105 protein-coding genes, 1 tRNA gene, 1 pseudogene and 1 riboswitch (2 of these 108 running past the window's edge) are annotated in these 112,057 nt (G+C 68.3%); of the genes and pseudogenes, 48 read left to right on the top strand and 59 right to left on the bottom strand.

Features of this window, described 5'->3' with window-relative positions:
* Positions 1-323: the end of a cation:proton antiporter gene (locus AC5RVG_RS11980; RefSeq protein WP_493999739.1), read on the top strand. Its footprint begins 862 nt before the window's first position; 323 of the gene's 1,185 nt are visible here — the last part of the coding sequence; its start codon lies beyond the left edge, outside the window; it ends in the stop codon at positions 321-323.
* Positions 324-472: 149 nt separating this feature from the next.
* On the top strand, positions 473-898 hold the full coding sequence (locus tag AC5RVG_RS11975; RefSeq protein ID WP_494014003.1) for a GNAT family N-acetyltransferase: 426 nt from the start codon (positions 473-475) through the stop codon (positions 896-898).
* A gap of 592 nt (positions 899-1,490) precedes the next feature.
* Here AC5RVG_RS11975 and AC5RVG_RS11970 read toward each other — a convergent pair.
* The gene (locus AC5RVG_RS11970) at positions 1,491-3,878 is read right to left on the bottom strand and encodes an ATP-binding cassette domain-containing protein (RefSeq protein WP_494014002.1); all 2,388 of its coding nucleotides are present in this window, start codon (positions 3,876-3,878) and stop codon (positions 1,491-1,493) included.
* A gap of 191 nt (positions 3,879-4,069) precedes the next feature.
* Positions 4,070-5,011: a 5'-3' exonuclease gene (locus AC5RVG_RS11965; protein WP_494014001.1), complete on the bottom strand. Its 942-nt coding sequence runs from the start codon at positions 5,009-5,011 to the stop codon at positions 4,070-4,072.
* Between the two features lie 61 nt (positions 5,012-5,072).
* On the opposite strand from AC5RVG_RS11965, the gene AC5RVG_RS11960 reads away from it, so the two are divergent.
* Positions 5,073-5,975, top strand: a complete 903-nt coding sequence (locus AC5RVG_RS11960) for a hypothetical protein (RefSeq protein ID WP_494014000.1) — start codon at positions 5,073-5,075, stop codon at positions 5,973-5,975.
* A 64-nt stretch (positions 5,976-6,039) separates the two neighbouring features.
* Entirely contained in the window at positions 6,040-6,672 is a 633-nt protein-coding gene (locus AC5RVG_RS11955; protein WP_494013999.1) for a peptide deformylase, read from the top strand.
* Here the strand turns inward: AC5RVG_RS11955 and AC5RVG_RS11950 are convergent.
* Positions 6,669-8,768, bottom strand: a complete 2,100-nt coding sequence (locus tag AC5RVG_RS11950) for a S9 family peptidase (RefSeq protein WP_494013998.1) — start codon at positions 8,766-8,768, stop codon at positions 6,669-6,671. The genes AC5RVG_RS11955 and AC5RVG_RS11950 overlap by 4 nt on opposite strands.
* Before the next feature lie 74 nt (positions 8,769-8,842).
* Here AC5RVG_RS11950 and AC5RVG_RS11945 point away from each other — a divergent pair, with 74 nt between their 5' ends.
* Positions 8,843-9,745, top strand: a complete 903-nt coding sequence (locus AC5RVG_RS11945; RefSeq protein WP_494013997.1) for a methyltransferase domain-containing protein — start codon at positions 8,843-8,845, stop codon at positions 9,743-9,745.
* A 24-nt stretch (positions 9,746-9,769) separates the two neighbouring features.
* Here the strand turns inward: AC5RVG_RS11945 and yczE are convergent, their stop codons facing one another.
* Positions 9,770-10,417, bottom strand: coding sequence for a membrane protein YczE (gene yczE / locus AC5RVG_RS11940; protein WP_494013996.1), 648 nt, complete (start codon positions 10,415-10,417; stop codon positions 9,770-9,772).
* A 267-nt stretch (positions 10,418-10,684) separates the two neighbouring features.
* Here yczE and AC5RVG_RS11935 point away from each other — a divergent pair, with 267 nt between their 5' ends.
* The 3 genes from AC5RVG_RS11935 to AC5RVG_RS11925 all read left to right on the top strand — a co-directional run bounded on the left by AC5RVG_RS11935 (position 10,685) and on the right by AC5RVG_RS11925 (position 12,773).
* Entirely contained in the window at positions 10,685-11,158 is a 474-nt protein-coding gene (locus AC5RVG_RS11935) for an NfeD family protein (RefSeq protein WP_494013995.1), read from the top strand.
* A 60-nt stretch (positions 11,159-11,218) separates the two neighbouring features.
* Positions 11,219-12,154 carry an SPFH domain-containing protein gene (locus AC5RVG_RS11930; protein ID WP_494013994.1) on the top strand — a complete coding sequence of 312 codons (936 nt, stop codon included), beginning with the start codon at positions 11,219-11,221 and terminating at the stop codon, positions 12,152-12,154.
* A 271-nt stretch (positions 12,155-12,425) separates the two neighbouring features.
* Positions 12,426-12,773 (top strand): RNA polymerase-binding protein RbpA, encoded by a 348-nt coding sequence (locus tag AC5RVG_RS11925; protein ID WP_493978444.1) that lies wholly within the window; start codon positions 12,426-12,428, stop codon positions 12,771-12,773.
* A 90-nt stretch (positions 12,774-12,863) separates the two neighbouring features.
* On the opposite strand, the gene AC5RVG_RS11920 is transcribed toward AC5RVG_RS11925, so the two are convergent.
* The 18 genes from AC5RVG_RS11920 to AC5RVG_RS11835 form a co-directional block, all read right to left on the bottom strand.
* Positions 12,864-13,595 (bottom strand): polyprenol monophosphomannose synthase, encoded by a 732-nt coding sequence (locus AC5RVG_RS11920; RefSeq protein WP_494013993.1) that lies wholly within the window; start codon positions 13,593-13,595, stop codon positions 12,864-12,866.
* A 507-nt stretch (positions 13,596-14,102) separates the two neighbouring features.
* Positions 14,103-15,737 carry an amidohydrolase gene (locus AC5RVG_RS11915; protein ID WP_494013992.1) on the bottom strand — a complete coding sequence of 545 codons (1,635 nt, stop codon included), beginning with the start codon at positions 15,735-15,737 and terminating at the stop codon, positions 14,103-14,105.
* Between the two features lie 40 nt (positions 15,738-15,777).
* Complete coding sequence (locus AC5RVG_RS11910; RefSeq protein ID WP_494013991.1) at positions 15,778-18,597, bottom strand: DEAD/DEAH box helicase; 2,820 nt, start codon at positions 18,595-18,597, stop codon at positions 15,778-15,780.
* A gap of 67 nt (positions 18,598-18,664) precedes the next feature.
* On the bottom strand, positions 18,665-19,525 hold the full coding sequence (gene tatC / locus AC5RVG_RS11905; RefSeq protein WP_493999725.1) for a twin-arginine translocase subunit TatC: 861 nt from the start codon (positions 19,523-19,525) through the stop codon (positions 18,665-18,667).
* 5 nt (positions 19,526-19,530) lie between these two features.
* On the bottom strand, positions 19,531-19,815 hold the full coding sequence (tatA, locus tag AC5RVG_RS11900; RefSeq protein WP_493999724.1) for a Sec-independent protein translocase subunit TatA: 285 nt from the start codon (positions 19,813-19,815) through the stop codon (positions 19,531-19,533).
* A gap of 42 nt (positions 19,816-19,857) precedes the next feature.
* Positions 19,858-20,193, bottom strand: coding sequence for a hypothetical protein (locus tag AC5RVG_RS11895; RefSeq protein WP_494013990.1), 336 nt, complete (start codon positions 20,191-20,193; stop codon positions 19,858-19,860).
* Positions 20,194-20,203: 10 nt separating this feature from the next.
* Positions 20,204-22,201: a helix-turn-helix transcriptional regulator gene (locus tag AC5RVG_RS11890; protein ID WP_494013989.1), complete on the bottom strand. Its 1,998-nt coding sequence runs from the start codon at positions 22,199-22,201 to the stop codon at positions 20,204-20,206.
* Positions 22,202-22,310: 109 nt separating this feature from the next.
* Positions 22,311-22,706: an FKBP-type peptidyl-prolyl cis-trans isomerase gene (locus tag AC5RVG_RS11885; protein ID WP_493978452.1), complete on the bottom strand. Its 396-nt coding sequence runs from the start codon at positions 22,704-22,706 to the stop codon at positions 22,311-22,313.
* 72 nt (positions 22,707-22,778) lie between these two features.
* A complete protein-coding gene (locus AC5RVG_RS11880) occupies positions 22,779-23,687 on the bottom strand; it encodes an FKBP-type peptidyl-prolyl cis-trans isomerase (RefSeq protein WP_494013988.1) in 909 nt (302 codons plus the stop codon).
* 84 nt (positions 23,688-23,771) lie between these two features.
* Positions 23,772-25,133 (bottom strand): Pup--protein ligase, encoded by a 1,362-nt coding sequence (gene pafA / locus AC5RVG_RS11875; protein ID WP_494013987.1) that lies wholly within the window; start codon positions 25,131-25,133, stop codon positions 23,772-23,774.
* 2 nt (positions 25,134-25,135) lie between these two features.
* Positions 25,136-25,867, bottom strand: a complete 732-nt coding sequence (gene prcA, locus AC5RVG_RS11870) for a proteasome subunit alpha (RefSeq protein WP_494013986.1) — start codon at positions 25,865-25,867, stop codon at positions 25,136-25,138.
* 2 nt (positions 25,868-25,869) lie between these two features.
* On the bottom strand, positions 25,870-26,706 hold the full coding sequence (gene prcB / locus AC5RVG_RS11865) for a proteasome subunit beta (protein WP_494014132.1): 837 nt from the start codon (positions 26,704-26,706) through the stop codon (positions 25,870-25,872).
* A gap of 3 nt (positions 26,707-26,709) precedes the next feature.
* On the bottom strand, positions 26,710-26,913 hold the full coding sequence (locus AC5RVG_RS11860; protein WP_493978456.1) for a ubiquitin-like protein Pup: 204 nt from the start codon (positions 26,911-26,913) through the stop codon (positions 26,710-26,712).
* Between the two features lie 42 nt (positions 26,914-26,955).
* The gene (dop, locus tag AC5RVG_RS11855) at positions 26,956-28,554 is read right to left on the bottom strand and encodes a depupylase/deamidase Dop (protein ID WP_494014131.1); all 1,599 of its coding nucleotides are present in this window, start codon (positions 28,552-28,554) and stop codon (positions 26,956-26,958) included.
* 14 nt (positions 28,555-28,568) lie between these two features.
* The gene (arc, locus tag AC5RVG_RS11850; protein WP_493978557.1) at positions 28,569-30,257 is read right to left on the bottom strand and encodes a proteasome ATPase; all 1,689 of its coding nucleotides are present in this window, start codon (positions 30,255-30,257) and stop codon (positions 28,569-28,571) included.
* A gap of 206 nt (positions 30,258-30,463) precedes the next feature.
* Entirely contained in the window at positions 30,464-31,504 is a 1,041-nt protein-coding gene (locus AC5RVG_RS11845) for a tRNA (adenine-N1)-methyltransferase (RefSeq protein ID WP_494013985.1), read from the bottom strand.
* 108 nt (positions 31,505-31,612) lie between these two features.
* Positions 31,613-32,770, bottom strand: a complete 1,158-nt coding sequence (locus tag AC5RVG_RS11840; RefSeq protein ID WP_494013984.1) for a site-2 protease family protein — start codon at positions 32,768-32,770, stop codon at positions 31,613-31,615.
* Positions 32,767-33,495: an HAD family hydrolase gene (locus AC5RVG_RS11835; RefSeq protein WP_494013983.1), complete on the bottom strand. Its 729-nt coding sequence runs from the start codon at positions 33,493-33,495 to the stop codon at positions 32,767-32,769. Before AC5RVG_RS11835 ends, AC5RVG_RS11840 begins: the two co-directional genes overlap by 4 nt.
* Positions 33,496-33,706: 211 nt before the next feature.
* Between AC5RVG_RS11835 and AC5RVG_RS11830 the strand changes: the two genes are divergently transcribed.
* Positions 33,707-34,567, top strand: coding sequence for a PAC2 family protein (locus AC5RVG_RS11830; protein ID WP_494001254.1), 861 nt, complete (start codon positions 33,707-33,709; stop codon positions 34,565-34,567).
* Between the two features lie 150 nt (positions 34,568-34,717).
* On the opposite strand, the gene mshC is transcribed toward AC5RVG_RS11830, so the two are convergent.
* Together mshC and AC5RVG_RS11820 are read right to left on the bottom strand one after the other, a co-directional pair.
* On the bottom strand, positions 34,718-35,980 hold the full coding sequence (mshC, locus tag AC5RVG_RS11825) for a cysteine--1-D-myo-inosityl 2-amino-2-deoxy-alpha-D-glucopyranoside ligase (RefSeq protein WP_494013982.1): 1,263 nt from the start codon (positions 35,978-35,980) through the stop codon (positions 34,718-34,720).
* Between the two features lie 111 nt (positions 35,981-36,091).
* Positions 36,092-36,916 (bottom strand): undecaprenyl-diphosphate phosphatase, encoded by an 825-nt coding sequence (locus AC5RVG_RS11820; protein WP_494013981.1) that lies wholly within the window; start codon positions 36,914-36,916, stop codon positions 36,092-36,094.
* A gap of 197 nt (positions 36,917-37,113) precedes the next feature.
* On the opposite strand from AC5RVG_RS11820, the gene AC5RVG_RS11815 reads away from it, so the two are divergent.
* Complete coding sequence (locus AC5RVG_RS11815) at positions 37,114-38,049, top strand: aldo/keto reductase (protein ID WP_493999712.1); 936 nt, start codon at positions 37,114-37,116, stop codon at positions 38,047-38,049.
* A gap of 68 nt (positions 38,050-38,117) precedes the next feature.
* Here AC5RVG_RS11815 and AC5RVG_RS11810 read toward each other — a convergent pair whose 3' ends face one another.
* The gene (locus AC5RVG_RS11810; protein WP_493978463.1) at positions 38,118-38,396 is read right to left on the bottom strand and encodes a hypothetical protein; all 279 of its coding nucleotides are present in this window, start codon (positions 38,394-38,396) and stop codon (positions 38,118-38,120) included.
* 52 nt (positions 38,397-38,448) lie between these two features.
* On the opposite strand from AC5RVG_RS11810, the gene AC5RVG_RS11805 reads away from it, so the two are divergent.
* Positions 38,449-38,682, top strand: a complete 234-nt coding sequence (locus tag AC5RVG_RS11805; protein ID WP_493999711.1) for a DUF5703 family protein — start codon at positions 38,449-38,451, stop codon at positions 38,680-38,682.
* Positions 38,683-38,709: 27 nt separating this feature from the next.
* Here the strand turns inward: AC5RVG_RS11805 and AC5RVG_RS11800 are convergent, their stop codons facing one another.
* Entirely contained in the window at positions 38,710-39,867 is a 1,158-nt protein-coding gene (locus tag AC5RVG_RS11800; RefSeq protein ID WP_494013980.1) for an acyl-CoA dehydrogenase family protein, read from the bottom strand.
* Positions 39,868-39,899: 32 nt separating this feature from the next.
* The gene (locus AC5RVG_RS11795; RefSeq protein WP_493999709.1) at positions 39,900-41,204 is read right to left on the bottom strand and encodes a M20/M25/M40 family metallo-hydrolase; all 1,305 of its coding nucleotides are present in this window, start codon (positions 41,202-41,204) and stop codon (positions 39,900-39,902) included.
* A 240-nt stretch (positions 41,205-41,444) separates the two neighbouring features.
* On the opposite strand from AC5RVG_RS11795, the gene AC5RVG_RS11790 reads away from it, so the two are divergent.
* Positions 41,445-41,528: transfer RNA gene (locus AC5RVG_RS11790), tRNA-Leu, on the top strand.
* Here AC5RVG_RS11790 and AC5RVG_RS11785 read toward each other — a convergent pair.
* Positions 41,493-42,044 carry a DNA alkylation repair protein gene (locus tag AC5RVG_RS11785; protein ID WP_494013979.1) on the bottom strand — a complete coding sequence of 184 codons (552 nt, stop codon included), beginning with the start codon at positions 42,042-42,044 and terminating at the stop codon, positions 41,493-41,495. The genes AC5RVG_RS11790 and AC5RVG_RS11785 overlap by 36 nt on opposite strands.
* Positions 42,045-42,117: 73 nt before the next feature.
* Positions 42,118-43,917, bottom strand: coding sequence for a thiamine pyrophosphate-requiring protein (locus tag AC5RVG_RS11780; RefSeq protein WP_493999707.1), 1,800 nt, complete (start codon positions 43,915-43,917; stop codon positions 42,118-42,120).
* A 114-nt stretch (positions 43,918-44,031) separates the two neighbouring features.
* Between AC5RVG_RS11780 and AC5RVG_RS11775 the strand changes: the two genes are divergently transcribed.
* Positions 44,032-44,583, top strand: coding sequence for a flavin reductase family protein (locus AC5RVG_RS11775; RefSeq protein ID WP_494013978.1), 552 nt, complete (start codon positions 44,032-44,034; stop codon positions 44,581-44,583).
* A 41-nt stretch (positions 44,584-44,624) separates the two neighbouring features.
* Here the strand turns inward: AC5RVG_RS11775 and AC5RVG_RS11770 are convergent, their stop codons facing one another.
* Positions 44,625-45,131, bottom strand: coding sequence for a hypothetical protein (locus AC5RVG_RS11770; protein WP_494013977.1), 507 nt, complete (start codon positions 45,129-45,131; stop codon positions 44,625-44,627).
* A gap of 130 nt (positions 45,132-45,261) precedes the next feature.
* Here AC5RVG_RS11770 and AC5RVG_RS11765 point away from each other — a divergent pair, with 130 nt between their 5' ends.
* The 5 genes from AC5RVG_RS11765 to AC5RVG_RS11745 all read left to right on the top strand — a co-directional run bounded on the left by AC5RVG_RS11765 (position 45,262) and on the right by AC5RVG_RS11745 (position 50,347).
* A complete protein-coding gene (locus AC5RVG_RS11765) occupies positions 45,262-46,437 on the top strand; it encodes a type III polyketide synthase (protein ID WP_494013976.1) in 1,176 nt (391 codons plus the stop codon).
* A 17-nt stretch (positions 46,438-46,454) separates the two neighbouring features.
* Positions 46,455-47,180 carry a class I SAM-dependent methyltransferase gene (locus tag AC5RVG_RS11760; protein WP_494013975.1) on the top strand — a complete coding sequence of 242 codons (726 nt, stop codon included), beginning with the start codon at positions 46,455-46,457 and terminating at the stop codon, positions 47,178-47,180.
* Positions 47,164-48,426, top strand: coding sequence for an FAD-dependent oxidoreductase (locus AC5RVG_RS11755; RefSeq protein WP_494013974.1), 1,263 nt, complete (start codon positions 47,164-47,166; stop codon positions 48,424-48,426). The genes AC5RVG_RS11760 and AC5RVG_RS11755 overlap by 17 nt, the downstream gene beginning before the upstream one ends.
* Before the next feature lie 118 nt (positions 48,427-48,544).
* Positions 48,545-49,777 (top strand): D-inositol-3-phosphate glycosyltransferase, encoded by a 1,233-nt coding sequence (gene mshA, locus AC5RVG_RS11750; RefSeq protein ID WP_494013973.1) that lies wholly within the window; start codon positions 48,545-48,547, stop codon positions 49,775-49,777.
* Positions 49,778-49,834: 57 nt separating this feature from the next.
* Positions 49,835-50,347, top strand: a complete 513-nt coding sequence (locus AC5RVG_RS11745) for a GNAT family N-acetyltransferase (protein WP_494013972.1) — start codon at positions 49,835-49,837, stop codon at positions 50,345-50,347.
* A 16-nt stretch (positions 50,348-50,363) separates the two neighbouring features.
* On the opposite strand, the gene AC5RVG_RS11740 is transcribed toward AC5RVG_RS11745, so the two are convergent.
* A complete protein-coding gene (locus AC5RVG_RS11740; protein WP_494013971.1) occupies positions 50,364-51,593 on the bottom strand; it encodes a kynureninase in 1,230 nt (409 codons plus the stop codon).
* A gap of 152 nt (positions 51,594-51,745) precedes the next feature.
* Here AC5RVG_RS11740 and AC5RVG_RS11735 point away from each other — a divergent pair, with 152 nt between their 5' ends.
* Positions 51,746-52,189, top strand: a complete 444-nt coding sequence (locus tag AC5RVG_RS11735; RefSeq protein ID WP_494013970.1) for a YciI family protein — start codon at positions 51,746-51,748, stop codon at positions 52,187-52,189.
* Positions 52,147-53,523: an RNA polymerase sigma factor gene (locus tag AC5RVG_RS11730; protein WP_494013969.1), complete on the top strand. Its 1,377-nt coding sequence runs from the start codon at positions 52,147-52,149 to the stop codon at positions 53,521-53,523. Before AC5RVG_RS11735 ends, AC5RVG_RS11730 begins: the two co-directional genes overlap by 43 nt.
* Positions 53,524-53,542: 19 nt before the next feature.
* On the opposite strand, the gene AC5RVG_RS11725 is transcribed toward AC5RVG_RS11730, so the two are convergent.
* The 3 genes from AC5RVG_RS11725 to AC5RVG_RS11715 are packed head-to-tail and all read right to left on the bottom strand — an operon-like array spanning position 53,543 to position 57,113.
* Positions 53,543-54,439 (bottom strand): MaoC family dehydratase, encoded by an 897-nt coding sequence (locus AC5RVG_RS11725; protein ID WP_494013968.1) that lies wholly within the window; start codon positions 54,437-54,439, stop codon positions 53,543-53,545.
* On the bottom strand, positions 54,436-55,776 hold the full coding sequence (locus tag AC5RVG_RS11720; RefSeq protein ID WP_494013967.1) for a 3-oxoacyl-ACP reductase: 1,341 nt from the start codon (positions 55,774-55,776) through the stop codon (positions 54,436-54,438). Before AC5RVG_RS11720 ends, AC5RVG_RS11725 begins: the two co-directional genes overlap by 4 nt.
* Positions 55,776-57,113 (bottom strand): acetyl-CoA C-acetyltransferase, encoded by a 1,338-nt coding sequence (locus AC5RVG_RS11715; protein WP_494013966.1) that lies wholly within the window; start codon positions 57,111-57,113, stop codon positions 55,776-55,778. The genes AC5RVG_RS11720 and AC5RVG_RS11715 overlap by 1 nt, the downstream gene beginning before the upstream one ends.
* A 78-nt stretch (positions 57,114-57,191) precedes the next feature.
* On the opposite strand from AC5RVG_RS11715, the gene AC5RVG_RS11710 reads away from it, so the two are divergent.
* From AC5RVG_RS11710 to AC5RVG_RS11685, 6 genes are all read left to right on the top strand, one after another.
* Positions 57,192-57,977, top strand: coding sequence for a TetR/AcrR family transcriptional regulator (locus tag AC5RVG_RS11710; RefSeq protein ID WP_494013965.1), 786 nt, complete (start codon positions 57,192-57,194; stop codon positions 57,975-57,977).
* 77 nt (positions 57,978-58,054) lie between these two features.
* A complete protein-coding gene (locus AC5RVG_RS11705; RefSeq protein ID WP_494013964.1) occupies positions 58,055-60,163 on the top strand; it encodes an acyl-CoA dehydrogenase family protein in 2,109 nt (702 codons plus the stop codon).
* Positions 60,164-60,454: 291 nt separating this feature from the next.
* On the top strand, positions 60,455-61,915 hold the full coding sequence (locus tag AC5RVG_RS11700; protein ID WP_494013963.1) for a DUF3375 domain-containing protein: 1,461 nt from the start codon (positions 60,455-60,457) through the stop codon (positions 61,913-61,915).
* Entirely contained in the window at positions 61,915-62,760 is an 846-nt protein-coding gene (locus AC5RVG_RS11695; RefSeq protein WP_494013962.1) for a DUF4194 domain-containing protein, read from the top strand. The genes AC5RVG_RS11700 and AC5RVG_RS11695 overlap by 1 nt, the downstream gene beginning before the upstream one ends.
* Before the next feature lies 1 nt (position 62,761).
* The gene (locus AC5RVG_RS11690) at positions 62,762-66,088 is read left to right on the top strand and encodes an ATP-binding protein (RefSeq protein WP_494013961.1); all 3,327 of its coding nucleotides are present in this window, start codon (positions 62,762-62,764) and stop codon (positions 66,086-66,088) included.
* Between the two features lie 171 nt (positions 66,089-66,259).
* Entirely contained in the window at positions 66,260-67,294 is a 1,035-nt protein-coding gene (locus AC5RVG_RS11685) for a DUF808 domain-containing protein (protein ID WP_494013960.1), read from the top strand.
* Positions 67,295-67,447: 153 nt separating this feature from the next.
* Here the strand turns inward: AC5RVG_RS11685 and AC5RVG_RS11680 are convergent, their stop codons facing one another.
* Both AC5RVG_RS11680 and AC5RVG_RS11675 read right to left on the bottom strand, forming a co-directional pair.
* The gene (locus AC5RVG_RS11680; protein ID WP_494013959.1) at positions 67,448-67,717 is read right to left on the bottom strand and encodes a DNA gyrase subunit A; all 270 of its coding nucleotides are present in this window, start codon (positions 67,715-67,717) and stop codon (positions 67,448-67,450) included.
* A 183-nt stretch (positions 67,718-67,900) separates the two neighbouring features.
* Positions 67,901-68,233, bottom strand: a complete 333-nt coding sequence (locus tag AC5RVG_RS11675) for a hypothetical protein (protein WP_494013958.1) — start codon at positions 68,231-68,233, stop codon at positions 67,901-67,903.
* 597 nt (positions 68,234-68,830) lie between these two features.
* Between AC5RVG_RS11675 and AC5RVG_RS11670 the strand changes: the two are divergent.
* A pseudogene (locus AC5RVG_RS11670) lies at positions 68,831-68,950 on the top strand (aldehyde dehydrogenase family protein); the annotation flags it as partial.
* A gap of 164 nt (positions 68,951-69,114) precedes the next feature.
* The gene (locus AC5RVG_RS11665; protein WP_494013957.1) at positions 69,115-69,552 is read left to right on the top strand and encodes a protein-tyrosine phosphatase family protein; all 438 of its coding nucleotides are present in this window, start codon (positions 69,115-69,117) and stop codon (positions 69,550-69,552) included.
* 22 nt (positions 69,553-69,574) lie between these two features.
* On the opposite strand, the gene glgA is transcribed toward AC5RVG_RS11665, so the two are convergent.
* The gene (glgA, locus tag AC5RVG_RS11660; protein WP_494013956.1) at positions 69,575-70,771 is read right to left on the bottom strand and encodes a glycogen synthase; all 1,197 of its coding nucleotides are present in this window, start codon (positions 70,769-70,771) and stop codon (positions 69,575-69,577) included.
* An 89-nt stretch (positions 70,772-70,860) separates the two neighbouring features.
* Here glgA and glgC point away from each other — a divergent pair, with 89 nt between their 5' ends.
* The 4 genes from glgC to AC5RVG_RS11640 all read left to right on the top strand — a co-directional run bounded on the left by glgC (position 70,861) and on the right by AC5RVG_RS11640 (position 76,853).
* Complete coding sequence (glgC, locus tag AC5RVG_RS11655) at positions 70,861-72,153, top strand: glucose-1-phosphate adenylyltransferase (protein ID WP_494013955.1); 1,293 nt, start codon at positions 70,861-70,863, stop codon at positions 72,151-72,153.
* Between the two features lie 101 nt (positions 72,154-72,254).
* Positions 72,255-73,364: a YeiH family protein gene (locus tag AC5RVG_RS11650; protein WP_494013954.1), complete on the top strand. Its 1,110-nt coding sequence runs from the start codon at positions 72,255-72,257 to the stop codon at positions 73,362-73,364.
* 39 nt (positions 73,365-73,403) lie between these two features.
* Complete coding sequence (gene pepN / locus AC5RVG_RS11645) at positions 73,404-76,019, top strand: aminopeptidase N (protein ID WP_494013953.1); 2,616 nt, start codon at positions 73,404-73,406, stop codon at positions 76,017-76,019.
* A gap of 180 nt (positions 76,020-76,199) precedes the next feature.
* Positions 76,200-76,853, top strand: coding sequence for a dihydrofolate reductase family protein (locus tag AC5RVG_RS11640; RefSeq protein WP_494013952.1), 654 nt, complete (start codon positions 76,200-76,202; stop codon positions 76,851-76,853).
* A 28-nt stretch (positions 76,854-76,881) separates the two neighbouring features.
* Here the strand turns inward: AC5RVG_RS11640 and lplAB are convergent, their stop codons facing one another.
* From lplAB to AC5RVG_RS11620, 4 genes are all read right to left on the bottom strand, one after another.
* Positions 76,882-77,943 (bottom strand): lipoate-protein ligase LplAB, encoded by a 1,062-nt coding sequence (gene lplAB / locus AC5RVG_RS11635; protein ID WP_494013951.1) that lies wholly within the window; start codon positions 77,941-77,943, stop codon positions 76,882-76,884.
* Between the two features lie 284 nt (positions 77,944-78,227).
* Entirely contained in the window at positions 78,228-78,563 is a 336-nt protein-coding gene (locus tag AC5RVG_RS11630; protein WP_494013950.1) for a DMT family transporter, read from the bottom strand.
* A 10-nt stretch (positions 78,564-78,573) separates the two neighbouring features.
* Positions 78,574-78,888: a DMT family transporter gene (locus AC5RVG_RS11625; protein WP_493978495.1), complete on the bottom strand. Its 315-nt coding sequence runs from the start codon at positions 78,886-78,888 to the stop codon at positions 78,574-78,576.
* Positions 78,889-78,898: 10 nt separating this feature from the next.
* A riboswitch (guanidine-III (ykkC-III) riboswitch) is annotated at positions 78,899-78,964 on the bottom strand.
* An 89-nt stretch (positions 78,965-79,053) separates the two neighbouring features.
* Complete coding sequence (locus AC5RVG_RS11620; RefSeq protein WP_494013949.1) at positions 79,054-79,347, bottom strand: hypothetical protein; 294 nt, start codon at positions 79,345-79,347, stop codon at positions 79,054-79,056.
* 122 nt (positions 79,348-79,469) lie between these two features.
* On the opposite strand from AC5RVG_RS11620, the gene AC5RVG_RS11615 reads away from it, so the two are divergent.
* The 3 genes from AC5RVG_RS11615 (at position 79,470) to AC5RVG_RS11605 (ending at position 82,202) form a co-directional block, all read left to right on the top strand.
* Complete coding sequence (locus AC5RVG_RS11615; RefSeq protein ID WP_494013948.1) at positions 79,470-79,850, top strand: hypothetical protein; 381 nt, start codon at positions 79,470-79,472, stop codon at positions 79,848-79,850.
* Positions 79,851-80,162: 312 nt separating this feature from the next.
* On the top strand, positions 80,163-81,008 hold the full coding sequence (locus AC5RVG_RS11610) for an HNH endonuclease family protein (RefSeq protein WP_494013947.1): 846 nt from the start codon (positions 80,163-80,165) through the stop codon (positions 81,006-81,008).
* Between the two features lie 126 nt (positions 81,009-81,134).
* Positions 81,135-82,202, top strand: coding sequence for a hypothetical protein (locus AC5RVG_RS11605; RefSeq protein WP_494013946.1), 1,068 nt, complete (start codon positions 81,135-81,137; stop codon positions 82,200-82,202).
* 26 nt (positions 82,203-82,228) lie between these two features.
* Here AC5RVG_RS11605 and AC5RVG_RS11600 read toward each other — a convergent pair whose 3' ends face one another.
* Positions 82,229-82,969 carry a tyrosine-protein phosphatase gene (locus AC5RVG_RS11600; RefSeq protein ID WP_494013945.1) on the bottom strand — a complete coding sequence of 247 codons (741 nt, stop codon included), beginning with the start codon at positions 82,967-82,969 and terminating at the stop codon, positions 82,229-82,231.
* Positions 82,970-83,311: 342 nt separating this feature from the next.
* Between AC5RVG_RS11600 and AC5RVG_RS11595 the strand changes: the two genes are divergently transcribed.
* Complete coding sequence (locus AC5RVG_RS11595; protein WP_494013944.1) at positions 83,312-83,698, top strand: hypothetical protein; 387 nt, start codon at positions 83,312-83,314, stop codon at positions 83,696-83,698.
* Positions 83,699-83,756: 58 nt separating this feature from the next.
* Here AC5RVG_RS11595 and AC5RVG_RS11590 read toward each other — a convergent pair whose 3' ends face one another.
* From AC5RVG_RS11590 to AC5RVG_RS11570, 5 genes are all read right to left on the bottom strand, one after another.
* Complete coding sequence (locus AC5RVG_RS11590) at positions 83,757-84,251, bottom strand: hypothetical protein (protein WP_494013943.1); 495 nt, start codon at positions 84,249-84,251, stop codon at positions 83,757-83,759.
* Between the two features lie 159 nt (positions 84,252-84,410).
* Complete coding sequence (locus AC5RVG_RS11585) at positions 84,411-84,668, bottom strand: type B 50S ribosomal protein L31 (RefSeq protein ID WP_493978504.1); 258 nt, start codon at positions 84,666-84,668, stop codon at positions 84,411-84,413.
* 105 nt (positions 84,669-84,773) lie between these two features.
* The gene (locus tag AC5RVG_RS11580; RefSeq protein WP_494013942.1) at positions 84,774-85,586 is read right to left on the bottom strand and encodes a TrmH family RNA methyltransferase; all 813 of its coding nucleotides are present in this window, start codon (positions 85,584-85,586) and stop codon (positions 84,774-84,776) included.
* Positions 85,583-86,359: a sulfite exporter TauE/SafE family protein gene (locus tag AC5RVG_RS11575; RefSeq protein WP_493999668.1), complete on the bottom strand. Its 777-nt coding sequence runs from the start codon at positions 86,357-86,359 to the stop codon at positions 85,583-85,585. Before AC5RVG_RS11575 ends, AC5RVG_RS11580 begins: the two co-directional genes overlap by 4 nt.
* A 14-nt stretch (positions 86,360-86,373) precedes the next feature.
* The gene (locus AC5RVG_RS11570) at positions 86,374-87,162 is read right to left on the bottom strand and encodes an ABC transporter ATP-binding protein (protein WP_493999667.1); all 789 of its coding nucleotides are present in this window, start codon (positions 87,160-87,162) and stop codon (positions 86,374-86,376) included.
* Between the two features lie 106 nt (positions 87,163-87,268).
* Between AC5RVG_RS11570 and serB the strand changes: the two genes are divergently transcribed.
* Positions 87,269-88,162, top strand: a complete 894-nt coding sequence (serB, locus tag AC5RVG_RS11565; RefSeq protein WP_494013941.1) for a phosphoserine phosphatase SerB — start codon at positions 87,269-87,271, stop codon at positions 88,160-88,162.
* 193 nt (positions 88,163-88,355) lie between these two features.
* Complete coding sequence (locus AC5RVG_RS11560) at positions 88,356-90,245, top strand: transketolase (RefSeq protein WP_494013940.1); 1,890 nt, start codon at positions 88,356-88,358, stop codon at positions 90,243-90,245.
* An 18-nt stretch (positions 90,246-90,263) separates the two neighbouring features.
* On the opposite strand, the gene AC5RVG_RS11555 is transcribed toward AC5RVG_RS11560, so the two are convergent.
* Together AC5RVG_RS11555 and AC5RVG_RS11550 are read right to left on the bottom strand one after the other, a co-directional pair.
* On the bottom strand, positions 90,264-91,016 hold the full coding sequence (locus AC5RVG_RS11555; protein WP_494013939.1) for an SDR family oxidoreductase: 753 nt from the start codon (positions 91,014-91,016) through the stop codon (positions 90,264-90,266).
* A gap of 153 nt (positions 91,017-91,169) precedes the next feature.
* Positions 91,170-91,904: a beta-ketoacyl-ACP reductase gene (locus tag AC5RVG_RS11550; RefSeq protein ID WP_494001253.1), complete on the bottom strand. Its 735-nt coding sequence runs from the start codon at positions 91,902-91,904 to the stop codon at positions 91,170-91,172.
* Between the two features lie 117 nt (positions 91,905-92,021).
* On the opposite strand from AC5RVG_RS11550, the gene AC5RVG_RS11545 reads away from it, so the two are divergent.
* The 3 genes from AC5RVG_RS11545 to AC5RVG_RS11535 are packed head-to-tail and all read left to right on the top strand — an operon-like array spanning position 92,022 to position 93,739.
* Positions 92,022-92,612, top strand: a complete 591-nt coding sequence (locus AC5RVG_RS11545; RefSeq protein WP_494013938.1) for a DUF3099 domain-containing protein — start codon at positions 92,022-92,024, stop codon at positions 92,610-92,612.
* Positions 92,609-92,839 (top strand): hypothetical protein, encoded by a 231-nt coding sequence (locus AC5RVG_RS11540; RefSeq protein ID WP_493999662.1) that lies wholly within the window; start codon positions 92,609-92,611, stop codon positions 92,837-92,839. The genes AC5RVG_RS11545 and AC5RVG_RS11540 overlap by 4 nt, the downstream gene beginning before the upstream one ends.
* Entirely contained in the window at positions 92,840-93,739 is a 900-nt protein-coding gene (locus AC5RVG_RS11535) for an SURF1 family cytochrome oxidase biogenesis protein (RefSeq protein ID WP_494013937.1), read from the top strand.
* A 119-nt stretch (positions 93,740-93,858) separates the two neighbouring features.
* Here AC5RVG_RS11535 and abc-f read toward each other — a convergent pair whose 3' ends face one another.
* The gene (gene abc-f / locus AC5RVG_RS11530; protein ID WP_494013936.1) at positions 93,859-95,457 is read right to left on the bottom strand and encodes a ribosomal protection-like ABC-F family protein; all 1,599 of its coding nucleotides are present in this window, start codon (positions 95,455-95,457) and stop codon (positions 93,859-93,861) included.
* A gap of 146 nt (positions 95,458-95,603) precedes the next feature.
* Here abc-f and ypfJ point away from each other — a divergent pair, with 146 nt between their 5' ends.
* A complete protein-coding gene (gene ypfJ, locus AC5RVG_RS11525) occupies positions 95,604-96,503 on the top strand; it encodes a KPN_02809 family neutral zinc metallopeptidase (protein WP_494013935.1) in 900 nt (299 codons plus the stop codon).
* Positions 96,504-96,546: 43 nt separating this feature from the next.
* Here the strand turns inward: ypfJ and AC5RVG_RS11520 are convergent, their stop codons facing one another.
* The 7 genes from AC5RVG_RS11520 to AC5RVG_RS11490 all read right to left on the bottom strand — a co-directional run bounded on the left by AC5RVG_RS11520 (position 96,547) and on the right by AC5RVG_RS11490 (position 102,506).
* On the bottom strand, positions 96,547-97,371 hold the full coding sequence (locus tag AC5RVG_RS11520; protein ID WP_494013934.1) for a Pr6Pr family membrane protein: 825 nt from the start codon (positions 97,369-97,371) through the stop codon (positions 96,547-96,549).
* A gap of 85 nt (positions 97,372-97,456) precedes the next feature.
* A complete protein-coding gene (locus AC5RVG_RS11515; RefSeq protein WP_493978517.1) occupies positions 97,457-97,786 on the bottom strand; it encodes a metal-sulfur cluster assembly factor in 330 nt (109 codons plus the stop codon).
* A gap of 2 nt (positions 97,787-97,788) precedes the next feature.
* Positions 97,789-98,550, bottom strand: a complete 762-nt coding sequence (gene sufC, locus AC5RVG_RS11510) for a Fe-S cluster assembly ATPase SufC (RefSeq protein ID WP_494013933.1) — start codon at positions 98,548-98,550, stop codon at positions 97,789-97,791.
* A gap of 59 nt (positions 98,551-98,609) precedes the next feature.
* Positions 98,610-98,969 (bottom strand): non-heme iron oxygenase ferredoxin subunit, encoded by a 360-nt coding sequence (locus AC5RVG_RS11505; protein WP_493999655.1) that lies wholly within the window; start codon positions 98,967-98,969, stop codon positions 98,610-98,612.
* Positions 98,969-100,252, bottom strand: a complete 1,284-nt coding sequence (gene sufD, locus AC5RVG_RS11500) for a Fe-S cluster assembly protein SufD (RefSeq protein WP_494013932.1) — start codon at positions 100,250-100,252, stop codon at positions 98,969-98,971. Before sufD ends, AC5RVG_RS11505 begins: the two co-directional genes overlap by 1 nt.
* The gene (sufB, locus tag AC5RVG_RS11495) at positions 100,252-101,736 is read right to left on the bottom strand and encodes a Fe-S cluster assembly protein SufB (RefSeq protein WP_494014130.1); all 1,485 of its coding nucleotides are present in this window, start codon (positions 101,734-101,736) and stop codon (positions 100,252-100,254) included. The genes sufD and sufB overlap by 1 nt, the downstream gene beginning before the upstream one ends.
* Complete coding sequence (locus AC5RVG_RS11490; RefSeq protein ID WP_493999652.1) at positions 101,736-102,506, bottom strand: helix-turn-helix transcriptional regulator; 771 nt, start codon at positions 102,504-102,506, stop codon at positions 101,736-101,738. The genes sufB and AC5RVG_RS11490 overlap by 1 nt, the downstream gene beginning before the upstream one ends.
* Before the next feature lie 107 nt (positions 102,507-102,613).
* Between AC5RVG_RS11490 and AC5RVG_RS11485 the strand changes: the two genes are divergently transcribed.
* The 3 genes from AC5RVG_RS11485 to AC5RVG_RS11475 are packed head-to-tail and all read left to right on the top strand — an operon-like array spanning position 102,614 to position 105,247.
* A complete protein-coding gene (locus tag AC5RVG_RS11485) occupies positions 102,614-103,564 on the top strand; it encodes an ABC transporter ATP-binding protein (RefSeq protein ID WP_494013931.1) in 951 nt (316 codons plus the stop codon).
* Positions 103,561-104,307, top strand: coding sequence for an ABC transporter permease (locus AC5RVG_RS11480; protein WP_494013930.1), 747 nt, complete (start codon positions 103,561-103,563; stop codon positions 104,305-104,307). Before AC5RVG_RS11485 ends, AC5RVG_RS11480 begins: the two co-directional genes overlap by 4 nt.
* 4 nt (positions 104,308-104,311) lie before the next feature.
* Positions 104,312-105,247 carry a COX15/CtaA family protein gene (locus tag AC5RVG_RS11475; protein WP_494013929.1) on the top strand — a complete coding sequence of 312 codons (936 nt, stop codon included), beginning with the start codon at positions 104,312-104,314 and terminating at the stop codon, positions 105,245-105,247.
* A 55-nt stretch (positions 105,248-105,302) separates the two neighbouring features.
* Here the strand turns inward: AC5RVG_RS11475 and AC5RVG_RS11470 are convergent, their stop codons facing one another.
* On the bottom strand, positions 105,303-106,241 hold the full coding sequence (locus AC5RVG_RS11470; protein WP_494013928.1) for a dihydrodipicolinate synthase family protein: 939 nt from the start codon (positions 106,239-106,241) through the stop codon (positions 105,303-105,305).
* A gap of 108 nt (positions 106,242-106,349) precedes the next feature.
* Positions 106,350-107,309 (bottom strand): heme o synthase, encoded by a 960-nt coding sequence (locus tag AC5RVG_RS11465; RefSeq protein WP_493978526.1) that lies wholly within the window; start codon positions 107,307-107,309, stop codon positions 106,350-106,352.
* Between the two features lie 406 nt (positions 107,310-107,715).
* Between AC5RVG_RS11465 and tkt the strand changes: the two genes are divergently transcribed.
* The 3 genes in view from tkt to AC5RVG_RS11450 are tightly spaced (at most 10 nt apart) and all read left to right on the top strand, a layout consistent with a single transcriptional unit that may run on beyond the window.
* Positions 107,716-109,821, top strand: a complete 2,106-nt coding sequence (gene tkt, locus AC5RVG_RS11460; RefSeq protein WP_494013927.1) for a transketolase — start codon at positions 107,716-107,718, stop codon at positions 109,819-109,821.
* A gap of 10 nt (positions 109,822-109,831) precedes the next feature.
* Positions 109,832-110,956, top strand: coding sequence for a transaldolase (gene tal / locus AC5RVG_RS11455; RefSeq protein ID WP_494013926.1), 1,125 nt, complete (start codon positions 109,832-109,834; stop codon positions 110,954-110,956).
* A protein-coding gene (locus AC5RVG_RS11450) for a phosphoglucose isomerase-related protein (protein WP_494013925.1) crosses the window boundary here: on the top strand, positions 110,953-112,057 show its 5' portion. 509 nt of this gene lie beyond the right edge of the window; only the first 1,105 of its 1,614 coding nucleotides appear in the window; it begins with the start codon at positions 110,953-110,955; its stop codon lies off the right edge, out of view. Before tal ends, AC5RVG_RS11450 begins: the two co-directional genes overlap by 4 nt.

The raw sequence follows: 112,057 nt of genomic DNA, 5'->3' as shown, positions 1-112,057 counted from the left end.
GGCCCATTCTGCCGGCAGCCCTGCTGTTGTCCGTCGTGACCGCTGCTACGAAACTGGGTACAGGCTGGTGGGCAGCAGGAAAGGAAGGCGTGCGGCAGCGTGGACGGCTCCGGGCGGGGGCCGCCCTGGTCACCCGGGGTGAGTTTTCCGTCGTCATTGCCGGTCTGGCGGTTGCGGCAGGCTACACAGTGGTGGGGCCCATCGCCGCAGCATATGTGATGATTCTGGCGGTCGCAGGTCCTCTTCTGGCCCGCTTCAGCGACGCATGGGTGCCTCGAGCGGACGGTAAGGGCCTGCCGAAACCGGGCCCCGAACCGAGGTGAAGGCCCCACATGAAGCAAACTGTCACCAACTGTCAGGAGGCAGGGGACTGCGGAACATCCTGGCATCCCGCTTGGCAATCGGAAGCCGGGGCACGCGGGACTTCACCGGCATCGAACGCCAAGGGAAATCACAGTGCGACACTGGGTCAGTGGCTGCTTTCACGATATCGACCGCCTTGCCAGTATCCGATGCAGAACTGCTTTCGCTCTATGAGTCTGTTGGTTGGGCGGCTTATACCAACAACCCGGATCTGCTCTATCGTGCGATAAGGAACTCGTCCTTCGTAGCAGCGGCTCGGACTGAACACGGCAAGCTAATAGGCCTCGCACGGACCGTTTCGGACGACGCAACAATCTGTTATGTGCAAGACATCCTGGTGCACCCGGCGTTTCAGGGAACAGGCGTAGGGCGCGCCCTTTTTGATCATGTGAGGCAGCGGTACCAGCACGTTCGGCAAACGGTGCTCATCACCGATGATGAACCTCGGCAACGCGCCTTCTACCAATCCATGGGACTGACCGAGGGATCGGATTTCGAATCAGGTCCCGTCCGCGTCTTCGCCCGGTTCCGCTGACGTGCGACCGTCCAAATACCGACGGCGCTGTGCTCTTCAAGACGCCGCCGCCCGCGCTTCAGCGCAATCTGGCCCTGGGCAGCACGTCTCTGAAGTCCCGGCCGTCAGGGGACAGGATGGATGCCCCAGCCGAGCCACTACTTGACATAATGTGGATTATCGGCGTTACGGAAAGGCCTAAGCGGGGACCCAATCCGGGGCGGTTCGCCTCCTGCTGCGGCGCATGTTGACGCGGTCGTTGGCTGCGCGTTATGACCAGCTTTCGAGTGTCCTGGCCTGCGCGCCTGACCGGTGCATCTCGCTGCAGGCCGGCTGTGTTCGGCTCGTGGGTCCAATGATTCCTTGTCGTCCACAGACACACGAGCTCGCCGAACGTTGGCAACAGGCAGCAGGACTAAATGTCACGCTATCTGTGCGGCGAGTTCGAGGCGAGACCCGATAGTGGGCTGGAAAAGCTGTTTTCCCGCAACCGCGTGTGCAATCGGGATCCCCCGAACAACGTCGGCACTCCCCTGAAGCCAGCATTAGCTTGACATAACTCTGCACGCGCCTGCTGCCGCCGGAGTTCGGCACTCCGGCGGCAACCTAGTCTTCAGGCGCCGACGTAGGCCGCCAGGTGCTTGCCGGTCAGCGTGGAACGATCGGCGACGAGATCAGCAGGCGTCCCCTCGAAGACAATGCGGCCGCCGGCATGCCCGGCCCCGGGGCCGATGTCGATAATCCAGTCGGCGTGGGCCATGACGGCCTGGTGGTGCTCGATCACGATGACCGACTTGCCGGAGTCGACGAGGCGGTCCAGCAGGCCGAGGAGCTGCTCGACGTCGGCCAGGTGAAGTCCCGTCGTTGGCTCATCGAGCACGTAGACGTCGCCCTTTTCGGCCATTTGGGTCGCCAGCTTGAGCCGTTGCCGCTCGCCGCCGGACAGCGTGGTGAGCGGTTGGCCCAGCGTCATGTAGCCGAGTCCCACGTCGGCTAGCCGCTCCAAGATTTTGTGGGCGGCCGGCGTGCGCGCGTCGCCCGTGCCGAAGAACTCCTCGGCCTCGGTCACCGGCATGGCGAGCACCTCCGCGATGTTCCGGCCGCCCAGCCTGTATTCCAGCACGGCCGCCTGGAACCGCTTCCCCTCGCATTCCTCGCAGGTGGACTCGACGGTTTCCATGATGCCCAGTTCGGTGTAGATGACGCCGGCGCCGTTGCAGACGGGGCACGCGCCCTCGGAATTGGAGCTGAACAAAGCCGGCTTGACGCCGTTGGCCTTGGCGAATGCCTTGCGGATCGGTTCGAGCAACCCGGTGTAGGTGGCCGGATTGCTGCGCCGGGACCCTTTGATCGCTCCCTGGTCAATCACCACGACGCCGGGGCGGCGGGCGACCGAGCCGTGGATCAGCGAACTCTTGCCCGAGCCGGCGACCCCGGTAATCACCGCGAGTACTCCGAGCGGGACGTCGACGTCCACGTCCTGCAGGTTGTGCGTCGAGGCGCCCCGGACCTCCAAGGCACCGGTGAACGGGCGGACCGGCTCCTTCAGGGACGCCCGGTCGTCGAAGTGGCGGCCGGTGGTGGTGTCGCTCCCCCGCAGTTCCTCAACGCTGCCTTCGAAGCAGATCGTCCCGCCCGACGTGCCCGCGCCCGGCCCGAGATCCACGACGTGGTCGGCAATCGCTATGGTCTCGGGCTTGTGCTCCACCACCAGCACGGTGTTGCCCTTGTCCCGCAACTGGAGCAGCAACTGGTTCATCCGCTCGATGTCATGGGGGTGCAATCCGATGGTGGGTTCGTCAAACACGTAGGTGACGTCGGTGAGCGACGAGCCCAGGTGGCGGATCATCTTCGTTCGCTGTGCCTCTCCCCCGGACAGCGTCCCCGCCGGCCGGTCGAGCGACAGGTACCCCAATCCGATCTCCGCAAACGAATCGAGCAGGTGCTGCAGCCCGGTGAGCAGCGGCGCGACCGACGGCTCGTCCAAAGCGCGGATCCAGTCGGCCAGGTCGCTGATCTGCATCTGGCAAAGATCCGCGATGTTCTTGCCGCGGATTTTCGACGACAGCGCCTCCTGCGCGAGCCGGGTCCCGTTGCACTCGGGGCAGGTGGCGAAGGTGATTGCGCGGTCCACGAAGGCCCGGATGTGCGGCTGCATCGCCTCACGGTCCTTGGAGAGCATCGATTTCTGGATCTTGGGAATCAAGCCCTCATAGGTGAGGTTAATCCCTTCCACCTTGATCTTGGTCGGCTCCGAATAAAGCAGCTGGTGGAGCTCCTTCTTCGTGTACTTCGCAATCGGCTTGTCCATGGGCAGTCCTGCACCGCTGAAGATGCGGCCGTACCACCCGTCCATGCTGTAGCCGGGTACCGTCAGCGCGCCTTCGGAGAGCGACTTCGTGTCGTCGTAGAGCGCGGACAGGTCGAAATCGCTGACCGAGCCCATGCCTTCGCAACGCGGGCACATCCCGCCGAGGCGGTTGAAGGTGGCCTTCTCCGCCTTGGTCTTGCCGCCGCGCTCGACCGTGATGGCCCCGCTGGCCTTGACCGACGGGACGTTGAAGGAGAAGGCGTTGGGCGACCCGATAAACGGGTCTCCCAGCCGGCTGAAGAGGATCCGCAGCATGGCGTTGGCGTCGGTGGCCGTGCCCACGGTGGAACGCGGGTTGGCGCCCATGCGTTCCTGGTCCACGATGATTGCGGTGGTCAGGCCGGCGAGGAAGTCGACCTCGGGACGCGACAATGTCGGCATGAAGCCCTGGACGAACGCGCTGTAGGTCTCGTTGATCAGGCGCTGCGACTCCGCGGCAATGGTGCCGAACACCAGCGAACTCTTGCCCGATCCCGAGACCCCGGTAAACACCGTGAGCCGCCGCTTGGGGATCTCGATATTGATGTCCCTGAGGTTGTTCACCCGCGCGCCCTGCACCCGGATCTGGTCGTGGCTGTCCGCCGAATGCAGCGACGGCTGCTGCAGGTCCCTCGTCGTGGCCGTGCTCATTGCTGTCTCCATCCCTTGGGTGCCTCGTCCGCACGGCCCGACCCTGCGCCGGCGAGACCGCTGTCCGCTCGGTTCGGGGTGCCTTGCCTGCGGGCGCCCCTCCGCCCGACGCGGCAACGGTTACGTCTCTTTACCTTAATGGACCAGCCCGGAACCCGCTCCGGATTTTTGGTCCGCCGCGCGGCCGGTCGTTACTCCGCGGCCTCGCCGACCGCTTCGAGTGCTTGGCGGATGCGGCGGGACGGTCCGCCCAGGTTCAGGTCCTTCGCGAGCTGCTCAAGCCGCTCTGCCTCTTCGGGGCGCAGCGGCCGGAGGGCGGCATCGAACGTCTCGAGCTCCAGGTCGCGGACGACGCCGACAACGGTCGGCGCGACGTCGAGGTAATCGGCGGCCTCCGTGATCCTGGCCCGCATCCGTGCCGCCATGACAGCCGTGGGATCCGCTGCCGCCGCAACGATCCCGCCGAGGCTGCCGTAGTCCTTCAGCAGCCCGGCCGCCGTCTTGTCGCCGATGCCCGCAACTCCGGGCAGGCCGTCGGACGTGTCCCCGCGCAACGTGGCGAAGTCCGCGTACTGACTGGGCAGCACGCTGTACTTGCGCACCACCGACACGTCGGTCATCACCTCGAGGTTGCTCATGCCCCGCGCCGTGTAGATCACCCGCACACCGCGGTCGTCGTCCACCAGCTGGAAGAGGTCCCGGTCCCCCGTGACGATATCCACCGGCACATCCGCCTGGGCCGCGAGACTGCCGATGACGTCGTCGGCCTCATGATGGTCCGCGCCAACGACGGCGACATTGAGCGCGTCGAGCACCTCGCGGATCAGGGGCAGTTGCTCGACCAGGCCCGCCGGTGTCTCCTCGATATCGAGACCGTCCGGCACGCGCCGGGCCACGCGGTGGCTCTTGTAGGTGGGGAGCAGCTCGACCCGCCAGGCGGGGCGCCAGTCGTTGTCCCAACAGGCCACCAGCCGGGTGGGCCGGTAGTCGGTGATCAGCCGGGCCATGATGTCGAGCAGCCCGCGCACGGCGTTCACGGGGGTGCCGTCCTTGGCCTTGATCGTGTCCGGCAGGGCGTGGAAGGCCCGGAAGTACAGCGACGCGGTGTCGAGGAGCATCAATCGTTCGGCCACAGGTTGCCCTTTCGCTGCCGGTGAGGAGCACGTCCACGGGACTTGGTACTACCTTAGTGGCATGGCTCCCGGTCCCCGGCGGTACCGAAGCGGCTTGGTGGTGCTGCTGATGACGGCGGCTCTGCTGGCCGCATGTTCGGGCGCTCCCGGGAGCCTCTCCCCTGCTTCTCCGAGCGCCCGGAACGTGATCACTGCTGCCGTGGACCAGAGCCGGGCGGATTACACGGGCCGGGTGGTCAGCCTCATGATCACCAACACCTCCGCGCAGCCCCTGCTCGTCACCTCCGCGGCGCTGCATTCCCCGCTTTACGACGACGCCGCCGACTGGAAGCCGACGCGCACCGGCGGGACCAAGCTGGCACCCGGTGCGACGGTGAGCCTGCCGGCCGACCTGCCGGCCGCCCGGTGCTCCGCCGGTCCGTCCCCGACTGCTGCGGAGCATCGGATAACCGTGACCCTTGACGGCGAGGGCCCCGCGCCGGGCACGGTGGAGGTCCCTGCCGGGGATCCGCACGATGTCCTCGCGCGCAACCACACCGGGGACTGCCTGGCCCAGGCGGCGGCTTCGGTGGCCGGGCTTCGGGTCAACCCCGGGCTTCAGGTGCTGACCGGGAGCCGCGCTGCCGTCGTCGGAGTCGAGGTCCGGCCGTCCGGCGGGAAGGGCTCGCTGGTGATCGAATCCTTCGGGACCACCACCTTGCTCAGCGAAGACGCCGGCCACCCGTGGCCCAGGAACATCCGGGTGGCCGGGACGGATTCGGCGTCGCGCCTGGCCCTGCATGTCGTGCCGACCCGCTGCGATCCCCATGCGCTGGCCGAAGACAAGCTGGGCACCAAGATTCCGGTAACGATCAGGACGGCGGGCGGAGCCGGCGTGCTGCGGTTGGACGGCGGACGGGATTTCACCCGCGAGGTATACCGGTTTATCGCCGACGCCTGCTCCTCCGCGGACCGAAGCGGCTAGCGGGGCAGGATCGGACGGAGCGGCCAGCAGCGCAGCAAGGGCCGGCGCCCCTACACTGACAGCTGTGACTGACTACCCTGCGGAACGCCTGCGCGATCTCGTTCATTCGCTGGTCGCCTCCGGCGACCCTACGCCCATCCTGCAGGTCGGCGAGCCCGTGCTGAGGCAGCCTGCCGCGACGTTCGACGGGCAATTGGACGACGCGGAACTGAACGCCCTGCTCGCACTCCTGCGCCGGACCATGCACGCGGCGCCCGGCGTCGGACTGGCGGCGCCGCAGATAGGCATCCCGCTGCGCATCGCGGTCCTCGAGGATGCCTTCCCAACGGCGCCCGAGGTGGCCGCCACCCGGGAACGGGCCCCGCTCCCCTACTTCGCCATCATCAATCCGTCCTACCGCGCCCGCGGCGACGAGACAGCCGCATTTTACGAGGGGTGCCTGTCCTTCGCGGGCTACCAGGCGGTGGTGGAACGCCCCCGCAGCGTCGACCTCGACTTCGAGCGGCCCGACGGCGTCCGCGTGCGCGAGACCTTCTCGGGCTGGCAGGCCCGAATCGTGCAGCACGAAACGGACCACCTCTCGGGCACGATCTACGTAGACAAGATGCAGCCCCGGTCTTTGAGCGGCAACGACGAGTACACCCGGCACTGGGCACAGCCGACGATTGACCGGGCACGCGCCGGCCTGGCCTTTTAGGCCCGCAACGGCCCGGCCGCCGTGCTACGCCGGGCTGCGGGATCCGGTTCGGCGGCTGCCGCCCGTCCGCCGTCGTTGTTCTGCGCCGTGGGAAGGTATGCCGCCCACCAACGCAGGATTTCGTCGAAGCGCTGCTTCCGGTGCCACGGCGTACCGGTACGGGACAGCTCATGGTTCTCCCCGGGGAAGATCAGCAATTGCGTGGGCACGCCGCGCTGCTTGAGGCCCACGTAGTAGCGCTGGGCCTGTTCCAGCGGGCAGCGCAGGTCGTCTTCGGAGTGGATGACGAACACCGGCGTCCGGACCGAATCCAGCCGGGCGAACGGGTTCTGGCCGCGCACCTGCTCGGGAGCCGTGCCGGTGTATTCGTCGGAGAAGAACCAGCCGATGTCCGAGGAGCCGACGAATGACGGCGGATCCAGGTATCCCCGCTCCACGATCGCGGCGGTGAACCGGTGGTCCCGGGACACCGTCCAGGCGGTCAGGTAGCCGCCGTATGATCCGCCCATGATGCCCTGCCGCGTACCGTCCAGCTGCGGGTATTTGGCGATGGAACCCTCCAGGAACGCCAGGACATCGGCCATGGCGAGGGTTCCCATCGCTCCCTTGACGGCGCGCCCGTGCGCCTGCCCGTAGCCCGCGGATCCGCGCGGGTTGCACATGACGACGGCGTAGCCGGCCCGGGCATAAACCTGTGCCTCGTCGAAAACCTCCCAGCCGTACTGCGCGAACGGCCCGCCGTGGATATTCAGCAGCACGGGATGCGGCCCCCGGCCCTCGGGCAGCAGCACCCAGCCGTGCACCGGGTATCCGTCGGCCGAAGCAAAAGTCTCTTCCCGCGGCGCAATGAGGCCCGAGTTCCGCAGCTCCGCGGAGAAGTCGGTCAGCCGGGTGAGTCCGCCGCCGGCCACGAGCCCCAGGTCACCGGCGGTCGACCCATCGGAGAAACTGACGACGGTGCGGCCCGCCGCCCGGGCGGCCCCCGCTGCGGTCAGCGGCCCGTCGGCCAGGACCGCCATGCCGCCGGTTGCCGAGACCTCCACCAGCTGCACGGCCCCGCGCTGCCGGTTCAAGGCCAGCACCGCATCCGGGCCGGCCGCTACCAGCGTGCCTTCGCCCAGGTCCGTCCCCTCCGGATCGGTCAGGCGGCGCACCTCGTGGGGGGCGGAGACCGGAGCCGCGTACAGTGCGGTATTCTGCGCCACGAAGTCCCTCCCGCCGCCGATGAGGCTGCCGAGGTAGAACAGCCAGCGGCCGTCGGCGCTGGGCTGTGGCGCCGCGGCGGCCAGGAGCGGGCCGGAAAGGTTGGACATCAGCCGCGGGCTGCCGCCGGCAGCGTCGGGCTCCAGCGCGTACACGTCCCGGCGCAGGTCCTCGTCGGCTCCCTCGTGGAGGGCGGCGGTGAAGTAGAGCGTGCGGCCGTCCGGGCTGAAGGCCGGGCAGTCATGGTCGGCGTCCGCGAACGTCAGCCGGCGCGCTTGGGGCACGGCGGTAAAAGCGTCTTCGCCGTCCCGGCCCGCCTGCCGGGCGGCGCGGCCCACCGGGGCGACCGGCGGTTCGGCCTGCAGATCCGGTGCGTCCACCTCGAACAGCTGGGCCCGCTTGTCGCCGGTGTAGCCGACCCCGTTCAGGCGGTACTTGTAGCCGGTGACCAGCCGGGCGTCCTCGGCGCCGGGGCCAACCCCGTCCATCGTGCCGTAGCGACCGTCGGCGGGGACCCGGGCCGCGAAGACCAGGCGGCGTGAGTCCGGGGACCAGACGAACGAGGAGACACCCAGTTTCTCGTCGGTGACCGCGACCGGCTCCCCGCCCCGGCTGTCCACCACCATCAGTTGCGCCCGCTCCCCCGGCCCGGCCGCACGGAGGAACGCCAGGCAGAGCCCGTCGGGCGAGTAGGCGGGTGCGGTGTCCCTAAAGCCGCGCGTGAGGCGGCGGGGCGCACCGCCGCCGTCGTCCAGCGGGACTTCCCACAGTTGCCCCACGTAGCTGTCCGACGCGAAGTCGGGATGCGTGGCCGAAACCGCGGCCCGGCCGCCGTCCGGATGGAGCGTGGGGGCGGACACGGAATTTAATAAAGCAATGTCTTCAGATCGCACGACTGTGAGCCTAGTCTCACCAGCAGGCCGGAGCCAATCGGCGGATCGTGGTCCGGCTTTGCCTAGGATGGAGCATGCCCTCCGCCCCGCACTTCCAGGACCTGATCCCGCTGCTGCTCTGCCCGGTCTGCGGGGAAGGACTGCTGGCCGCCGGGCCCACCCCGGCCCAGGGGCTGCGCTGCGCGGAGGGTCACCAGTACGACGGCGCCCGGCAGGGTTACGTCAATATGCTCACCGGGCGCGGCACCCGGTTCACCCCGGACACGGCCGACATGGTGTCCGCCCGGGAGGCGTTCCTGGGCGCCGGCCACTACGCACCCCTGGCGGACCAGCTGTCCCGAACGGTCCGCGCCCTCCAGCCCGGCTCCCCCGCTCCCGTGGTGCTGGATGCCGGCGCCGGTACCGGCTACTACCTCGCGGCCGTCCTCATGGGGCTGGGCGACGGGCGGGCCGTGGCGCTGGACCTGTCCAAGTTCGCCCTCCGGCGCGCGGCCCGGATGCTGCCGGACGCCTTGTGCCTGGTCTGGGACCTCTGGAAGCCGCTGCCGCTGGCGGCCGGGACCGTGGACCTGATCCTCAACGTTTTTGCGCCCCGTAACCCGGCCGAATTCGCCCGTGTGCTGAAACCGAACGGGCACCTGGTGGTCGCCACCGCTGCGCCGGGGCACCTGGACGAGCTGCGTGACGTGGTCCCGCTGCTGGCCGTCGACACCGATAAGGCCGACCGGCTGGGGGCGGCCCTGGGCGGCGACTTCGAAGAACTGGCCGCCGATCCGCTGCAGGTGCCGCTTCAGTTGGGCGCCGAGGACATCGTGCGGCTGGTCATGATGGGGCCCAACGCCCACCACACCGACGCCGACGCGGTGCGTGCGGCCGTCGGAGATGCCGGACGGCCGCTGCAGGTCACCGCGCGTTTCACCGTGAGCACGTACCGGCGCCGCGGCCGCGGCGGGGAGCCCGTCCGCCCCGCCGGTTAGCCGCCGCCGGTGTCCGAGCGCCCCCTAGCCGCGGCCGGGCCTGGCGTGGGATTTCTTCCGGACGCCCGGATTCAGGTCGACGAACATCCACTTCAGGAACAGCTGGATCAAGGGTCCGATGGCCAGGACGAACACCAGGGTGCCGAGGCCCACGACGCCGCCGAGCAGCCACCCGGCGAGGGTTGCCGCTGCTTCGATGCCGGTGCGGACTATCCAGACCTGCCAACCGGTCGCGGCGTGCAGGCCGGTCATCAGGCCGTCCCTGGGTCCGGGTCCGAGGCCTGCCCCGATATACAGCGCGCTGGCCGCCGCCAGCAGGACCAGTCCGGCCGTGAACGAGAGGACCTGCGCGGCCAGGTGATCCCAAACCGGGATGAGCAGCAGCCCGAAGTCGGCGAAAAACCCCACGAGGATGGCGTTCGCGACCGTTCCCGCGCCCGGCTTTTGCCGCAGCGGGATCCACAACAGCAGCACGGCCGCGCTGATCGCCACCGTGGCCCAGCCGAAACTGATGCCCGTGGCCTTGGCGACGCCCTGGCTGAGCACATCCCAGGGGGCCGAGCCAAGGTTGGCCCTGATCATCAGCGCGATGGCGATCCCGTAGGCGAAGAGGCCGGCCAGCAGCCGCAGCGTCCGCAGGGACAGCCGATTGCTGGTCAGCAGGGTTCGCATGGCCGGTTCCGGGGTGCGCGGCAGGGCGCGGTGTTCAGCACTGGATCATCCTATCCGGCAACGCACCCAGGCCCGCGGGACGGCCTATCTGGTCACAACTTGGCCACGAAACGCCTCGGAGCGTCCGGAAGTGACGGATTTCACTCCGCCGCGCGTCGTCGTCGGGCATGATGGAGGTACTAAGGGCACCGGCAGCCCGCGGTTTCATGCATGCGTGCAAGAGGCAGGCTCGGGAGACGGCGGCTGCTCCAACATCAGGGGGTACTGATGATCGAATGGCTCGTCGCCAACAGCTGGGTCCTCTGGCTGGCCGTGTTCCTGATCCTGGCCATCGTCGAAATGATGACGCTGGACCTGTTCTTCATCATGATGTCCTCCGGGGCGCTCGTGGCCCTGTTCGCGGCGCTGCTCGGCCTGCCCTTCTGGATGCAGGTGGTCATCTTCTGCGTGGTCGCGATGCTGATGGTCCTTTTCGTCCGACCGGTAGCGCTGCGGCATCTGCGCAGCGGACCGCGGGACCTGGCTACCAACGTTGACCGGCTGATCGGCGAATCGGCGATGACCCTCGAATCCGTCACCGATCATTCCGGCGTCGTGAAGATCGGCGGCGATACGTGGTCGGCCCGGTCGGCGGACGGCTCGCCCATCCCGGCCGGCCAGCGCGTTTCGGTCGCCCGGATCGAGGGGGCGACCGCCGTCGTGACTCCGCAGCGCGCGGACGGGCCGCTGCCGGCCCAGTAAGACCCGGGCGGGCATCGTGCCGGCACCGTGACCCACTGAAACCACTCTTAGAGGGGAACTATGGATAGCAATATCGGAATCTGGATCGTGCTGCTGGTCCTGATCGTCTTCGTCGTGATCGTGCTCGTCCGCGCCGTGCGGATCATCCCGCAGGCACGGGCGGGCGTCGTGGAACGGCTGGGCAAGTACCAGCGCACGCTGAACCCCGGGTTGACCATCCTGATCCCCTTCGTGGACCGGCTGCTGCCGCTGCTGGATCTGCGCGAACAGGTCGTGTCCTTTCCCCCGCAGCCGGTCATCACCGAAGACAACCTGGTGGTCTCCATCGACACCGTCGTCTACTTCCAGGTGACCGATGCCCGCGCCGCGACCTATGAGATCGCCAACTACATCCAGGCAGTGGAGCAATTGACCACCACCACGCTCCGCAACGTGGTGGGCGGCCTGAACCTGGAAGAGGCGCTCACCTCACGCGACCAGATCAACGGCCAGCTCCGCGGCGTCCTGGACGAGGCGACCGGGCGCTGGGGCATCCGCGTCTCCCGCGTGGAACTCAAGGCGATTGACCCGCCCCACTCCATCCAGGACTCCATGGAAAAGCAGATGCGGGCCGAGCGCGACCGCCGGGCGGCCATCCTGACGGCTGAAGGCACCAAACAGTCCCAGATCCTGACGGCCGAAGGCCAGCGCCAGGCGGCCATCCTCGCCGCCGAAGGCGACGCCAAGGCAGCGATCCTGCGTGCCGACGGCGAGGCCCAGGCAATCCAGAAGGTGTTCGACGCCATCCACAAGGGCAACCCCACACAGAAGCTGCTGGCCTACCAGTACCTGCAGACGCTGCCCAAGATCGCCGAAGGCGAGTCGAACAAGCTCTGGATCATCCCCAGCGAGGTGGGCGAGGCGCTCAAGGGCATCGGCAGCCTGCTGGGAACGGCCACCCCGGACAGCGAGACAGCCCCGGCCGCCTCAACAATCGGCAGCGAGCTGCGCGGCTGACACAGCAGAAAACAGGCACGGGGCCGGGAGCCCGGAGCGTCAGCCGGTCAGATGCTCCGCGCCCCTGCTTCGGTTTACCCGGGACCGCCGCCCGGACTATAATGGGTGGTTTGCCGGGAAGTTGCCGCCTACAACCATCCTTGACGCAGGCGGGATTCGCGTTATCATCGCGGCCGGGAACAGACGGCCGCCCGCCGACGTTGAGAGTGTTAGCGAGCCATCGCGGACGCGGTCCATCCGCCTGTCCGCCACAAGACAAGAGGGAGAGATCATGAGCGATCGTAGCCTGCGGGGTATGCGCCTCGGAGCGCAGAGCATGGAGACTGAATCCGGTGTTGAACCGGCTCCGCGCCAGCGCGTTGAGTACCGTTGCGAGGACGGCGAGCAGGTGTTCGTGACCTTTGCCGCAGAAGCCGAGATCCCCCCGGTATGGGTTTCCAAGTCGGGGAAGGAAGCACTCCTGGTCAACGGAGAAAAGCCCGTCGACCCGAATGCCAAGCCGGTGCGCACCCACTGGGACATGCTGCTGGAACGCCGCAGCGTTGAGGAGCTCGAACAGATCCTCGAGGACCGCCTGACCAAGCTGCGCGAACGCCGCGGGGAACGGCGCACGGCTTAAGGCCTGACCGCCCCGTCCTTAAAGAGAGGGAGCGCGCCCGCCGGGGGCGCGCTCCCTCTCTTTGTGCCGTGGGGTTTTGTGCGGTCACGGTCAGCCTTTGCGGCCGCGGAGTCTCCGCCACTTGTCCGCGATCCCCCACTTGGTGACCAGCAGGATGGACTCCAGCACGATGCCGCCGCTCATTTTCGAGTCGCCGTATTCGCGTTCGACGAAGGTGATCGGCACTTCACGGACCGCCAGTCCTGCCTTCAGCGTCTGCCAGGTGAGGTCGATCTGGAAGCAGTAACCAACCGATTCCACGCTGTCGAGATCGATGGCGCGCAGGGTCCCGGCCTTGAAAGCGTTGAAGCCGCCGGTGATGTCCCGGATAGCCACGCCGAGCATGAGCCGGGAGTACAGGCTGCCGGCCAACGAGATGGCCTTGCGGTGGAGTGGCCAGTTGACGACCTTCCCGCCCGGAATCCACCGCGAGCCCTTGACCATGTCCGCGCCGCCATCGAGTGCGCCCAGTAACCTGGTCAGTTCCTCGGGCTGGTGTGAGCCGTCGGCGTCCATCTCCACCAGGACGTCGTACCCGGCGTCAAGCCCCCAGCGAAAGCCGGCGATGTAGGCGGCGCCCAGCCCCGCTTTCCCTTCGCGGTGGAGGACATGTATGGCGGAGTCATCGGCCGCCAGCCGATCGGCCAAGGTTCCGGTGCCGTCCGGGGAATTGTCGTCGACCACCAGGATGTCCGAGCCGGGTACGGCGGTGCGGAGGCGGGCTACTGTCTTCGGGAGGGACTCGATCTCGTTATACGTCGGGATGATGGTGACGACCCGCACTCAGTGGCCTTTCGAACGTTGTGCTGCAAACCGCAGATTTCCTCGTGCCGGAGATACCCGGAGGCTTCCGCATCGACGGTCCAGTATAGGCCATGAGTTTGTACCGGAGGCCGGCGGGCACGCCCGGCCGCGCGGCCTAAAGGTGAAAGGAAGGGTAGGTCCACACGCCTTCGGGCCACGAAAGCAAACCTGTGGGGGAACGCAGACATGTTTTCTACTGACGTGCGGACCTACCCCGGAAGTGCCGGTTCGTCAAGGGACGTCGGGCGCAACCGCCCGCAGGCAGGTGCCGCCAGCAGCCTCTCTCCCCGGCACGGACCGGTATCCGCGAAGAAATACCGGCCCATTGAGAGTTCAGCCTACTGGTTGTGCGGGATGTGTCAATACCGCTCTGACCTGCGGTTTTGTCCATACCTGCACGTCAGAGCGGGGCTCCCGGCGGTCGAAAGTTCTCGAAATCAAACAAATCGTTCAGATTTTTCCGCGACCGCCGAAAACGGAACTGCCTCAGGAGCCGTCATAAATGGTTACTCCATTCATCACCGTGCGGACACACACCGGCAACCTGCCGCTGTCCAGAGAGGGCAGCATCGGCGTGCCCGCACGCGCATCGGTGCTCCAAGCGGACACCCGCGAGTCGGGAGTCTGGATGGAGAGTTCGTCCGCGTCCCAGACGGCGAACGTCGCGGGAGTACCCGGAGCCAGCTGGCCCTCCATGGGGTTCCGTTCGCCCGCGGCCCGCCAACCGGCCCTGGTGTGCGCCAGGAACGCCGCCCGGGCGGAGATCTGCTCGGACCGGTTATGGTGCTCCAGGCACGCCTTCACGGCGGCCCACGGGCTTTGTTCCGTGACCGGGGCGTCGGACCCGATCGCGACCGGAACGCCCGCAGTCTGCAACGTTCCCACCGCGTTCATGGCGAGTGCAGACTCGGCGCCCAGCCGCGTGGCATACATGCCTTCCGCCCCGCCCCAATAGGCGTCGAAGAGCGGCTGCATGCTGGCGGTCACCCCGTGCCGGAGCATCCGCTCCAGCGCCCCCTCGGGGACCATTTCCACATGTTCAAGGCGCGGGCGGGCCGACCGTACCGCCGCGTCCCCGACGCGTTTAGCGGCCAGGTCCAGGGCGTCAAGCACCCGCAGCAACCCGGCATCGCCAATCACGTGGAAACCCGCCTGGATGCCCTGCTCCGCTGTCAGTTCCACATGCCGCGCAGCAGCCTCGGTGTCGAGATAGAGCGTCCCGTGCTCCCCCGGGAGGTCGGCGTAGCCCGCACTGACGGCCGCCGAATGCGATCCGACGGACCCGTCCATGGTCAGGTCCCCGCCCAGCCCCCGCAGGCGGCCGGAGAAGTAGTGCACCGTTTCCTTGACCTGTTCGGCGGAGGTCATCAGCTCCCCCCAATACGGCAGGATCCTCGGCCCGGGCTCGGCATCGCCGAGTTCGAGCAGCGCCAGCAGGTCCTCGGCGGGACCCAGCTGCGGGGCGGCCATTTCCGTGACGGCGACGTACCCGCGGGACGCAGCGTGCCGGAGGGCCAGCCGCTGGAGCTCTTCGCGCCGGCCGGCTGCAGGGATCTGGACCGCGGCCCGGGCCCGTGCAAGGGCCGGCCCGCTGGCCGTCCCCGTCTCCGACCAGCCGGGCAACTCCGAGAGCGACAGGCGGGTCGCCAGCGCGGCCGAGACGGCCGCGGAATGGACATCCACCCGCGTCAGGAAGACATCCGCCCCGCCCGACGCGCGATCCAGTTCGGCGGCGGAGGGGGCGCGGTTCTCGGGCCAGCGGGTTTCGTCCCAACCGTGGCCCAGGACGGGGCCGCCGTCCTGCCGGGAAGCGGCGGCGACGGCGTCGAGCAGTTCCACCAGCGACGCGCAGCCGGTCAGGTCGAGCGAGGACAGGGCGAGCCCCGTCTGCGTCACGTGGGCGTGCGCGTCCACGAAACCGGGCGCCACCAGACGTCCATCGAGGTCGACCACGCGCATGCTGCCGTCCGCGATGGACGTCGCGGCGTGCTCCGACCCGATCCAGGCCACGGTGCCGCCGTCGACGAGCATCGCCGTGGCATACGGGTCGGCGGCGCTGTAGACGCTGCCGTTGCGGTACAGCGTAAGGCCCGTGGCAGCGGGCAGGACAGATTCGCTCATGGAAATCCTTTCAGAAGGTGGTGTGCGCGCGGTAGCCGGGCTATTCGGCCACGGCGGCGTAGGCGACGACGCCCCGGCGGACCAAGCCAATGGCTTGCCTGCCGCGGGCCGCGAGCTGAGGATCGAGGGCGGGCACTTTGATCAGCTGGTCCAGCAGGTCGATCACCTGCTTGGCCCACCGGACAAAGTCGCCGGCGGCGAGGTCCGTGCCCTTGAGCGCGGTCTGCAGGGACCGGCCGCTGGCCCACTTGTACATCGGCCAGGCGAGTCCCAGCTCCGGCTCGCCGGTGAGCGGCAGCCGGTGCTGTTCCTCAAGATCGGTCAGCTGCGACCATTCACGGACGGCGATCATGACCGACGCTTCCATGGCGGCCGAGGGCATCTTGGGCCGGATGCCGGCCTCTTCCCGCTTGGCCTGGTACACGAGGCAGGACACGAAGGCCGCCAGTTCCGCGGCGGTGAGCCCGGCGAAGGCGTCCTGCTCCAGGCACAGCGCCACCAGCAGGTCACGGTCGCCGTAGATGCGCCGCAGCCGTTCCCCGGCGGGGCTGATGGCGACACCGTCGCCGCCGGTCTCCAGATAGCCATAGCTGTCCAGCACCTGGCAGACCCGGTCGAAGGTCTTGGCGATGGTGTTGGTGCGGCCCTGGATCTGCGTCACCAGCTGGTCGGTTTCCTTGCGGAGGTTCCACCAGCGCTCCGCCCAGCGGGCATGGTCTTCCCGGTCGCTGCAGCCGTGGCAGGGGTGGGCCTTGAGCTTGCGGCGCAGGTCGTTGATCTCCCGCTCGGCCTGGGTCCCGCCGGGGACGATGAAGTCACGGTGCTCGCTCCCCCGCCGCGGCGGGCGCTTGTCGTGCAGGGCATTGCGCAGCGAGGACGCCAGATCGCGGCGTTCCTTGGGGCTGCGCGCGTTGAATGTCTTGGGGATCCGGATGGTGGAGAGTACCTCCACCGGGCCCTGGAAGTCGTCGACGGAAATGCGGCGGATGTGCTTTTCCTGGGTCAGCACCGTGGGGCGGGGCTCGCGGGCGGCTTCGTCCCGGTCCAGCACCACGGCATAGCCGAGGTTCCGGCCCGCCGAAATATCGATGATATCACCGCGGCGCAGGCGGTCCAGGGACGATGCCGCCGCCGAGCGCAGGTGCCGGGACTGGGTGCGGGAGGCGCGTTTCTCGACCTCGTTCAGGTCCCGGCGCAGGCGGGCGTATTCGTTGAAGTCGCCCAGGTGGCAACTCATGGCCTTCTCGTAGCCGGCCAGCGACTCTTCCCGGCTGCGCACCTGCTTGGCCAGGCCCACCACGGAGCGGTCGGCCTGGAACTGCGCGAACGAGGTTTCCAGGATCTCCCGGGCCGGGCCGCGGCCAAACTGCGCGATCAGGTTGATGCTCATGTTGTAGGTGGGCCGGAAACTGGAGTTCAGCGGATACGTCCGCCGTGACGCCAGGCCGGCTACGGCTCCCGGATCCGTGCCGGGCTGCCAGAGCACCACGGCATGGCCTTCGACGTCGATGCCCCGCCTGCCGGCGCGGCCGGTGAGCTGCGTGTACTCCCCTGCCGTGATGTCGACGTGCGCCTCGCCGTTGAACTTGTCCAGTTTCTCCAGCACCACCGTCCGCGCCGGCATGTTGACGCCCAGCGCCAGCGTCTCCGTGGCGAAAACGGCGCGGACCAGGTTGTCGGCGAAGAGCTTCTCGACCACCTCCTTGAACGTCGGCAGCATGCCGGCGTGGTGGGCGGAAAAGCCGCGGGACAGGCCTTCGCGCCAGGTCCAAAAGCCCAGCACGTCCAGGTCCTCTTCGGCTATGTCCTGCACGGCCTCGTCCACGCGGCGGACGATGACGGCGCGTTCCTTCTCCGTGGTGAGCAGCAACCCGGATTCCAGGCACTGCTTCACGGCGGCGTCGCAGCCGTTGCGGGAGAAAATGAACGTGATGGCCGGCAGCAGTCCCTCGCTGTCGAGCTTGGCGATGACCTGCGGCCGGCTGGCGCGCCGAATCCGGGTCAGGGCCTGCCGCGGGGGTTCGGGCGCGCGCCGCCCGCGCCGGCCGCCGGAACGGCCCCAGTTGGCGCTGCGGTTGAGCCGGTGCTCGGCCGACGCCAGTTTCAACAACTCGGGGTTCACCTCGTAGGCGCGGCCGCTGCCGGTGCCGGATTCCTGCGCGGTTTCGTCGAAGGCGACGTCGCCGGCGAAAAGATCGAACAGGTCCGAGCCGACCATGACGTGCTGCCACAGCGGCACCGGGCGGTGCTCGGACACCACCACGTCGGTGTCGCCGCGGACGGTGTCCAACCAGGCGCCGAACTCCTCCGCGTTCGAGACGGTCGCAGACAGTGAGACCAACTGCACGTCGTCGGGCAGATGGATGATGACCTCTTCCCACACTGCGCCGCGGAACCGGTCGGCCAGGTAGTGGACTTCGTCCATCACCACATAGCCCAGGTCCAGGAGGGTGTCGGAATTGGCGTACAGCATGTTCCGCAATACCTCGGTGGTCATCACCACCACGTCCGCGTGCGGATTGACCGAGGTGTCCCCGGTGAGCAGCCCCACCCGCTCCGCGCCGTAGGTCGCCACCAATTCGTTGTACTTCTGGTTGCTCAGGGCCTTGATCGGCGTCGTATAGAACGCCTTGAGTCCCCGCTGCAGGGCCATGTAGACGGCAAACTCGCCGACGACGGTCTTGCCGGCGCCGGTGGGGGCCGCAACCAGGACGCCGCGGCCGCGCTCCAGGGCCTCGCACGCCTCGCGCTGGAACGGGTCGAGTTCGAATCCGAGCGTCTGGCTGAACGAGTACAGCCGGGTCTTGGAGAAGGCCACCCGTTCGGCGGCCGCAAGGTAGCGTTCGGAGGGGGAACTCATAGCAAAAGCCTATCCGCTTAAATCCGCCGGCCCGATGGGTGCCGCCGGCCCCTGGCCGGGCCGCAGCCTATTTGGCTCCGTCCTGCTCCGGGTTGTCGGCCTTCAGCTGATCGAGCGGCGTGGCCTGGTCGACGCCGGCGGCTACTTCCGCTTCACGGACCTTGCGCCGCTTGTCCCGGCGCTTGTCGTTGAGCAGGCTGATGCCGGTTGCCACGAAGAACAACGCCAGCAAGGGGGCCGCCAGCAGGAACATGGACATGGCATCCGGGCCGGGGGCGGCCATCGCCGCCACCAGGCAGACCACGAACACCACGATCCGCCAGCTCTTGATCACGCGGCGGCCGGACAGCAGGCCGGCGAAATTCAGCCCCACCAACACCACGGGGAGCAGGAACGCGATGCCGAGGGAGAGGAACATCCGCATCACGAACGTCAGGTAGTCGGTGGCCAGGATCTGGTTCACGCCGCCTTCCGGCGTGAACATGGTCAGCACCTTGACGATCTCCGGGAGCACGATCCAGCCGAAGTAGATCCCCAGCAGGAACAGCGGCACGGCGGCGACCATGAAGCCGAGCGTGTAGCGGCGTTCCTTGGTCTTCAAGCCGGGCGTGATGAAGGCCCACACCTGGTAGATCCACACCGGGGAGCTGACCAGCAGCCCCAGGAAGATGGAGACCTGGATTTTCAGGTCGAACGGAGATCCGACACTGCCGTAGTTGATTTCCGCGCGCCGGCCCTCTTCCGCCGAGATTTCCATCAGCGGTGCCTGGACGGCGACCATCACGGGGTCGTACAGGAACCAGCCGGCGACCGCGCCGAGCAGGACGGCAATGCCGGAAACGATGAGCCGGTTGCGGAGTTCTTTCAGATGGGCCTTGAGCGGCATCCGCCCCTCAGGGTTGGCCTTCCGGCCTTTCTTACCGGCCACGGCCCTTACTGCTGGTGCGGCGATGGGGATCCGCCGTTCGCATTCGGCTGCTGTCCGCGGTTGTCAGTGTTGTTCCGCGGCGGGTTGACCACGCGGCCCTCGACGGGTTCCGAGTCCGGGGCGGCGGTGGACGCGTCGTCGTCCTTCATCTGCTTCACCTCGGACTTGAAGATCCGCATGGACTGGCCCAGGCTCCGGGCAAGGCCCGGCAGCTTCGGTGCGCCAAAGAGCAGCAGCACAATGATCACCAGAATAATGATGGTCCAGGGGTTATCGAAGAGTCGTCCCATGCGTGGTTCCTTTCGTCTAGTCCATCCTATGCCATCGGCGGGTCAGGACAGCCGCAGATCGCGGAGGGACTGCCGCTGGCCGCGGGCGGCGCGCCGGGCGAACCTGCGCTGCCTCCGCTCCTCGCGCCTCCGCTCCTTGCCCTGGACGTATTCCTCCTTGAGTACCGTGGAGTCGGCGAAGAGTGCCAGCCGGGGGCGGTGCGGGTCGGCGGGCTGCCGTTCCGTCTGGAGTCCGCCGGCCAGCCGGTCGGCCGCCGCCTCGAATTCACGCAAAGTTCGCATGAACTGGCGGAAAATCCGCCAGCCGAGCAGGGCGATGAACACCAGGGCCAGCGCGCAAAGGGCAACCCAGAGAAGGATCCAGAACCAAAGGGGCATGCTGTCCACTCTAGCTTCCGGCCGAAGCCGGGGCCTCGCGGTAGGCCTCCAGCGCCTGCCGCAGCCATTCCCGGGTCTGGCCGGCCGCCTCCGCCGGTTCCAGCACGGCAACTTCGCCGCCGTGGCGTGCCGCCAGGCCGGGCAGCACAGCCGTGCTGGACAGCCGGATTTCGGCCGCGAGCGAACCGTCCGCAAGGACCGCGCGGCGCCGGGCATTGTATTGGTCGGCCAGTTCGGCCAGGCGCTCGGAGATCCGCAGGACCACCACCTGGTCCGTCTCCTGCGGGGTGAACAGGCTGTCGGGGAATTCGCTGCTCCGTTCGGCCGGCGGCTCAAAGTGCTCGGCGGTGGCGGCCAGGGAGCGCATGCGGTCTACCCGGAACTGCCGCACGGCCTGCTGGCGGTGGCACCAGGCCTCGGTGTACCAGTGGCCGTCCACGGCGAAGACCCGGAGCGGATCGATCCGGCGGTTCGTCATCTCATCCCGGGACGGCACGAGGTAGTCGATGTCCACGCTGCGCCGGGCGGCCGCGGCTTCCTGCAGCGCGAGCACCTCGGGCGTGCTGTCCTCCGCCGCCAGATCCGCGGCGATGGCCGTGTGGCGGGCGGCAACCCCGCCGGCCGCCGCCAGCAGCTTGCTGAGCGCGCTGCGCAGGGCGGGCTGCTCCCCCACCCCGGGCACCGTCTCGAGGGCCTGCAGGCCGACCACCAGCGAGAGCGCCTCGTCCAGGCTCAGGCGCACCGGCTTGTCGATCTCGTCGGCGTTGTTGATGGAAATCGTGCCGTCTTCCCAGAAGGCTTCGATGAGCTGGTCCGGGCCATAGCCGGGAGTCCCGCAGACGAACAGCAGGTTCAGGTCCTTGATCAGCTGGTTCTTGCTGATCTTGAACTTTTCGGCGGTGGCGTCCAGCGGCACCCCCGGATTCGCCGTGACGTAGGAGACCAGGTCCAGCAGCCGCGGCAGATGGTCCAGGGACCCCGTCTTCCGTGCCGGCCGCGAGCTGTCCTCCAGCAGGGTGTACGACGGCGGTGCCTGGGTGGCGGCGGCCAGGGCGCCTTCCAGCCGGCGCACCACGGCGCCGCGCAGCTCGTCCGGACCCTGGACCAGGGCGTTGGCGCCGTGCGAGGCAATTTCCTCCGCCAGCACCTCCGCGTCGCCGTAGCCAAGTGTGACGGCGTCCCAGCCCACCGGCGGCCGGACGTCCTCGGCGGGTGCGGCGGCCGCGCGCAGCGAGTTGGCCTTGTCCTGCCGGAGCAGGAGGACGGCGGTCCCGTTGTCCTCCGGCGCCTGCAGCCCGTCCAGCACCGTGCGCATGGCGAAGCCTTCCGGGATGCTGTAGGTCCCGTTCAGCTTCTTGATGGTGGAGGTGATCCTGGACAGCCGGAAGGTGCGCTGGGCGTCCCGGTCCAGGTCGCGGCCGGCCAGGTACCAGTGGCCGTAGCGGTTGCCCAGCCCCCAGGGCTCCACCCGCCGCGGCTGCGGCCGGCCGTCTTTGGGCGACCGGTAGTCGAAGGAGACCGGGGTGTGGTCCAACACCGCCTTGAGCAGCGGTTCGAAGGCCGGCTCCGCGGTGCGGATGCGCGGTTCCACCCCGATCAGTGGATCGCCGTCGGCCAAGGCTCCGTGCACGTCGAGCCGGCGGACGGCCCGGGCGGCTGCCGACCCCAGCGAGGCCTGCTGCCACAAGCGGGAGGCCAGCGAGAGCACCGCGCTCTCCCGGGCGGTGAAGTGGAGTTCCGGCAACCGGTACTTGTGCCGGTCGATCCGGTACCGCAGCCCGCTGTTGTCGTTTTCGTAGAGCGTGTCGTCCGGGAACGTCTCCACCGGGATGCCCATTTCCCGCAGGTCCTCTTTGTCCCGCTCGAACAGCCGGTTGAAGGCGTCGTCGCTGGTCGCCTCGCGATACGGCGGGATCAGCGCGCGCAGCTCCTCCTTGCTGTAGCCCCGGCGGCGTTCCAGCAGCGCGATCAGCAGGTTGAGGAGTCGTTCGGTCTTGGAGGCGGACATAGTTGAAACGTTACTGGCTGGAGGGTTTCGGGGTGAAGTCAACGCCGAAGGGGCGGAGTAACGATGAACTAACGTTCTCCGTCGCTCCGCCCCCTGCTGCCGGTCGGGCTCAGCGGACGCCGAGCAGGTCCACCACGAAGATCAGCGATTCGCCCGGCGCGATCGCGGACCCGGCGCCGCGGTCGCCGTACGCGAGGTGCGCCGGGATCTCCAGCCGGCGGCGGCCGCCCACCTTCATGCCCAGCAGGCCCTGGTCCCAGCCCTGGATGACCTGGCCGACGCCAACGCGGAAGTCCAGCGGTGCGCCGCGGTTCCACGATGCGTCGAACTCTTCACCGGTGGACCAGGCGACGCCCACGTAGTGGGTGGACACGGTGTCGCCGGCCTTGGCCTCGGCGCCGTCTCCCACGATGATGTCTTCGATCACCAGGTCCTGCGGGGTTTCGGTCCCCGGGAAGTCGATCTCGGGTTTGGTGCGGTCGTATTCGCGCTTGCCAAAAGACATGCTGAACCTCTCTTGCTTGACGTGTATCTGGTGCTGCGTCGGCTACGTTACCGCACGGTGCGGCGGCATCCCTTACCGGACGTCCGTCAGCTCCACATAGAAGATGAGGTCACCCACGGCATCTCCCTGGCCCTGGACGTAGGCCAGTTCGGTGGGAATGGACAGCATGACCTTGGCGCCTTCCTTCAGGCCGGTCAAACCCTTGGTCCAGCCTTCGATGACGCCGTCCAGCGGGAATTCGGTCGCCTCCCCGCGGGAGAAGCTGGAATCGAATTCGGTGCCCTCGGCCCAGTTCCACCCGGCGTAGTTCGCCTTCACGGTGCTGGTTTCGGTGGCTTCCTTGCCGTCGCCTTCTTCGAGGACCTTCACGATGAGGTTGTCCGGGGCGTCGTTGCCTTCCGGGATCTTGACCGAGGGGACGCCCTCGTCGTCGAGCGTGATCTCGGGCAGTTTGCCGGCCTTCTCCAGCTCGGCGACCTCGGCCGCGTCGGCCTTGACGCCCTTGTCCTTGACGTCCTGCACGGTCAGGAACAGCAGCTGCGGGTTCTGGGCGGGCGCGGAAGCACCGGCATCCGCCGGCGGCTGGACGTAGTAGGCGATTTCGCTGCCCGGGTTGGAACCGAGCAGCGCCTCGTACAGGGCGGGGTCGGCGGTCTCGAAGCCCTCGCTCAGTTCCACCGTCTGGTCGGCCAGCCCGGAGTAGGTCTCGCCGAGCTGTTCCCCGGTGACGGCGTCCTTGGCCAGCAGCCGGTAGCGGATCCACTGGCCCGCGGCAGCACCGTCCCCCTCGCCTTCGGTGATGACTTCGGCCCGGGATTCGGGCAGTTCCAGCGGCGCGGCGAATTCGACGGCGGGGGCGGCGCCCTCGGCGCCGGAGGTCACGGAGATGTCATCCAGGCTGTCCGAACCCGAATCGCCGTTGCCGCCGCACGCGGTGAGCAGCAGGGCGGCCGGCAGGAGGATGGATAGTATTTTGCGCACAATCGACTTTCTTATCGCGGAACTTGCGGGCACGGGACATTCTCGCAGAGAAATCTGGTGATCCGCTTGGAATACGGGGCGAGGTCACAAGGTGGCGAGCAGCGCCTCGACCCTGGGGTCCTCGCTTTTGAACGGGTCCTTGCAGAGGATGGTCTGCTGGGAGCGGTCGTTGAGCTTCAGGTGGACCCAGTCGACCGTGAAGTCGCGGCCGTTTTCCCGGGCCGCGCGGACGAAGTCGCCGCGCAGCTTGGCGCGGGTGGTCTGCGGCGGCCGGTCCACGGCGTCCTTGACGTCCTGTTCCTCCACCACCCGGGCCACCTCCCCACGTGCCTGCAGCAGGTGGTAGAGGCCGCGCCGGCTGGAGATGTCGTGGTAGGTCAGATCCACCTGCGCGATACGCGGGTGATCCAGGTCGATGGCCTGGCGGTCCATGATCCGGTTGATCAGCCGCTTCTTGATGGCCCAGTCGATCTCCCGCTCGATGCCGCGGTGGTCGCCCGATTCGACGGCCGCCAGGGTCCGTTCCCACAAATCGAGGATGCGTTCCACGTGCGGGCTGTGCGCCCCGTTGGCCTGGACGAACCCGCGCGCCTTGGCCAGGTATTCCTGCTGCATGGCCAGCGCGGACATCTCCCGCCCGCTGGCCAGCTTCAGCGGTCTGCGGCCGGTCAGGTCGTGCGAGATGTCCCGGATGCTGCGGATCGGGTTTTCCAGCCGGAGGTCGCGCATGATGACCCCTGCTTCGATCATCCGCAGGAGCAGGTCCACCGTCCCGACCTTGAGCATGGTGGTGGACTCGGACATGTTTGAGTCGCCGTTGATGACATGCAGCCGCCGGTAGTACTCGGCGTCTGCGTGCGGTTCGTCCCTCGTGTTGATGATCGGCCGTGACCGGGTGGTGGCGGACGAGACGCCCTCCCAAATGTGGTCGGCGCGTTGGGAGAAGGCGAAGATAGAGCCGTTTTGGGTCTTGAGCACCTTGCCGGCGCCGACCAGGATCTGCCGCGTCACCAGGAACGGGATCATGATGTCGGCCAGCCGGGAGAATTCCAGTTTGCGCGGGATCAGGTAGTTTTCGTGGCTGCCGTAGGAATTCCCGGCAGAATCGGTGTTGTTCTTGAACAGGTAGACGCTGCCGCCGAAGCCCTCCCGAGCCAGGCGCTCCTGGGCTTCGTTCATCAGGTCTTCGAGGATCAGTTCCCCCGCCCGGTCCTGCGCCACCAGTTGGGCGACGTCGTCGCATTCCGCGGTCGCGTACTCGGGATGGGACCCGACGTCCAGGTACAGCCGGGACCCGTTGGTCAGGAACACGTTGGACGACCTGCCCCACGTGACCACCTTGCGGAAGAGGTAGCGGGCCACCTCTTCGGGCGAGAGCGGGCGCGAATCCGGCGCCGAATAGGAAATGCCGAATTCGGTCTCGATCCCGAAGATGCGTCGGTCCATGGCTAGCCGTCCATTCCCTCGCCTAATATCCGGTGCAGTTCAGCGGTCGGCAACCGGCGGAAGGCGCGCCGGCTCCCCCGGGTGGACAGCGGGTCGCGGTCCAGGACGGCGACTTCCAGGCCCTCGGGACGCAGTTCCCTGCCCTGCCCCGCGTCCTGCTCGCCGGTCCCGCCGGACAGGGCGGCCACCGCCGCCCGGACCGCGCCGGAAAAGTCCCGGTCCGCGGCCGGGTTGCCGCGCAGCCTCTCGCCCACCGCCTCGGCCGAACCACCCATCACCACGAAACCGCGTTCGTCGGCGATGGACCCGTCGAAGGTCAGCCGGAACAGCCGGTCGTCGCCCGGCGTATCGCCGACCTCGGCGACGGCAAGCTCCACTTCGAACGGCTTGCTGTCGGCGGTGAACACGGCGCCCAGGCTTTGCGCGTACACGCTGGCGAGGCCGCGGCCGGTGACGTCGTCCCGGTCGTAGGAGTAGCCGCGCACGTCGGCGTAGCGGACCCCGGCCTGGCGCAGGCTCTCAAACTCGTTGTATTTGCCGACCGCGGCGAACGCGATCCGGTCGTAGATTTCCCCGATCTTGTGCAGCGCCGGCGAGGGGTTTTCGGCGACCAGCGCGATTCCCTCGGAGCAGCTGAGCACCACCACGGAACGGCCCCGGGCGATGCCTTTCCGGGCGAAGTCCGCCCGGTCCTTCATCAGCTGTTCGGGCGAGACGTAGAACTGTTGCGTCATGCTCAGGCCTCCCGTCCGGCCACGGCCCGCGCGCCGATGACGGCCTCGGACGTGGCGGCGAGTTCCCGGTCCGGGATCCGGCGGGCGCCGGCGGCGTTGACGGTGTAGATCACGGGCCACACCTGCCGGACGGCATCCGGTCCCCCGGTCGCCGAGTCGTCGTCGGCGGCGTCGTACAGGGCTTCGACGGCCACCCGGACCGCCGCCGCTTCCTCCAGGTTCGGCTGCCAGAGCTTCTTCAGCGCCCCGCGGGCAAAGACCGATCCGGACCCTACGCTGTGGTGCTCCTGCTCCTCGTAGCGTCCGCCCGTGACATCGTAGGAGAACAGCCGGCCAACCCGCCGCTCGGCATCGAAACCGGCGAAGAGCGGAATGACTGCGAGGCCCTGCATCGCCATGGGCAGGTTCGACCGGATCATCGCGCCCAGCCGGTTGGCCTTGCCGTCGAGGCTGAGCAGCGTGCCTTCGATCTTCTCGTAGTGCTCGAGTTCCACCTGGAAGAGCCGCGTGATGTCCAGGGCGATGCCGGCGGTGCCGGCGATGCCCAGCAGCGAATGGGAATCGGCCGGAAAGACCTTTTCAATGTGCCGGCTGGCAATCAGGTTGCCCATGGTTGCCCGCCGGTCGCCGGCCATCAGCACGCCGCCGGCGAACGTCATCGACACGATGGTGGTGCCGTGGGGCACCATCGGTGCCGCCCCCGCCGGCAGCTGCTGGGCCCCCCGGGCGCCCGGCAGCAGATCCGGGGCGGTGCGCGCCAGATACTCGCTGAAGGAGGCGGTGGCTGAATGGGAAATGTGGGCGAAAACCGAGCCCGGACCGCCGGCCGGCATGTCCATCAATTACTGGCCGCCCTTCTGCACGAAACCGCGCACGAATTCTTCCGCGTTCTGTTCCAGCACGCCGTCGATCTCGTCCAGCAGATCATCCGTGCCTTCGGTCTCGGCCTGCGCGGCCGGTGCGGCGGCAGGCTCGGGCGTGGGCTCGTCGTCGTACTCTTCGTCGTCGCGGCGCGAGTCCACGTTCTTGCGGTCCTGGGTTGCCATGATGGCCTCCTTCTGGTGGGACGATCGACTCTGTCCTAGTGCTTATGTTGCCACGTGGGGCTCGTCCGCGGGGCCCAGCAACGCCGTGATGAAGTCCTCTGCCGACGAAGCTTCCTCGAAGAGCCTGCCGGTCAGTGCGCGGTTGCCGCGCAACGGCTCGCGGGTGGGGATGCGCTGCAGCCGGCGCCGGTCGGGAAGATCGAAAATCACCGAGTCCCAGCTGGCCCCGACGACCTCGCGGGGGAAGTGTTGAATGCACTTCCCGCGGAAGTAGGCCCTGGTGTCCTCGGGCGGCTCGCCCACGGCGGCGTCGATCTGTGCGTCCGAGAGCAACCGGCGGATCCGGCCGCGTGCGGCCAGGCGGTGGTAGAGGCCCTTCTCGGGCCGCACGTCGGCATATTGCAGGTCGATGAGGCCCAGGCGCGGGTCGCCCCACTCCATGCCGTCCCGGTCCCGGTAGGCCTGCAGCAGTTTGAGCTTGGCCACCCAATCCAGCTGGTCGGCGGCGTCCATCGGGTCCCGGCGGAGCGTGTCCAGCACCGCAGCCCAGCGCCGCAGCACGTCCGCGGTCTGGCCGCTGTCGGTCCCGTGCCGGCGGCAATGCTCCACCGCTGCCTGCAGGTAGATCTCCTGCAGGTCCAGGCCGGTGACCATGCTGCCGTCCTTGAGCGGTACCTTCTGCTGCAGGGAGGGGTCGTGGCTGATCGCCTGCAGCGCCTGCACGGGGTCGGCCAGCTGGACGTCCGGTACCTCGCCGTGTTCGATCATCGACAGCACGACGGAGGTGGTGCCCATCTTCAAAAAAATCGACACCTCGCTCAGATTCGCGTCGCCGATGATCACGTGCAGCCGCCGGTACTTGTCCGCGATCGCGTGCGGTTCGTCCCGGGTGTTGATGATGGGCCGCCGGATGGTGGTCTCCAACCCCACTTCGGCCTCGAAGAAGTCCGCGCGCTGGCTGACCTGGTAGCCAGGGGTGCGGCCGTTGCTGCCCAGCCCCACCCGCCCGGCACCGCACACGACCTGCCGGGACACGAAAAACGGAATCAAGCCGGTGACAATCCGGTTGAACGGCACGCTGCGCGGCATCAGGTAGTTCTCGTGCGCGCCGTAGGAGACCGACTTGTTGTCGGTGTTGTTCTTGTACAGGTTCACCGGCGAGAATCCCGGCGTGGCGGCGATCCTGCGCATCGCGGCGAGCACGACGGCGTCGCCCGCCTTGTCCCAGCGCACCGCATCCAGCGGGTTGGTCACCTCGGGCGAGGAATATTCCGGATGGGCGTGGTCCACGTACAGCCGGGCCCCGTTGCTGAGCACCATGTTCATGAGCACGCCGGAGGATTCGTCCGTGTAGAACTCGTTGCCGGCCGCGCGGCCGCCGGCCAGCGCTATCTGCTCGGCGTCGAGGATCGGCGGGACATCGGTGAGCTGGGATGGGTCCGCCTGGTCACGCGACAGGTCGAATCCGCGGGCATCGTGCAGCGGCTCCTCGTCGGTGTAATCCCACCGGGTGCCGGCCAGGTTCCCCAGGCCCTTCCGCATGGTCGCCGCGTACGCGTTGATCACCTGCGAGGAGAGCACCGTGGAGTTGGCCAGGGGTTCGCCGGGAGCATGGATGCCATACTCCGTCTCCGAACCCATCACGCGATAGACGCTCACAGGTACTGCCCGGTGTTGGACATCGTTTCGATGGCCTTGCCGGCCTCCTGCCCGGCCTTGCCCTGCACGATCGTGCGGATGTAGGTGATCCGTTCGCCCTTCTTGCCGGAAATCCGGGCCCAGTCGTCCGGATTGGTGGTGTTGGGGAGGTCCTCGTGCTCGCGGAATTCGTCCACCACGGCGCTGAGCAGATGCTCGATCCGCAGGCCCTTCTGCTGGTTGGTCAGCAGGTCCTTGATGGCGTTCTTCTTGGCCCGGTCCACCACGTTCTGGATGACGGCGCCGGAATTGAAGTCCTTGAAGTAGAGCATTTCCGTGTCGCCGCTGGCGTAGGTGACTTCCAGGTACTCGTTCGACTTGTCGGTGGAGTACATTTCCTCGACCGTGCGCTGGATCATCGCGTCGATGGTCGCCTTGCGGTCCTGCCCGTGCTCGGCGAGGTCCTCGGCATGGATGGGGAGGTTGGTGGTGAGGTACTTGGCGAAGATGTCCGCGGCCGCCTCGGCGTCGGGCCGGTGGATCTTGATCTTCACGTCCAGCCGGCCGGGGCGCAGGATGGCCGGGTCGATCATGTCCTCGCGGTTGGAGGCGCCGATGACGATGACGTTCTCCAGCTTCTCGACGCCGTCGATTTCGGACAGCAGCTGCGGCACGATGGTCGTTTCGACGTCGGACGACACGCCGGTGCCGCGGGTGCGGAACAGCGAATCCATTTCGTCGAAGAAGACCACCACCGGGCTGCCGTCGGATGCCTTCTCGCGTGCCCGGGCGAAAATGAGCCGGATGTGCCGCTCCGTCTCGCCCACGTACTTGTCCAGCAGTTCCGGTCCCTTGATGTTCAGGAAGTAGCTGCGGGTGTCCGTGCCGCTGCGCTCGATGGCCTTGGCGGCCAGGGAGTTGGCCACGGCCTTGGCGATCAGCGTCTTGCCGCAGCCGGGAGGGCCGTAGAGCAGGATGCCCTTGGGGGCCTTCAGGCCGTGCTCGCGGTAGAGGTCGGGATGCAGGAAGGGAAGCTCGACGGCGTCGCGGATCTGGTCGATCTGCGGGCCCAGGCCGCCGATGTCCTCGTAGGAGATGTCCGGCACCTCCTCGAGGATGAGGTTCTCCACCTCGCTGCGGGGAATCTTCTCCAGCGCGTAACCGCTGCGGGCGTCGATGGACACGGCGTCGCCGACACGGAGCCGTTCGGTCCGCAGGGCGCCGGACAGCTTGACGACCCGTTCCTCGTCGGCCCGTCCCACCACCAGGACGCGGTCGCCGTCGAGCATTTCCTTGATGGTGACCAGTTCGCCGGAGCGCTCGAAGCCGAGCGCGGCGATCACTGTGAGCGACTCGTTGAGCAGGACTTCCTGGCCGGGGGCGAGGTGGTCCATCTTCACCAAAGGGCTGACCGCGACGCGCAGCTTGCGCCCGGACTGCACGATGTCGACGCTCTCCTGCACCACGGCAGCGTTGCTCGTGCCGGGCCGCGGCCGCTGCGCCTTGTTGACCTGGGTGATGGTCGCGAAGCTGAAGGGGGTTTCGCCGTCGCGTTCGAGGGCGGACTTAAGCCGGACGATTTCGCTCTTCGCGGTCTCGAGCGTGGAGACGAGGCGGGAATTGTTTTGGGTGGCCGCGGCCAACTGCTTGTCCAGGTGGCGGAGTTTGTCGCGCAGGACGTTGATCTGGCGTTGGGCGACCGTCAACGCGTCACGCTGGTCGTCCTGCCGTTCAGCCGGTGCCGGTTGGTTGTTCTGGTTCTGGTCGTTCATCACCGCGACCTGCTTCCGTGATCGGTTCCTTCCCTAGACACTAACCGGCCCCCGCCCCGGCTGCACCTGTCTACGAAAGAAAACGCCAAACCGAGACATCTTGTTCCGATGCCCCCACGGAAGCGGCCCGCGTCCCGCCCTCAGTCGGTTTCGGGGTTGATGTCCTTGAACGCTCCGCGCTGCACGGTGGAGGCGGCATCCTTGGCAGCGCGGCGAAGCCGGCGGTCGGACACGGTCCGCTCCCCCAGTGCCTCGGCATTCCAATCGTCCTCGTTGCCGGTCCACGCCTGCACGTCCTCGGCGGCGAAGCCGGTCTTGGACGGACGGCGCTTGGGCGTCAGTCCCGTCTCGCCGCCGGCCAGCCGGCGGGCCGTGAGCAGGAAACCGGTGTGCGCCACCATGCGGTGGTCGGGCCGGACGGCCAGGCCCTCCAGGTGCCAGCCGCGGACCATCGACTCCCAGCCGTCGGGCTCGGTGAACCGGCCGTCGGCCCGGATCGCCTCGGCAGTACGTGACAATTGCGTAACGGTCGCGACGTAGCTGATCCAGACGCCGCCGGGCGCCAGCACCGTTGCCACGGCGTCCAGGCACTCCCACGGCGCCAGCATGTCCAGCACCACCCGGTCCACGCTGCCGGGCTCCTCGGCTTTGACGACTTCGTCCTGGAAATCTCCCAGCGAGATCTGCCAGGCGGGGTGCGGTCCGCCGAAGAACGTTTCCACGTTGCCGCGGGCAACGTCGGCAAATTCCTCGCGCCGCTCGAACGAGTGCAGCCGTCCGCCGTCGCCCACGGCGCGCAGCAGCGAGATGCTCAGGGCACCCGAACCGACCCCGGCCTCCACCACCCGGGCGCCCGGGAAGATGTCCGCCATGGTCACGATCTGGGCGGCGTCCTTGGGGTAGACCACGGCGGCACCGCGCGGCATGGAGAGCACGAAGTCCGAAAGCAGCGGGCGCAGGGCCTGGTACCGGTGGCCCACCGTATTGGCCACGACCGTTCCCTCTTGCCGTCCGATCACCTCGTCATGCGGCAGGAAGCCCTTGTGCGTATGGAACGCGCCACCGGGCGTCAGGGTGATGGTGTTCATCCGGCCCTTTTCGTCCGTGAGCTGGACCCGTTCCCCGGGCCGGAACGGCCCGCGTCGCTGGTCGGCGCCGTGCGCGCTGGTGGTGGAGCTCATGCGTGGATCACTTCCGGTCGTTGTGTGTGCGGCCCGGCGGTGTGTGTCGGGCCGGTTCGTCGATTGTATTCCGGCCGGCGGCCGTGTTCCCGGCGCCGACCGGCGGGATCAGAGCCTGCCGGCCTTGCCGGTGATGGCGCGGACCACCGTGCTTTGCTGGAGCACGCCGGTGACGCGGCCCTCGCCGTCGATCACGGCGTACTCGCTGCCGGCCAGCCGGGCCAGGTACTGCACCAGCTCCTGGCCGGCGGCCGCCTCCGGCACGTAGGCCCCCGGCGCCAGGGCCCGGGAGACGGCCGCGGCGGGAGTCCGGGGGGCGGCCGGCGGCGGCACCTGGTCCAGCGCCGTGCGGTCCACGACTGCTTCGGGCTGGCCGGTCGCGGCGGTGAGCACCACGGAGAGCCCGGGGTGCCCCTGGATCAGCTGCCGCACCTGGTCCACCGTGGCGGTGGCGGGCAGCGACGCGGCCGGAAGCTTGAGCTGCCCGGCGCTGACGGACGGCAGCCGCAAGCGCATCCGGGCGTGCGAGATGGCCGAGCTGGCGCCCATCCAGAGGAAACCGCACACGAGCACCATGAGCACCACCAGCTGGAGGTCCGGCGTGCCGCCCCGCAGCAACGGGACGCCGATCACGCCGATCACCAGCAGCACCACGATGGCGCGACCGGCCCAGCCCGCCGCCACGGTCCCCTTTTCCTGGCTGCCGGTCGCCTTCCAGACGGCGGTCTCCACCAGACGCCCGCCGTCCAACGGGAGCCCCGGAAGGATATTGAAGACGGCCACCAGGAAGTTGGCCCAGATGAAGATGTCGGTCAGCAGGAACGGAATCGGTTCGCCGCGGAACAGCGGCAGAACGAGCATGCCGGCGCCGGCCAGCGCGAAGTTGGCCACGGGCCCGGACAAGGCCACCAGCAGGGACTTGCCCGGCGTGGCGTTGAAGTTGTCGAACTGTGTGTGGCCGCCCCAGAGATTGAGCACGATCTTGGCCGACGGCCACCGGAAGGTCCGGGCCGTCAGGGCGTGGGCGAGTTCGTGCACCAGCACCGAGAACAGCAGCAGCAGCGCGTAACCGAACGCCACGGCGTACGCTCCCACGCCGATCTCCGGCATCAGGCGCTGCACCTGGGGGCCGAAGATCAGCACGATGAAGGCGGCGATCACGAACCAGGACCAGGCCAGGACCACCGGGACGCCGAACATGCGGCCCAGGGGAATGCCTTCGCTGCGTTCCTTTTCCTCGGCCGGCCGGGGGGTTTGCGTGCTCATACTCCTGCTTCCTGGGCGGCGCCCACCAGGACGCCCTCCACGTCCGCCAGGCCCTTTCCGGCCAGGCTGTCCCAGTGCGGGCGCCCCGGTGCCAGCGGAACGGGCACGACGTGTGGGATGGCCACGGTCACGAGGCCGGCGGCTTCGGCGGAGGCAACCCCGGGAACCGAGTCTTCCAGCGCCACGACGTACTGCTTGTCGGCGCCGGGCAGGTGGCCGCTGAGCCAGTCGAAGGCCTGCTGGTACGGTTCCGGGTCCGGCTTGCCGCGCGTGACCATGTCACCGGTGACGACGTGGCGGAAGCTGCCCTCGGGCAGCGCCCTGACCACTTCGGCGGCGAGCTTGGTCTCGCTCATGGTCACCAGGACCGACGGAATGCCTGCCCCGGCCAGCTCCGCGAGCAACTCCCGTGCGCCGGGGCGCCACGGGATGCGCCCGCGGACGCGTTCGGTCACGGCGTCGATCAGCCGGTCGACAATCTCGCGGATGCCCAGTTCGACGCCGGCCTGCTGCAGCACGGCGGCGGATGTCTCCAGCGCATTGCCCACCAGCTTTTTGCCCAGTTCGTCGTCCCACACCCCGCCGAACGAAGCAACCAATTCGGTTTCGGCTTCGATCCAGTACGGCTCGGTGTCGACGAGCGTTCCGTCCATGTCCCAGAAAACGGCCTGCAGGCCGGACGACGGATGGCTGGACGCAGCGGGGGAAGGGGAAATTTTGGGCATGCATCCAGTCTACGGGCCCTTCCTGCCCGGCCCCGGCATCGGCCCCATCACGGGCTCCGGCACGGGGCTACGGCACCGGAATCGGGGGCTATGCTGGGCGCGAATCGAATGTCGGCTCACTGACAAGCCGTGCCGGGAGGATTAGGGTGAAACCGTGAGTACTCAGGACAGTGGCGACCTGCCCACGGAAGGCGACGGCGAGCAGCGCGGTTTGCACTTGCTGTTCCCGCAGACGAAGCCCGGCGAGACACCGCGGCGTTATACCGTGATGCTGGCTGCATTCGAAGGCTGGAACGATGCCGGCGAAGCCGCCACGGATGCCGTCAAGTACCTGAGCCGGCTCTGGGACAGCCACAAGGTGGCCACGGTGGACCCGGATCTTTATTACGACTTCCAGTTCACCCGGCCGGTGGTGCACCGCACCGCCTCCGGGGAACGCCGGATCAAATGGCCGACGACGAAACTGACGCGCAGCAGCATCCCGGGCAGCCGGCTGGACATTATCTTTGTCCACGGGGTGGAGCCGTCCTACCGCTGGCGGGCGTACACCGCGGAACTGTTGGCCCACGCCGAAGAGCTGGGCGTGGACTGCATCATCCTGGTAGGCGCCCTCTTGGCCGACGTGCCGCACACGCGTCCCATTCCCGTCACGGTCACCAGCGACGACGACGACGTCCGCCGCGCCCTGAATACCGAGTCCAGCCAGTACGAAGGCCCCACCGGAATCGTCGGAGTGTTGTCCGATGTCGCCTCGCTGGCCGGCATTCCCACGATGTCCGTCTGGGCCGCGGTGCCGCACTACGTGGGACAGTCGCCCTCCCCCAAGGCCGAGCTTGCTTTGCTGCACCGGCTGGAGGACATCCTGCAGGTCCCGCTGGAAGTGTCCGTCCTGAGCGAAGAAGCCGAAGCGTGGGAGCGCGGCGTGGACGAACTTGCCACCGAGGATCCGGAAGTCGCCGCCTACGTGCGGCAGCTGGAGGAGGCCAAGGACACGGCCGAGCTGCCGGAGGCAACCGGGGAATCCATCGCCCGCGAATTCGAGCGCTACCTCAAAAAGCGCGGTAAAGAGTAGGGGCCTCCACGGGAACCACACGCCGCTTAGCCGGTTGGGGCGGGCCCAGTCGTGTCGACTTCGTCGCCACGCCGGGTCCCTGCCCGCCCCGCCCTTCTCGCTCGGCGATGCGCGGCTTAGTGGTTCCCGCCTCCGGCCCTAACTCTAGGCTTAGAGCCGGATGCCCAGCAGCGCGTCGAGCAGCGCCGCGAACTGCCCGGCGCCGTCACCGGCCTGCCCTCCGGCCTGCTGCCGGGAGTGCTCGGCGAAGCCGTCGATTTCGGCCAGGGCCGCGGGTGCGTTGAGGTCGTTCGAGAGCGCCTGGCGGATTTGCTGTGCCAGCTCGGGTACCTGTTCGGCCTGCACATAGGGGGCCGCGCCGCGCCACGCAGAAAGCCGCGCCTGCGCCTGGCGGAGCAGATCCCCGGTCCAGAACCAGTCGCTGCGGTAGTGCTGGCCCAGCAGCACGGTGCGGATCGCAGCCGGCTCCACGCCTTCTTCGCGCAGGGCCGAGACCAGCACGAGGTTGCCCTTGGACTTGCTCATCTTTTCGCCGTCGAGGCCGACCATGCCAGCGTGCATGAAGTGCTTGGCCAGCGGCTTGCCGGTCATCGCGTAGGCGTGCCCGGCGCTCATTTCGTGATGCGGGAAACTCAGGTCCGAGCCGCCGGCCTGGACGTCGAAGGTTTCCGGCAGGAATTTGCGCGCGATCACCGAACACTCGATGTGCCAGCCGGGGCGGCCGGGGCCGAGCGAGGCGCCCGGCCACTCGGGTTCGCCGTCACGGGCAACGCGCCACAACAGTGCGTCCAGCGGGTGTTTCTTGCCCGGGCGCTCCGGATCGCCGCCGCGCTCGGCAAAGAGCGGCAGCATTTGATCTTCGGTCAACCTGGAGGTAGCGCCGTTGTGCCAGCCCGGTCCCGCTGCGGCAACGGAATCGAAGTACACGTCGCCGTCGGGCTCGCCGCCGGTGCCCGGTAGGCGGTACGCGAGGCCGCGGGCCAGCAGGTCCTCCACCACCGGAACGATCCACTCGATCGATTCCACCGCTCCGATGTACTCGCCGGGCGGGATGACGTTGAGTTCTTCCATGTCCGTGCGGAACAGCTCGGTCTGGTCCTTCGCCAGCAGCTGCCAGTCCATGCCGGTGGCCGCGGCGCGTTCCAACAGCGGATCGTCGATGTCCGTGACATTCTGCACATAGTTGACGGTGCGCCCGGCGTCGCGCCAATAGCGGTTGAGCAGGTCGAAGGCCACGTAGGTGGCGGCATGGCCCATGTGCGTGGCGTCGTACGGGGTGATGCCGCAGACGTACAGGCTTCCCGTCGAGGACGGCTCAAGCCGTACCAGCGACCCCACGGAGGTGTCGTGGATGGTCAGTTCGTCTTTGCCGCCCGGAATTTCGGGTACGGCACGGGCATTCCAACCAAGCACTCTTGGGTTTCCTTCCGATGAGGTGAACGGACGCGGATGGCGGGCGGGGCCGCCGTCGTAAATGACGCTCCTAACATTCAAGGATGCAGGAGCCGGATAAATTCCCGCAGGTCAGGCGTTGATGACTCCGGCGCCCAGCAGCACGAACAACAGCGCGCCCAGGGCGATCCGGTACCAGACGAAGAGCCGGTAGCTGCGGGTGGACACATACTTCAGGAACCACCCGATGATCACGAAGCCGACGCCGAAGGCCACCACCGTGGCCAGCGCCGTCTCCCCCAGCCCGTACGGCCCGGGTTCGCCGAAGCTCTTGGCCAGCTGGTACAGGCCCGAGGCGAAGACCGCCGGAATCGCCAGCAGGAATGAATACCGGGCGGCGGCCTCGCGGGTGTAGCCCATCAACAGGCCGGCGGTGATGGTGCCGCCGGAGCGGGAGACGCCCGGGACCAGGGCCAGCGCCTGGGCCAGCCCGTACAGGATGCCGTGCTTGTAGGTGAGCTTGTCCAGCGTGCGCACCTGGCGGCCGATGGAGTCGGCGATGGCCAGGAACACGCCGAAGACAATCAGCATGGTGGCCACGATCCACAGGCTGCGGAAGGTGGATTCGATCTGGTCCTGGAACAGCAGCCCGAGCACACCGATGGGGATCGAGCCGATGATGACCAGCCAGCCCATCCGGGCGTCCGGGTCGTTCCGCGGCACCTTGCCGGTGAGCGAGCCGAACCAGGCCTTGATGATGTTGACGATATCGCGCCAGAAATACACGACGACGGCGGTTTCCGTGCCCAGCTGGGTGATGGCGGTGAAGGCGGCCCCGGGATCGGCGGCACCGGGCAGAACCTCTCCGATGATGCGCAGGTGCGCGCTGGATGAGATCGGGAGGAACTCGGTCAGGCCCTGCACGAGCCCCAGGATGATTGCTTCTAGCCAATTCACATCCTCGACCTTATGGCACCAAGGCCCGCGGAACGGAAACGGACACAGCCGCGGCGCGAAGATCCGCCCACGGCACGACGCCGGGCACCCGGCGCGGGGCCGGGGCGGATGGGCTGCCCGTGCGGGAGGACGAGGCACGCGCCTGCGTCGGCGGGCCGCTGCCAAGGGCGCGGCAGCGCAGGCCATAAGCTGGCTTTATGGAGCACAATCGCTTGGGTCACAGCGGGCTGAAGGTCCCGCAGCTGTCGCTGGGAACGATGACGTGGGGAGAGGAAACGGACGAGGAGGCCGCGGGCACCATGCTGCGCGCCTACCTGGACGCCGGCGGCACCCTTTTGGACACCGCCGCGCCGTACGCCGAAGGCCGCAGCGAGGCCATGCTCGGGGCGTTCCTGGGCGAACTGGTTCCTCGGCAGGAGGTGCTGGTGGTCTCCAAGGCGGGCGTGACGCGCAGCGAGGGCCGGCGCGAGGTGGACACGTCCCGCGGCGCTATGTTGCGCAGCCTGGACGCCAGCCTGGCCCGGCTGGGCACGGACTACCTGGACCTGTGGCTGGTCCATCTCTGGGACGACGGCGGCGCGCCGCTGGAAGAGACCCTGTCCGCCCTCGAGCACGCGGTCTCGTCGGGCCGCGCCCGCTATGTGGGAGTCTCCAACTACTCCGGCTGGCAGCTGGCCCGGGCTGCCTCGATCAGCCCGGTTCCGCTGGTCGCGGTCCAGAACGAATATTCGCTGCTGCACCGCCGGGCCGAACACGAAGTCATTCCGGCGGCGCGGGCCCTCGGGCCGGGCCTGATGGCCTGGTCGCCGCTGGGACGCGGCGTCCTGACCGGCAAGTACCGCACCGGCATTCCGGCCGATTCCCGGGCCGCCTCCGAGCAGCGCGCCGGGTACGTGGAACCGTACCTGAGCGGCCGGCCGGCCCGGATTGTGGATGCGCTGGCCACGGCGGCGCGCGGCCTGGACGTCCGGCCGCTGGACCTGGCGTTGAGCTGGGTGCTGCAGCGGCCCGCCGTCGGCACGGCCGTGGTGGGTCCCCGCACCCCCGCCCAGCTGGCAGAAATCCTGAAGGCGCCCTTGGACGCCCTGCCCGCCGCGATCGGCCAGGCGCTGGACGAGATTTCCACGCCGTAACGTTCCGTCCCGCGCGGCGGCGCCGGCCCGTCAACGCTTGATCGGGTCCGGGCGGCCTCGGGGGCGTGCTACTTTTCTTCGATCTCCAGATCGTCGTCGAAGGGGTCCACCACGTCGTCGGGTTCGTCCATGCCCTCGTCGTCCGACTCGTCGTAAATGACCAGCGGGGTCACTTCGCCGTAAGCATCGTAGAGCGCGTCCTCGTAGGTTTCGAACGATTCCATAATGGACGAGAAGGCCGCTTCCACGGCAGGATCGTCATCACCCCGGCGGCTGGATGCGGCGGCCAGGTGCTCTTGCAGGGCGGAAACCAGTGACTCGAGTGCGACGCGCGGATCAATGCTCATGCTGTAGACGTTAGCCGCATTGTGGAGAATAAGTGAAGAGAACAGGAGGGCAATGAGAGAACAATTTCTGGGTGCCGCCGTCACCCGCGAACGCGACTACGCCCGGCAGTACGAATACCTGGTCCTGACCGTGAACAAAGACGAATCCGTCGGCGAGGCCCGCCGCGCGCTGACCGAGCACGCCGAGTACGGCAAGTGGGATCTGGTCCGGACCCGGTTGTACCTGGGCGGCGGCCGCAAGTACTGGCTCCGTCGCAGGGTACTGAAGGTCGAACGCACCGCCTGACCCCCGGCAGGCGGTGCGCGGCCGGCGTCAGTCTTCCAGCGGCCCCAGCCAGGCCGTTGCCACGGTGCTGTGCGCGGACTCGTCGTCCGAGGGGTGGTAGAGCCCGGCCAGCACGTCGCGGTACAGCCGCTCCAGTTCACCGCCGCGGAAGTACCCGCCGCCGCCGGAGACGCGTACGGCCTTCTCCACCACGTCCTTGGCGGTTTCGGTGGCCCTGATCTTGATGCCGGACAGTTTGGCGAACCAGAACCTGCCGTGGTCGGCCAGCGTATCCACGTCGCGGGCAATGGACGCCAGCTGCGGGTAAAGCCCGTCCATGGCCAGGGCGGCGTCGGCCACCCGCCAGCGGATGTCCGGATCCTGCGCGTAGCTTTTGCCCGTTTTCAGCGAACGACGGCGGTGCACGGCTTCCACCGCGAGGTCCAGGGCCCGGGTGCCGATCCCCGCATAGACGGACGAGAGCAGGATTTCGAAGCACGCGAAGATGCCGAAGATCAACGGATCCGGGTTGGGTCCCACCGGCAGTTTCCGGAAGATCCGCTCCGGCGCGGCGACCGCGCCTTCCAGCACCGTGGTGTTGGACTGGCTGGCGCGCATGCCCAGCGTGTTCCAGTCGTCCTTGATCCGGTAGCCGGGCTTGTCCCGGTCGATGAACCCCCACACCAGCTGCGGTTCGGTGCCGGAATCGTCGCGGCCGAAGACACCGAGCCGCGTCCAGGCGGGCGAGAGGCTGGTGAACACTTTCGTGCCGGTGAACCCGTACGCGCCGTCCCCGCGGGGTGCGGCGACGGTGCGCGAATCGAAGAGGACCTGGTCGTTTCCGGCCTCGGAGACCCCGAACCCGAAGACTTCGCCGCGGCCGGCCTCGGCGAGGACGTAGTCCATGCTGTCGTCGCCACGGGCCTGGAGGACCCGCGCGACGCCGGTCCACACCAGATGCATGTTGACGGCCAGCGCCGTGGCGGGCGCCGCGGTGGCCAGCCGCATCTGTGCCCGGGTTGCCTCCTCCAGCGTGTAGCCCAGGCCGCCGTCTTCCTCCGGGACGAACATTTTCAGGTAGCCCGCCTCGACGAGGTCGGCGAAGTCTTCGTGGAAGAAGCTGTTCGCTTCGTCGTAACCTGCGGCCCGGCCCCTGATGGTCTCAAGCAGCTCGTCCGGGAGCAGTTCTTCAACACTGGCGGGCATGCCGGTGGTCCTTTCGTCGTCGTTCCAAGTGGTCAGTAGGTGGTGAGCAGGCGCTGCAGGACGCGGGTGCCGAACTTCAGCGAGTCCACCGGCACCCGTTCGTCCACGCCGTGGAACATCCCGGTGAAGTCCAGGTCGTCGGGCAACCGCAGCGGAGCGAAGCCGTAGCCGGTGATGCCCAGCCGGGCCAGCGCCTTGTTGTCCGTGCCGCCGGAGAGCGTGTACGGGAGCACCACGGCGTCCGGATCCTCGTGCGCCAGCGAATCGATCATGGCGTCCACCAGGTTCCCGGCGAACGGCACCTCCAGCGACCTGTCCTGGTGCACGTAGCTGACCTGCACGTCGGGGCCCGCCAGTTCGCGGATGGTGGCCAGCACGAGCTCTTCCTGTCCGGGCAGTGTCCGGGCGTCGATCCGCGCCTCGGCCAGCCCGGGGATCACGTTTTCCTTGTAGCCGGCCTTCAACACCGTGGGGTTGGACGTGTTCTGCAGGGTGGCGCCGACGAAGCGGGCCAGGGTGCCCAGTTCCTTGAGCAGGATGTCCGGGTTGTCCGGGTCGAATTCGACGCCGGTCAGCTCGGTCACCCCGTCGAGGAACCGGCGGGTGGTGTCCGTCAGCTCGATCGGCCACTGGTGGGCCCCGATCCGGGCCACCGCGGCCGCCAGCGTGGTCACGGCGTTGTCCGTGTTGATCTGGGAACCGTGCCCGGCCCGGCCGGCGACTGCCAGCCGCAGCCACGCGATCCCCTTCTCCGCGGTCTGGAGCAGGTAGGCGCGGCGACCGCCAATGGTGGCCGAGAAGCCGCCCACCTCCGAGATGGCCTCGGTGGCGCCGTCGAAAAGCTCGGGACGGTTCTCTACCGCCCAGCGCGCCCCGTAGGTGCCGCCGGCCTCTTCGTCGGCAAAGAACGCGAAGACGATGTCCCGGCGCGGCCGGGTGCCGCTGCGTGCCATGTGCCGCGCCACCGAGAGGATCATCGCGTCCATGTCCTTCATGTCCACGGCGCCCCGGCCCCAGATGAGGCCGTCCCGCTCCTCGCCGCTGAACGGATCCACCTGCCAGTCATCGGCTTGCGCCGGCACCACGTCCAGGTGGCCGTGCACGACCAGCGCCGGCGCCGAGGGGTCCGTGCCGGCCATCCTCGTGACCACCGACGTCCGGCCGGGCGCGGACTCGAACACATCGGTGGCCAGTCCGGCTTCTTCCAGCAGACCGGCCGCGTACTCGGCGGCCAGCCGCTCCCCCGGCCCCTCGTTGCCGCCGTAGTTGGAGGTGTCGATCCGGATCAGTTCCTGGCAGATCTGGGCCACTTCTTCGTGCGGGCTCGGTACAGTCATGAAGGCTCCTCGGAATCGATGTCTGTCCCCAGCCTAACGAGCGGGAGCGGTCGAAGGCAGCAGCTGTCCGCAGGGGGCGCCGCGGTTGGTGCGGCCGAAGCCGGGCCGGGGTGCCGGCACCGTCGGGCGCATGGAGGGCCCGATTCAACAGTTCGGGCAAAACATGTTAGAGTTTTTCTCGCTGCTTTCGACGGAATCGGTGCGCCTGACGGCCGCTGGAGAACCGGCGAAAGTCCACCTGCGCGGGTGGCGGAATGGTAGACGCGCTAGCTTGAGGTGCTAGTCCTCTTATTGAGGGTGAGGGTTCGAGTCCCTTCCTGCGCACAGAGAAAGCCCCGGACTTCCGGGGCTTTTTTGTGCCCGCGGCGCGCGAAGAGCACAGGCGGCCCGGCGCAGCCACGGGTCCTCGTCTTCCGCCCACCGATCGAGGATTGCTTCCGCACGCATGCGGGACCGGCCGGTCAGCCCCTGGATCAAGGGACCGACGACGTCAATGGCGAGCGGGTCCGCCAAGGCCGCCAGGCGCGCGTCGCGCAGGAAGCCTTCCAGCCGGGTGAGGTCCGAGCTTCGCAACAGGCGTTGGTTCGACTGCAGCAGCACGACGGCGGCCAGGCGCCGCTCGAAGACCGGCCGGGCCCACAGTTCGGAGCTGAGGGCGGTCACCTCGTCGTGCGAGAGCAGCCGGAACTTCCGCCCGGCGTCCCGGACCGTACCCCGGACCGCACCGACCGACGCACCGTAGTAGCGCAGTCCGTCGCCCGCCTCGTTCTGCGCTTCCGCCCGTGCCCAGGAGGCTTCCCGCCGCAACGTGAGGTCGATGAATTCTGCCGCCTCGCTCATCCAGCAATTCTTTCATTCACTCGGCGTCCCGGCCGGTACCCTCCTGTCCGGATGCCCGGTCGTTGCCGGCTTCTTACTGGCCGGGCGCCGGTTCGTGACCGGCTTCTTCCTGGCCGGTGTAGGTGCGCAGCAGGTCTTTCGCGCCCTCGGCCGCCTGCCCTTCCTGATCCAGCGTCCGCTGCATGGTTTCCGCGTTCTCCCGGCCGGCCGGGAACGGCGGGAGCAGCGGAACGTCGGGATCGGTGAGCACCTCGATAAGATACGGCCGGTCGGCGGCCAGTGCCTCGTCCCATACGGCCCCGAGCTGCTCGGGGTCCTCGACCCGTTTCCCGTGCAGTCCGAGCAACCGTGCGTAGCCCGCGTAGTCGACATCGGGCAGGGCCTGGCTGTCGGCAAACCGCGGCTCGGCCTCCATCTCCCGCTGTTCCCAGGTCACTTCGGCGAGTTCCCGGTTGTTCAGGACGCACACCACAAAACGAGGGTCCATCCACCGCTGCCAGAGTCGGCCGACGGTAATCAGTTCGGCCAGGCCGCTCATCTGCATGGCTCCGTCTCCCGTGAGGGCGACAACCACCCGTTCCGGCGCGGCCAGCTTGGCGGCGATGCCGTACGGTATCGAACAGCCCATGCTTGCCAGGGTGCTGGAGAGGTGCGCCTGGGCCCCTGCCGGCAGCCGCAGCTGCCGGGCATACCAGTAGACGGAACTGCCGACATCGACGGCGAGCAGGCCGTCCGGCGGGAATCGTTCGCTCAGCTCAAAGGCCACCCGTTCGGGGTTGACCGGTTGCGCCGGCGTCATGGCCCGCTGCCGCGACAGCTCGCGAGACTGCCGCACCCAGCCTTCCACCTGCTCGCGCCACCCGCCGCCTGCGCGGTCCTCAAGCAGCGGCAGCAGCGCCGCCAGGGTGGTGGCGGCGTCGCCGGTGAGCGCCGCCTCGACCGGATAGCGGTTGCCGATGGCACTGGCGTCATTGTCGATCTGCACCGCTCGGGCAGCACCGGGCGGCGGGTAGAACTCAGTCCAGGGGTCATTGGAGCCCACGATCAGCAAGGTGTCGCAGTGTCCCAGCAGTTGGCCGCTGGCGGCGGTACCCAGATGCCCCATGGTTCCGGCCGCGAAGGGCAGCGACTCGTCCACATAGGGTTTGCCCAGCAGGCTGGTGGCAATGCCGGCCCCGAGCTTCTCCGCCACCGCGACCACCTGCCCGCGGGCATCCCGCGCTCCCTGTCCTACCAGCAGGGCAACCCGCTGCCCGGCGTTGAGCACGTCCGCGGCCGCGCGCAGGTCGTCCGGGTCCGGGACCACGTGCGGGGCACGCCAGATCGGCGCGGTGGTCACCACGCCGTGGGTGTGCTCAAGTTCGGGGGCGGGAAGTTTCTGGATGTCGTGCGGAATGATCACCACGGCCGGGCCGCGGCCGCTCAGGGCCGCCTTGAAGGCGCGGTCCAGCACCAGCGGAACCTGCTCAGGGGTGCTCACCTGCTGCCGGAAGGTGGCCACGTCCTTCGTCAGGTTGGCCAGGTCCACTTCCTGCATGTACCCGGAGCCGAGCGCGGTGCGCGACTGCTGCCCGACGATGGCCACTACCGGGACGCTGTCGAGTTTGGCGTCGTACAGGCCGTTGAGCAGGTGCACGGCTCCTGGCCCCTGGGTGGCCGTGACCACCCCCACCCCGCCCGTGTACTTGGCGTGCCCCACCGCCATGAAGGCGGCATTTTCCTCGTGCCGGGCCTGGACGAATTCGACCGTCCCCGCGCGCCGCAGCGCGCCCATGAACGTGTTGATGCCGTCCCCGCTGTAGCCAAAAATCCGCGACACCTGCCACGCGCGAAGTCGATCGACAATAAGGTCTGCAACGAGCCGCTGGGCCATATCCACTCCACTCGCAATTCTCAGGGTGCTTACTGTTTAACATCCCTATCATCCGCTGCCTCCGTTTTGAACCGTCCCTGAGCCGCCCCGCGGCCGGCATGCAAAGATGGCGGCATGGAACTGGACGGAGAACTGGCGGCCCATCCCGTCAGGCAGGGCGCGGTGGGTCAGCGGGACATCGACCTGTACCGCACGCTCAGCGCCGACATTGCCGCGGGCGTCGCGGTGGTGTCGACGCGGTGGCGGAACCGGGACTACGCGGCGACCGTCAGCGGTTATCTCTCGGTGTCCTACGATCCGCCCACCATGCTGGTCAGCCTCTTCGAGGAGTCGAGGATTTGCGACGCCGTGGCCGACTCGGGGACCTGGGCCTTGAGCCTGCTGGCCTCGCAGCATCAGGGCACGGCGAACTGGCTGGCGAGCCCGGGCAATCCGGTGGAAGGCCTGCTCAACCAGGTCTCGTACCGGCGCGGCCCGGCCACCGGTGCTGCGGTGATCGGCGGAGCCCCCGCGTGGTTCGAGCTGAGGACGACAGCGGTGCATCCGGCGGCGACCCACCTGCTGATCGTCGGCGAGGTGCTGGCCATGGGCCGGGACGCCGCCGGTGCGGAAAGCGCCGATCCGCTCATCCACTTCGGCTCCTCCTACCGGCGCCTGGGCCGCTAGCAGCGCCGGACCACGGCCCGAGCCAGCGAGGCCGGAGTTGGTCAGGGGAGCGCCGGCGGCCCGGAGTAGGCGCCTTCCCAGACCGCCCGCGTTCCGGATTCGCCGGTCAGCACCACTGCCACCGTGGCGCCGGCACACACGGCCAGCACGGCGACGGCGACCACCGCCGCGAGGACGCGGTATCCGGCGCCAAGCCTGCGCCGGGAGGAGGCGTCCGCCGTCGTTCCGTAGCGGAACCACAGCCACAGTCCCAGCGCCGCGGCGAAAAGGCCGGCCACCCACGGCAACAGCATGTCGCCCAACTGCATGTGTTCGACGGCCAGCGGCGTCTGGTCGATCCTGAGGAACAACCAGTGGCCGGCCTGTTGGGTGAGCGGCACCAGCACCAGGGCCAGCAGGGCGATCAGCGGGGTGGCAATCCCCAGGCGCCGCCTCGCCGCCGGCCAGAGCAGGGTGAGCGCAACGCACAAAGCCGCCAGCGGAACGAACACCACGGTGGCGTGGACCAGGAGCACGTGCAGCGGCAGGGAATTGATTTCGTACTCCACCGGATCCGCTCCTTGTGTCCCAGACCTGGCCCGTCAACCGGTAAGACGCCCGGGTGTTACGTAGCGGTTCAGCCGGGAGGCGGGCGGCCGGTCCATTGTCTTACCCGGCTGCCTGCTCTATGAATGGACTATGACGGCCACGCTGAGAGCCTTGGAAACCGCTGTTCCGGATACCATCCTGATCCAGTCGGAGGCGCGGGACGTGTTCTCCACGCAACCGGGCCTGACGCGCCTGGGACAGCGCCTGGTGACCACATCGTTCGACCAGTCCGGCATCGACACCCGGTACACCGCCGTCGAGGAACTCACGACGGCCAAGCGGGCAGACAACCCGGTGTTCTTCGACGCCGAATCCCGGCAGTTGCTCTCTCCCAGCACGAAGGTGCGCAACGACATCTTCGCGGACAAGGCCACCCCGCTGTTCATCGAGGCGGCAGGCAAGGCGCTTGCCTCCTGCGAGGGGATCGGCCCGGCGGACATCACACACCTCATCACCGTCTCCTGCACCGGGTTCTTCAATCCGGGACCCGACTACAAGATTGTGCGTGCGCTGGGGCTCAACCCCGCCGTCCAGCGCTACCATCTCGGCTTCATGGGCTGCTATGCCGCGTTCCCGGCCCTGCGGGCAGCCAAGTCGTTCTGCGACGCCGATCCGCAGGCGGTGGTGATGGTCGTATCGGCAGAACTCTGCACGCTGCACGTGCGCACCTCCAACGACCCGGACACCATTGTCGGGTCCTCCCTGTTCGCGGACGGCGCGGCGGCAGCGGTCATCACCGCGCGCGGCCTGGACGAGACCGGTCCTGCCATCCGGCTGGACCACTTCGAAACCGTCCTCACCCCGGTCGGCGAGGAATCCATGGCCTGGAACATCGGTGACGAGGGCTTCGAGATGGTCCTGGGGACCTATGTTCCGCACATTATCGACGAACACATCGTTGGTGCGCTGGAGCCGTTGCTGGCCCGTGAACCGGACGTGGCGGCAAGACCATACCGCGATATTGAGCACTGGGCGATCCATCCGGGCGGCCGCAGCATCCTGGACAAGGTCGAGGCCAAGCTGGAGCTGACCGGGGAACAGCTCGTGCCGGCCCGGGAAACGCTGCGGCGGTACGGGAACATGTCCAGCGCCACCGTGATGTTTGTGCTCAAGCACATTCTGGAGCAACCGGCAGGGTCCGGGGAGGAGCGGATCTGCTCGATGGCCTTCGGCCCGGGCCTGACCGTGGAAACCGGCCTGTTCACCAAGACCGTGCCCGCCGCCACCCTCCAGGCACGCCAGGTTTCCGCGGCAGCGGCGGTGTAGGGCGGGAACCGAGCGCCGTGGCCGCCCGCCCGCCGAACCGCAAGGCGTCGACGTTCCTGGCCCTCCGCGCCACAGACGCCGTGGAGGAAATGGACAAGCCGGACTGCGACCCCGCGATGCTTCGGCGCACCTACGCCCAGTTTCCGCTGATCAACCGGGCGGTGTCGGGTTGGCACGGCATCTACCGGCGCCTGCTCCGCCCGCGCCTGGCCGGCCTCGAGGCCCCCACCCTGCTCGATATTGGCTCCGGCGGCGGCGACGTTCCCCGGCTGCTCGCCCGCCTGGCCGCCCGGGACGGCCTCGACCTGCGGATCACGGCGATCGATCCCGATCCGCGCGCCCATGCCTTCGCCGTGTCCCGGCCGCGGTCGCCCGGCCTCGAGTTCCGGCAGGCCTTCAGCTCGGAGCTGGTGGCCGAAGGACGCAGCTTCGACGCCGTCGTGTCCAACCACTTGCTGCACCACCTGACCGCCCCCGAGCTGGCTGGCCTGCTGGCGGACTCGCAGCGGTTGTCGCGCGCCCTCGCAGTCCACAGCGACATCATCCGCAGCCGCACGGCATATGTGCTCTTCGCCGCCGGGACGCTGCCGTTTTTCCACCGCTCCTTCATCCGCCGGGACGGGCTGACCTCCATCCGCCGCAGCTACACCCCGGAGGAATTGCGCGCCGCCGTCCCGCCGGAGTGGCGGGTGCTGCCCGATTCGCGTTTCCGCCAGCTGGTGATCCATGAGCCCGATGCCTGAGGCGGCGCTCCCCCGGGGCCGGCCTGTTGCAGCGCCCGGCGGCCGCCTGCTCGATGTCGCCGTGGTCGGCGGCGGGCCGGTGGGTTTGCTGATGGCCATCCTGCTGGCCCGGCGCGGGGTAGACGTCGCGGTCCTGGAGCGGCGCAGCGCACGCAGCAGCCACTCCCGGGCGATCGGGATCCATCCGCCGGCTTTGGCCGTGCTCGACGACGCGGGCGTGGGTGCGGAGCTGTTGGCGGCCGGCGTCCGCATCCGCCGTGGCGTGGCCCGCAGCCGCGGCCGGGACGTCGCGTCGCTCTCGTTTGACGGCATTCCCGGCGCGCATCCCTACGTGCTGGCCGTGCCGCAGGTCATCACCGAACGGCTGCTGGAAGAACGGCTGGAGGCGCTGCGTCCCGGGGCGGTGCGCCGCGCGGTGGCGGTGCAGGGGGCGTACGACGACGGCGCGACCGTGACGTTGTCCTGTCGCCGGGGCGCGGGACCGGAACCGGCGGCGGGCACGGGCAGGGCTCCGGCACCGCCTGCCGGCGTGGCACCGGCTGCCGCTGCGGAGACGGTGCGGGCAAGGCTGGTGGTGGCGGCCGACGGCGCCTATTCCGCCCTGCGCCGCCAACTCGGCGTCCCGGTGCGAACGCGGGTGTATCCGGACGCCTACCTGATGGGAGACTTCGCCGACACCACCGGCGACGGCAGCACCGCCGTGCTCTATTTGGAGGCCGGCGGCATCGTCGAATCCTTCCCGCTCCCCGGGGGTACCCGGCGCTGGGTGGCCAGGATGCCCGGCGTGGTCAGCCATCCGACGCCGGACGGCCTCGCCTCCCTGGTCGCGCGGCGCACCGGGACGGGCCCGGACCCCGGCAGTTGCTCCATGCTCAGCGCCTTCTCCGTCAGCTCCCGGACGCCGCGGCGGCTGGTAGCTGGACGCGTCGCGCTGGTCGGCGACGCAGCACACCAGGTGAGTCCGATCGGCGGGCAGGGCATGAATTTGGGCTGGCTGGATGCCGCAGCCCTGGCTCCGATCGTGGCCGCGGCCCTGGCGGGCGAGCCGACGGGCATTGCGTTGCGGAGATTCGAGGCGGACCGGCGGCGGGCGGCCAACACCGCCGTCTGGCAGGCGCACCTCAACATGGCCCTGGGCAGGCCGTTGCCGCCGCCGGTGCTCACGGCCCGCAACCGCCTGTTCAGCACCCTCACCCGCTTCCCCGGAGTGCAGGACACGGTGGCCAGCCGCTTCACCATGCACTGATCCGTCATCAAGCGGCCGGGGCCTACCCGGGCGGCTAAAGTGGCTGCTAGACAAATTCGGCGGCACGTCGATTTTCCCGAGCCGGAGACGTCCCGGCTGACACGGTCTGGAGGTGGGCATGGTCGGCGCGGAGCGCATCGCCGTGCTGTCGCTGCACACCTCGCCGCTGGCCCTCCCCGGCGGGGGCGATGCCGGCGGGATGAACGTCTACGTGCGCGCCCTGGCGCGGGAACAGGCGGCGCTGGGCACCGCCGTCGACGTTTTCACCCGCTCCCTGCATGACGGGCAGGAACCCGTGGAACATCCCCGGGCCGGCGTCCGCGTGATCCATCTGGACGGAGCCCCCGCCGACGCGGTAACCAAGGAAGACCTGCCACAGCGGTTGGCCGCGCTGGAGGCTTCGCTGCGGCAGTTCACGCAGCGGGACGGGGCACGGTACGACGTGCTGCACTCGCACTACTGGCTCTCGGGTGCCGTGGGGCTGCGGCTGCAGCACGACTGGCACATTCCGCTGGTGCACTCGATGCACACGATGGGGCTGGTCAAAAACCTGCACCTGCAGCCCGGCGAACTGCCCGAGCCGGCCTCCCGGATCGACGGGGAGCAAGCCATAGCGTCCGGAGCCGGCCGGCTGATCGCCAATACGCTGACCGAGGCGGCCGAGTTGGTCGATCTCTACGGCGCGGACGAGGGGACGGTGGACGTGATCCCGCCCGGGGTGGACCTGCACACCTTCCGCCCCGACGGCCGCCGCGCGGACCGGGAGGCGGCGGGCATCGGGCCGGATACCTTCCACCTGGTGTTTGCCGGCCGCATCCAGGTACTAAAAGGGCCGCAGGTCCTGCTGGCCGCCGCGGCCGAACTGCGCCGCCAACGGCCCGACATCCGGCTGCGCGTGTCCATCATCGGCGAGATCAGCGGGTCCGCCGGGCTTGACCTGCCGGCGCTGGCCGGGAAGCTGGGGCTGGCGGACACCGTGACGCTCTCGCCCCCCGTGGAGCCGCGCGCCTTGGCGGCCACCTTCCGCAGCGCCGATGTGGTGGCGGTCCCGTCCTTCAGCGAATCCTTCGGCTTGGTCGCCCTGGAAGCGCAGGCGTGCGGTACGCCCGTCGTTGCCACCAACGTGGGCGGGCTGCCGGTGGCGGTCAGTCACGGGCTCACCGGGCTGCTGGTGGACGGGCACGACCCGGTCCGGTGGGCGGGGGCCCTCCGCGAGCTCCACGACTACCCGGAGTTCCGCCGGCGGCTGGGCGCCAATGCCGCGGTGCACGCCTCGTCCTTTGGCTGGGAGCAGACCGCCGCGCTGACGGCGCACAGCTACCAGCTCGCGGTCGACCACTTCCGCCGCTGAGCCTTGCGGTGCCGGCATGATCTGGGATCCGGGCAGCCGCACGGCTAGGATTCATGGGTGCCAACCCCCGATTTCCGCATCCGCCGCGCCACCCGAGACGACATCCCCGCCACGCTCGACATGAAGCTCGCCGCCTGGCGGGAAACCTACTCGTCCCAGCGGCCGGAGAGCTTCTTCGCAGCCGAAGCGGCCCGGCGGGACCAGCAGATCGACTGGTGGTCGCGCGGGCTGGCGGCGGGGGCGGAGCTGTGGGTCGCCGAAGACCCCGCCGGACGGATCATCGGCTGCTCGGGCGGCGGCCCCGTGCAGGACGACGACGCCGACGCCGGCGTGCCGCACGAACTGCAGATGCTCTACGTGCTGGCGGAGGCCTACGGGACCGGGCTCGGGCGGCAACTGCTGGAGGCGGCGATCGGTGGCGGGCCCGCGCTGCTCTGGGTCCTCGAGGACAACCCGCGCGCCCAGGCGTTCTACCGCAAGCACGGATTCGGCCCGGACGGACGCCGCGAGCCCCTGACCGGCCTGTGGGAAGGCCTGCACGAGATCCGGATGGTCCGGCGGGGCGGCTGAACCCGTTCGAGCTCGGCTACATCCGTTCGAGCTCGGCGCGAATGGCGGCGATGCCGCGCCACACCTCCTGGAAGCTGGTGGACAGCGGCGAGAGCCCCAGCCGGAGGCCGTCGGGCTCGCGGAAGTCCGGTATCACTCCCTGCTCCCAGAGCCTGCCGGTGATTTGCTTGAAGTCCGGGTGGTCGATGGTGACGTGGCCGCCGCGTTCCGCCGGATCAAGCGGCGAGGCGATGGCTACGCCGAAACCGGCCAGCGCCTCCTGGACGGCCTCGACTGCAAACCCGGTCAGGGCGATCGACTTATCCCGGACCGCCGCCAGCCCGGCCTCGTCGATGAGGGCGACCATCTCCTGGAGGGCGGTCATGCCGATGATCGGCGGAGTTCCGGACGTGAACCGGCGGATCCCGCCGGCCGGCTGATACCCCTGACCCATCTCGAAGGGTTTGGCGCTGCCCAACCAGCCTTGGATCGGCTGGCTCAGGTGCTGGTGCTCGGTCCGCACGTAGGCCCAGGCCGGGGCGCCCGGACCGCCGTTAAGGTACTTGTAGCTGCAGCCTGCGGCCAGGTCGACGCCCCAGCCGTCCAGTTCCACGGGCAGCACCCCGGCGGAATGGCACAGGTCCCACAAAACCAGGGCACCGGCATCGTGCGCGGCGGCGGTGATGGCCGGGATGTCCGCAACATAGCCGGAGCGGTAGGCCACGTGGCTGAGCAGCACGAGCGCCGTGTCGGGGCCCACGGCGGCCCGGACCGCTTCTGCCGTCACTCCCCCGGCGTGCGGGGGCTCGAGCCAGTCCAGTTCCAGGCCGCACTCGGCGGCGATGCCTTCCACGATAAAGCGGTCGGACGGAAAATTGTCCCGGTCCACCAGGATGCGCCGGCGCCCCGGCCGCGCATCGATGGCGGCGCGGGCCAGCTTGTACAGCAGCACCGTGGTGGAGTCGGCCACCACACATTGGCCCGGCGCGGCTCCCAGCACGACCCGGCCCAGCTCGTCGCCGATCTGCTCCGGCAGCTGGAGCCAGACCTCGTCCCAGGCCCGGATCAGCCGGCCGCCCCACTGCTGCGCCATGACGTCCCGGACGCGCTCGATGCTGGCGGCCAGCGGCCGGCCCAGCGAATTGCCGTCGAGGTAGGCCACGACGGCGTCGTCGTCATGGCCCGCGAACCGGGTCCGGTATCCGGCCAGCGGGTCTGCGGCGTCAAGCATCCGGGCGCGGTCACGCAACTGATCGTCGTTGGTCATACGGCAAGCATAGAGGCGGCTGCCGCGGGGCCGCCGAACCGCGGCGCGAAGAATCCGAAAAAAATTCCCGGGCCTGTCGATATCCACGGCCCCCGTTCGACGGCATAGTAGAAGGCGCATGCCCGCGTCTCGTTCCGAGAAGGAGAAAAGCCATGAAGTACATGTTCATCATGCGGTCCACGGATGCAGCCCTTGAGGCGTCCAAATCCATGCCGTTCGAAGAAATGATCAACAAGATGGGCGCCTACAACGAGGCGATGATCAACGCCGGCGTCATGCTGGCAGGAGAAGGCCTGGCGGATCTTTCCGACGGCAGCGGATTCGTCGTGGACTTCTCGGAGGAGCCGCCGATTGTGACCGACGGCCCGTACGGCGAAACGCACGAGCTGTTCAACGGTTTTTGGATCGTCCAGGTGGCCTCCAAGGAGGAAGCCGCGGAGTGGGCCAGCCGCTGCCCGCTGGGACCGGGCTCCAAGCTGGAGGTCCGCCGCGTGACCGAGGCCGCCGATTTCGCGGACTTCGCCGACAACGAGTACATCCGGAAGGAAGAAGGATGGCGCGAGGAAGAGGCGAGGCTCCGCTCGGAGAACGCCTGACCCCCGGGGCCGAGGCCCAGGAGCCCGGGGCGGCGGGGGCCGAGGCCCAGGAGCCCGGGGCGGCGGGGGCCGAGGCCCGGGAGCCCGGGGCGGCGGGGGCCGAGGCCCAGGCGGCAATCCGGCGCCGGATCGATGCGTTGTGGCGGATCGAGGGCGCCCGGATTGTCGCAGCCATGGCCCGTGCCACCGGGGATGTCGGTTTCGCCGAGGACGTCGCGCAGGAAGCCGTGGCCGACGCGCTGGCCCGGTGGCCGCATACCGGCGTCCCCCGCAACCCGGCGGCGTGGCTGACCACCGTGGCCAAGCGACGGGCCATCGACTCCTGGCGGCGGGCCGAACGCCTGGAGGACCGTTACCAGGTGCTGGCCCGCGGGCTGCGGGACGAGGAAGACTTGGGTTGGGACCCCGTACCCGACGACGTGCTCCGGCTCGTCTTCACCGCGTGCCACCCGGTGCTCTCGCGGGAAGCGCAGGTATGCCTGACGCTGCGGGTCGTCGCGGGCCTGTCTGCCGAGGAGATCGGCCGGCTCTTCGTGATTCCGGTCGCCACGGTGCAACAGCGCATCGTCCGGGCCAAGAAAACCCTGGCCGCGGCGAAGGTCCCCTTCGAAGTCCCCGAACCGAACTACTGGGGCCCGCGGCTGGGCGCCGTCCTGCGGGTGGTCTACCTCCTGTTCACGGAAGGGTACGCGGCGACCTCCGGGAACCGTTGGATCCGGTCGGACCTGGCCGGCGAAGCCCTGCGGATCGGACGCGTCCTGGTGTCACTGGTGCCCCGGGAGCCCGAAGCGCACGCACTCGTGGCCCTGATGGAGTTCCAGGCGTCGCGTTTCGGCGCCCGCACCCGGCCCGACGGCAGCGCGGTCCTGCTCGCCGACCAGGATCGGACGCGTTGGGACCGCGCCCAGATTGAACGCGGCCGAGCCGCCCTGGCCAGGGCCGACGCGCTGGGCCGCGGCCGGGGCAGCTACGCCCTGCAGGCGGCCATCGCCGCATGCCATGCGGCCGCCCCCAGCGTCGCCGGCACCGACTGGGCGCAGATCGTGCTGCTCTACGAAGCGCTTGGCCGGGTGGCGCCGAGCCCGGTGGTGGAGCTCAACCGTGCTGTGGCAGTGTCCATGGCCACCGGCCCCGCCACCGCCCTGGCGATCGTGGACCGGCTGGCCTCGGAAGGCGCCCTGCGCGGCTCCCACCTGCTCCCGAGCGTCCGCGGCGAGCTGCTGGCCCGGCTCGGCCGGGCGGACGAGGCCCGCTCCGAGTTCGCCGCCGCCGCCGCACTGGCGAAGAATGATCGCGAACGGGAGGTCCTCGAACGCCGGGCCGTCACCGGCTGACCCGGTCCGGCCACGCCGCTCAGTCGGCGAGCGTGTGGACGCTGCCCGTGAAGTGCAGCCGGTGGCTGCGCTCCCCCCAGCCGGTGAACTCGGAAGCTTCCCAGGACCCGTCGCGTTCCGTGTCATGAATCCTGACGGCCACGGTGGCGGGCAGGAAGACCGGAGCGGCAAAGTCGATGCGCCAGCTGAAGGGTTCGCTGGCCGTGGCTTCCACGCTGGTCAGGACCCGGGAGGCCAGGTACATCCCGTGGGCGATGGACCGCTTGAGCCCCAGCATCTTCGCGGACACCGCGCTCAGGTGGATCGGGTTGAAGTCGCCGGACACCCCGGCGTACTCGCGCCCGGCCTCCGGCCCGAGCCGCCAGCGGGCCGTCGGCTGCGGCGGCGTGAAATCGGCGCGCTCCGGGCGGGCTGCCTTGTCCAGGCCGGGCAGGTAGACCGCCTTGGCCAGGTAGTCCGAGACACCTTCCCACACGGCCTCGCCGTCGGCCTCGATCCGGGTGTGCAGTTCGACCTGCGTGCCCGCGTGGTGGCCGCGGAGGCCCTCGGCCCAGGCCGTGACGGCCAGGGGCTCGGTGAAGTGGACCGGCCGCAAGTGCCGCACCCGATTGGCCAGATGGACCATGCCGAGCAGCGGCAGCGGAAAGTCCGGCCGCGTCATCACGCTCATCGCCACGGGGAACGCGACCGAGTGCAGGAACACGGAGGGCAGGGTGTCCCGCACGGTGCCGTGGACCAACTGCTGGAACCCGCTGATCCGCTCGGGGGTGATCTGCACTCCGTGCAGGGTATGCCGCGCCGCCGGGACCTGCTCGGCGTGCTGTCCCACGCCCAGCTTGTGCCGCGCGGCCGTCGACGCCGCCGTCAGGTAGAGGCGCGAGAGCGTGGGCATCTCCCCCAGGATGACTTCGTTCATGCGCCGACCATGCTTTGCCCGCAGACCCGCAGGGTTTGGCCGTTGATGCCGCCCGCAGCATCGCTGGCCAGGAAGGAGACGGCCTCGGCGACATCGCGCGGCTGTCCGCCCTGTTGCAGCGAGGAGAGCCGGCGTGCCACTTCCCGGGTCAGGAACGGCATCCGGGCGGTCATGTCCGTCTCGATGAAGCCCGGTGCCACGGCGTTGATGCTGCCGCCGGCCTCGGCGAACCCGGCAGCCGAGGCCCGGACCATGCCGATGATTCCCGCCTTCGACGCGGCGTAATTGGTTTGCCCGCGGTTGCCCGCAATGCCGCTGGTTGAGGCCAGCGAAACCACGCGCGGCCGCCCGCGGAACGCGCCCGAGGCCAGCAGCTGCCCGTTCATCGTCAGCTGCGACGTGAGGTTGACGGCGATCACGGAGTCCCATTTGGCCTGGTCCATGTTGGCCAACAGTTTGTCGCGGGTGATGCCGGCGTTGTGGATCACGATGTCCAGTCCGTGGTGCCGCTCCACGGCATGGGCGGCGATCTTCGCGCCGGCATCGGCCGCGGTGATGTCCAACTGCAGGGCCGTGCCGCCCACCCGGTTCGCGACCTGCGCCAGCTGTTCCCCGGCCGCGGGGACATCGACGACGACGAGCTGTGCGCCGTCGCGGTGCAGGGTCTCCGCGATGGCAGCGCCAATGCCGCGCGCGGCCCCGGTGACGACGGCGACCTTGCCGGCCAGCGGACGGTCCGGGTCCGCGGGGAGCGAGCCTTCGTCGGAGCTGACCAGCAGGAACTGGCCGTTGACGTAGGCGCTCCGGGCCGAGAGCAGGAAGCGCAGCGGTCCCAGGACGGCCGGCGCACCGGCTTCCACGCCCTCGCCGAGCAGGATGCCGTTGGCGGTGGCACCGCCGCGCAGCTCGTGCGCCAGCGACCGCAGCGACCCGTCCACCGCCTGGCGCGCGGCGGCCTGCGCGGGCCGGGCGGCGCCGTCGGCGGGCCGGGATACGGTGATCACGCGGCCGCCGGGGGCCAGGTCCCTGAGGCTGGCGCCGGCGCTGAGCATGGGCTCCGACAGGTCCTCGGGCGATTCCAGCTCGTCGAGCACCAGCACGATGCCGCCGAGGCGTTCCTTTGGTGCCGCATGCCGGCGAACGTCGAGGTCCCACCCGAGCATTTCCTTGGCCACCGTGTCGGCGCCGGCGCCCGCGCCGAGCACCAGGACAGGTCCGGGCAGCAGCGGTGCGCCCGGCCGGTAGCGCCGCAGCACGGCGGGCTGCGGCAGCCCCAGCTTCTTGGCCAGGCTCTTCACCGGTCCGGCGTTGACCAAATCCACGTACCGGTCGGTCATCAGTTCGCCTCCAGGATGGCGACGACGCCCATGCCGCCTGCGGCGCAGACGGAAATCAGGCCGCGGGTGGTGCGGGACTCGGCGTCGGCCTTCTCGCGCAGCATCTTGGCCAGGCTGGCCACCAGGCGTCCGCCGGTGGCCGCGAAGGGATGGCCGGTGGCCAGCGAGGAGCCATTGATGTTGAGGCGGGTCCGGTCGATGGCGCCCAGGGGCTTCTCGAGGCCCAGCTTGTTGCGGCAGAACTCCTCGCTTTCCCACGCGGCCAGGTGGCACAGCACCGTCCCGGCGAAGGCCTCGTGGATCTCGAAGAAATCGAAGTCGGCGAACGTCAGGGCCTGCCGGGCCAGCAGCCGGGGCACGGCATAGGCCGGCGCCATCAGCAGTCCTTCCTTGCCGTGCACAAAATCAACGGCGGCGGCCTCGGAGTCCACCACCTCCGCCAGCACCGGCAGGTCGTTGCTCCGGGCGTACTCTTCCGAACTGAGCAGCACGGTGGAGGCCCCGTCGGTCAGCGGCGTGGAGTTGCCGGCCGTCATGGTTGCCTCGGCGCCGAGGTTCTTGCCGAACACCGGCTGCAGCTTGCCCAGCTTCTCCAGGGTGGTGTCGGCGCGCAGGTTGGAGTCCTTGGCCAGGCCCCGGTAGGGCGTCATGAGGTCATCGAAAAACCCGCGCTCGTAAGCTGCCGCCAGGTTGTGGTGGCTGGCCAGGGCAAGTTCGTCCTGCGCGTCGCGGCTGATGTTCCAGGCCGCGGTGGTCAGCGCCTGGTGCTCGCCCATCGACAGCCCTGTCCGCGGCTCGGCCGTGCCCGGCGCGTTGGGTGCCAGGTCCTTGGGGCGCAGCTTGGCGATGGCGGTCAGCTTCTGCTGCATGCTCTTGGCGCGGTTCAGTTCCAGGAGGACGGCCCGGAGGCCCTCGCTGACGGCGATCGGTGCGTCCGAGGCGGAGTCCACGCCGCCGGCGATGGCGGAGTCGATCTGCCCCAGTTTGATCTTGTTCGCCAGGCCCATCACGGTTTCCAACCCGGTGGCGCACGCCTGCTGCAGGTCGTACGCAGGTGTTTGCGGTGAAAGCGCCGAGCCTAGCACCGCCTCGCGGGTGAGGTTGAAGTCGCGCGAGTGCTTGAGGACAGCGCCGGCGGCCACCTCGCCGATGCGTTCGTCCTGCAGCCCGAACCGTGCCACCAGCCCGTCCAGGGCCGCGGTGAGCATGTCCTGGTTGCTGGCCTGGGTGTAGGCTCCGTTCGCGCGGGCGAAGGGGATGCGGTTGCCGCCGACGACTACTGCCCTGCGCAGTCCGTTGGCGGAGCGGGTGCCGGTGGCGTCAGGTGAAGTGGCCATGTGGGCTCTCCTCGATTGGGTGCGGAGCGGAACAAACGACAGTTACCGTAACCAAGCGTACCTGATACGCTGAGTTACGTGAACACCGCCACAGGCCGCCAGGCCGCCTCGAATCCGGCGACGCCCGCGGACGGCCGCTCGGCCCGTTGGGACCGTCACCGGACGGAACGCCGCCGGGAGCTGATCCGGGCGGCGCGGCACGCGGTGCACCGGCTTGGCCCCGATGCGTCCATGGAGGAGATCGCGGCGGCGGCCGGGACGTCCAAGCCCGTCTTCTACCGCTACTTCGGCGACAAGGCCGGCCTGCAGCGGGCCATGGGCGAGGTGGTGATCGGCCGGATGCAGGCCCGGCTCCAGGAGGCCGCCGCCACCGCGACCACGGCCCGGGAGGGCCTGCACGCCATGGTGTCGGTCTACCTGCAAATGGCCGAATCCTCGCCGCACGTGTACGCGTTCGTCACCCGCGCCGCGCCGTCCGAGCCGCCGGCCGTTCCGCCACCCGGTCGGGACGATGCGCGGCCGGCGGCCGCACCGGAGGACGGCAGTTCCGCCGTCCTGCAGGACTTTTTCGCCAACGTCACCGCCATGATCGAGGCCCCGCTGCGCGGCCACCTGGCCGCGGCAGCGGGAAGTGCCGCGGAACTGGCGGCCGCTTCCTACTGGCCCCGGGCCGCCATCGGCATGGTGCGTGCCGCCGGTGAATGCTGGCTGGCGGCTCCCGATGATGGAACCAAGCCGAGCCGGGAAGTCATGACGGGCCTGCTCACCCAATGGCTGCTGGGCGGCGTCGCACCGGACAACGGAGCTCCCGCAGCGGGCTCCGGGCCACCCGGCCGTTCCCGCAACACCCCGGGCATGGACTGACCGCCCGCACCCGGCCACCCCGCCCCGCAGCCTTCCCGGCCCCACCGACACACACCTGACGACCGAAGGATCATCCGATGACGCATACGCCCGCCCTGGAAACCCCGGAACCGGTTGAAGACAACGGAGCCACCGTGGATGTGGCCGAACTCGGCCGGCTCCTGCTGGGCCGCTGGGCCGACATCCGCCAGGCGGCACGCGACCTGGCCGGCCGCCCGGAACTCCACCGCATCGACGGGCTGACGATGGAGGAGCACCGGCAGCGGGTCTTCGGGCAGCTGAAGTACCTGGTGGACACCGGCGCCGTGCACCGTGCCTTCCCCGCGCGGCTCGGCGGCGAAGACAATCACGGCGGCAACGTGGCCGGTTTCGAGGAACTCGTCACCGCCGACCCCTCGCTGCAGATCAAGGCCGGTGTGCAGTGGGGCCTGTTCGGCGCGGCGGTGCTGCACCTGGGCACCCGGGAACACCATGACCAGTGGCTGCCGGACATCATGAGCCTCAAGACGCCCGGCGCCTTCGCCATGACCGAAACCGGCCACGGATCCGACGTGGCCAGCATCGCCACCACCGCCACCTACGAACCGGCCACGCGGGAATTCGTTATACACACGCCCTTCCGGGCCGCGTGGAAGGACTACCTGGGAAACGCCGCCAACGACGGCCTGGCCGCGGTGGTGTTCGCGCATCTCATCACCCGGGGCGTCGACCACGGCGTCCACGCCTTCTATGTGCCCATCCGGGACGAACAGCACAACTTCCTGCCCGGCATCGGCGGCGAAGACGACGGTTACAAGGGCGGACTCAACGGCATCGACAACGGCCGCCTGCACTTCGACCATATCCGGATCCCGCGCACCAACCTGTTGAACAGGTACGGCGACGTGGCCGAGGACGGCACCTATAGCTCCCCCATCGCCAGCCCGGGCCGCCGCTTCTTCACCATGCTGGGAACCCTGGTGCAGGGCCGCGTTTCGCTCGACGGCGCCGCGGTGGCCGCCAGCAAGGTAGCCCTGGCCATCGCGGTGCGCTACGGCACCGAGCGCCGGCAATTCAATGCGTCCTCGGACACCTCCGAAGAGGTCCTGCTGGACTACCAGCGCCACCAGCGGCGCCTGTTGCCGCGGCTGGCCACCACCTACGCGGCGTCCTTCGCGCACGAACAACTGCTGGAGAAGTTCGACGACGTGTTCTCCGGCGCCCACGACACCGACGAGGACCGGCAGGACCTGGAAACCCTGGCCGCCGCCCTGAAGTCGCTCAGCACATGGCACGCGCTGGACACCCTGCAGGAGTGCCGGGAGGCCACCGGCGGGGCAGGATTCCTGGCCGAAAACCGCTTCGCGGCGCTGCGCGCCGACCTGGACATCTACGCGACCTTCGAAGGCGACAACACGGTGCTGCTGCAACTGGTCGCCAAGCGGCTGCTTGCGGACTACGCCAAGGAGTTCCGCCACGCAGACTTCGGCGTGATGGCCCGGTGGGTTGCCCACCAGGCGGCCGACGCCACCTTCCACCGCACCGGCCTGCGCCAGGTGGCCCAGACGTTCGCAGACAGCGGTTCGGAGCGCAAGAGCGCCAACTACCTGAAGGATCCGGAGTCGCAGCGCCAGCTGCTCACCGACCGGGTCTCCACCATGGTCGCCGGCATCGGCAGCGCGCTCCGCAATGCCACGAGGCTGCCCCAGGCGGAGGCCGCGGCGCTGTTCAACGAACATCAGCATGAGCTGATCGAGGCCGCCCGCGCACACGCGGAACTGCTGCAGTGGGAGGCCTTTACCGCCGCACTCGGGCAGATCGACGACGACGGTACCCGCCAGGTGCTGACCTGGTTGCGGGACCTGTTCGGCCTGTCGCTGGTGGAGAAAAACCTGGGCTGGTACCTCATGCACGGGCGGCTCTCCGCCCAGCGCGCCCGCATCCTGGGAGGGTACATCAACCGTCTGCTGTCCCGGCTCCGTCCGCACGCCCGCGACCTCGTGGACGCCTTTGGCTACGGGCCCGAGCATCTGCGCGCGAAGATTGCCACCGGCGCCGAGCAGGAACGCCAGGACGAAGCCATGGCCTATGCCCGCTCGCGTCGGGCCAGCGGAGACGCCCCGGTGGACGAGAAGGTGCTCGTCGCCCGCCGGAAGGCCGCCGAAAAGCTCGCCGCGAGACGCCAGAAGCTGCCGGCAAGCAGCTAGGCGCACGACGGCGGGGCCCGGGCCGGAGGCGCTCCGTTTCGCCACGGCGGGCACACCGCCGTTGTCAGCGGGGTAAGTCCGGGCGACACGGCCCACCCGTGGCGGGCACCGCCGTCGTCAGCGGGTAACCCAGGGCGACGCGGCGCCCCCGTGGCGGGCATACCACCGTCGTCAGCGGGTTAAGCCCGGGCGACACGGCCCACCCGTGGCGGCCGCCGCCGTCGTCGGCGCAGTTGGAGCGGCTAAGATTTTCTGGGCCCGCTTTTCCCTTCCGCGGGCGGAAAGCACAGCATGTCCTTCACCCAGAACGCCCTTGCCCGCTGGCAGGAGCTGCAGGCCTTGTCCGCGTCGCCGGGCCTCAAGCTCGCCGCCGCCAGCCCGTGGGTGCCCGCGCTGTTCCGGACCGCTTTCACGCGCTCCCGGCCGCAGCTGCCGCTGGAGGAGTTCCACCGCAACACCGACACGTTCCTGGCCGAGCTGCGGCGCGCCGGGGTGCCGCTCCGCGAGGATTGGTCCGCCCGCCAGTACGCCGACGATTGGGTGGCCCGCAGGTTCCTCTCCCGCCTGCGCGAGGGCGGGCGGTTCGTTTACGAGCCCACCGAAGCGACAGTCCGCTTTTTGGAGTATCTGGACGGCTTGACCGGGGCTTCCTCCTCCCTGAACAGCTCCCGCCTGGCCACGCTGCTCACCCGGGTCGAGGCCCTGGCCCATGAGACCGATCCCGACCCCGAGGCGCGCATTGCCGTGCTCCGGGCCGAAATCGCCGAACGGCAGGAAAAGATCCGCGCGCTGGAAGCAGGCGACGCGCCGGCGGCGGTGCCCGCAGCCGCGGCGGCGGAGGCGGCACGCGACATCCTGGCGCTGGCTGCCGGGCTGCCGGCCGACTTCAAGCGGATGCGCGACGGCTTGGAGCGCATGCTGCACACGCTGCGCGCCGAAATCGTCGAGTCGAATGCCACCAAGGGCATCACCATGGGCGAGGTGCTCGACGCCGACAAACGGCTGCGCGGCACCAGCGAAGGCCGGACGTACGAGAGCTTCACGGCGTTCCTGAACGACGAGGACCAGCAGCAGCGTTTCCGCCAGGCGATCGCCGACGTGCTCGAGCGGGACTTCGCCGACGGCCTGGAGCCGGAGGACCGGAGGGCCCTGCAGCAGCTCATGCCCCAGTTGCGGGCGCAGGCGGCCGAGATCCACCGCATCTACGGGCGGCTCTCGGAGAGCATGCACACCTTCGTGCAGTCGGACGACTACCGCGAATCGGTCCAGCTGCGCCAGGCGATCCGGGCTGCCGAGGCCGCGATCTTCAAGTCGCGGCACAGCCTGCCGGGCCGGCGTGCGGTAATACCGGCGCCGCAGTTGTACGGCTCCGGCTTCGAATCGGTGAGCATGATCCGGCTCTACGACCCGCAGGATCACCAGGCGCCGGCGAAGTTGCCGCCGCCGCCCGAGTTCACCGAAGCGGACATCCGCCGCGCGGTACGCACGCCGCAGGCTGACGCCGAGGTGCTCTCCCGGGCGGTGCGCACCGCCGTCGAAGCACGCGGGCCGGCGCTGTTGTCGGCGGTCTACGACCAGCTGGAACCGGAACACCGGCACCTGAACAGCCTGCGCTGGCTGCTGCACCGGGCCTTGAATACCGGCGGCGTGCTCGATCCGGATGCGACCGACAGCGTGACCCTGATCCAAATCGACGGCAGCGAACGAACCGCGGTGCTGCCCGCCGTCACCTTCACGAAAGCTGCAGACTAATGAACGAGTTGACCGAGGACGAGTTGACCGGGGTTTCCGCCCATCCGTCCGCAGGGCCCGAGGACGCGGCCGCGCCGGAGGAAGCGGATTCCGCCGAGGCTGCCGGGCCGGAGGAGGCGGATCCCGCCCAGGTTGACGGGCCGGAGGAGGCGGATTCCGCCGAGGCTGAGGAGGCGCCCGCCCGCAACGAGATGGTGGACGGGCCCGAACTCTTCGACGGCGATACCGGCAAGCTGCCACTTAAGCTGCGCCAGGCCCTGGTCCGGCTGCTGCGCGGCCCCTACCTGCACGCCGGCTCCACGGACCGGGTCTACGACACCGTGGTGGAACACCGCCGCGTCCTCGCCTCCCGGCTCAGCGAGCTGTTCCTGCAACTGATCATCGACGAAGACCGCAAGGTCGCCATGCTGCGGCCTGTCCCCATGGCCGAACCGCACACCAACGCCCTGCAGCGGCAGCGGGAGATGACGCGCGAGGAGACGCTGCTGCTCCTGCGCATGCGGCTCATCCAGGATCGCCACGCCGGCACCGGGACGGAGCCGCTGATCAGCCGGGCCGACGTGATCGACGTGCTGCAGGACTACGTGGACCCCGAACAGCACGACGCCAAACACGTCGAGGACCTGGCCGATGCCTCCATCCGCAAGCTGTCCAACGAGCGCCGGCTGCTGGAAGCCACCGAACTTTCGGACGTGTGGGTCATTTCCCCGGCCCTGCCGCTGGCCTTGCCCTTCGAGAACATCGGCGACATTCCGGCGGTGATCGGCTCGCTGGCCGGTACTCTCCCGCCGGCAGGCGAGGCACCGGAGACCGACCAGTTGGCTGTCGACGGCGAGGAGGCCTGACATGAGCATCGAGACGATCCTGCCCCTGGACGGGCTGCTCAATCCCGGCCAGCACCGCCTCAGCCGCGTGCAGCTGGTCAATTGGGGCACCTTCGACGGCTCCCACACCATCCGCGTGGACCGCGCCGGAACGTTGCTGACCGGCGGCTCCGGGGTGGGCAAGTCCACCATCTTCGACGGCATGCTGCAGGTGCTGGACGCGCGGCCGAAGATGAACGAGGCCGCCCAAACCAGCGCCGGCAGCGCCGCCGAGGAACGGCGCACCGCGTTCAGCTACATGCGCGGACGGCTGGGCGCCACCCCGGCGGACGGCGACGGTTCCCGGAACGCCACGTTCTACCAGCGTCCCGGTGCCACCTGGTCGGCGGTCTGCCTGACCTTCGACAACGCCCTGGGGCAGACCACCAGCCTGTCCGTGCTGCTGGACCTGCCGGCCAACGGGACCGAACACAATGTGGGCCGTTTCTATGTGCTGCATAACAAGGCCCTGGACATTCCCGCCCTGGAGGCCCGCATGCTGGGCCGGTTCAGCAAGACCTCGCTGGAGGCCCTGTTGCCGGGCAGCCAGGTCTTCGATTCGCACAAGGCGTTTGCCGAGCGCTTCCGGCAAGCGCTGGGCATCGACCAGGAAAAGGCCTTCGGCCTGCTGCGGACGCTGCAGACGGGCAGGGGCCTGGGCGGCACCGTGAACGACTTCTTCCGCAACCATGTGCTGGACACGCCCCGGACGCTGGCCGCCGCGGAGGAGGCCGTGGAAGACTTCAGCCACCTCAGCAGCATCAGGCGGCAGCTGGAACGCGCCCGGCAGCAGCGGGACCTGCTGGCCCCCGTGCCCCGACTGCATCGGGAGCTGCAGCAGGCGCAGGCCGGGCTGGAGCGCAACCAGGTGTTGGCGGACGATGCCCTCCCGCTCTACCGGCGACGTTTGGCGCTGGACTGCCATGGCCGGCAGATCGACCGGCTGGAAGCGGAAGCAACGGCGGCGACGGCCGCCCTGGCAACCGCCGAAGCGGCACGCGACGGGCTCCGGGAGAAGGCGGCGTCGCTCAGGGCGCGCTACGGCAGCGAAGGAGGCTCCGCCGTCGCCACCCTGGAACGGGAGCTGGCGGCGGCCCAGGCCGAGCTGCGGGCCCGCCAGTCCGTCGAAGATGCCCTCCGGGGCGAGCTGGCGACCGCCGGGATTGAAGCAGATTTCAGTCCCGCCGGCCTCGCCGCCGCGCGCAGCCGCGCCGCCGTGCTGGCCAAGGACCTGGCCAAGGAGGCCGAGTCGGCCCGCGAACGGAGCAACGATGCCCAGGGCGAGGCCTGGACCCTCAAGGGCCGGATCCGTGCGCTGGAGGAAGAAATCGAGTCCTTCCGGCGCCGCACCAGCAACATCCGTCCCGACAGCCTGGAGCGCCGCCGGCAGATCTGTGCCGCCACCGGCATCGCGGAAGAGGAACTTCCGTTTGCCGGCGAGCTGATCGACATGGCCGCCGCCGAGGCCCGCTGGCGCCCGGCCGCCGAACGCGCACTGCGGTCGCTGGCCGCCGCAATGCTGGTACCGGGCGACCGGATGAAGGCCGTCACGCGCTACCTGAACGAGCACAATATCCGTGGCTTCCTGCGGATCATCGACGTCAGCGCCCCGCTGGACGGAAAGGCCGACGCCGGCGACGATGACCTGGTCACCAAACTGGTCACCAAGGACACCGCCATGGGGCACTGGGTCCGGCGCAAGATCACGGCGCACTACGACTACGTCTGCGTCGACGACCCGGACGAACTGGCACACGTCGCCCGCGGCGTCACCCTGGGCGGCGCGGTAAAGCGCAGCAGCAGCACCACGGAAAAGGACGACCGGCACACCGGGGCGTCCGATTATCTGCTCGGCTTCGACAACCAGGACAAGATTGCCGCCCTCGCCGCGCGGTTGTTGGAACTGCGCGAGACGTACGGCACTGCGGATGCCGAATCCGCCGAACGCGCCCGCGAGCAGCAGGATCTGGGCCGCCGGCTGGCCGCAGCCAAGGCCGTGGCGGCCGACACCCGCGACTGGGAGGAGGTTTCCGCCGAAGCACACGCCGCCGCCGTGGCCGCGGCGGCGGAACGCCTGGAGCAGGCCCGGGATGCCAACGCGGACTTGGAGCAGTTGCGGTTCGAGCTGGAAACGGCGGAACTGGACCTCACGGCCGCCACGGAGAAGATCGGTGTGCTCAAGGGCGACGCCGCCCGGCTGACCGCCGAACTGGACGTCGCGCGCGGTCGCCGGGACACCCTGGCCGCCACCGGTGAGACCGCCGGGCAACTGACGGACGAACTGGCCTCCGAGCTGGATGCCCTCTTTGCCCCGCACGGGGAGATCACCGACCTGGCCTTCCTGGGGGACGTCTGCACCCGGATCGAGCGCGCGCTGCTGGAATCCCGCGGCCTGCTGGAGCGGACCAGGCTGGAGGCCGGCAACCAGCTGGTGAAGATCTTCGAGTCCTACGGCAGGGAGTGGGGCTCAGACCACGGCACGTCGCTGGAGGCCGCCGCCGACTACGAGGCGCGCTACCACGACATTGTGGGCGAAGGGCTGCCGCAGCGGGAGGCGGAATTCCGCGAGTACTTCAACAACCGCACCTACGAACGCTTCAGCGACCTGCTCCAGTTGCTGGACGAAGAACGCCGCAGCATTGCGTCCCGCCTGCAGCCGCTGAACCAAATCCTGCGGCGCGTGAAGTACCACGAGGACAGCCATCTGCAGATTGAGATCGCCAACGCGGTGCCGGACGCGTCGCACAAGTTCCGCACCGACCTGAAGAACGCGCTGCCGGTCATGGGCAGGCGGCAGACCGCCGAGGACATGGACGCCCGCTACCTCGCCCTGGAGCGGATTGTGGAGAGGCTGGCCTCCGAGGACGAGCGCCGCTGGCGCGCCGAGGTCCTGGACGTGCGGTCGCACGTGGACATCACCTGCACCAATCTCCTGGCGGACGGCCGCGCCTACACCAACCTGCAGGCCAGCCTGATGTCCGGCGGCGAGGGCCAGCGCTTCACCGCATTCATTATGGCGTCGGCGCTGGCCTACCAACTGGGCATCGCCGGGCAGGGCTTCAGCACCTTCGGCACGGTGATGATGGACGAGGCCTTCGTGAAATCATCGCTGGCGTTCGCCGAGGCCAGCATCAACGCGCTGCACGAATTCGGTTTCCAGCTGCTGTTGGCCGCCCCCGAGGACAAGGTGGACCTGGCCCGTTTCCTCGGTTCGGTCACCGAAGTCCTGCGCGATGAATCCGCCAACCGGTCGGGCATTCTGGAACGGGGTCACTCCCTGGCGCGGCCGGTGGACATCGTGTTGCGCTGATGGGTTGTGCCGGCCGGACCTCGATGAACGCCTCCCGTCCGGCCTCCATCAACGCACTCCCCCGGGCCGGCGGGCGTCGCGCCGCCGTATACTTTTGAGCATGCCGATCACGCACCTCAACCGTGGACTCTACGTCCAGCAGTCCGCCGTCGAGCAATGCGGAGGCGATCTGTGAGCGGCGGTCTCGTCGCCCTGCTCGACGACGTCGCAGCCCTGGCCCGCATCGCGGCCGCCTCGGTGGACGACGTCGCGGCAGGCGCCGCCAAGGCCGGGGCCAAGGCCGCCGGCGTGGTCATTGATGACGCCGCCGTCACCCCGCAGTATGTGTCCGGGGCGGACCCGTCCCGCGAACTGCCGATGATCAAGCGCATCTTCTGGGGCTCGCTCCGGAACAAGCTGCTGATCATCCTGCCGGCGCTGCTGCTGATCAGCGCATTCATCCCGGGGGCGATCCCGTTCATCCTCATGCTGGGCGGCACCTACCTCTGCTACGAGGGCGCCGAGAAGGTCTGGCACAAGCTGCGCGGCCACCACGCGGCCGAAAAGGCGCCGGCGGTCGAGCGGGGTCCGGAGGCGGAGTCCAAGGTCGTCAAGGGCGCCATCACCACCGACTTCATCCTGTCCTGCGAGATCATGGTGATCTCGATGAACGAGGTGGGCGACGCCTCCCTGTGGGTCCGGGCGCTCATCCTGGTTGTCGTGGCGATTGCGATCACGGTGCTCGTGTACGGCGCCGTCGGGCTCATCGTCAAGATGGACGACATCGGCCTGCACCTGACCACCAAGGACTCCGCGGGCTCGCAGCGCTTCGGCGCGCTGCTCGTCAAGGGCATGCCCGCGGTGCTGGCCGCGATCACCTTCGTCGGCACGATCGCGATGCTCTGGGTCGGCGGCCACATCATGCTCCAGGGGGCATACGACCTCGGCTGGCACGCTCCCTATGACCTGGTCCACGTCCTCGAGGGCCCGTTCGCCGGGATCCCGGTGGCCGGCGGCTTCCTGGCCTGGCTCGTGAACACCCTGTGCTCGGCCGTCCTCGGACTCGCCTGGGGCCTGGTTGTCATGGCAATCCTGCACCCGCTGCTCAAGGTGCTGCCGTTCGGCAAGAAGAAGGACGGGCACGAAGAGGGCGACGCCCGCGCCGCCACAGCCGGCCATCACCCGCCGGCGCGGCCGGCGGGACGCGACGCCGATCCCACCGCCTGACTTATCCCCGCGGGGTAACCTGTTTCCCGGCCAAATCGCAGCCCTACCCCGCGCAGCGGCTCCTCCAAAAGCGGTCCCACTCATGAGAAGTGGGACCGCTTCCGTATTCAGCAATCTTGAAGCTCCACCGTAAGCGGATCGCACGTGACCAGTTCAGTGTCCAGCGGTCAACTTCGACCTGAGTTCTTCTGCCTGGACAGCAATGGCCCGCCGCTGGTCTCGGGTGAATCTTCTGGTCTGCATGTTCAGGATCGCGTGGCTGCCGTCTTCGCCCACACCCAAAAGCTGGCCCACGCGACGGGTGGCTTCGTCCAGGTCCTCTGAATCCCCAATCACCTGAAAGACCTCGTCGCGTCGGTCCATTGCAACCAGCAGCGCCTCGAGGATCATCAAGTGACCCCTCGTCTGCTCCTCCTCATTCATGCGGCGATTCTCCCACGCTGCGCTGCGGCGCTATGCGGCAGATCGTGCGGACCGTTGCTCCCGACTAGATCTTCAAAGACAAGGCCGGTCATGCATCCCTCGGGCGCCTTGCCCATCGGACGACCGAAATACACGGGATGCACTCGGCAGGCCTGGAAGGACATCGTGATCTCGTGGAGGAATTTAGCGGCCGGGGTCAAGATCACCTGACCCGACTCGTTCCCCCAAAAGATCGGTCAGTAGGCTCAAGTCGCGGGCGCCCTGCCCATAGTCGAGCACCGTGGTTTGCAGCCGCGGCCGGCAAGATGCGTAGACTCTGGTGCCTGCGCTTGTCTCATAGTTCTTGATTTCGATGATCTCGCCCCAGCTCCAGAAATTGATCCGTGTGTGGATGATCATTCCGCCGGGGATTGCCTTGATCCGTGAGAATCTCCTATGGCTGCGCACTATAGAACGCAGTTCTTCGTGCAACGCCTCCAGCCCGATAGGCACCGTGAACTCTTTAGATGCCCTCACGCCTTCTACGAGGACTTCCTAGGACGCAGCAGTCGCCCTGGATCTCCGGCCGCGGACTGCAACTGCCGCGATCAGTACGACAGAACCCAGGAGCCACGCCGGAAGCAACCAGTCCGGAAGGCCGTAGTCTCCACCCAAGAATTCCTCCTGTACCGTATGCTGCTTACGGTCTGGACTCTCTTAGCCGCCAACCGCGATGGGTTAGGTAGGGCAAAGCGTAGTGTTTCCAGGGCTGTGCGGGTAGCTTGAAAGCCCATTCTCCATCTCTCCCACGGCCACTATCATGAGCCCATGCAGACGGCTTTGATACTCATATGCTTTGGCGTCTTGCTTGGCATGCCCACGGCCATATATGCCTACAGAAATCCGCGGCGGGAAGGTGAACCTCTAGGCTCACAGCGGACAGGACTTCTCGGCCTAAGCGCCCTTGGCATGGCCTGCCTCATGGTCGGTTCCTCTGTCCTCTTGTTAGTCCGGCGGTAGTGAAAAGTCCGACTTTTTGGTGACCTACTCGGCAAGGGACCCCTTTTTCTGTATCCCCGCGGTCTGCACAAAGCTGTCCAGCTCCCATCCGTGGCCAGGCCGTCTTCCCGGCCGAAACACGGTGCCATCGACCCGCGCTTACCCTGCGGCGGCGCCAAGCAGTCCGGCTACGGCCTGGAATTTGGCATCGAAGGCCTCAAACAGCTCGGCGCACCGCAGGTCGTTGCCGGCTAGATCCATCACTATGTGGGCGGCGGCAGGGAACACGTCCTGTCGCCGCCCGTTCCATGCTGTGGCACCGACACCCCAGCGCTGCCCCTTCGTATGCACTGTTCGCGTGGACCCAGGCATTTAATGCGTTGAGACGAAGCGCGCCGTCCGGGGCTATCCTCTCTGCCATGGGATCAGCGTGGGATCCCGGGCTGCCGGGAGTGCTGCGGCTGCCGTCGGGGAGGCTGCTGCGCGGCCGCGCCCTGCGTGTTCCGCTGCCGCCGGGTCACGCGCCGGAATTCGCCCTGTACCTGACGCACCGGGCGCCGGCTTCCACCCTGTGGGAGCAGCGGTGGGTGCGCTGGCGCGATCTCCGGCTGCCGGAAGACCCGTCGGACGCCGAGGAAGCATTCCGCGAAGCCTGGCTGCGCGCCGGCGACGAACGGGTGGAGGTCGCCTGCTACGGAGGCCGGGGGCGGACCGGCACGGCGCTGGCCTGCATCGCGATTCTCGACGGCGTTCCCGCCGCCGACGCCACCCGTTATGTCCGTCAGCACTACCGCCCCGGCGCCGTTGAAACCCCATGGCAGCGACGCTTCGTGCGCCGGTTCCCCGAACGCTCGTAGCAGGCTGCGCGGGCAGCGCCTCCTACGCGAGCACGCTGCGGTAAAGACCCAGGGTCTTCTCGGCGATGGAATCCCAGGAGAAATGCTCCTCGGCGCGCCGGCGGCCCGCCTCGCCCTGGCGGCGGGCGGCGGCCGGGTCATCCAGCGTCTTGTTGAGCGCGGCGGCGAAATCGCGGACGAACTGTTCCTCGTCCAGCGGGGTGCCCGTCCCGTCGCTCGCCTGCTCCAAGGGCACCAGCGTGCCGGTGACGCCGTCGTCGACGACCTCCGGAATGCCGCCGGTGGCGCTGGCCACCACCGGGGCGCCGCAGGCCATGGCTTCAAGGTTCACGATGCCCAGCGGTTCGTAGATCGACGGGCACGCGAAGACGGTGGCATGGCTGAGCACCTGGATCAGTTCGGCCCGCGGGAGCATTCGCTCGATCACCACGACGCCGTCGCGGCTCCCGCGCAGCCCGGCCACCAGGGCATTCACCGCGGCCGCCAACTCCGGGGTGTCGGCAGCTCCGGCACACAGCACCAGCTGCACTTCCGGCGGCAGCAACGCCGCCGCGCGCAGCAGGTACGGCACGCCCTTCTGTCGGGTAATCCGCCCCACGAACACCACGCTGGGCCGGTCCGGGTCGATTCCCAAGGCGCGCACCGCGTCGTCGTCGTAATCCGGTTTCCATTCCTGCACGTCCACGCCGTTGTGGACCACGTGCACCCGGTCCGGATCCACGTCGGGGTAGCTGCGCAGAATGTCCCTGCGCATCCCCGCGGAAACGGCCACGACGGCGGCGGCCGCCTCGTAGGCGGTGCGCTCCGCCCAGGACGAGAGCCGATAGCCCCCACCCAACTGCTCCGCCTTCCACGGCCGCAACGGCTCCAGCGAATGCGCGCTGAGCACGTGCGGCACATCGTGCAGCAGCGACCCCAAATGCCCGGCCATATTGGCATACCAGGTGTGGGAATGAATCAGGTCCGCGCCGGCGAAGCCGTCAAGCATCTCAAGGTCGACGCCGAGGGTCTGCACCGCGGCATTGGCTTTCCGCAGTCCGGCCGGGACCCCGTAGCTGCGCACCGTCGCGCCATGGAAGTCGGACGGCCGGTCGGCCCCGAAGGCATGCACGTGCAGATCCACCCTGCCGGCCAGCACCCGGCTGAGTTCGGCCACGTGTACGCCGGCTCCGCCGTAGATTTCCGGCGGGAATTCTTTTGTCACAATGTCTACACGCACGACACCTAACGTAGTGCACGCCCGGCCCTTCCTCTACTGTGTGTTGACAAGGGGGACGTGTGTCGGTCCGGCACTGGACCGCGAATGCGATGGGATGGACGATGCCACAGAAGAAGGTTTTGGCCGTTGTGCTAGCCGGCGGCGAGGGAAAGCGCCTGATGCCGCTCACAGCCGACCGGGCCAAACCGGCCGTGCCCTTTGCGGGCAGCTACCGGCTGATCGATTTCGCGTTGTCCAACCTGGTCAATTCCGGATACCGGGAGATCGTGGTGCTGACGCAGTACAAATCGCACAGTCTGGACCGGCACATTTCCGAAACCTGGCGCATGGCCGCGCAGCTGGGCAATTACGTTGCCTCGGTACCGGCGCAGCAACGGCGGGGCAAAAGCTGGTTCCTGGGCAGCGCCAATGCCATCTACCAGTCCCTGAACCTGATCCATGACGCCCGGCCGGACATCGTGGTGGTGGTCGGCGCGGACCACGTCTACCGGATGGACTTCTCCCAGATGGTGGAGGAGCACATAGCGTCCGGCGCGGCCGCCAGTGTGGCCGCGGTGCGCCAGCCGCTCGCGCTGGCCAATCAGTTTGGCGTGATCGAGTCCGAGCCCGATGCCCCCACCAAGATCCGCGCCTTCGTGGAGAAGCCCGCGACCACTCCCGGCCTGGCGGATGACCCGGACAGTTTCCTGGCGTCCATGGGAAACTACGTCTTCAACACTGACGCACTGCTGCAGGCCCTGGAAGCCGACGCCGAACGGTTGGACACCAACCACGACATGGGCGGCGACATCATCCCCTATTTCGTGGAACGCGGCGAAGCAGCCGTCTACGATTTCACCGCGAACGACATTCCCGGCTCCACCGGGGCCGACCAGCAGTACTGGCGCGACGTCGGCACGCTGGATTCCTACTACGAGGCCCACATGGACCTGATCAGCCCGCTGCCCGCCTTCAATCTCTACAACCTGCGGTGGCCGATCTATACGCGCCAGTCGGTTTCTCCCCCGGCCAAGCTGGTGCGCGGAGTCAGCGGCACCGCCGGCACGGCGCACGACTCCCTCCTGTCCCAGGGCGTGGTGGTTTCGGGGGCAGAAGTCACCGAGTCGGTGCTCTCCACCGACGTCTTCGTCGCCGAAGGCGCCCAGATCCACGGCAGCGTGCTGCTGGACAAGGTGACGGTGGGCGAGGGAGCCGTGGTCCGGAGGGCCATCGTGGACAAGAATGTCCGCATCCCGGCCGGTGCCACCATCGGCGTCGATCCGGAACTGGACCGCGCGCGGGGCTTCACTGTCACCGAGTCAGGGCTGACCGTCCTGAGCAAGGACCAGAAGGTCATCCTCGGCCCCACGGCGAGCGCCGAGCACAGGGCAGCCTCCTTGTAGCGTCTGGCACAAGGCCGAGGCCTTGTCCAAGCGGGCGTTTTTCCTGAGGCCACCATACCGATTGCGCCCGGACCGCGGACTGCAGGCGGTACGGTAGCGAAATGCCTCAACCTCAGTCACCGGAGTCCCGCCCTGCCCGGCCCGGTCCGCCGGCCGGGCCGCAGGATCCGGGGCCGCGCGCCACACCTTGGCTGCTCCGCGTCGGACCGGGGCTGCTCTTTGCGGCGGCCGCCGTAGTTGCCGCCCACGGCCTGCACTGGCTCGCGCCGGCCGTCCCGGTGATGAGCTTCGCCGTGGTCCTGGGTATCCTGGCGGCGAACCTGCCGCCTACTGCTTCGTGGACGGGTGGAGCGGCGCTTCCCGGACTGGCCTTCTGCGGGCGGACGTTGATGCGTGCAGGGATTGTGCTGCTGGGTGCCCGGTTGGCGCTCTCGGACCTGGCCGAGCTGGGCTGGTTCGCCCTGGTGCTGGTGGTTCTGGTGCTGCTGCTGGCGTTCGGCGGAACCTACGTGCTGGCGCGCTGGTATCGTTTGCCCGGCGACCAGCCCGTGCTGCTGGCCGCCGGATTCTCCATCTGCGGGGCCTCGGCCATCGGCGCCGTCGCCGCGGCCCGGGGCAGCCGGAGCCAGGACACGCTGATGCCCGTCGCCCTGGTGACGCTGTGCGGCACGCTGGCCATCGGCGTCCTGCCGGCCGTCATGGCGGTCACCGGCATGACCCTGGAAGTGTTCGGCTTCTGGGCCGGGGCCTCCGTGCACGACGTCGGACAGGTGGTCGCCACCGCCCAGAGCGCCGGCACGGCGGCCCTGACCATCGCCGTCGTCGTCAAGCTCGCCCGCGTGGTGATGCTGGCACCCGTCACGGCCGCCGCGGCCTTGCACAGCCGGCGGAAGGCCAAGGCCGGAGCCGTCCACGCGGACGGGACCGCCGGGCCCGGCAAGCAGCCGCCGTTGGTGCCGCTCTTCGTGCTCGGTTTCCTCGCCCTGATGATGCTGCGCAGCGCGGGGTGGTTGCCGCAGCCGGTCCTGGACAGCATGGCGTCCGTGCAGGAACTATTGCTAGCCGCAGCACTGTTCGGGCTGGGCGCTGCCGTCCGCCTGCGGGAACTGCTCCGCTCCTCGCTGCCGGCCGTCTCCACGGCCCTGCTCTCCTGGCTGCTGATTGCCGGACTGGGGATCGGCGCAGCCTGGCTGGCGATGGGCGGACGCTAAGGGGCCGCGACCGGGCCCGCGCATGGTTAAATGGGCCGGATGACGAACCAGAACCTCAGCCGCGATGAAGCGGCCGCACGGTCACGCATCCTGCAGGTGGAGCGCTATGAGGTCTCGCTGGACCTGCGCAACGCCGAGGACCCCGACGCGCCGGGTTTCGTCTCCAGCACCGTCATCACCTTCAGTTGCAGCGAACCGGGCGCCACGGTGTTTGCCGACTTCATCCACGGCGGCGTCCACTCCGTCACGCTCAACGGCCGGCCCCTGGACCTCGACGAGGTGGTGGACGGTTCCCGGATCACGCTGCCCGGCCTCGAGGCCGAGAACCAGGCCACGATCACGGGCACCGCTCTGTACAGCAGCAGCGGCGAAGGGCTCCACCGGTTCGTTGATCCGGTGGACGCGCGAACGTACCTCTACACCCAATACGAACCGGCCGACGCGCGCCGCGTCTTCGCCAATTTCGAGCAGCCGGACCTGAAGGCCAGCTTCAGCTTCCACGTGGCAGCCCCCGCCCACTGGCTGGTGGCCTCCAACGCCGCGGTGGCCGTGACCGAGCCGATGGGCTCCACGCCCGGCTACTCCGTGCGCCGCTTCGAAGCGACGCCACGCATCTCCACCTACATCACCACGATCCTGGCCGGGCCCTACCACGCGGCCACGGACACCTGGCAGGGCACCCTGCCCGACGGCGGACAACTGAGTGTGCCGCTTGGCGCCTACTGCCGGGCCTCGCTGGCCGACTCCTTCGATCCGGAGCAAATCTTCGCCGTCACCAAGGCCGGCCTGGATTTTTTCCACGAACTTTTCGACTACCCCTACCCGTTCGGCAAGTACGAGCAGGCGTTCGTGCCCGAATACAACCTGGGCGCCATGGAGAACCCCGGCCTGGTCACCTTCACCGAGGCCTACGTGTTCTCCTCCCGGGCCACCGACGCCCAGTACCAGGCCCGCGCCAACACCATCCTGCACGAGATGGCGCACATGTGGTTCGGCGACCTGGTCACCATGAAGTGGTGGGACGACCTCTGGCTGAAGGAATCGTTCGCCGACTACATGGGGTCCCTGGCGTCCGCCGAGGCTACGCAATGGACCAACGCCTGGATCACCTTCGCCAACCGGCGCAAGGGGTGGGCGTACGTGCAGGACCAGCTGCCCACCACCCACCCCATCGTCGCCGACATCCCTGACCTGGAAGCGGCCAAGCAGAACTTCGACGGCATCACGTATGCCAAGGGCGCCTCGGTGCTCAAACAGCTGGTGGCCTATGCCGGTTTCGACTCCTTCGTCGGCGCCTCGCGCCGGTATTTCCGCGAACATGCCTACGGCAATACGTCGCTGGCCGATTTCCTCACCGCTCTCAGCGCGGCTTCCGGCCGGGACATGGAGCAGTGGGCGCGGCAGTGGCTGCAAACCGCCGGCATCTCCACCCTGGGCGTGGACCTCGAGTACGACGGCGGTGCGATCGCCTCCGCGGGCGTCGTCCAGGAGGCGGTGGATCCGGTGACGCAGGAGCCGTCCTTCCGGCCGCACCGGTTGCGACTGGGCCTGTACAACCCGGACGCCTCCGGCCGGTTGGTCCGCACGGACCAGCTGGAGCTGGACGTGGCGGGGCCGCGGACCGAGGTTCCGGAACTGGCGGGCCGCGAGGTTCCCGCCCTGCTGCTGCTCAACGATGAGGACTTGAGCTACGCCAAGGTCGTCTTCGATACCGGCTCCCTGGAGACGGTGCTTTCCTCCTTGGACAAGGTCACCGATCCGCTGGCTCGCGCCCTGTGCTGGTCAACCCTGTGGGACATGGCCCGCGACGGGCGCCTCCCGGCCGCCGACTACGTGGAGGCTGTGCAGCGCTTCGCGCCGGCAGAAACCGAGAACAGCGTGCTGCAGGTGGTCCTGGACTGCGCCAAGACGGCGATGGACCGCTACGCGCCGGCGGAACTCCGGACAGGCCTGCGGGAAGCCTTTCTGGCCGCCGCCCGCCGGGAGGCGGAAGCGGCGGAGCCGGGCAGCGACCGGCAGCTGACCTGGGCGCGGTCGCTGGCGGCGGTCGCGCGCGCCGATGACGGCCAGGCGCCTTTCCTGCGCGGCCTGCTGGACAAGACCACGGTGCTGGAGGGGCTGAAGCTGGACACCGATTTACGTTGGCGCTTCTGGCAGGCGCTGGCGGCCACCGGCCACGCCTCGGCGGCGGAGCTGGATGCGGCCTTGGAAGCCGACCGCAACGCGGCGGCGCGTGCCGGCCACCTGGCAGCCATGACCGCGCGGCCCCTTCCGGAGGTGAAGGCCCAGGCCTGGCACACCGCGGTGCATACCGATTCGCTGTCCAACGAGCTGCTGGACGCCACCATCGATGGTTTCTGCCAGGGCCCGCCCGGGCTTCACGCAGGGTATGCCGAACCGTACTTTGAGGAACTCGATCGAATCTGGTCGGTGAAGAGCATCGAGATAGCGGGCAGGCTGGTTCGGGGGCTCTACCCCATCGCGCAGGACCTGGTCCCCGGACAGGCCCCTGCGGACCACCCCGTCGTCGTACGCACCGATGCCTGGCTCGACAGCCACGCGGAGGCGCCGGCCGCGCTTCGCCGCATCGTCATTGAACAGCGTGACCATCTGCTCCGGGCACTCCGCGCGCAGCAGGCCGGCACCCGGGGCTGAGCGCACACAGCGGCACAGCGGACGACGGCGGACGACGGCGGGCGAGCGGCTGCAGGCGCATCGGCGGCCATTGGCGGCCGGTAGCCGCCGCACGGTTCCCTGCGCAGCCTCCGTGGAATAGGCTGTCGTCTTCCAGGGACCCGGACCCCCGGACGCCGGGGTTCAGGAGCAGGAGGAATCGTGCCGAGACTGCGAGTGCACAATTTTTCCGTATCGCTCGACGGCTACGCAGCCGGCCCGAACCAGAGCGTTGAGGACCCGTTGGGAGTGGGCGGCGAACAGCTGCACGAGTGGGTGTTCCGGACCGCGGCCGGCAAGCGGATGGGCGGCGAGGCCGGGGGTTCCACCGGGCTGGACAACGACTTTGTCGAGGCCGGGCAGGAGGGCATCGGGGCCACCATCATGGGCCGGAACATGTTCGGGCCGGTGCGCGGCGAGTGGCCCTCCGTGGAGTGGCGGGGCTGGTGGGGTGAAGACCCGCCGTTCCATCATCCGGTCTTCGTGCTGACGAACTACCCGCGGCCGCCCATCACCATGGCCGGCGGGACCGTCTTCCACTTTGTCGACGACGGGATCGAGTCCGCCCTGCGCAAGGCCTTCGACGCCGCCGCCGGGCAGGACGTCCGGCTCGGCGGCGGCGCATCTGCAGTCCGTCAATACCTGCGAGCGCGGCTCGTGGACGAACTGCACCTGGCCATGGTGCCCGTTCTGCTCGGCTCCGGCGAGCGCGTGTTCGACGATCTGGACGCCGCGGCTCTCGGCTACGAATGCGTCGAATTCGCCGCCTCGCCTGCCGCGGCTCACGCCCGCCTGGTCAGGAGCAGGGACCGGTAGCCCGGCCGCTTGGCTTCCGCCGCTCACCCTACGGTACGCGGTGCAGCCATTCTTCCGTGCCGAACTTGGTCTCCACGAGTTCCCGGGCCATGGCCAGCTCTTCCTCGGAAAAACCGCTGTCCTCGGCGGCATAGCGGTCCTTGAAGGTTCGGATCATCACGTCGATGATTTCTTCGCGGGTCAGGCCGGTCTGCCGGCGCAGCGGATCCACCCGCTTCTTGGCGCTGGCGATGCCCTTGTCGGAGATTTTTTCCTTGCCGATCCGAAGGACGTCGGTCATCTTGTCCGCGTCGATGTCGTAGGACATGGTCACGTGGTGCAGCATCCCGCCATTGGCCAACCGCTTCTGCGCCGCGCCGCCGATCTTGCCCTCCGGCGTGGCGATGTCGTTGAGCGGCTGGTAGAACGCCTTGATGCCGACCTTCTCCAGCGACGCCATAACCCAGGCGTCGAGGTACGCGTAGGACGCTTCAAAGCTCTGCCCGTCCACCAGAGTCTGTGGGAGGTACAGCGAGTAGGTAATCGCGTTACCGCGTTCCATGAACATGGCGCCGCCGCCGCTGATCCGGCGCACCACGGTGATGCCGTGGCGTTCCACCCCGTCCGGGTCCACTTCGTTGCGGACCGATTGGAAGCTGCCGATCACCACCGACGGCGCCTCCCATTCCCAGAACCTCAGCGTCGGCGGGCGCTTCCCGGCCCCCACCTGGCGGGTCAGGACCTCGTCCATCGCGACATGCAGGTGCGTCGGCAGCGGGGTGGGTGGAATAACCTGCCATTGATGGTCAAGCCAACCGGTGGCCTTGTTGAGCGCGCGGCGCACGGCCACGGCAACCGCATCGGCCGAGAAACCAAACATTTGCGCGTCTGGCCGCAATGCAGCGTTTATCGCGCTGGCATAGTGGCCGTGGGCGCTTTCGATGCTCATCCCGTCAAGCGCTACGTTGATGTCTGCCAGTGCTTCATCCGGTTCCAGAAAGAAGTCTCCGCTGACGGACGGCCGGGTGATCTGTCCGTCCGCCACCTCGAAGTCCACGACCACGAGCTTGCCGCCCTGGACCTTGTACTCTCCATGGCGGTGGTCGGTCATGTGCACTCCTTGGCTGTCTTGGGGCTATCTTGGCGGCGGACGGTGTTGGCCGTCAGGCGGCGCGGTCGTCGGTTTTCCCAGTCTAATCAAGGCCCGGGGGCGGCCCGTGCGGCGCGGGACTCAGGTTCCTCCCAGCTGCTGCCGGGGCTGTGCCCAGAACCCGCTCGTAGTGTCATAGACACCTCATCACGGTGCGAGTGAAAGAGGGGCCGGACGTGCCCGGTCCAAGCGCCGGCGGGTATGGAGTAACTCCCCCAACCTCTCCACTACCCGCCGGCGCTTTTTCATGACTTGTTCCCGTCGCCCGTATCGGCAAGCTTTAGCCCGATCACGCACCCGATGATCCCGGCAACGAACAGCAGTTTGAGCACGCTCGCAGGTTCTCCGCCGAACAGCATGGCGTAGCCGACGGTCAGCGCTGCCCCGGCTCCGGTCCACACCGCATATGCCGTGCCGATGGGGATGCCGCGCATGGCATAGCCCAGGCCCACCATGCTCAGGGTCAAGGCCACGAAGAACACCACGGCGGGCACCGTGCGGCTCAGTCCGTCCGACATCCCCAGCGCTGTTGCCCACACAGCTTCCAGGACGGCGCTGATTAACAAGACAGTCCAATGCATGCCAGCCCCCTTAGCCGATCGCCTTGAGGCCGACAACGCAGCCGATGATGCCCAGCAGCAGGAGGACGCGTATCAAGGTCGCCTTCTCGGCGCCGGTGACCATGGCAACCGCCGCGGTCAGCACCGCACCGATGCCGACCCAGACCGCATAGGCGGTCCCTACCGGTATGGCAGTCATGGCGTAGGCCAGGCCGGCCATGCTCAGGGCCATGGATACTACGAAAATGATGGTGGGCCAGAGCCGGCGGAAATTCTTTGATGCGCCCAGGGCCGTGGCCCAGACGGCTTCCAGGACGCCGGACAGAACAAGTATCAGCCATTCCATGTGTGATTCCTTTGGCCAGTCTTGTCGCACACCGGGTACTGAACCGTCGTCCGGAGACCCAAGGAACAGGTCTTGGACTTGAAAATAGCAAAGTACGACGCCGGTGCGCAGCTTTGGTGGCCAACCTCACCAGCCTGTGGCCTGGCCCCGGTCGTTGATGGCCCTCTAATCGTTTGTTGCTTTCCTGCGTTTCGCCAGGTGCCACGCAGCTCGAAGGGCCGATACAACTGCAATCACGAAGCCGAGCGCGCCTAGCCCGAGGAAAACCAGAACGAAACCGATCCTGAGAGGGGCAGGAGCCAGTCCTTGATCGGCCTCGCTGATTCCCCCGAAACCAATCCACGTAAACAAGGCCAACACGAGGCCAAGGAACACCATGGAGATGCCGGATGCGAAGGCTGCCGCAACGGGGATTTTTTTCATGAACTGCCGGCCCCTTTCGCTGCGTTTTAGGTGCATGCTGCGGACTCCTTGGGACATTGAACGGACGGCCACTCCTCGAACTATCGAATGATACGTCCTGTCGGGATACCCTGATCAGAAAAGTCTGGGCGCTGGAAGGCCGAAATTGGAAGAGGGCAATGCGTAGAACATTTAAGATCGCGGTTGCCTTAGTAATCGGCATGATCCTGGTCAGCGCCGGGTTGTTCTTCATTGGATATACGAAATGGGGAGGATATGCCATCGAGGGTTTGATGCTCATCGCCGTGGTGGTATTTGTAGCCAGGCTTGCGCTTGGAGGTAGAAAGAGCATCACTCAACCGATGGCGGAGCCCGGAGAGACGCTCAACGATTTATACCTGGGCGCCACCTACACAGGCCCACGACTCCTCGCCCCTCCCCGAGGAACGCATGCAGAGTTGGTCATCGATGATGATGAGCGGTTGCAGTTCCTTGAGGCCCTCAAGAACGCAGACGCACGCTCACCCCGCGAAATCCCTGGGGGACGGCACCGCCCCTAGCCGTATAGACAGTTCCTGTCGCAGCTTTCCCGCGGCCCCTTCCCTGGAATTCCAACAACCTGCGCTCAGCCAAGCGAAACCACTTTCCTACTCGCCCTGCCTGGTTTTATCGCTAGTTGGATTTCGGCCTGCTTGAGGGCCATTCCGTCTACATAACCGATGAGCTCCGGATCTTCAACGTGGGAAAGGAAGGCCTGCCGCACAAAGGCAGGCCTTTTGTATGGCAGGATAATTCCCAGGCAATCGCACTGAATGCATGCGTGACTGATGCCGGACATATTGGGGGAATACTTGCGCAAGAATCCGGGCCGAATGCTGGCCTCCATCGTTACCGCCGGAGCCCTGCTGCTTGGCGGGTTCACGGCCGCAGCCCCGGCTGAGGCCCTCGGGCCGAAAGCCACGGGGCCGAGCGCCTCCTCGGTGCTGAACACCCTGCCGGTCAAGGGCAAGGCCGCTAAGACCGGCTATTCCCGGGACAAGTTCGGACCCTCATGGAAGGACACCGATCGCAACGGCTGTGATACCCGGAACGATATCCTCAAGCGCGACCTCACCAAGGACAGGTTTAAGCCCGGCACGAATAACTGCGTCATCGCTTCCGGGACCCTGAAGGATCCCTACACCGGCAAGACCATCAGCTACGTCCGCGGCGGCAACAAGGTCGACATCGACCACGTCGTGGCACTGGGCCAGGCCTGGGTGTCCGGTGCCCAGAAGCTCTCTACCGCCCAGCGCACCGCCCTGGCCAACGACCCGCTGAACCTGCTGGCCGTGGATTCCTCCGCGAATCGGGCGAAGGGCGACCGCGAGGCCAGTGCGTGGCTGCCCAAGAACAAGTCCTTCCGTTGTCCCCTCGTCGCCACCCAAATCGCGGTCAAGAAGAAGTACGCCCTGTCGGTCACTCCCGCCGAGAAGGCCGCTATGAAGCGGGTCCTCACCTCCTGCCCCGGGCAGAAGACGGTGAAGGTCACCGCCATCAAGCCGGCCAGCAAGGGAACGCCGACGAAGGCCGCCAAGCCCTCCACTGCATTGGAGGTCTCCCCCGGTGCTTTCTGCGCCTCGTCCATGAAGGGCAAGAAGGGCATCGGCAAAACCAATGGCAAGACCTACACCTGCAAGGCGTCCTCCACGGACAGTCGCCTCCGGTGGCGGGCCTGATTGGGGGTTCAGGGGGAAAGGAAGTGCACCACACGTGCGGGAGAACCCACAACAATGGAATTATCGGGCACGTCTTCGTAATAACGGAGGCAGCCGCCCTCGCCCTCCAAGTGCGACGATGATCGAATGCAGAACAGGGCCGACTTGCTCCTCGAGGGACCGCGCGGGCGACGCCTATGCCTCGAGCTGGCGAAGGCGCTCAGCCCGGACGTCAGAACGGCCGCATCCAGGCTGGCATACGAACTCGATCCTGGAAGGGGCTCCTCAACAGTCCTGCTGACCGCCGGTCGAGGTGTTGCTTCCGCCCCTTCATCACCGGAAGAGTTTGCGGCAGCGATTGCTTCCATCAATCCGGGCGCCCTGAAGGGTGTAGTCATTCAATCGGCGCTGCAACTAGCCGTTGCGTCGGCCAGGTACTGGCAGGAGCCGGAGGGTGAAGACGTGCTCGCCGGACATCCCGCCGTCGTCGCCGCCCTCTACCCCGTGGCCGAAGAGGTCATGGATTCATCGACGGGGCGGCAATGGAGTCTGCCTCGCCGGACCGAGCAGTGGGCAATTGACTGGCGATCGGCGGAGGATCCGTCGCCGCTGCCCAAAGACCCTCAGCGCACCTTGGCTGAGTGGAAACATGGAGAGCGAGCCGAAGAAGCTCGGGCTGCGAAAGACCGGCCCGATGACCCCGGGGCACCTTGGTCCGGCACGTGGTGGTCTATCCCGCAGGGGTTGCTCCAGACCGTCGGGCAGATTCCGTCAGGGTTGGAGCTCGTCGAAGACAGCCTTGGCTGGGAAGATGCCACCACCATCCCGGTCCGTGGAGTGGGCCGAACCTATGAGATCCGCACGGGGGATGACTGGATCCGCCTGTGCCGCGCCTTCCCCCTGGAGGTTACCGCCTCCCGCCGGCACGACTGGTACCGCACTACCGGACGGACCGGTCGATGGGTGATTCCGGACTGGGCACAAGTTGCGCAGGAATGGGATGCCGTCCACCTGACTGTTGTCGCATATCTCAACGGCGCCACGCGCCCGCTCCGGATTGATTCAGCCACGGCAAGTGTCATCGCCGGGTGGAACCCCGATACCACGATCTGGCTCACCGACGTGGCACGGGAGTGGGAAGGGCCCCGGCAGACGTGGCATCGTGGGCCGCAAGACGGCTGCTGGTCTGCGGGGTCACCGCCGACCGAGCCATGAACCAGCTGGCGCCCGCACGGAGTGAGCTACGCCCCAGCCGAACCTGCGGGTCGCAAGCGACTTTTCAGAAGCTCGATTTCTTCTTGACTGAGCCCTGCTTCGCGAAGATAAGACCGGGGATCAAATCCTGCCAGCCAGGTAATGAGTTCCGTCCGTCGCTCCGCAATACGGTCCTCTAACTCTTTGATGGAGTGCACCCTCACCTTGCTGTGCGTCGGGTTGCGGCGTGCGTGTTTGTCCACGCTGCGAACTGCACGCTCATAGTCGCTGGCAATCGCTTCAACCGGCACTCCGGCAAGTGCGAGGAGAACGGCGGCGATCATTCCGGTCCGATCGCGACCGCCTGCACAGTGAAACAGCACCGCTCCTTTGGCGTGGGCTATCGTCCGGAAGATTTGGGCAAACTTCTCGGGATAGAAAGCAAGATTGTCCCGGTAGGACGCAGTGTGATCCAGCAGAGGTCCGCAGACCCGCATGAAGTCCTCGTCGTCGGGGTCCTCGGTCGGCAAGTTAGCGATCATCAGGTCTTCGAGCACCTTTTCGTCGATAACGGGATGATGCCGCTCCCTTTTGATTTCGCCGGGGTTTCGCAGGTCAATTACAGTGGTGAGGCCGGAGTCCAGCGCATCCTGCCACCCCTGGAGAGACAAGTACTCGCGCGCCCCGGACCGGTATAACTGCCCCCGGCGTGTTAGACCACCTCCACGCAGCGGCATGCCGCCAAGGTCGCTAAGGTTGAACGCTCCGTCCCACGGTGTCCTGTTCATGACAGGGCAGTCTACAGATGAGCGATGCCGCACCCCCATACTTCGCATATGCTGTTCCGAAACCCGCCCGTCAGGTGGCAGGTCACGGCCATTGGGAAGAAGCAGGGGCTTATGTCGGGGGTCAAAAGGAAACGATCCACTCAATTCCTCAGCGTTGCGGCGGTCAGCGCAATGTTCATCGCAGTGGCCGGGTGTGCGGAAGCGACCGCGCAAGCCACACAGGACCTCCCGCCAGCAGCATCTTCCCCCGCGTCCACCTCGCTTCCACCCTCCACGCCGGCGTCCACCCCACCGTCCGACCCGCTGCCGGAACCACCCGCGGGCGCCTCCGGGTTTGTCAGCATGGCCGAGATTCCCGCTTTGTACCGGAACGCGCTCGATGACTTTCCCCATCCCCTTCCCGCCGGGGTCGATTGGCCTGCCGGCATTCCCGGCGGTTACGACGACCCGACAGGGCTGTATGAGTCGGGTGGGCTCGGCGAATCCATTGCCTCGCATTACTGGCGTTGCGCCTGGGAGGGTGAATTCCTTGGCGCCTTCGAGAGCAATGAGCAGGGCCGGCAGGCCGCAGCCCTTGCCATGCTCGACACTTGGGTTTCGGATCCGTACTTCACCAAGATTTTCGAAGACCCCGAGCAGGTGTGGAAGGGTTATGTGCTCGACCCGGCCAAAAGCGGCGATGTCACACGGATGAAGTTTGAGCACAGCCACTGCCCGCCCCTTGACTAGCCGGTCCGGGCGCGGTTCCGCCGGTTGGGATAGGGAGCAATCACTCCCGCCCGGCAACCTACCCGTCGGCGGCGCAGAACAGCTGCAGTTCAGCGTCTCCGTCACGGATGTAGTGCAGACCTGTAAACCCGTGTCCCCCTGCGAAGCGGGACTGCAGGGAGGTGCTGTCCTCCAGCTGGTACAGCATGTTCACCAGCGCGGTGCCGGCCCCGTCGGTGATGGCCAGCGACACGGCGCGGCCGTCCGGGGCCTCCCCTGTGTAGCTTCCGGACAGCCGGAACGAGCCGGCGATCAACTGCTGCCGGTCCCCCGTCGTGCCGTCGACCCTGGGCAGGACCAACTGGCCGGCCTCTTCTCCGGCGCTGCCGCCAAAGTCCGGACGGTACTGCGTGGTGCAGGTGATTTCGGCCGGCAGTTGCTGTTGCCCTGCTGCGCATGCCGTGAGCAGAAGGGCGGAAACGGCCAGCGTGACCGGGCCCCCGATCGCCCCCGGGCGGCGATGGTCCCGGTGCCGCCCAGTGCGGACCGCTTCACGGTGTGGAGTTGGTGCCATGCCAGCAGCCTAACGTCGCGGCCGGCAGGGGACGCCAGGAGCCGGTGCACGACGCGCCAGGCCGCCGGGCCACAAACCCGAGCCAATAGGCCGCCGCATTCAACGGCGAAGCCCGCACCGGGCGGTGCGGGCTTCGCTGAAGACTTGCGGGGAGAAGTGTTACTTCTTGCCGCCGAAGCCCTTGAAGCGTGCGTTGAAGCGCTCCACGCGGCCGGCGCTGTCCATGATGCGCTGCTTGCCGGTGTAGAACGGGTGGGACTCCGAGGAGATTTCAACCTCGATCAGCGGGTAGCTGTTGCCGTCTTCCCACTCCACCGTCCGCTTGGACGTCGCGGTGGACTTGGTCAGGAAGGAAACGCCGGAGGCCAGGTCGCGGAACACGACCGGGGCGTATGCCGGATGGATATCAGACTTCATAGTTGTACCTTTTCTACGCGCCCCTGGATTTTGCCAGCGGCTAGAAGGATGGAAAGATGGCAGCCCCATCAGGGCCAGCACACAACTCTACCGCATTCGGCGGGCTCACGTCGAAGTGACACGGCAGGCCCAGAACGCGACCGCGCTGGCGGCCGCAACGTTCAGGGAGTCCACTCCCGCACGCATGGGGATCATCACGGTCAGATCCACCCGGTCGAGCGTTTGCTCCTTCACGCCGGCGCCCTCGGTGCCCAGCACCAGCGCCAGCTTGTCGTAGCTGCGCCGTTCCAGCTCATCCAGGGCGATGGCGTCCTCGGTCAGCTCCAACGCCGCCGTGATGAACCCGGCGTCGCGGAGCGCGGCAACACCCTCCGGCCACTCCGGCAGCCGGGCCCACGGAATCTGGAAGACCGTGCCCATGGAGACCCGGATGCTGCGCCGGTACAACGGGTCGGCGCACTGTGGACTGAGCAGCACCGCGTCCATGCCCATGGCGGCGGCGCATCGGAAGATCGCGCCCACGTTGGTGTGGTCCACGATGTCCTCCAGCACTGCCACCCGGCGGGCACCGGCCAGCACGTCCTCGACGGGCAGCGGCGCGGGCCGGTGCATGGCGGCCATCGCGCCGCGGTGCAGGTGGAATCCGGTGATCGTCTCCAGCACCTCGGGCGTCCCGACGAACACGGGCACCTCGGGGAACCGGTCGATCACATCGCGCAGGTCGTCCAGCCACTTGTCGGTCAGGAAGAAAGACCGCGGGGTGTGGCCGGCGGCGATGGCGCGGCGCAGCACCTTGGAGCTTTCGGCGATGTACATCCCCTCGGCGGGCTCGCGGCGGCGGCGCAGTGCGGTGTCCGTCAGCTGCGCGTAGTCGGCCACCCGCGGATCGGCGGCGGAGTCCAGGCGCACCAGGTTCATGCGAAGAGGTTCCTGACCAGCACGAACAGCGCCACCAGGCCAAGGGTGACAATGATGCTGCGCAGCACCACCGGCTTCAGCCGGCGTCCCACGGCGGAGCCAATCAGCGCACCGATCAGCGAACTGATGGCGATGACCAGCACCACCGGCCAGTCGATCCGGTCGAACGCGAAGAGCATGTAGGAGATGGCGGCGATGATGTTCACGCCCAGCACCAGCACGTTCTTCACCGCGTTGGCCTGCTGCAGGGTGCCGTGCAGGAAGACCCCGAGGATTCCCACCAGCAGCACGCCCTGCGCGGCCACGAAGTAGCCGCCGTAGACACCGGCGAAATAGACCAGCCCCAGCAGCAGCCACGGCCGCGGCCGGGTCCGGGCCTGCGCGGCCTGGCGGTCCCGCACCCAGGCCTGGAGCTTCGGTTGGAACACCACGAACAGCAGCGCCACCACGATCAGGAACGGGGCCGCCACGCCGAAGACTTCCTCCGGCAGGTGCAGCAGCAGCCAAGCGCCGGTGATCCCGCCCAGCAGTGAGGCCGGAAGCAGGATGGCCAGGGTGCGGCGCAGCCCGGCCAGTTCCCTCCGGTAGCCGTAGACGCCGCCCACATTGCCGGCGATCAGGCCCATCGCGTTCGAGATGGTCGCGGTCACCGGCGCATAGCCCAGCGCCACGAGAATGGGGAACGTGACCAGCGTGCCGGAGCCGACAATGCTGTTGATGGTGCCGGCCCACAGCCCGCCCAGCCCGATCAGGGCAGCGTTCAGCACATCCATGAGGCGGGCGCCGCCTAGGCGCGCTTGGCTACGGCAGTGTAGCGGCCGCCGTCGTGCTTCACGCTCAGCGGCATGTCGAAGGCGGTACTCAGGTTCTCTTCGGTCAGCACCTCCGCGATGGGCCCCTGGGCCACTACCCCGCCCTCGCGCAGCAGCATGGCGTGGGTGAAGCCCGGCGGCACTTCCTCCAGGTGGTGGGTGACCAGCACCAGCGCCGGCGCGTCCTCGTCCCGGGCCAGTTCGCTCAGCCGCCGCACCAGATCCTCGCGGCCAGCCAAGTCCAGGCCGGCACCCGGCTCGTCCAGCAGCAGCAGTTCGGGATCGGACATCAGGGCCCGGGCAATCTGCACGCGCTTGCGTTCGCCCTCGCTCAGGGTGGCGAAGGTGCGGTTCATGAAGGTGGACATGCCCCAGGCGTCCAGCAGCCGGAAGGCCCGGCGCTCGTCCATCTTGTCGTACTGTTCGCGCCAGCGGCCGGTCACCCCGTAGGCGGCGGTGACCACCACATTGAGCACCTGCTCGTGCTCGGGGATCTGGCCCGCCAGCGCGGCGGAGGCCAGGCCGATCCGCGGCCGCAGCTCGAACACGTCGACCTTGCCCATGGTCTCGTCCAGGATCCCGGCGATCCCGCGGGTGGGATGCAGGCGTGCGCCGGCGATCTGCAGCAGCGTGGTCTTGCCCGCCCCGTTGGGGCCGAGCACTACCCAGCGCTCCCCCTCCTTGACCTGCCAGTCAATGCCGTCGAGCAGGGTTTTCCGCCCGCGGACAACAGTGACCCCGGCAAATTCAAGTACATCGCTCATATCAGTAGACAGTAGGCTAAAACGCGTAGTATTCGCCAAACGCGGCGCCGGAGCCTGCCATGATGGACCCGGCCCTCCCCCAAGCTTTGCGTAGAACGGAATCATCATGCCCTCGCTCCTCCGTGTCGTCTCCTACGGCCGGGAACTCCCCGACGCCTACCTCGCTGCCGTGCAGGCAGCGGTCACCGGAGCCGGCGGGAGCATCAGGGAGCTGGAGAACGCGGCCAACGACCGTTTCCAGGTCACCGTCCTGACGGTGGAGTACGACGGCGGTGCCTCCGACGGCGTCGCAGCCTTGCGGGCGGCGCTGGCCCCCGTCCTCACCGACGACCTGGGCACGGCCGTGATGGACGCGTCGCTGGCCGGGCCGCAGCGCAAGCTGCTGCTCATGGACGTGGACTCCACGCTCATCCAGCAGGAGGTCATCGAACTGCTGGCCGAGCATGCGGGCAAGCGCGAGGAGGTGGCCGCCGTGACCGAGGCGGCGATGCGCGGTGAACTGGACTTCGCCCAGAGCCTGCACGCCCGGGTGGCCACCCTGAAGGACCTTCCGCTCGACGTCATCGACCGTGTCCGTGCCGCGGTGCGGCTGACGGACGGCGCACGGGAACTCGTGGAGGCCTTCCTGGCCGCCGGCCACGCGGTGGCCGTAGTCTCCGGCGGCTTCAGCCAGATCCTGGATCCGCTGGCCGCCGAGCTCAGGCTGACCTACCACCGGGCCAACCTGCTGGGCATCGACGCGGAGCTGCTGACCGGCACGGTGGACGGTGACGTGGTGGACCGGGCGGTGAAAGAGGCAGTGCTGCGCGAATGGGCCGCCGCGGAGGCCATCGACCTGGCGCAGACCATTGCCATCGGCGACGGCGCCAATGATTTGGACATGCTCGCGGCCGCCGGCCTCGGCGTGGCGTTCAACGCCAAGCCGGCGGTCCGGGCGGCCGCCGACGCCGCCATCAACATCCCCTACCTGGATGTGGCCCGCTACTTCGCCGGCGTCTGACACCGCCCGCGGAGTCTGACAACCGCCCGCGACGGGCGGACCCGCCATCCCGTGCCGGCCGGTTTCCGTGGGACGCGGACCCTATCGCAGGGCCACGTGCCGGAGTAGGGTCGGTTGAACCTTCCCGGACCGCGCCCGTGCTGCCGGCCTCCGGGCGGGGGTTCCCGGAACCTGCCGTGAAGGAGAACCAGCGATGGTCACGCATTCCACACCAACCGCCACCCTGGATCCGGACGCGGCCGAGACGTGCCGGCGCCTGGCGGCGCAGCTGCGGGTCGACTCCATCCGGGCCACCACCCGCGCCGGCTCCGGCCACGCCACCTCGTCGCTCTCGGCGGCCGACCTCATGGCGGTGCTTCTGGCGAACCACCTGCGCTATGACTGGCAGCGGCCGGAGCTCGCCGCGAACGACCACTTGGTGTTCTCCAAGGGGCATGCCTCGCCGCTGCTCTATGCCATGTTCCGGGCCGCCGGAGTGATCGACGAAACGGAGCTGCTCGATTCCTACCGGCGGTTCGGCGGCCGGCTGCAGGGACATCCCACGCCGGCCCTGCCCTGGGTGGACGTGGCAACCGGCTCACTCGGCCAGGGGCTGCCCGTGGCCGTCGGCATCGCCCTGGCCGGCAAGTACCTGGACCGGCTCCCCTACCGGACATGGGTCCTTTGCGGGGACAGCGAGATGACCGAAGGATCCATGTGGGAGGCGCTGGACAAGGCCGCGTACTACCGGCTGGGAAACCTGACGGCGATCGTGGATGTGAACCGGCTGGGCCAGAACGGGCCGACCGCACTGGGCTGGGACCTGGACCGGTACTCCGCAAGGATCAGGGCTTTCGGCGCGCAGCCGCTGCCGATCGACGGCCATGACCTGGCCGCTATCAATGAAGCCTTCGCCACGGCGCGTGAGACCACCGACCGGCCCAGCGTCATCCTGGCCCGCACGGTCAAGGGCAAGGGCGTTCCCGCGGTGGAGGACAGGGACGGCTGGCACGGCAAGGCACTGCCGGAGGACGTCGCCGCGGCCGCCATCGAGGCACTGGGCGGCCCGACCAGGCTGCGGATCGCCCCGCTGCCGCCGGAACCCGGCGACCCGGCCATCACACCCAACCCCGCGGCCGCCGTCGCGCTGCCCGCCTACACGGCGGGCGATTCCGTCGCCACCCGGACCGCCTTCGGCGAGGCTCTGGCTGCCCTCGCCGCCCGGCCCGAGGTGGTGGTCCTGGACGGCGAGGTGGGCAACTCCACCAAGGCCGGGGAGTTCAGCAAGGCCGCGCCCGAGCGTTTCTTCGAGATGTTCATCTCCGAACAGCAGATGGTGGCGGCGGCGGCCGGACTCTCCGTGCGCGGGTATGTGCCGTTCGCCGCCAGTTTTGCAGCGTTCCTCGTCTCCCGCGGCTACGACTTCATCCGGATGGCCGGGGTTTCCGAGGTGGACATCCGCCTGGTCGGCACCCATGCCGGCGTCGAAATCGGCCAGGACGGGCCGTCGCAGATGGCGCTGGAGGACCTGGCCGCGATGCGGGCGATCCACACCTCGACCGTCCTCTACCCCGCCGACGCGCCCTCGACCGCCGGTTTGGTCCGCGCCATGGCGGACACTTCCGGCATCTGCTACCTCCGGGCCACGCGGGGCGATTACCCCGTGCTGTACGGGGAGGGCGAAGAATTCCCCATCGGCGGGGCGAAGGTGCACCGGGCTACGGACGACGACGACGTCACCCTCGTCGGAGCGGGCGTCACCCTGCACGAATGCCTGGCCGCGGCCGCCCGGCTCGCCGACGACGGCATCGGCGCGCGGGTGGTCGATCTCTATTCGGTCAAGCCCATCGACCACCAGACGCTGCTGGCGGCGTGCCGGGCCACGGGCGGCCGGATCATCACGGTGGAGGACCACTATCCGGAAGGCGGGCTCGGTTCGGCCGTGGCCGATTCCCTGACCCAGGCGCGGGTACCGGACCTCAAACTGGTCCGGCTGGCCGTGGAAGGCTTGCCGACCTCCGGTGCGCCACAGGACCTGCTGGACGCGGCGGGCATCTCGGCGCGGCACATAGCCGCGGCCGCGCGCCGACTGGTCCGGGAGTAGTCGGGCTCTTGCGGGCCCTTAGTCCTGCGCCTGCAGGAAGGACTCGGCCCCGCCCACGTATTCCGTGTGACCGGAGGGGACATCGGCGGTAACCATCTTGGCCACTTCCGCGCCGAATTCTTCCACCGAGTAGAGCTTGCCGGCCTCTGCCCGGCGGGCCTCGATCGCGCCGGGGCGGGCACGGTCCAGCAGCGTCGCGGTCACCGTGCCTTCGATCATGTCGCCGGACACAACCACCAGCGAGATGCCCTTGGCCTCCAGCTCCGGCAGCAGTTCGCGCAGCGCGTCTTCGCCGGCGCGCTTGCTCAGGGCCACCGGCTCATACTCCGGCATGGTCGGCACGGTACGGATGAAGTGGGCCTGATGGCTGGTGACGAACACCACCCGGGAGCCGGCCGGCATCGCCTCGGCCGCGGCCTTGAGCATGTTCACCTGCGCGTCGCGGTTCAGGCGCAGGGCATAGTCCTCGCCCATGCTGGACTCCATGCCGCCCGACGCGTTGAGCACCAGCACATCGACACCGCCGAAGTTCTGCATGGCGGCCTCCACCAGCGCCTCGGCGCCCTCTGCCGCGGTGAGATCGGCGGCAACGGCGACGGCGCGCCCGCCGGCTTCCTCGATCTGCGCCACTACCTTGTTCGCGCGGGGTGCCTTCTGGCGGTAGTTGACCACCACCGACGCTCCCTCGGCGGCCAGGAGCTTGGCCACCTCCGCGCCGATGCCGCGCGATGATCCCGTTACGATTGCTGCTTTGCCGTCCAGTGCGCCCATGGCTGCTCCTCGAGGTTCTCAGTGGTGGTCCGGCCGGCGCGTTGTAGGAAACGCCCAACCGGAAAAGGCTTCGGGTTCCATCTTGCCAGTCCCCGAAGCCTTATCCGTTGTCGGGAGCCGACAAAACGCGGCCCGAACACCTGCCTGGGTTGCCTAGTGGCCCATTCCCAATCCGCCGTCCACCGGGATGACCGCGCCGGAGATGTAGGCGGCTTCGTCGCTGGCAATCCAGCGGACCACGTTCGCAACTTCTTCCGGTTCGGCGAAGCGGCCGGCCGGGATGGACGCCAGGTAGTTCTTCTGGGTGTCCTCCGGCAGGACGGCCGTCATTTCCGTGTTGACGAAGCCCGGGGCCACCACGTTGGCGGTGATGTTGCGCGATCCGAGCTCGCGGGTCAGCGACCGGGCGATGCCCACCAGGCCGGCCTTGGACGCGGCATAGTTGATCTGGCCGGGCGACCCGTAGAGGCCCACCACCGAGGAGATCAGCACCACGCGGCCCTTCCGCAGCCTGATCATGCCCTTGGAGGCCCGCTTGATCACCCGGAACGCACCGGACAGGTTGGTATCCACCACGCTGGTGAAGTCTTCTTCGCTCATCCGCAGCAGCAGCATGTCGCGCGTGACGCCGGCATTGGCGACCAGGACCTCCACGGGACCGTGGGCAGCCTCGACCTCGGTGAAGGCGGCGTCCACGGACCCGGCATCGGTCACATCGGCCTTCACACCCAGGAGTCCGTCGGGAACCTCGCCGCTGCGGTAGGTGATCGCCACCTTGTCCCCGTTCGCTTCGAAGGCCCGGGCAATCGCCAGCCCGATTCCCCTGTTGCCGCCGGTGACCAGCACGCTGCGGCCGGGCTGCTGTTCGTTGCTCACTCTTACCTCCATCACGCTGCTGTTTTCCTATGGAATCCTAGCCCGGGATATCCGCCGGCCGGTCATCGTCGCGCGGCTTTAGACATTCCGGCCATCGTGGGAGAATTGATACAGCCCTGATGGAGTGTGATGAGCAAGCAGCCTGACGAGAAGCCGGAAGTCCTGAGCATTACGGACGTCCCCGAAAGCCATACCGATGAGATGCACCGGCGCATGGTCCAGTACACGCTCGCCATGGGTATCCGGCTGGCCTGTTTGCTGCTCTTCTTCTTCATCGACAGCTGGTTCCGCTGGTTCTTCGTGGGCGGCGCCGTTTTCCTGCCGTGGATCGCCGTGATCATCGCCAATGGCGGCAGCGACAAATCGAACCTGCAGCACAGCAGCGCCCTGCTGGACCAGGCGCCGCAGCCGGAGTTGGAGGCCCCCTCCGCCCGGGCGGGAGACGCAGGGGCCGACCCGGACGAAGTCCTCACCGGCGAACTGATCGACGACGCCGGGCAGGGACCGGACGACAGCCCCGGCCCGTCCTCCCCTCCCGCTCATCCCGCCTCCGCCGGGGACGGGTCCGGGCCTCACTCGCGCCCGGCCCCAGCAGCCGACGGGCCCCTCGCTGCCGACGCTGCCGCGCAGGAGGATCCCCATGCCGACGACCAGCCATCCGCGTTTCTCGGAAACCTGAGCCCCGTCACCAAGCGGCGCCGGCGGAAGGCGGCCGCGTGAACCTCCTGGACCAGCTCGGCGGCGGGCTGGCGGCCGACTCCCCCGTCTGCTCGCGCAAGGGCTGCCGTCAGGCCGCGCAGTGGCAACTGCTGTGGAACAACCCGAAAATCCATACCCCCGAGCGCCGCAAGATCTGGCTGGCGTGCGGCGGACACCGGGAGTGGCTGCAGGACTATCTCATCCAGCGCAGCCTCTGGCGCGAAACGCTCCCCTTGGAAGGTGCCTGAATGTCCTACCGATTCCTGCTCAGCGGCAAGTGGCTGGGCTGGCTGCTGATCGTTGCCCTGCTGGCCGCGGTGTGCGTGCTGCTGGGCAACTGGCAGATGGACCGCCGGGACCAGGCCCGCGACGTCATCGCAGCGGTGGAGAACAATTACGACGCCGATCCGGTGCCGTTCGGCGAGGTGCCGGACATCTTCGCCAGCGCCGATGACGCGGTGGAATGGACGCCGGTGGTCCTCGCCGGCGAGTACGACGACGCCGGGCAGCGGATCGTGCGCAACCGCCCGCTGAACGGCCGGCCTGGCTACGAGGTACTTGTCCCGCTGCGCCTCGAGGACGGCAGCGCCGTGGTGATCAACCGGGGCTGGCTCCCGATCGGCAACCACCAGGCCGGCCATCCGGACACCATTCCCGCCGCCCCGGAAGGCGACGTCACCGTCGTCGCGCGGGTCAAGCCAGGCGAAGGCCCGGTCAGCCGCGGTGCCCCGGACGGCCAGCTCGCGTCCATTAACCTGGACGCCTATGCGGCCGAGCTGGGGTACCCAGTGCATACGGGCAGCTACGGCCTGATGGCGGCGGAATCCCCCGCCGCGGCCGTACAGCCCGTGCAGATCCCCAAACCGGCCATCGACGAAGGACCGCACCTGTCGTACTCGATGCAGTGGTACGCCTTCGGTGTGCTCCTGTTTGTCGGCTACGGCTATGCCGCCCGCCAGCAGGCGCACCACAGCCGGTACGCCGAGGAAGAGGAGGCGCTGAGCGGATACCACCAGGCCAATCCGGCGCCGCGCGCCGCTGCCCCGAAACGCCGGAGCAAGCGGCCGACGGCCGAAGAAGAGGAAGACGCCCTGCTGGACGCCCAGGGGTTCCGCACCGACGGCACCCTGCTCAGCCGCGACGACTAATTGCGGCTCTTAGTTGCGGCTCTGCCGGAACCGGAATTGCTAAGGCGCGCATCGCCGACCGAGGAACGAGGGAGGTGTCTAAGCGCCGTGCAATTGCGGTTCGAGGCCCCGCCCAGGAATCAGGCCAGCGTGACCAGGTCCAGGTAGTCCTCGTTCCAGAGGTCTTCGACGCCGTCCGGCAGCAGCACGACGCGCTCCGGGTTCAGGGCCGCCACCGCCCCTTCGTCGTGGCTCACCATGACGACGGCGCCGCTGTAGTTGCGCAGTGCGCCCAGGATTTCCGCCCGGCTGGCGGGGTCCAGGTTGTTGGTCGGCTCATCCAGCAGCAGCACATTGGCCGACGACGCCACGATGGTGGCCAGGGCGAGCCGGGTCTTTTCGCCGCCGGAGAGCACGCCCGCGGGCTTGTTCACGTCGTCCCCGGAGAACAGGAAGGAACCGAGGATGTTCCGCACTTCCGCATCCTGCAGGTCGGGGGCGGCCGAGCGCATGTTCTCCAGCACGGTCCGGTCCACGTCCAAGGTTTCGTGTTCCTGGGCGTAGTAGCCGATCTTCAGTCCGTGGCCGGGCAGCACATCGCCGGTGTCGGGGGTGTCCACCCCGGCCAGCATACGCAGCAGCGTGGTCTTGCCGGCGCCGTTCAGGCCCAAAATCACCACGCGGGAGCCGCGGTCGATGGCCAGGTCCACATCCGTGAAGATCTCCAACGAGCCGTAAGACTTGCTCAGGCCTTCGGCGGTGAGCGGAGTCTTGCCGCACGGTGCGGGATCGGGGAAGCGCAACGCCGCCACCTTGTCCTGTGCGCGCACCTCGTCCAGGCCGCTGAGCAGGCGTTCGGCGCGCTTGGCCATGTTCTGGGCCGCCACCGCTTTGGTGGCCTTGGCGCGCATTTTGTTCGCCTGGTCCATGAGGACCTGGGCCTTCTTTTCGGCGTTGGCGCGCTCACGCTTGCGGGCCCGCTCGTCGGTCTCGCGCTGGGACAGGTAGCGCTTCCAGTTCATGTTGTAAATGTCGATGGTGGCGCGGTTGGCGTCCAAGTGGAACACCTTGTTGACGGTCGCTTCCAGCAGCCCGGTGTCGTGGCTGATCACGATCAGCCCGCCCTGGTGGTTCTTCAGGAACTCGCGCAGCCAGCTGATCGAGTCGGCGTCGAGGTGGTTGGTCGGCTCATCGAGGAGCATGGTGTCGGCACCCGAATACAGGATCCGCGCCAGCTCGACGCGGCGGCGCTGGCCGCCTGACAGCGTCCGCAGGGGCTGGTTCAGGATCCGCTCCGGCAGGGCCAGGTTGGAGGAGATGGCGGCCGCCTCGGCCTCGGCGGCGTAACCGCCGCCGGAGATGAACTCGGCCTCCAGCCGGTCGTAGCGGCGCATCGCCTTGGCCTGGACGTCGGCGTCGGTGCTGGCCATGTCCGACTGCGCTTCCCGCAGCTTACGGGTTACCACGTCGAGGCCCCGCACCGAGAGGATCCGGTCGCGGGCCAGCTGTTCCATGTCGGGGGTCCGCGGATCCTGGGGCAGGTAACCGATTTCACCGGTGCGCACCACGGTCCCGGCGGCAGGCATGCCTTCTCCCGCGAGGACGCGGGTCAGTGTGGTCTTGCCGGCGCCGTTGCGGCCCACCAGCCCCACCTTGTCGCCCTTGTCCACACGGAAGGACACCGCCTCCATGAGCAGACGGGCCCCGGCACGCAGCTCAAGATCGTTGACGGTAATCACAGTGGAAGCCTTTCGAAGGGGTGCGGGAGGGATGCCCGGGCGCCGTCCAGACGGGACGGGCGGAAATCAACCTTTCCAGTCTACCGGCAACCCAAAGCCGTCCCCACCCCTCCGCCCCGCTCTGATCGGACGGTTATCCTTGGCGAATGAGTTTCTCCCGCGGCTCCCAGTTGGATACGTCACAGGTTCAGGACCGCCGCGGCGGCCTGGGCGGCAAGATCGCCATCGGCGGCGGCGGCCTCCTCGTCCTCATCGCCAGCCTCCTGGGCGTTTCGCCCGAAGTGCTGGAAGGCTTCGGCCTGGGCGCCGGCCAGGAACAGCAGCAGCCGGGTGGTTCGGCCCTGCAGGAAGAATGCCGCACCGGCGCCGACGCCAACGAGCGCACCGACTGCCGCATCGTGGGGACCGTCAACAGCCTCAACGATTTCTGGGCCGGCTACCTGCCCCGCTACAACATGCGGTACCCGGCCCCGCAGACCGTCCTGTTCGACGGCGGCGTCAGCACCGGCTGCGGCAGGGCCAGCAGCGCGGTGGGCCCGTTCTACTGTCCATCCGACCAGACCGCGTATTTCGACACCGCCTTCTTCACCGAACTGACCACCCGCTTCGGCGCCAGCGGCGGGCCGCTGGCCGAGGAATACGTGGTGGCGCACGAGTTCGGGCACCACATCCAGAACCTCACCGGTGCCATCGACTACGCCCGGCAGGATCCCCAGGGACCCGAATCAGGCGCAGTCCGGGTGGAACTGCAGGCGGACTGCTATGCCGGGGTGTGGGCCGGCAACGCCACCGAGCAGATCGACGAACGGACCGGGGAACCCTTCATGCAGCCGCTGACCCAGCGGGACCTGCAGGACGCCCTCTCCGCCGCGGCCGCCGTCGGCGACGACCGCATCCAGCAAGCCGCCGCGGGGCAGATCAACCCCCACACCTGGACGCACGGCTCCAGCGAGCAACGGCAGCGCTGGTTCCTGCACGGCTACCGGACCGGCGACGCCGGCCGGTGCGATACGTTCTCGGCCCCGGACCTCGACCGACCCGCCTGACGCAGGTGCGAAGGCTGCAGGTCCCGGACGCAGCCCGCGAAGGCTACAGGTCCCGTGGATCCACGGGGTCCGCCTCCCGGATGCCCGCGGCAAACGGCGGTGCACCCCCGGAGACCCCGGCCGGCGGGGTGCCCCCGGAGGTCCCGGCCCGGCTCTCGTCGGGATCCCCGGGGCCGAATCCCGGAAGATATCCGTCGGGCTCGCGGCCCATCGTCGTGTCCAGCAGCAGGAACACCATGCCCGCCCCCAGCCAGACCAGGATCAGGACGATGCCCGTCATCAGCAGCTCCCCCGGCCCCGCCGTCCCGGGGCTGTACGGCAGCCAACCCGTCGCGGCACCCCTGATGCCCGTCCAGAGCAGCCAGAAAGCGGGGAAGGCCAGCCCGACCGTCACGGCGCCGGCGCCGATGCGGGGCCGCGGACCAAAGATGAGCCAGCCGGTCACGACGACGACGGGCAGCACGTAATGCAGGAGCCGGTCCGCCATCACCCCGGCAGGGGTCAGCCCGGCGGTTTCGGGAAAGCCCCGGAACGGGGTGAACTGGGCCAGGAAGACCAGCAGCATGGCCGCCAGGGTAGCGGTCCGGGCTGCCCGCCAGAGCCGTCCCCCGGCCGTGGTCGAATCCATCAGCAGCGTCAGGCTCACCACAAAGACGAGCAGCGCGGCCTGCACCCCCGGGGCGCTGGCGTAGTTCCACCAGGCATGCGCGGCGGCGGCGCCATAGCCGGGCGCCGCCGGCACGGCTGTGATGCCGACGGCGAGGCCCACGACGGCCAGCAGGGCGGTCAGGCCGTGGTAGGCGGCGGCTACGTGGACCTCGTCATAGCGTCCCCGCCGCCGCTTCGATGCCGCACTCGACGCACTCATGACCCGATCCTAGCCCGCGGGACGGCGTCAAGACAGGAGCGGACCGGCCACCCGAAGGTGACCGGTCCGCCGTCGATTCGTCGAATCAGATATTGAAGCCGAGGGCGCGCATCTGGTCGCGGCCGTCGTCGGTGATCCGCTCCGGACCCCACGGCGGCATCCATACCCAGTTGAGGCGCCACTCGTCCACCACGCCGTCCAGCGCCTGGCCGGTCTGCTCCTCGAGGACGTCGGTGAGCGGGCAGGCGGCGGTGGTCAGCGTCATGTCGATGAGCAGGGCACCGTCGTCGGCGTACTTCAGCCCGTACAGCAGGCCGAGGTCCACGATGTTGACGCCCAGCTCAGGGTCGATGACGTCCTTGAGCGCTTCCTCAACGTCCTCCAGGGACGTCTGCGGGGCTTTGGCTTCTGTCATGATCAGGCCTTCGCTGCTGTCAGGTAGCGGTCGTAGCCCTCATCTTCGAGACGGTCGGCCAGTTCGGGGCCGCCCTCTTCGGCGATGTGGCCATCCACGAAGACGTGCACGAAGTCGGGCTTGATGTAGCGCAGGATGCGCGTGTAGTGGGTGATGAGCAGGGTGCCCATCGCGCCGCCGGCATGCACGCGGTTGTGGCCTTCGGAGACCACCTTGAGCGCATCCACGTCCAGGCCGGAGTCGGTTTCGTCCATGATGGCGAACTTGGGCTTGAACAGTTCGAGCTGGAGGATCTCCACGCGCTTCTTCTCGCCGCCGGAGAAGCCCTCGTTCACGTTGCGCTGGGCGAAGTCTGCGTCGATGCGCAGCTGGCTCATCGCTTCCTTGACGTCCTTGGTCCAGGTACGCAGCTTCGGGGCCTCGCCGTCGAGGGCGGTCTTGGCGGTCCGCAGGAAGTTGGTCATGGTCACGCCGGGCACCTCGACCGGGTACTGCATGGCCAGGAAAAGGCCGGCGCGGGCGCGCTCGTCAACGCTCATGGCCAGCACATCTTCGCCGTCCATGGTGATGGAGCCGGAGTCGACGTTGTAGCGCGGGTGTCCGGCGATGGTGGCCGCCAGGGTGGACTTGCCGGAACCGTTCGGGCCCATGATGGCGTGGATCTCGCCGGTGTTGATCGTCAGGGACACGCCCTTGAGGATCTGCTTGCTGCCCTGCTCGGTGTCGATGCTGACGTGCAGGTCCTTGATTTCAAGAGTAGACATCTGTCTGCTTTCTCCTTTGCGCCCGGTGCGGGCGGGCGCCGTTCACGTGATGGAAGTTTTTAGTTGAGGTCCGGGGCAGGCGCCCCGTTGAGGACGTTCGTGACGTCTACGTAGACACTGTCGCCATCGAGCGCCAGCGCGAACACCGGGACGGGTTCGAACGCCGGCAGGCTCAGCGGCTCGCCGGTGCGCAAATCGAACTGGGAACCGTGGCCCCAGCATTCGATCGCGCAGCCTTCGACGTCGCCTTCGGAGAGGGAGACGTCCGCGTGCGAACAGGTGTCCCCGATGGCGTGGAGTTCGCCCTCGGAGTCCCTGACGATGGCTACCGGGTAGTCATCGATCAGGATGCGCACTGCCTGGTTGACCTGTATGTCGGAGGCCTGGCACACCAGTTCGCCGCGCGGCGTCCCGCTCATCAGAGGTTGCCCGCCTCGAGTTCCCGCTCGAGCGCCGCATTGAGGCGCTCTTCGAGGGCGGGCACCCGGATCTGCTGAATGACCTCGTTGAGGAACCCGCGGACCACCAGGCGGCGGGCGACGTCCTGCGGGATGCCGCGCGCCATCAGGTAGAACAGGTGCTCGTCGTCGAAGCGTCCGGTGGTGCTGGCGTGGCCGGCGCCTTCGATCAGGCCGGTCTCGATTTCGAGGTTCGGCACCGAGTCGGCGCGCGCGCCGTCGGTCAGCACCAGGTTCCGGTTTGCCTCGTAGCTGTCGGTGCCCTCGGCTTCCTTGCGGATCAGCACGTCGCCCACCCAGACGGTGTGCGCGTTCTTGCCCTGCAGGGCGCCCTTGTACAGCACCCGCGACTTGCAGTTCGGCACCGCGTGGTCCACGAACAGGCGGTGCTCTAGGTGCTGTCCGGCGTCGGCGAAGTAGAGGCCGTACATTTCCACATCGCCGCCGGTGGCGGTGAACCGGGTGGACGGCGTGACGCGGACGAGGTCGCCGCCCAGGCTGACGGTCACGTGCTTGAACTTCGCGTCGCGGCCCACGCGGGCCTGCTGCGAGGAGGCGTGAACGGCGTCGTCGGCCCATTCCTGCACCGAGACGACGGTGAGGTCGGCGCCGTCCTGCACGTCGATCTCCACGTTCTGCGAGACCGTGGCGCTGCCCTTGTGGTCCAGCACGACGACGGCCTTGGAGAACTTTTCGGCCACGATGACCAGGTGCTGCGCGGACAGCTCGGTGCTGTTGCCTTCCACCACCACGGCGACGCCGGAGTCCAGCTGAGCCTCGGCCGGGATGGTCACCACTGTCGCTTCGCGGAAGGCCTCCCAGGCGGCGGCGGAGACGCGGTCCTCGGGGATGCCGGCGACGCCGATGCGGGCATCGGCGCGGCCGACGGTCTCGACCAGGACGCCGGCCGGCAGCTCGGCGCCTTCGGGGCCGGTGACGGTGACGGCCGGGGCGGTACCGGTCAGCGCGTCGCTCTGCAGGCCGCGCAGGCGCTTGAGCGGCGTGAACCGCCAGTCTTCTTCGCGTCCGGTGAGCGGGCCGAAGTCTTCCGCCTTGTACGAGGTCAGGCGGCCGGCGCGGGAGCTGTCGGGAACACCGACGCCGCCTCCGTGGCTGTGGCTCTTGGCGCTGTCGCCTGCCAGCGGGCCTGCGGCAGCGTTGGCCGGGGAGAGATTTTCGCCTTCCTCCGTGAATCCGTCGATGGCCGGAGCACCGATGCGTGCCTTCTCAGTGATCTCAGTCATTAACCTACGGATCCTTCCATCTGCAGTTCAATCAAGCGGTTCAGCTCGAGGGCGTATTCCATCGGCAGCTCGCGGGCGATCGGTTCGATGAAACCGCGCACGATCATGGCCATTGCTTCGTCTTCGGCCAGGCCGCGCGTCATCAGGTAGAACAGCTGCTCTTCGCTGACCCGGGACACGGTCGCCTCGTGGCCCATGGTGACGTCGTCCTCGCGGACGTCGATGTACGGGTACGTGTCCGAGCGCGAGATGGTATCCACCAGCAGGGCGTCGCAGACCACGCTGTTCTTGGTGTTCTTCGCGCCCTCGCGCACCTGGACCAGGCCGCGGTAGGCCGAGCGGCCGCCGCCGCGCGCCACGGACTTGGCCACGATCGCGCTGGACGTGTTCGGCGCAATGTGGACCATTTTCGAGCCGGTGTCCTGGTGCTGGCCCGCACCGGCGAAGGCGATGGACAGCGTTTCGCCCTTGGCGTGCTCACCGGTGAGGTAGACCGCCGGGTACTTCATGGTGACCTTGGAGCCGATGTTGCCGTCGACCCACTCCATGGTGGCGCCCTCGTGGGCGATGGCCCGCTTGGTCACCAGGTTGTACACGTTGTTCGACCAGTTCTGAATCGTCGTGTACCGGACGCGCGCGCCCTTCTTCACGATGATCTCGACGACGGCGGAGTGCAGCGAGTCCGAGCTGTAGATCGGCGCCGTGCAGCCCTCGATGTAATGCACGTAGGAGTCTTCGTCGGCGATGATCAGCGTGCGCTCGAACTGGCCCATGTTCTCGGTGTTGATCCGGAAGTAGGCCTGCAGCGGGATGTCGACGTGGACGCCCTTGGGGACGTAGACGAAGGAGCCGCCGGACCAGACAGCGGTGTTCAGCGAGGCGAACTTGTTGTCGCCCACCGGGATGACCGAGCCGAAGTACTCCTGGAAGATCTCCGGGTGTTCATTCAGGCCGGTGTCGGTGTCCAGGAAGATGACGCCCTGGGCTTCCAGGTCTTCGCGCAGCTGGTGGTAGACGACCTCGGACTCGTACTGGGCCGCGACGCCGGAAACCAGGCGCTCACGCTCGGCCTCGGGGATGCCCAGCTTTTCGTAGGTGACCCGGATGTCCTCGGGCAGGTCCTCCCACGTCTTGGCCTGCTTCTCCGTGGACCGGACAAAGTACTTGATGTTGTCGAAGTCGATGCCGGACAGGTCGGCGCCCCAGGTGGGCATCGGCTTCCGGTCGAAGTACTTCAGGCCCTTCAAACGCAGGTCCAGCATCCACTGCGGCTCGCCCTTCTTGGCGGAGATGTCGCGGACCACTTCTTCATTCAGACCGCGGCGGGCGTTGGCGCCGGCGGTGTCGGCGTCGGCCCAGCCGTATTCGTAGGTCCCGATGCCATGCAGCTCGGGGTTCTTTTCCAGGATTTCGGAAATGGTGGTGTCGGCTACATCGGTCGTCCCGACCGCGTTCCTCATGCTCTGATCCACTTGGTCCGTCATCACGGCCTCTCTTGCAGATTGATGGATACTCGTCTCGTGCCTGTCGCCGGTTCGACGGGTCGAACCGCAGACCTTGTTCGACCCACCGGGATGTGGGTCGTACACACATGTCCCCCGCTGGCCAGCGTGGACAGTCGCCTGACATCCACCCCGAGCAGCCGGGAGAAAACTTCGGTTTCGCTGTCGCAGAAGTCCGGGAAATCCGCTGCCAGCTGCTGCACCGGGCAGTGCCCCTGGCACAGCTGAACGGCCAGCATGGTGCTGTGCGGCGCCTGGGTTCCCACCACGTTGGTGGACCCGACAAAGCCGTCGGCGCTCAGCGCCTCCGCCAGCGCCTTGGCCCGCTCTTCAATTCCGGGCCCTGCCGCCTCCACCACCGGGCGGTAGCGTTCTTCCATGTCCCGGTATCGGTTCCGCGCGAACTCGGCGACCGCCTCGCGGCCGGCAGCCTCGCCCAGGGCCGCCAAGGCGGTGCGCGCAATATCCAGGTAGTCGTTGCCGAGGCGCGTCTGGCCCTGCCGGCTCAGCACGTACTTGCGGGCCGGGCGACCGGCGCCGGTGGCCGAATTCGCGGTGAGCTTGACCTCGATCAGGCCCTTGCGGGACAGGGCATCCAGATGGCGCCGCACGGCCGCGGGCGTGAAGCCCAGTATCTCGCCGAGCCCGGCGGCGCTGACGGGTCCGTGTTCCAAAACGGCATTCAACACCCGGTCCCGGGTCCGCTCCTCGGACTCCGGTGCCTGGGCACGCAAAGAAGCACTACTGGTCATGGAATACACAACACAATCATGACGTATTCTATTCCGCGCTACCAGTAAGGCAGGCCTTAGCGAAGCGTGCTCTGCGTCGACCGCTCTACGTCCCGTAGAATGTTCGGGTGCCTACCTCCGAACCCTGCCTGGACATCCAGGGACTCGTGAAAGATCTGGGACCGGTGGAGGCCCTGGACAACAAGATGATCCGCGTGATCGATGGGGTCCACCTGCGCGCCTATCCCGGGCAGGTCACGGCCTTGCTCGGGCCCAACGGCGCGGGCAAGACCACCACCTTAGCCTGCGCGCAGGGCCTCATGCGCCCCAACGGCGGCACCGTTCGGCTGCTCGGCCAGGATCCCTACCAGGCGGGAGCGGAGCTGCGCAGCCGGGTGGGCGTCATGCTGCAGGAAGGCGGCCTGCCGCAGGCCATCCGGCCGCTGGCCCTGCTCCAGCATGTTGCCGGGATGTACCGGGACCCCCGCAGCGTGGACGAGCTGGCGGAGCGGCTGGGCATCAACGGCTTCGCCAACACACCCATCCGCAGGCTCTCCGGCGGTCAAAAGCAGCGGGTCGCGCTGGCCGCCGCCCTGGTCGGCGATCCGGAGGTCCTCTTCCTGGACGAACCGAGCGCGGGCCTGGATCCGCAGTCCCGGGCCGTGGTGTTCGACCTGATCCAGGAACTGCGGGCCGAGGGGCTGGGCATCATCCTCACCACGCACCTCATGGACGACGCGCAGCGGCTGGCCGACTATGTCTTCATCATCGATGCCGGCAGGACCGTGGTGCACGGCACGGTGGCCGAACTCACGGCGGCCACGGACGAGAGTGCCGGCGTCGAACGCCTGCTGACGTTCGATGCCGTCCCGGGCCTGTCCTTCACCCTGCCCGAGCCGTTCGCCGCCGTCGAAAACGTTCCCGGCCGCTACATGGTGGCCGGCCACATAACCCCCGGGCTGCTGGCCGCACTGGCGGCGGAGTGGGCGGCCCACAATGTCATGCCGGCGTCCATCCACATGGCACCGCGCTCACTGGAAGATGTCTTCCTCGATATTTCCGGGAAGGACCTGCGATGAGCGCGCCCGCCGCCTTGATCCGCCGGATCGCCCTGCAGGGCCGCTACGAGACGTTGGGCATGCTGCGCAACGGCGAGCAGTTGCTGATCGCCATCATCCTGCCGCTCCTGGCGCTCATCGGCCTGACCGTCACGCCGCTGCTGGACACCTTCACCGACGACAGGATCGCCACGGCCGCCCCGGGCGTCCTGGCCTTGTGCACGGTATCCACGGCCCTGACCGGCCAGGGAATCGCCACCGGCTTCGACCGCCGCTACGGGGTCCTCCGCTTCCTGTCCACCACGCCGTTGGGACAGAGCGGCCTGATCCTGGGAAAGATCCTCGCCGTGCTCGCCATCATGGTCATTCAGGTGGTGGTGGTGGGCGGGACAGCCCTCGTCTTCCTCGGATGGCAGCCCGCGCTCGGCGGCCTCCTGCCGGCGGCCGCGCAACTGGTGCTCGGTGCCGCGGCTTTCACCTCGCTGGGCCTCCTGATCGCCGGTACCGTCCGGCCGGAAGCCACGCTGGCGATCACCAACCTGCTGTGGGTGCTGTTGGCGGCTGCCGGCGGTATCCTCTTTCCGGTGGCCAGTTGGCCCGACGTTTTCGAGCCGGCCGCCCATGTGCTGCCCTCGACCGCCTTGGGCGACGCCCTGCGCAGCGCCCTGATCGACGCGCAGTTCAATCTCACCGCCTCAATCGTGCTGCTGGCCTGGACCGTAGTGGCTAGCCTTGCCGCCATCCGCTGGTTCAAATGGAGCTAAGTCAATGACCACCGCCACCCCGAAGTCCCGCTACCTCAAGGATCGGCTGCCCGTCTCGGTCACCCGGACCGTGCACGGGCTGGCCATCGCCTCGCTGGTATCGCAGATGGGCATCATCATCACCGGCGGCGCCGTGCGGCTGACCCAGTCCGGCCTGGGCTGCTCCGAGTGGCCCAACTGCGTGCCCGGTTCGATGACGCCGACGCCGGAGATGGGCATCCACGGGCTGATCGAATTCGGCAACCGCACGCTGACGTTCATCCTGGTCATCATCGCCGTGGCCATGCTTGTGTCGCTCTGGCGGATGCGCCGTTCGCACCGCACCCTGTTCGGCCTGGCCGTGGCCCTGCTGTGCGTCATCCCGGTGCAGGCCCTGATCGGCGGCATCACCGTGTGGACCGACCTTAACCCGTGGGTGGTGAGCCTGCACTTCCTGGCCTCGGCGGCACTGGTGGCCGTCGCCACGATGCTGGTGAACCGCACCGGCATGTACCTGCGCGGCCGCTCCGCCGTGGCCGTCGCTCCGGTCCCGCGCATCCAGGCAACCCTGGGCTGGACCATCGCCGCTACCTCCGCTGCCTCCATCGTGCTGGGCACGATCGTGACCGGCACCGGCCCGCATGCCGGCGACGCCAGTGCCCCGCGGCACGACTTCAGTGCCGACCTGGTCACGCGGATCCACGTGGTGCCGGTCTACCTGCTGGTCGCGGCCATCGTGCTGGCGCTGGTGCTCGCCTACCGCCGCGCCACCTCCCCGCAACTGCGCACCGCCCTTTGGTGGCTGGCCGCCGTGGTCGTGCTGCAAGGCGGCATCGGTTACCTCCAGCACTTCACCGGCCTGCCCGTCGGCCTCGTGCTGCTGCACATGCTCGGGTCCGCCCTGCTGACCGTCGCGGCCACGAACGTCTGGGACCGTTCGACGGGCAAGTTCCCGCTCTAGTCCGCCCGGGCGGCGGGCAAGTTCCCGCTCCTCCGGCCGGGCGGCGGGGCCGGCGCTACTGTCCTGCAGGCGCCCGGTCAGCCGGGCGGAACGCCTCGATATCCTCGAGGAGCCGCGCGAGTTCGCGCCGGCTGCTCCCGGGCAATGGGTGCAGCGGCAGCCGCGGATCCCCCGCATCGATCCCGGCGGCCCTCGCCAGCGAGTAGAGATTGCTGAGCGGGCGCAGCGACCCGAAATAGGCCATGAGCGGAGCCAACGCGGCCCGTGCCGCGGCGGCGGTTTCCTCATCGCCGGCCACCACGGCGTCGCGCAACACCCGGTAATGCGCCGGCAACACCGCAATCGGCCCGCCGTGCCACGCGTCGGCCGCGAAGCCGGCGCCGGCGATCAGCGCGTCGCCGCTCATGCCGTGGCTGAAGTCGCCGGCCCCGACCGGCAGCAGGCCGCGGAGTTCTTCATATCGGCCGCGGAATACTTCGGTGGAGGGTGCCGATTCTTTCACGGCCACGATGTTGGGTTCCGCGGCCAGCTCGGCCACGAGCTCCAGGCTGAAGCTGAACTGCGTGGTGCGGGGGTTGCTGTACAGGCAAACGGGGAGGCCGGACCGGCGGGCAGCCGCAACACACTGGGCCGCCACTTCTTCGTCCGTCAGGGGATAGTAGGACACCGTGGAGACCAGGAGGCCGTCGGCACCCGCCGCGTTGGCGTCGTCGATGTTCTGCAGGAGTTCACGGGTGCCCACCGCGCTCACGCCGACGCACACCGGCAGCCCGGGCCGGACCGCCTTAACCGCCTCCACCGCCGCCGTGACGACATCCCGTCGTTCCGCCCGGTCCAGATACGCGAAGTTGCCCGAACTGCCCAGCACCGTGATCGCGTCGACGGGCGCCTCGCTCACGGCCGCGATATGGCGGATCAGCTCCGGGAGGTTGACGCCGCCGTCGTGATGGAAGGGGGTCACCGGATAGGCGATCAGGCCGCGGAAGGGATTCATGCCGCAATCTTAGGGCAGCAGGGCCGCCCCCGCAGGGCCCGGCACGGGCAGCAGGGCCCCCCGGCGGCACCGCCGGGAGGCAGCAGGACGGCGTCGGGCGGGTTGCGCCTAGCCGAAGACGGGACCGCCGATGAAGGGATCCAGGGCCAGGGCCAGGAACAGCACCGTGAGGTAGCTGATGGAGCCATGGAACACGCGCATGGCGCTCTTGTTCGTGACGGCGGTGCTTTCGGTTCCACGCTTGGTCAGCGCGTAGAGCCGGTGCGATTCGTAGACGAACCAGGAACCGCTGAGCAGGGCCACGATGGTGTAGACCCAGCCGGCGCCGCCGACCGGAGCCAGCAGCAGCGAGCAGACCAGGGTGGCCCAGGCATAGAGGACAACCTGCACGGAGACCTGCCGTGCGCTGGCGATCGCGCCGAGCATCGGCACGTTGGCCGCGTTGTAGTCGTCGCTGTATTTCATGGACAGCGGCCAGTAGTGCGGAGGCGTCCACAGGAAGATGACCATGAACAGGATCACCGCCGGCCACGCCACCGTGTTGGTCACCGCGGCCCAGGCGATGAGCACGGGGAAACACCCGGCGGCGCCGCCCCAGACGATGTTCTGCGAGGTGCGGCGCTTGAGGATCAGCGTGTAGATCACGACGTAGAAGAAGATCGCGCCGACACCCAGCATGCCGGCCAGCGGATTGGCCCCGAACCAGAGGAGCGCCACGGCCACCACGGCGAGCACCCAGGAGAACACCAGCGCCTCGCGCGGAGTCAGTTCCCCGGTCACGAGCGGGCGGTTCTCGGTCCGGTGCATGAGCTTGTCCATGTCCCGGTCGATGTAGCAGTTAAAGGACCCGGCCGCGCCGGCGGCGAGGGCACCGCCGACCATCGTGGCAGCCATCAGCCAGAGGTCGGGGAAACCGCCCTGGGCGAAGATCATGGTGGGCAGGGTGGTCACCAGCAGAAGTTCCATCACGCGGGGCTTCGTGAGCGACAGGTAGGCCTTGGCCTTGCGCGAGAAGCCGGGCTTGGCCGGAACGGCCAACGCCTGGTCCGGAACGGTCTGGATATTCAAGGAAAAACCACTCAGTTCTGCTGGAGTTCGTCTGACACACGAAAGCGCCCAGCCGTTAAGGACGGGCCAAGGTGCACCTACATCATACTCCTTCTATGTCTCGTAGAAACCGGTTTCCTGCCCGTGGAAACCGGTGTCGCCCGCCCCCGCCGAAACCCGCGCGGGCCGGGGGCGGCCGCCGGTGTCAAACAGTGACCGCTGTGACTGCTGGCACTGCACCACGTCCTGCGCATTGCAGACGCAACGGATAGAGTGGGGAAGGAGCGCCAATCCGCGGTTATGGGCGCAACAAGCTTGAGGCAGCAACAACGGCGAATGGCCCGATCGGTCCGCGGCCACGGCTGTTTTCCGGACCGTCGGCTGCCGCTTAGACGTAGATCAGAAAGGGGCCCACCCGGTGCCACACATGGAAGATCAGGAATTGTCCTGGACATCGCTGGACCAGCGGGCGGTGGACACGGTGCGTGTCCTCGCGGCGGATGCAGTCGAGAAGGTCGGCAACGGCCACCCCGGCACCGCCATGAGCCTGGCCCCGGCCGCGTACCTGATCTTCCAGAAGTTCATGCGCCACGACCCCACCGATCCGCACTGGGTGGGCCGCGACCGGTTCGTCCTCTCCCCCGGCCACACCTCGCTGACGCTGTACATCCAGCTGTTCCTCTCCGGCTATGGCCTGGAACTGGAGGACCTGAAGGCGCTGCGGACCTGGGGATCGCTCACGCCGGGCCACCCGGAGTACAAGCACACCCCGGGTGTCGAAATCACCACCGGCCCGCTGGGCCAGGGGCTCGCCTCCGCCGTCGGCTTCGCCTATGCGCAGCGCCGCACCCGCGGCTTGTACGACGCCGATGCTGCCGCCGGCGAGAGCCCGTTCGACCACACGGTCTGGGTGATCGCGTCCGACGGCGACCTGCAGGAGGGCGTCACGTCGGAGGCCTCCTCCCTGGCCGGCCACCAGGAGCTGGGCAACCTGGTGGTGCTCTACGACGACAACAAGATCTCGATCGAAGACGACACCGACATCGCCTTCAGCGAAGACGTGCTCAAGCGGTACGAGGCGTACGGCTGGCACACCCAGCGGGTCGACTGGACCGAGACCGGCGAATACGTCGAAGACGTCCCGGCCCTGTTCGAGGCTTTGAAGGCCGCGAAGGCCGAGACGTCCCGGCCCTCGATCATCTCGCTGCGCACCATCATCGGCTGGCCCGCCCCCAAGAAGCAGAACACCGGCAAGATCCACGGCTCCGCCCTGGGTGCCGAGGAGGTCGCCGCCGTCAAGGAGGTGCTCGGCTTCGATCCGGAGCAGCATTTCGCGGTCGAGCCGGAGGTCCTGGATCACGCCCGGCAGGTGGCCGCGCGCGGCAAGCAGGCCCGCGCGGACTGGGAGACCGGCTACCAGGCCTGGCGCGAGGCCAACCCGGAGAACGCCGCGCTGCTGGACCGTGTGCAGGCGTCCGAGTTGCCGGAAGGCTGGGAGGCGGCGCTGCCCGAATTCCCGGCCGGCAAGGACGTCTCGACCCGGGCCGCCTCCGGCAAGGTGCTCAACGCCATCGGCCCGGTGCTGCCGGAGCTGTGGGGCGGTTCGGCGGACCTGGCCGAGTCCAACAACACCACGATCGAAGGCTCCCCGTCGTTCGTTCCCGAGTCGCGGCAGACCGACATGTGGTCCGGCGGGCCGTACGGCAGGGTGCTGCACTTCGGCATCCGCGAGCATGCGGCCGCCTCCATCGTGAACGGCATTGTGCTCAGCTCCAACACCCGCGCCTTCTCGGGCACGTTCCTGATCTTCAGCGACTACCAGCGGCCGGCCATCCGGCTGGGCGCCCTGATGGGCGTTCCCTCCATCTACGTGTGGACGCACGATTCCATCGGGCTCGGTGAAGACGGACCGACCCACCAGCCGGTGGAGCAGCTGGCGAGCCTGCGTGCCATTCCGGGCCTCGACGTCGTCCGTCCGGCCGATGCGAACGAGGTGGCCCAGGCCTGGAAGGCGGTGCTGGAGAACCACAGCAACCCGGCCGGCATCGTGCTCACGCGGCAGAACCTGCCCGTCTACGAGCGCGGCGGGAACGGCTTCGCCTCCGCCGAGAACGTGGCGAAGGGCGCCTACGTGCTGGCCGAGGCGCAGTCCGACGGCACGGACACGACGCCGCAGGTGATCCTGCTCGCCACCGGTTCCGAGGTGCAACTGGCCGTCCAGGCCCGCGAAACGCTGCAGGCCGACGGCATCGCCACCCGCGTGGTCTCCGTTCCCTGCCTCGAGTGGTTCAACCGGCAGGACCCCGCCTACCGCGAGTCCGTGCTCCCGGCCGGCATCAAGGCCCGTGTGTCGGTGGAAGCCGGCATCGCGCAGTGCTGGGACGGCCTGGTCGGCGATGCCGGCCGCAGCGTGTCCCTGGAGCACTACGGCGCCTCGGCCGACTACAAGACCCTGTTCCGCGAGTTCGGACTCACGGCCGAGGCTGTTGTCGAGGCCGCCCGCGACTCGCTCTCCCAGACCACCGATTCCTAAGGAGGACGCAATGTCCAACCCGAATACCCAGGCACTCTCCGATGCGGGCGTTTCCATCTGGCTCGACGACCTTTCGCGGGAGCGGATCAACTCCGGGACCCTGAAGGCCCTCATCGACGAACGGAACGTGGTGGGCGTCACCACCAACCCCTCCATCTTCGCCGCCGCCCTGCAGGACGGCCGCAGCTACCAGGCGCAGGTCCAGCAGCTGGCCGCCGACGGCGCAGACGTGGATTCGGCGGTCTTCGCCATCACCACGTCCGACGTGGCCGAGGCCTGCGACCTGTTCTCCCCGCTCGCCGCCGATACCGAGGGGGTCGACGGCCGCGTGTCGATCGAGGTGGATCCGCGGCTGGCCCGTGACGCGCACGGCACCGTCGCCGAGGCACAGCATCTGCACAAGGCCGTGGGCCGCACCAATGCCTTCATCAAGATCCCGGCCACCAGCGAAGGCCTGCAGGCCATCACCGAGACCCTCGCGCTCGGCATCAGCGTCAACGTGACCCTGATCTTCTCGCTGCAGCGCTACCGCGAAGTGATCAACGCCTTCATGCTGGGCCTGGAGCAGGCCAAGGAAAACGGCAAGGACCTGTCGACCATCCACTCGGTGGCGTCGTTCTTCGTCTCCCGCGTCGATTCCGAGATCGACAAGCGCCTGGACGCCGCCGGGACCGCGGAGGCCGCCGCGTTGAAGGGCAAGGCCGGCGTCGCCAACGCCCGGCTGGCCTACCAAATCTACGAGGAGCAGTTCGCGACCGAACGCTGGCAGGTGCTGGCCGCCGCCGGCGGCCGGCCGCAGCGGCCGCTGTGGGCCTCCACCGGCGTGAAGAATCCGGACTACCCGGACACCCTCTACGTCACCGAACTGGTAGCCCCGAACGTGGTCAACACCATGCCGGAGCAGACGCTGGAAGCCGTCGCCGACCACGGGAAGGTCGAGGGTGACCGGGTCACCGGCACCTACGCGGAAGCGAACAAGGTGCTCGACGACATCGCGCAGGCCGGCGTCTCCTACAACGAGGTGGTGGAACTGCTCGAGGAGGAGGGCCTGGAGAAGTTCGTGGCCAGCTGGCAGCAGTTGCGGGAGACCGTCCAGAACGCCCTCGACTCGGTGCACGGAGCCGGGCAGTCATGAGTTCGCTGGCTTTCGAGGCGTCGGGAGCCGCACTGGCCGCCGTCCGCCGCCATGTCGGCACCCTGGTGGAGGACCGCGTCGCCTCCCGCATCGCGACGCAGGACAACACCCTGTGGGGCCCGGAGGCAGAAGCCGAGGCGGCCGTCCGCCTCGGCTGGGTGGATGCGGCGGCGGTGTCCCGGCCGCTGGTTCCGGAGATCCTGGAGCTGCGCAAGGCGCTTGCGGCCGAGGGCGTGACGCGCTTTGTGCTGGCCGGGATGGGCGGCTCCTCGCTGGGGCCGGAAGTGATCGCCAATACCGCCGGCGTGGAGCTCACCGTGCTCGACAGCACGGATCCCCAGCAGGTGGGTGCCGCGCTGGCCGAACGGCTGGCCGACACCGCCATCATCGTGTCCTCCAAGTCCGGTTCCACGCTGGAAACCGATTCGCAGCGCCGTGTCTTCGAGCAGGCTTTTGCCGACGCCGGGTTGGACGCCGCCTCGCGCATCATCGTGGTCACCGATCCCGGCTCCCCGCTGGATGAGGCGGCGCGGGAAGCCGGGTACCGTGCGGTGTTCAACGCCGACCCCAACGTCGGCGGACGGTACTCCGCGCTGACCGCGTTCGGGCTGGTCCCTGCCGGGCTGGCCGGCGTGGACATCGAGAGGCTGCTCGACGACGCCGAAGAGGCCGCCGAGGTGCTCTCCGAGGATTCCGCCGACAACATGGCCCTGGCCCTGGGCGCCGCGCTGGCCGGCACCGAGCCGCTGCGCAACAAGGTAGCCATCGCCGACGACGGTTCCGGGATCGTCGGCTTCGCGGACTGGGCCGAGCAGTTGATCGCCGAGTCCACCGGCAAGCTGGGAACCGGACTGCTGCCGGTGGTGGTCAACGCCGGCGACCCGGAGACCGTCTCCGGAGCCAAGGATGTGCTGGTGGTCCGGCTGGTCTCCCCCGATCAGGAGGTGACGGTCGGAGCCGACGAGGTTGCCGTGGGCGGGAGCCTGGGCAGCCAGCTGCTGCTGTGGGAGTACGCCACGGCTGTGGCCGGCCGCCTGCTGGGCATCAACCCCTTCGACCAGCCGGACGTCGAGGCGGCGAAGGCCGCGGCACGCGGGCTGC

Source organism: Arthrobacter senegalensis, from assembly GCF_059091765.1.
This window is presented reverse-complemented; position numbering and strand designations above follow the sequence as displayed.

What these genes read in the sequence shown, in the direction of transcription:
- AC5RVG_RS11970 (WP_494014002.1), bottom strand. Translation starts at nt 3,878, where the DNA reads ATGAGCACGGCCACGACGAGGGACCTGCAGCAGCCGTCGCTGCATTCG.
- AC5RVG_RS11960 (WP_494014000.1), top strand. Translation starts at nt 5,073, where the DNA reads ATGGCTCCCGGTCCCCGGCGGTACCGAAGCGGCTTGGTGGTGCTGCTG.
- AC5RVG_RS11945 (WP_494013997.1), top strand. Translation starts at nt 8,843, where the DNA reads ATGCCCTCCGCCCCGCACTTCCAGGACCTGATCCCGCTGCTGCTCTGC.
- yczE (WP_494013996.1), bottom strand. Translation starts at nt 10,417, where the DNA reads ATGCGAACCCTGCTGACCAGCAATCGGCTGTCCCTGCGGACGCTGCGG.
- AC5RVG_RS11935 (WP_494013995.1), top strand. Translation starts at nt 10,685, where the DNA reads ATGATCGAATGGCTCGTCGCCAACAGCTGGGTCCTCTGGCTGGCCGTG.
- AC5RVG_RS11930 (WP_494013994.1), top strand. Translation starts at nt 11,219, where the DNA reads ATGGATAGCAATATCGGAATCTGGATCGTGCTGCTGGTCCTGATCGTC.
- AC5RVG_RS11925 (WP_493978444.1), top strand. Translation starts at nt 12,426, where the DNA reads ATGAGCGATCGTAGCCTGCGGGGTATGCGCCTCGGAGCGCAGAGCATG.
- AC5RVG_RS11915 (WP_494013992.1), bottom strand. Translation starts at nt 15,737, where the DNA reads ATGAGCGAATCTGTCCTGCCCGCTGCCACGGGCCTTACGCTGTACCGC.
- AC5RVG_RS11910 (WP_494013991.1), bottom strand. Translation starts at nt 18,597, where the DNA reads ATGAGTTCCCCCTCCGAACGCTACCTTGCGGCCGCCGAACGGGTGGCC.
- tatA (WP_493999724.1), bottom strand. Translation starts at nt 19,815, where the DNA reads ATGGGACGACTCTTCGATAACCCCTGGACCATCATTATTCTGGTGATC.
- AC5RVG_RS11895 (WP_494013990.1), bottom strand. Translation starts at nt 20,193, where the DNA reads ATGCCCCTTTGGTTCTGGATCCTTCTCTGGGTTGCCCTTTGCGCGCTG.
- AC5RVG_RS11890 (WP_494013989.1), bottom strand. Translation starts at nt 22,201, where the DNA reads ATGTCCGCCTCCAAGACCGAACGACTCCTCAACCTGCTGATCGCGCTG.
- AC5RVG_RS11885 (WP_493978452.1), bottom strand. Translation starts at nt 22,706, where the DNA reads ATGTCTTTTGGCAAGCGCGAATACGACCGCACCAAACCCGAGATCGAC.
- pafA (WP_494013987.1), bottom strand. Translation starts at nt 25,133, where the DNA reads ATGGACCGACGCATCTTCGGGATCGAGACCGAATTCGGCATTTCCTAT.
- prcA (WP_494013986.1), bottom strand. Translation starts at nt 25,867, where the DNA reads ATGACGCAACAGTTCTACGTCTCGCCCGAACAGCTGATGAAGGACCGG.
- prcB (WP_494014132.1), bottom strand. Translation starts at nt 26,706, where the DNA reads ATGGACATGCCGGCCGGCGGTCCGGGCTCGGTTTTCGCCCACATTTCC.
- AC5RVG_RS11860 (WP_493978456.1), bottom strand. Translation starts at nt 26,913, where the DNA reads ATGGCAACCCAGGACCGCAAGAACGTGGACTCGCGCCGCGACGACGAA.
- dop (WP_494014131.1), bottom strand. Translation starts at nt 28,554, where the DNA reads ATGGGTTCGGAGACGGAGTATGGCATCCATGCTCCCGGCGAACCCCTG.
- AC5RVG_RS11845 (WP_494013985.1), bottom strand. Translation starts at nt 31,504, where the DNA reads ATGAGCTCCACCACCAGCGCGCACGGCGCCGACCAGCGACGCGGGCCG.
- AC5RVG_RS11840 (WP_494013984.1), bottom strand. Translation starts at nt 32,770, where the DNA reads ATGAGCACGCAAACCCCCCGGCCGGCCGAGGAAAAGGAACGCAGCGAA.
- AC5RVG_RS11835 (WP_494013983.1), bottom strand. Translation starts at nt 33,495, where the DNA reads ATGCCCAAAATTTCCCCTTCCCCCGCTGCGTCCAGCCATCCGTCGTCC.
- AC5RVG_RS11815 (WP_493999712.1), top strand. Translation starts at nt 37,114, where the DNA reads ATGGAGCACAATCGCTTGGGTCACAGCGGGCTGAAGGTCCCGCAGCTG.
- AC5RVG_RS11810 (WP_493978463.1), bottom strand. Translation starts at nt 38,396, where the DNA reads ATGAGCATTGATCCGCGCGTCGCACTCGAGTCACTGGTTTCCGCCCTG.
- AC5RVG_RS11805 (WP_493999711.1), top strand. Translation starts at nt 38,449, where the DNA reads ATGAGAGAACAATTTCTGGGTGCCGCCGTCACCCGCGAACGCGACTAC.
- AC5RVG_RS11800 (WP_494013980.1), bottom strand. Translation starts at nt 39,867, where the DNA reads ATGCCCGCCAGTGTTGAAGAACTGCTCCCGGACGAGCTGCTTGAGACC.
- AC5RVG_RS11795 (WP_493999709.1), bottom strand. Translation starts at nt 41,204, where the DNA reads ATGACTGTACCGAGCCCGCACGAAGAAGTGGCCCAGATCTGCCAGGAA.
- AC5RVG_RS11785 (WP_494013979.1), bottom strand. Translation starts at nt 42,044, where the DNA reads ATGAGCGAGGCGGCAGAATTCATCGACCTCACGTTGCGGCGGGAAGCC.
- AC5RVG_RS11780 (WP_493999707.1), bottom strand. Translation starts at nt 43,917, where the DNA reads ATGGCCCAGCGGCTCGTTGCAGACCTTATTGTCGATCGACTTCGCGCG.
- AC5RVG_RS11775 (WP_494013978.1), top strand. Translation starts at nt 44,032, where the DNA reads ATGGAACTGGACGGAGAACTGGCGGCCCATCCCGTCAGGCAGGGCGCG.
- AC5RVG_RS11765 (WP_494013976.1), top strand. Translation starts at nt 45,262, where the DNA reads ATGACGGCCACGCTGAGAGCCTTGGAAACCGCTGTTCCGGATACCATC.
- AC5RVG_RS11755 (WP_494013974.1), top strand. Translation starts at nt 47,164, where the DNA reads ATGAGCCCGATGCCTGAGGCGGCGCTCCCCCGGGGCCGGCCTGTTGCA.
- mshA (WP_494013973.1), top strand. Translation starts at nt 48,545, where the DNA reads ATGGTCGGCGCGGAGCGCATCGCCGTGCTGTCGCTGCACACCTCGCCG.
- AC5RVG_RS11740 (WP_494013971.1), bottom strand. Translation starts at nt 51,593, where the DNA reads ATGACCAACGACGATCAGTTGCGTGACCGCGCCCGGATGCTTGACGCC.
- AC5RVG_RS11735 (WP_494013970.1), top strand. Translation starts at nt 51,746, where the DNA reads ATGAAGTACATGTTCATCATGCGGTCCACGGATGCAGCCCTTGAGGCG.
- AC5RVG_RS11730 (WP_494013969.1), top strand. Translation starts at nt 52,147, where the DNA reads ATGGCGCGAGGAAGAGGCGAGGCTCCGCTCGGAGAACGCCTGACCCCC.
- AC5RVG_RS11725 (WP_494013968.1), bottom strand. Translation starts at nt 54,439, where the DNA reads ATGAACGAAGTCATCCTGGGGGAGATGCCCACGCTCTCGCGCCTCTAC.
- AC5RVG_RS11720 (WP_494013967.1), bottom strand. Translation starts at nt 55,776, where the DNA reads ATGACCGACCGGTACGTGGATTTGGTCAACGCCGGACCGGTGAAGAGC.
- AC5RVG_RS11715 (WP_494013966.1), bottom strand. Translation starts at nt 57,113, where the DNA reads ATGGCCACTTCACCTGACGCCACCGGCACCCGCTCCGCCAACGGACTG.
- AC5RVG_RS11705 (WP_494013964.1), top strand. Translation starts at nt 58,055, where the DNA reads ATGACGCATACGCCCGCCCTGGAAACCCCGGAACCGGTTGAAGACAAC.
- AC5RVG_RS11700 (WP_494013963.1), top strand. Translation starts at nt 60,455, where the DNA reads ATGTCCTTCACCCAGAACGCCCTTGCCCGCTGGCAGGAGCTGCAGGCC.
- AC5RVG_RS11695 (WP_494013962.1), top strand. Translation starts at nt 61,915, where the DNA reads ATGAACGAGTTGACCGAGGACGAGTTGACCGGGGTTTCCGCCCATCCG.
- AC5RVG_RS11690 (WP_494013961.1), top strand. Translation starts at nt 62,762, where the DNA reads ATGAGCATCGAGACGATCCTGCCCCTGGACGGGCTGCTCAATCCCGGC.
- AC5RVG_RS11680 (WP_494013959.1), bottom strand. Translation starts at nt 67,717, where the DNA reads ATGAATGAGGAGGAGCAGACGAGGGGTCACTTGATGATCCTCGAGGCG.
- AC5RVG_RS11665 (WP_494013957.1), top strand. Translation starts at nt 69,115, where the DNA reads ATGGGATCAGCGTGGGATCCCGGGCTGCCGGGAGTGCTGCGGCTGCCG.
- glgC (WP_494013955.1), top strand. Translation starts at nt 70,861, where the DNA reads ATGGGATGGACGATGCCACAGAAGAAGGTTTTGGCCGTTGTGCTAGCC.
- AC5RVG_RS11650 (WP_494013954.1), top strand. Translation starts at nt 72,255, where the DNA reads ATGCCTCAACCTCAGTCACCGGAGTCCCGCCCTGCCCGGCCCGGTCCG.
- pepN (WP_494013953.1), top strand. Translation starts at nt 73,404, where the DNA reads ATGACGAACCAGAACCTCAGCCGCGATGAAGCGGCCGCACGGTCACGC.
- lplAB (WP_494013951.1), bottom strand. Translation starts at nt 77,943, where the DNA reads ATGACCGACCACCGCCATGGAGAGTACAAGGTCCAGGGCGGCAAGCTC.
- AC5RVG_RS11630 (WP_494013950.1), bottom strand. Translation starts at nt 78,563, where the DNA reads ATGCATTGGACTGTCTTGTTAATCAGCGCCGTCCTGGAAGCTGTGTGG.
- AC5RVG_RS11625 (WP_493978495.1), bottom strand. Translation starts at nt 78,888, where the DNA reads ATGGAATGGCTGATACTTGTTCTGTCCGGCGTCCTGGAAGCCGTCTGG.
- AC5RVG_RS11620 (WP_494013949.1), bottom strand. Translation starts at nt 79,347, where the DNA reads ATGCACCTAAAACGCAGCGAAAGGGGCCGGCAGTTCATGAAAAAAATC.
- AC5RVG_RS11615 (WP_494013948.1), top strand. Translation starts at nt 79,470, where the DNA reads ATGCGTAGAACATTTAAGATCGCGGTTGCCTTAGTAATCGGCATGATC.
- AC5RVG_RS11610 (WP_494013947.1), top strand. Translation starts at nt 80,163, where the DNA reads ATGCTGGCCTCCATCGTTACCGCCGGAGCCCTGCTGCTTGGCGGGTTC.
- AC5RVG_RS11605 (WP_494013946.1), top strand. Translation starts at nt 81,135, where the DNA reads ATGCAGAACAGGGCCGACTTGCTCCTCGAGGGACCGCGCGGGCGACGC.
- AC5RVG_RS11600 (WP_494013945.1), bottom strand. Translation starts at nt 82,969, where the DNA reads ATGAACAGGACACCGTGGGACGGAGCGTTCAACCTTAGCGACCTTGGC.
- AC5RVG_RS11595 (WP_494013944.1), top strand. Translation starts at nt 83,312, where the DNA reads ATGGCCGAGATTCCCGCTTTGTACCGGAACGCGCTCGATGACTTTCCC.
- AC5RVG_RS11590 (WP_494013943.1), bottom strand. Translation starts at nt 84,251, where the DNA reads ATGGCACCAACTCCACACCGTGAAGCGGTCCGCACTGGGCGGCACCGG.
- AC5RVG_RS11585 (WP_493978504.1), bottom strand. Translation starts at nt 84,668, where the DNA reads ATGAAGTCTGATATCCATCCGGCATACGCCCCGGTCGTGTTCCGCGAC.
- AC5RVG_RS11580 (WP_494013942.1), bottom strand. Translation starts at nt 85,586, where the DNA reads ATGAACCTGGTGCGCCTGGACTCCGCCGCCGATCCGCGGGTGGCCGAC.
- AC5RVG_RS11575 (WP_493999668.1), bottom strand. Translation starts at nt 86,359, where the DNA reads ATGGATGTGCTGAACGCTGCCCTGATCGGGCTGGGCGGGCTGTGGGCC.
- AC5RVG_RS11570 (WP_493999667.1), bottom strand. Translation starts at nt 87,162, where the DNA reads ATGAGCGATGTACTTGAATTTGCCGGGGTCACTGTTGTCCGCGGGCGG.
- serB (WP_494013941.1), top strand. Translation starts at nt 87,269, where the DNA reads ATGCCCTCGCTCCTCCGTGTCGTCTCCTACGGCCGGGAACTCCCCGAC.
- AC5RVG_RS11560 (WP_494013940.1), top strand. Translation starts at nt 88,356, where the DNA reads ATGGTCACGCATTCCACACCAACCGCCACCCTGGATCCGGACGCGGCC.
- AC5RVG_RS11555 (WP_494013939.1), bottom strand. Translation starts at nt 91,016, where the DNA reads ATGGGCGCACTGGACGGCAAAGCAGCAATCGTAACGGGATCATCGCGC.
- AC5RVG_RS11550 (WP_494001253.1), bottom strand. Translation starts at nt 91,904, where the DNA reads ATGGAGGTAAGAGTGAGCAACGAACAGCAGCCCGGCCGCAGCGTGCTG.
- AC5RVG_RS11545 (WP_494013938.1), top strand. Translation starts at nt 92,022, where the DNA reads ATGAGCAAGCAGCCTGACGAGAAGCCGGAAGTCCTGAGCATTACGGAC.
- AC5RVG_RS11535 (WP_494013937.1), top strand. Translation starts at nt 92,840, where the DNA reads ATGTCCTACCGATTCCTGCTCAGCGGCAAGTGGCTGGGCTGGCTGCTG.
- ypfJ (WP_494013935.1), top strand. Translation starts at nt 95,604, where the DNA reads ATGAGTTTCTCCCGCGGCTCCCAGTTGGATACGTCACAGGTTCAGGAC.
- AC5RVG_RS11520 (WP_494013934.1), bottom strand. Translation starts at nt 97,371, where the DNA reads ATGAGTGCGTCGAGTGCGGCATCGAAGCGGCGGCGGGGACGCTATGAC.
- AC5RVG_RS11515 (WP_493978517.1), bottom strand. Translation starts at nt 97,786, where the DNA reads ATGACAGAAGCCAAAGCCCCGCAGACGTCCCTGGAGGACGTTGAGGAA.
- sufC (WP_494013933.1), bottom strand. Translation starts at nt 98,550, where the DNA reads ATGTCTACTCTTGAAATCAAGGACCTGCACGTCAGCATCGACACCGAG.
- AC5RVG_RS11505 (WP_493999655.1), bottom strand. Translation starts at nt 98,969, where the DNA reads ATGAGCGGGACGCCGCGCGGCGAACTGGTGTGCCAGGCCTCCGACATA.
- sufD (WP_494013932.1), bottom strand. Translation starts at nt 100,252, where the DNA reads ATGACTGAGATCACTGAGAAGGCACGCATCGGTGCTCCGGCCATCGAC.
- sufB (WP_494014130.1), bottom strand. Translation starts at nt 101,736, where the DNA reads ATGACGGACCAAGTGGATCAGAGCATGAGGAACGCGGTCGGGACGACC.
- AC5RVG_RS11490 (WP_493999652.1), bottom strand. Translation starts at nt 102,506, where the DNA reads ATGACCAGTAGTGCTTCTTTGCGTGCCCAGGCACCGGAGTCCGAGGAG.
- AC5RVG_RS11480 (WP_494013930.1), top strand. Translation starts at nt 103,561, where the DNA reads ATGAGCGCGCCCGCCGCCTTGATCCGCCGGATCGCCCTGCAGGGCCGC.
- AC5RVG_RS11475 (WP_494013929.1), top strand. Translation starts at nt 104,312, where the DNA reads ATGACCACCGCCACCCCGAAGTCCCGCTACCTCAAGGATCGGCTGCCC.
- AC5RVG_RS11470 (WP_494013928.1), bottom strand. Translation starts at nt 106,241, where the DNA reads ATGAATCCCTTCCGCGGCCTGATCGCCTATCCGGTGACCCCCTTCCAT.
- tkt (WP_494013927.1), top strand. Translation starts at nt 107,716, where the DNA reads ATGGAAGATCAGGAATTGTCCTGGACATCGCTGGACCAGCGGGCGGTG.
- tal (WP_494013926.1), top strand. Translation starts at nt 109,832, where the DNA reads ATGTCCAACCCGAATACCCAGGCACTCTCCGATGCGGGCGTTTCCATC.